This is a genomic window from Brevundimonas sp. NPDC092305 (assembly GCF_044755415.1).
Taxonomy (GTDB): domain Bacteria; phylum Pseudomonadota; class Alphaproteobacteria; order Caulobacterales; family Caulobacteraceae; genus Brevundimonas.
This window is the reverse complement of the sequence record NZ_JBIVQY010000001.1, coordinates 2,011,632-2,116,746: the sequence shown is the minus strand read 5'-3', so window position 1 is coordinate 2,116,746 and position 105,115 is coordinate 2,011,632. Positions and strand designations below refer to the sequence as shown.

Annotated in this window: 106 protein-coding genes, 1 tRNA gene and 1 other RNA gene (1 of these 108 running past the window's edge); 56 read left to right on the top strand and 52 right to left on the bottom strand. The window is 67.6% G+C overall.

Annotated features, from left to right (window positions below; genetic code table 11):
* The coding region (locus ACIQC9_RS10500) for an outer membrane protein (protein ID WP_400615297.1) at nt 1–888 on the bottom strand (888 nt) is incomplete at its 3' end.
* Nucleotides 889–1,080: 192 nt separating this feature from the next.
* Between ACIQC9_RS10500 and ACIQC9_RS10495 the strand changes: the two genes are divergently transcribed.
* Entirely contained in the window at nt 1,081–1,989 is a 909-nt protein-coding gene (locus ACIQC9_RS10495; RefSeq protein WP_400615294.1) for an SDR family NAD(P)-dependent oxidoreductase, read from the top strand.
* Nucleotides 1,990–2,089: 100 nt separating this feature from the next.
* Entirely contained in the window at nt 2,090–3,292 is a 1,203-nt protein-coding gene (locus tag ACIQC9_RS10490) for an acetyl-CoA C-acyltransferase (RefSeq protein WP_400615291.1), read from the top strand.
* Here ACIQC9_RS10490 and ACIQC9_RS10485 read toward each other — a convergent pair.
* Entirely contained in the window at nt 3,286–4,008 is a 723-nt protein-coding gene (locus ACIQC9_RS10485; protein WP_400615289.1) for a helix-turn-helix transcriptional regulator, read from the bottom strand. The genes ACIQC9_RS10490 and ACIQC9_RS10485 overlap by 7 nt on opposite strands.
* 103 nt (nt 4,009–4,111) lie before the next feature.
* Here ACIQC9_RS10485 and ACIQC9_RS10480 point away from each other — a divergent pair, with 103 nt between their 5' ends.
* Nucleotides 4,112–4,735 (top strand): glutathione S-transferase family protein, encoded by a 624-nt coding sequence (locus tag ACIQC9_RS10480; RefSeq protein ID WP_400615286.1) that lies wholly within the window; start codon nt 4,112–4,114, stop codon nt 4,733–4,735.
* Here ACIQC9_RS10480 and ACIQC9_RS10475 read toward each other — a convergent pair.
* The 3 genes from ACIQC9_RS10475 to otsB are packed head-to-tail and all read right to left on the bottom strand — an operon-like array spanning nt 4,723 to nt 8,787.
* The gene (locus ACIQC9_RS10475; protein ID WP_400615284.1) at nt 4,723–6,159 is read right to left on the bottom strand and encodes a trehalose-6-phosphate synthase; all 1,437 of its coding nucleotides are present in this window, start codon (nt 6,157–6,159) and stop codon (nt 4,723–4,725) included. The two genes, ACIQC9_RS10480 and ACIQC9_RS10475, sit on opposite strands and share 13 nt — an antisense overlap.
* Nucleotides 6,160–6,214: 55 nt before the next feature.
* Nucleotides 6,215–8,002, bottom strand: coding sequence for a glycoside hydrolase family 15 protein (locus ACIQC9_RS10470; protein WP_400615282.1), 1,788 nt, complete (start codon nt 8,000–8,002; stop codon nt 6,215–6,217).
* Entirely contained in the window at nt 7,999–8,787 is a 789-nt protein-coding gene (otsB, locus tag ACIQC9_RS10465) for a trehalose-phosphatase (protein WP_400615280.1), read from the bottom strand. Before otsB ends, ACIQC9_RS10470 begins: the two co-directional genes overlap by 4 nt.
* A gap of 127 nt (nt 8,788–8,914) precedes the next feature.
* On the opposite strand from otsB, the gene ACIQC9_RS10460 reads away from it, so the two are divergent.
* From ACIQC9_RS10460 to ACIQC9_RS10440, 5 genes are all read left to right on the top strand, one after another.
* Nucleotides 8,915–9,886, top strand: coding sequence for an SIS domain-containing protein (locus tag ACIQC9_RS10460; RefSeq protein WP_400615277.1), 972 nt, complete (start codon nt 8,915–8,917; stop codon nt 9,884–9,886).
* Nucleotides 9,887–9,912: 26 nt separating this feature from the next.
* Nucleotides 9,913–10,455 (top strand): putative glycolipid-binding domain-containing protein, encoded by a 543-nt coding sequence (locus ACIQC9_RS10455; protein WP_400615275.1) that lies wholly within the window; start codon nt 9,913–9,915, stop codon nt 10,453–10,455.
* A 94-nt stretch (nt 10,456–10,549) separates the two neighbouring features.
* On the top strand, nt 10,550–11,755 hold the full coding sequence (locus tag ACIQC9_RS10450; protein ID WP_400615273.1) for an acetyl-CoA C-acetyltransferase: 1,206 nt from the start codon (nt 10,550–10,552) through the stop codon (nt 11,753–11,755).
* A 17-nt stretch (nt 11,756–11,772) separates the two neighbouring features.
* The gene (locus tag ACIQC9_RS10445) at nt 11,773–13,947 is read left to right on the top strand and encodes a 3-hydroxyacyl-CoA dehydrogenase NAD-binding domain-containing protein (RefSeq protein ID WP_400615271.1); all 2,175 of its coding nucleotides are present in this window, start codon (nt 11,773–11,775) and stop codon (nt 13,945–13,947) included.
* Between the two features lie 83 nt (nt 13,948–14,030).
* Nucleotides 14,031–14,444 (top strand): endonuclease domain-containing protein, encoded by a 414-nt coding sequence (locus tag ACIQC9_RS10440; protein ID WP_400615269.1) that lies wholly within the window; start codon nt 14,031–14,033, stop codon nt 14,442–14,444.
* Here the strand turns inward: ACIQC9_RS10440 and ACIQC9_RS10435 are convergent.
* Entirely contained in the window at nt 14,441–14,872 is a 432-nt protein-coding gene (locus tag ACIQC9_RS10435; protein ID WP_400615267.1) for a DUF488 family protein, read from the bottom strand. The genes ACIQC9_RS10440 and ACIQC9_RS10435 overlap by 4 nt on opposite strands.
* A gap of 206 nt (nt 14,873–15,078) precedes the next feature.
* Here ACIQC9_RS10435 and ACIQC9_RS10430 point away from each other — a divergent pair, with 206 nt between their 5' ends.
* From ACIQC9_RS10430 to ACIQC9_RS10420, 3 genes are all read left to right on the top strand, one after another.
* Nucleotides 15,079–16,734 carry an amidohydrolase gene (locus ACIQC9_RS10430; protein ID WP_400615265.1) on the top strand — a complete coding sequence of 552 codons (1,656 nt, stop codon included), beginning with the start codon at nt 15,079–15,081 and terminating at the stop codon, nt 16,732–16,734.
* Nucleotides 16,735–16,980: 246 nt separating this feature from the next.
* Nucleotides 16,981–18,489, top strand: a complete 1,509-nt coding sequence (locus tag ACIQC9_RS10425) for a hypothetical protein (RefSeq protein ID WP_400615263.1) — start codon at nt 16,981–16,983, stop codon at nt 18,487–18,489.
* Nucleotides 18,490–18,570: 81 nt separating this feature from the next.
* Nucleotides 18,571–21,237 (top strand): TonB-dependent receptor domain-containing protein, encoded by a 2,667-nt coding sequence (locus ACIQC9_RS10420; RefSeq protein WP_400615261.1) that lies wholly within the window; start codon nt 18,571–18,573, stop codon nt 21,235–21,237.
* A 54-nt stretch (nt 21,238–21,291) separates the two neighbouring features.
* On the opposite strand, the gene ACIQC9_RS10415 is transcribed toward ACIQC9_RS10420, so the two are convergent.
* The 8 genes from ACIQC9_RS10415 to ACIQC9_RS10380 form a co-directional block, all read right to left on the bottom strand.
* Entirely contained in the window at nt 21,292–21,462 is a 171-nt protein-coding gene (locus tag ACIQC9_RS10415) for a hypothetical protein (protein WP_400615258.1), read from the bottom strand.
* A 97-nt stretch (nt 21,463–21,559) separates the two neighbouring features.
* Nucleotides 21,560–21,634: transfer RNA gene (locus ACIQC9_RS10410), tRNA-Gly, on the bottom strand.
* Between the two features lie 88 nt (nt 21,635–21,722).
* Nucleotides 21,723–22,682: a TraB/GumN family protein gene (locus ACIQC9_RS10405; protein ID WP_400615256.1), complete on the bottom strand. Its 960-nt coding sequence runs from the start codon at nt 22,680–22,682 to the stop codon at nt 21,723–21,725.
* A gap of 25 nt (nt 22,683–22,707) precedes the next feature.
* On the bottom strand, nt 22,708–22,899 hold the full coding sequence (locus ACIQC9_RS10400) for a helix-turn-helix transcriptional regulator (protein ID WP_400615255.1): 192 nt from the start codon (nt 22,897–22,899) through the stop codon (nt 22,708–22,710).
* Nucleotides 22,896–23,357: a hypothetical protein gene (locus tag ACIQC9_RS10395; protein WP_400615253.1), complete on the bottom strand. Its 462-nt coding sequence runs from the start codon at nt 23,355–23,357 to the stop codon at nt 22,896–22,898. The genes ACIQC9_RS10400 and ACIQC9_RS10395 overlap by 4 nt, the downstream gene beginning before the upstream one ends.
* Before the next feature lie 54 nt (nt 23,358–23,411).
* Nucleotides 23,412–24,671, bottom strand: a complete 1,260-nt coding sequence (locus ACIQC9_RS10390) for a DNA recombination protein RmuC (RefSeq protein WP_400615251.1) — start codon at nt 24,669–24,671, stop codon at nt 23,412–23,414.
* A gap of 159 nt (nt 24,672–24,830) precedes the next feature.
* Entirely contained in the window at nt 24,831–25,433 is a 603-nt protein-coding gene (recR, locus tag ACIQC9_RS10385; protein WP_400615248.1) for a recombination mediator RecR, read from the bottom strand.
* Nucleotides 25,434–25,763 (bottom strand): YbaB/EbfC family nucleoid-associated protein, encoded by a 330-nt coding sequence (locus tag ACIQC9_RS10380; protein WP_400615246.1) that lies wholly within the window; start codon nt 25,761–25,763, stop codon nt 25,434–25,436. It abuts the gene before it with no gap.
* Between the two features lie 136 nt (nt 25,764–25,899).
* Here ACIQC9_RS10380 and ACIQC9_RS10375 point away from each other — a divergent pair, with 136 nt between their 5' ends.
* On the top strand, nt 25,900–26,514 hold the full coding sequence (locus tag ACIQC9_RS10375) for a malonic semialdehyde reductase (RefSeq protein WP_400615245.1): 615 nt from the start codon (nt 25,900–25,902) through the stop codon (nt 26,512–26,514).
* Between the two features lie 147 nt (nt 26,515–26,661).
* Here the strand turns inward: ACIQC9_RS10375 and ACIQC9_RS10370 are convergent, their stop codons facing one another.
* The 3 genes from ACIQC9_RS10370 to ffs all read right to left on the bottom strand — a co-directional run bounded on the left by ACIQC9_RS10370 (nt 26,662) and on the right by ffs (nt 29,315).
* Complete coding sequence (locus ACIQC9_RS10370) at nt 26,662–28,560, bottom strand: DNA polymerase III subunit gamma/tau (protein WP_400615242.1); 1,899 nt, start codon at nt 28,558–28,560, stop codon at nt 26,662–26,664.
* 81 nt (nt 28,561–28,641) lie between these two features.
* Nucleotides 28,642–29,031 carry a DUF3597 domain-containing protein gene (locus ACIQC9_RS10365; RefSeq protein ID WP_400615240.1) on the bottom strand — a complete coding sequence of 130 codons (390 nt, stop codon included), beginning with the start codon at nt 29,029–29,031 and terminating at the stop codon, nt 28,642–28,644.
* 188 nt (nt 29,032–29,219) lie between these two features.
* Nucleotides 29,220–29,315: signal recognition particle sRNA small type (ffs, locus tag ACIQC9_RS10360), an RNA gene on the bottom strand.
* 56 nt (nt 29,316–29,371) lie between these two features.
* On the opposite strand from ffs, the gene nudC reads away from it, so the two are divergent.
* Genes nudC through ACIQC9_RS10345 form a run of 3 tightly spaced genes read left to right on the top strand, consistent with a single transcriptional unit; the run spans nt 29,372 to nt 32,627 of the window.
* Nucleotides 29,372–30,301 (top strand): NAD(+) diphosphatase, encoded by a 930-nt coding sequence (gene nudC, locus ACIQC9_RS10355; protein WP_400615239.1) that lies wholly within the window; start codon nt 29,372–29,374, stop codon nt 30,299–30,301.
* 47 nt (nt 30,302–30,348) lie between these two features.
* Nucleotides 30,349–30,939: a GNAT family N-acetyltransferase gene (locus ACIQC9_RS10350; protein WP_400615237.1), complete on the top strand. Its 591-nt coding sequence runs from the start codon at nt 30,349–30,351 to the stop codon at nt 30,937–30,939.
* A gap of 20 nt (nt 30,940–30,959) precedes the next feature.
* Nucleotides 30,960–32,627 (top strand): putative bifunctional diguanylate cyclase/phosphodiesterase, encoded by a 1,668-nt coding sequence (locus ACIQC9_RS10345; protein WP_400615236.1) that lies wholly within the window; start codon nt 30,960–30,962, stop codon nt 32,625–32,627.
* Here ACIQC9_RS10345 and ACIQC9_RS10340 read toward each other — a convergent pair.
* Nucleotides 32,624–33,196, bottom strand: coding sequence for a YqgE/AlgH family protein (locus ACIQC9_RS10340; protein ID WP_400615235.1), 573 nt, complete (start codon nt 33,194–33,196; stop codon nt 32,624–32,626). The two genes, ACIQC9_RS10345 and ACIQC9_RS10340, sit on opposite strands and share 4 nt — an antisense overlap.
* A 114-nt stretch (nt 33,197–33,310) precedes the next feature.
* Here ACIQC9_RS10340 and ACIQC9_RS10335 point away from each other — a divergent pair, with 114 nt between their 5' ends.
* Both ACIQC9_RS10335 and ACIQC9_RS10330 read left to right on the top strand, forming a co-directional pair.
* Entirely contained in the window at nt 33,311–33,796 is a 486-nt protein-coding gene (locus ACIQC9_RS10335; RefSeq protein WP_400615232.1) for a peroxiredoxin, read from the top strand.
* A 24-nt stretch (nt 33,797–33,820) separates the two neighbouring features.
* The gene (locus ACIQC9_RS10330; RefSeq protein WP_400615231.1) at nt 33,821–34,255 is read left to right on the top strand and encodes a very short patch repair endonuclease; all 435 of its coding nucleotides are present in this window, start codon (nt 33,821–33,823) and stop codon (nt 34,253–34,255) included.
* Here the strand turns inward: ACIQC9_RS10330 and ACIQC9_RS10325 are convergent.
* The 5 genes from ACIQC9_RS10325 to ACIQC9_RS10305 all read right to left on the bottom strand — a co-directional run bounded on the left by ACIQC9_RS10325 (nt 34,228) and on the right by ACIQC9_RS10305 (nt 38,840).
* Nucleotides 34,228–36,129, bottom strand: coding sequence for an ATP-binding protein (locus ACIQC9_RS10325; protein WP_400615229.1), 1,902 nt, complete (start codon nt 36,127–36,129; stop codon nt 34,228–34,230). The genes ACIQC9_RS10330 and ACIQC9_RS10325 overlap by 28 nt on opposite strands.
* Nucleotides 36,130–36,192: 63 nt before the next feature.
* Nucleotides 36,193–37,230 (bottom strand): quinone-dependent dihydroorotate dehydrogenase, encoded by a 1,038-nt coding sequence (locus tag ACIQC9_RS10320; protein WP_400615227.1) that lies wholly within the window; start codon nt 37,228–37,230, stop codon nt 36,193–36,195.
* The gene (locus ACIQC9_RS10315; RefSeq protein WP_400615225.1) at nt 37,221–37,574 is read right to left on the bottom strand and encodes a DUF952 domain-containing protein; all 354 of its coding nucleotides are present in this window, start codon (nt 37,572–37,574) and stop codon (nt 37,221–37,223) included. The genes ACIQC9_RS10320 and ACIQC9_RS10315 overlap by 10 nt, the downstream gene beginning before the upstream one ends.
* Complete coding sequence (locus ACIQC9_RS10310; protein ID WP_400615224.1) at nt 37,571–38,071, bottom strand: SixA phosphatase family protein; 501 nt, start codon at nt 38,069–38,071, stop codon at nt 37,571–37,573. Before ACIQC9_RS10310 ends, ACIQC9_RS10315 begins: the two co-directional genes overlap by 4 nt.
* A gap of 10 nt (nt 38,072–38,081) precedes the next feature.
* Nucleotides 38,082–38,840 (bottom strand): class I SAM-dependent methyltransferase, encoded by a 759-nt coding sequence (locus ACIQC9_RS10305; RefSeq protein ID WP_400615221.1) that lies wholly within the window; start codon nt 38,838–38,840, stop codon nt 38,082–38,084.
* A gap of 45 nt (nt 38,841–38,885) precedes the next feature.
* On the opposite strand from ACIQC9_RS10305, the gene gloB reads away from it, so the two are divergent.
* Nucleotides 38,886–39,614, top strand: coding sequence for a hydroxyacylglutathione hydrolase (gloB, locus tag ACIQC9_RS10300; protein ID WP_400615218.1), 729 nt, complete (start codon nt 38,886–38,888; stop codon nt 39,612–39,614).
* 1 nt (nt 39,615) lies between these two features.
* Here the strand turns inward: gloB and ACIQC9_RS10295 are convergent, their stop codons facing one another.
* Both ACIQC9_RS10295 and phbB read right to left on the bottom strand, forming a co-directional pair.
* Entirely contained in the window at nt 39,616–40,413 is a 798-nt protein-coding gene (locus ACIQC9_RS10295) for a DUF4908 domain-containing protein (protein WP_400615216.1), read from the bottom strand.
* A 49-nt stretch (nt 40,414–40,462) separates the two neighbouring features.
* Entirely contained in the window at nt 40,463–41,188 is a 726-nt protein-coding gene (gene phbB / locus ACIQC9_RS10290) for an acetoacetyl-CoA reductase (protein ID WP_400615214.1), read from the bottom strand.
* A 181-nt stretch (nt 41,189–41,369) separates the two neighbouring features.
* On the opposite strand from phbB, the gene ACIQC9_RS10285 reads away from it, so the two are divergent.
* Nucleotides 41,370–41,900 carry a hypothetical protein gene (locus ACIQC9_RS10285; RefSeq protein WP_400615212.1) on the top strand — a complete coding sequence of 177 codons (531 nt, stop codon included), beginning with the start codon at nt 41,370–41,372 and terminating at the stop codon, nt 41,898–41,900.
* A gap of 15 nt (nt 41,901–41,915) precedes the next feature.
* Here the strand turns inward: ACIQC9_RS10285 and ACIQC9_RS10280 are convergent, their stop codons facing one another.
* Nucleotides 41,916–42,665, bottom strand: coding sequence for a DUF72 domain-containing protein (locus ACIQC9_RS10280; protein WP_400615210.1), 750 nt, complete (start codon nt 42,663–42,665; stop codon nt 41,916–41,918).
* Nucleotides 42,666–42,782: 117 nt separating this feature from the next.
* Here ACIQC9_RS10280 and ACIQC9_RS10275 point away from each other — a divergent pair, with 117 nt between their 5' ends.
* Entirely contained in the window at nt 42,783–44,387 is a 1,605-nt protein-coding gene (locus ACIQC9_RS10275; protein ID WP_400615207.1) for a carboxylesterase/lipase family protein, read from the top strand.
* On the opposite strand, the gene ACIQC9_RS10270 is transcribed toward ACIQC9_RS10275, so the two are convergent.
* Together ACIQC9_RS10270 and ACIQC9_RS10265 are read right to left on the bottom strand one after the other, a co-directional pair.
* The gene (locus tag ACIQC9_RS10270; RefSeq protein ID WP_400615205.1) at nt 44,384–45,745 is read right to left on the bottom strand and encodes a glutamate--cysteine ligase; all 1,362 of its coding nucleotides are present in this window, start codon (nt 45,743–45,745) and stop codon (nt 44,384–44,386) included. The two genes, ACIQC9_RS10275 and ACIQC9_RS10270, sit on opposite strands and share 4 nt — an antisense overlap.
* A 92-nt stretch (nt 45,746–45,837) precedes the next feature.
* The gene (locus ACIQC9_RS10265) at nt 45,838–46,563 is read right to left on the bottom strand and encodes a 16S rRNA (uracil(1498)-N(3))-methyltransferase (RefSeq protein WP_400615203.1); all 726 of its coding nucleotides are present in this window, start codon (nt 46,561–46,563) and stop codon (nt 45,838–45,840) included.
* Between the two features lie 131 nt (nt 46,564–46,694).
* On the opposite strand from ACIQC9_RS10265, the gene ACIQC9_RS10260 reads away from it, so the two are divergent.
* Nucleotides 46,695–46,997 (top strand): GIY-YIG nuclease family protein, encoded by a 303-nt coding sequence (locus ACIQC9_RS10260; RefSeq protein WP_400615201.1) that lies wholly within the window; start codon nt 46,695–46,697, stop codon nt 46,995–46,997.
* Between the two features lie 101 nt (nt 46,998–47,098).
* Here ACIQC9_RS10260 and ACIQC9_RS10255 read toward each other — a convergent pair whose 3' ends face one another.
* The 3 genes from ACIQC9_RS10255 to ACIQC9_RS10245 all read right to left on the bottom strand — a co-directional run bounded on the left by ACIQC9_RS10255 (nt 47,099) and on the right by ACIQC9_RS10245 (nt 50,702).
* A complete protein-coding gene (locus ACIQC9_RS10255; protein ID WP_400615199.1) occupies nt 47,099–48,262 on the bottom strand; it encodes an acyl-CoA dehydrogenase family protein in 1,164 nt (387 codons plus the stop codon).
* 166 nt (nt 48,263–48,428) lie between these two features.
* Nucleotides 48,429–50,213, bottom strand: coding sequence for an acyl-CoA dehydrogenase C-terminal domain-containing protein (locus tag ACIQC9_RS10250; RefSeq protein ID WP_400615197.1), 1,785 nt, complete (start codon nt 50,211–50,213; stop codon nt 48,429–48,431).
* A gap of 3 nt (nt 50,214–50,216) precedes the next feature.
* On the bottom strand, nt 50,217–50,702 hold the full coding sequence (locus tag ACIQC9_RS10245; RefSeq protein WP_400615195.1) for a MerR family DNA-binding transcriptional regulator: 486 nt from the start codon (nt 50,700–50,702) through the stop codon (nt 50,217–50,219).
* Between the two features lie 56 nt (nt 50,703–50,758).
* On the opposite strand from ACIQC9_RS10245, the gene ACIQC9_RS10240 reads away from it, so the two are divergent.
* Nucleotides 50,759–50,926, top strand: a complete 168-nt coding sequence (locus ACIQC9_RS10240) for a DUF2256 domain-containing protein (RefSeq protein ID WP_400615192.1) — start codon at nt 50,759–50,761, stop codon at nt 50,924–50,926.
* Here ACIQC9_RS10240 and ACIQC9_RS10235 read toward each other — a convergent pair.
* Together ACIQC9_RS10235 and ACIQC9_RS10230 are read right to left on the bottom strand one after the other, a co-directional pair.
* Entirely contained in the window at nt 50,923–51,345 is a 423-nt protein-coding gene (locus ACIQC9_RS10235) for a DoxX family protein (RefSeq protein WP_400615190.1), read from the bottom strand. The genes ACIQC9_RS10240 and ACIQC9_RS10235 overlap by 4 nt on opposite strands.
* 245 nt (nt 51,346–51,590) lie before the next feature.
* Complete coding sequence (locus ACIQC9_RS10230) at nt 51,591–52,994, bottom strand: protein adenylyltransferase SelO (RefSeq protein WP_400615466.1); 1,404 nt, start codon at nt 52,992–52,994, stop codon at nt 51,591–51,593.
* Between the two features lie 191 nt (nt 52,995–53,185).
* Here ACIQC9_RS10230 and nhaA point away from each other — a divergent pair, with 191 nt between their 5' ends.
* Together nhaA and ACIQC9_RS10220 are read left to right on the top strand one after the other, a co-directional pair.
* Complete coding sequence (gene nhaA, locus ACIQC9_RS10225; RefSeq protein WP_400615187.1) at nt 53,186–54,379, top strand: Na+/H+ antiporter NhaA; 1,194 nt, start codon at nt 53,186–53,188, stop codon at nt 54,377–54,379.
* Nucleotides 54,380–54,626: 247 nt separating this feature from the next.
* The gene (locus tag ACIQC9_RS10220; protein ID WP_400615184.1) at nt 54,627–57,293 is read left to right on the top strand and encodes a TonB-dependent receptor; all 2,667 of its coding nucleotides are present in this window, start codon (nt 54,627–54,629) and stop codon (nt 57,291–57,293) included.
* Nucleotides 57,294–57,354: 61 nt separating this feature from the next.
* Here the strand turns inward: ACIQC9_RS10220 and ACIQC9_RS10215 are convergent, their stop codons facing one another.
* Together ACIQC9_RS10215 and ACIQC9_RS10210 are read right to left on the bottom strand one after the other, a co-directional pair.
* Complete coding sequence (locus ACIQC9_RS10215; protein ID WP_400615182.1) at nt 57,355–59,088, bottom strand: cellulase family glycosylhydrolase; 1,734 nt, start codon at nt 59,086–59,088, stop codon at nt 57,355–57,357.
* 67 nt (nt 59,089–59,155) lie between these two features.
* Nucleotides 59,156–59,593 carry an acyl-CoA thioesterase gene (locus ACIQC9_RS10210; protein ID WP_400615179.1) on the bottom strand — a complete coding sequence of 146 codons (438 nt, stop codon included), beginning with the start codon at nt 59,591–59,593 and terminating at the stop codon, nt 59,156–59,158.
* Nucleotides 59,594–59,731: 138 nt separating this feature from the next.
* On the opposite strand from ACIQC9_RS10210, the gene ACIQC9_RS10205 reads away from it, so the two are divergent.
* Together ACIQC9_RS10205 and ACIQC9_RS10200 are read left to right on the top strand one after the other, a co-directional pair.
* A complete protein-coding gene (locus ACIQC9_RS10205) occupies nt 59,732–60,859 on the top strand; it encodes a zinc-dependent alcohol dehydrogenase family protein (protein ID WP_400615177.1) in 1,128 nt (375 codons plus the stop codon).
* Between the two features lie 50 nt (nt 60,860–60,909).
* A complete protein-coding gene (locus tag ACIQC9_RS10200; RefSeq protein WP_400615174.1) occupies nt 60,910–61,404 on the top strand; it encodes a DUF1993 family protein in 495 nt (164 codons plus the stop codon).
* 54 nt (nt 61,405–61,458) lie between these two features.
* On the opposite strand, the gene ACIQC9_RS10195 is transcribed toward ACIQC9_RS10200, so the two are convergent.
* Complete coding sequence (locus ACIQC9_RS10195) at nt 61,459–62,031, bottom strand: OmpA family protein (protein ID WP_400615172.1); 573 nt, start codon at nt 62,029–62,031, stop codon at nt 61,459–61,461.
* A gap of 256 nt (nt 62,032–62,287) precedes the next feature.
* On the opposite strand from ACIQC9_RS10195, the gene ACIQC9_RS10190 reads away from it, so the two are divergent.
* A complete protein-coding gene (locus ACIQC9_RS10190) occupies nt 62,288–63,163 on the top strand; it encodes a hypothetical protein (protein ID WP_400615169.1) in 876 nt (291 codons plus the stop codon).
* 39 nt (nt 63,164–63,202) lie between these two features.
* Entirely contained in the window at nt 63,203–63,646 is a 444-nt protein-coding gene (locus ACIQC9_RS10185; RefSeq protein ID WP_400615167.1) for a hypothetical protein, read from the top strand.
* Nucleotides 63,647–63,660: 14 nt separating this feature from the next.
* Here ACIQC9_RS10185 and ACIQC9_RS10180 read toward each other — a convergent pair whose 3' ends face one another.
* The 9 genes from ACIQC9_RS10180 to lepA form a co-directional block, all read right to left on the bottom strand.
* Nucleotides 63,661–64,755: a dipeptidase gene (locus ACIQC9_RS10180; protein ID WP_400615164.1), complete on the bottom strand. Its 1,095-nt coding sequence runs from the start codon at nt 64,753–64,755 to the stop codon at nt 63,661–63,663.
* Nucleotides 64,756–64,867: 112 nt separating this feature from the next.
* Entirely contained in the window at nt 64,868–65,545 is a 678-nt protein-coding gene (locus ACIQC9_RS10175) for a hypothetical protein (RefSeq protein WP_400615161.1), read from the bottom strand.
* A gap of 3 nt (nt 65,546–65,548) precedes the next feature.
* Nucleotides 65,549–67,366 (bottom strand): LVIVD repeat-containing protein, encoded by a 1,818-nt coding sequence (locus tag ACIQC9_RS10170; RefSeq protein ID WP_400615159.1) that lies wholly within the window; start codon nt 67,364–67,366, stop codon nt 65,549–65,551.
* A 38-nt stretch (nt 67,367–67,404) separates the two neighbouring features.
* Nucleotides 67,405–68,103, bottom strand: a complete 699-nt coding sequence (locus ACIQC9_RS10165) for a DUF305 domain-containing protein (RefSeq protein WP_400615157.1) — start codon at nt 68,101–68,103, stop codon at nt 67,405–67,407.
* Between the two features lie 144 nt (nt 68,104–68,247).
* Nucleotides 68,248–68,715: a two-component system response regulator gene (locus ACIQC9_RS10160; protein WP_400615154.1), complete on the bottom strand. Its 468-nt coding sequence runs from the start codon at nt 68,713–68,715 to the stop codon at nt 68,248–68,250.
* Between the two features lie 128 nt (nt 68,716–68,843).
* Nucleotides 68,844–70,082 carry a type II restriction endonuclease gene (locus ACIQC9_RS10155; RefSeq protein WP_400615151.1) on the bottom strand — a complete coding sequence of 413 codons (1,239 nt, stop codon included), beginning with the start codon at nt 70,080–70,082 and terminating at the stop codon, nt 68,844–68,846.
* A 1-nt stretch (nt 70,083) separates the two neighbouring features.
* Nucleotides 70,084–70,536 carry a very short patch repair endonuclease gene (locus ACIQC9_RS10150; RefSeq protein WP_400615149.1) on the bottom strand — a complete coding sequence of 151 codons (453 nt, stop codon included), beginning with the start codon at nt 70,534–70,536 and terminating at the stop codon, nt 70,084–70,086.
* Entirely contained in the window at nt 70,529–71,782 is a 1,254-nt protein-coding gene (gene dcm, locus ACIQC9_RS10145; RefSeq protein ID WP_400615146.1) for a DNA (cytosine-5-)-methyltransferase, read from the bottom strand. The genes ACIQC9_RS10150 and dcm overlap by 8 nt, the downstream gene beginning before the upstream one ends.
* Nucleotides 71,783–71,874: 92 nt before the next feature.
* Nucleotides 71,875–73,683 (bottom strand): translation elongation factor 4, encoded by a 1,809-nt coding sequence (gene lepA, locus ACIQC9_RS10140; protein ID WP_400615144.1) that lies wholly within the window; start codon nt 73,681–73,683, stop codon nt 71,875–71,877.
* A gap of 227 nt (nt 73,684–73,910) precedes the next feature.
* Between lepA and ACIQC9_RS10135 the strand changes: the two genes are divergently transcribed.
* Nucleotides 73,911–75,053: an efflux RND transporter periplasmic adaptor subunit gene (locus ACIQC9_RS10135; protein ID WP_400615142.1), complete on the top strand. Its 1,143-nt coding sequence runs from the start codon at nt 73,911–73,913 to the stop codon at nt 75,051–75,053.
* A 9-nt stretch (nt 75,054–75,062) separates the two neighbouring features.
* Nucleotides 75,063–78,158 carry an efflux RND transporter permease subunit gene (locus tag ACIQC9_RS10130; protein ID WP_400615140.1) on the top strand — a complete coding sequence of 1,032 codons (3,096 nt, stop codon included), beginning with the start codon at nt 75,063–75,065 and terminating at the stop codon, nt 78,156–78,158.
* A 34-nt stretch (nt 78,159–78,192) separates the two neighbouring features.
* Here the strand turns inward: ACIQC9_RS10130 and ACIQC9_RS10125 are convergent, their stop codons facing one another.
* A complete protein-coding gene (locus tag ACIQC9_RS10125; protein WP_400615138.1) occupies nt 78,193–78,393 on the bottom strand; it encodes a hypothetical protein in 201 nt (66 codons plus the stop codon).
* A gap of 166 nt (nt 78,394–78,559) precedes the next feature.
* Between ACIQC9_RS10125 and ACIQC9_RS10120 the strand changes: the two genes are divergently transcribed.
* Both ACIQC9_RS10120 and ACIQC9_RS10115 read left to right on the top strand, forming a co-directional pair.
* Nucleotides 78,560–79,333, top strand: coding sequence for a YebC/PmpR family DNA-binding transcriptional regulator (locus tag ACIQC9_RS10120; RefSeq protein ID WP_400615135.1), 774 nt, complete (start codon nt 78,560–78,562; stop codon nt 79,331–79,333).
* Between the two features lie 71 nt (nt 79,334–79,404).
* On the top strand, nt 79,405–79,923 hold the full coding sequence (locus tag ACIQC9_RS10115) for a hemerythrin domain-containing protein (RefSeq protein WP_400615133.1): 519 nt from the start codon (nt 79,405–79,407) through the stop codon (nt 79,921–79,923).
* A gap of 3 nt (nt 79,924–79,926) precedes the next feature.
* Here ACIQC9_RS10115 and ACIQC9_RS10110 read toward each other — a convergent pair whose 3' ends face one another.
* The 4 genes from ACIQC9_RS10110 to ACIQC9_RS10095 form a co-directional block, all read right to left on the bottom strand.
* Entirely contained in the window at nt 79,927–80,130 is a 204-nt protein-coding gene (locus ACIQC9_RS10110; protein ID WP_400615131.1) for a hypothetical protein, read from the bottom strand.
* A 10-nt stretch (nt 80,131–80,140) separates the two neighbouring features.
* On the bottom strand, nt 80,141–81,721 hold the full coding sequence (locus tag ACIQC9_RS10105; RefSeq protein ID WP_400615128.1) for a ShlB/FhaC/HecB family hemolysin secretion/activation protein: 1,581 nt from the start codon (nt 81,719–81,721) through the stop codon (nt 80,141–80,143).
* A gap of 80 nt (nt 81,722–81,801) precedes the next feature.
* Entirely contained in the window at nt 81,802–82,599 is a 798-nt protein-coding gene (locus ACIQC9_RS10100) for a hypothetical protein (protein ID WP_400615127.1), read from the bottom strand.
* A gap of 187 nt (nt 82,600–82,786) precedes the next feature.
* Nucleotides 82,787–84,448 carry a M20/M25/M40 family metallo-hydrolase gene (locus tag ACIQC9_RS10095; RefSeq protein ID WP_400615126.1) on the bottom strand — a complete coding sequence of 554 codons (1,662 nt, stop codon included), beginning with the start codon at nt 84,446–84,448 and terminating at the stop codon, nt 82,787–82,789.
* Nucleotides 84,449–84,518: 70 nt separating this feature from the next.
* Here ACIQC9_RS10095 and ACIQC9_RS10090 point away from each other — a divergent pair, with 70 nt between their 5' ends.
* The 24 genes from ACIQC9_RS10090 (at nt 84,519) to ACIQC9_RS09975 (ending at nt 104,591) form a co-directional block, all read left to right on the top strand.
* Nucleotides 84,519–85,217, top strand: coding sequence for an MgtC/SapB family protein (locus ACIQC9_RS10090; protein WP_400615124.1), 699 nt, complete (start codon nt 84,519–84,521; stop codon nt 85,215–85,217).
* 66 nt (nt 85,218–85,283) lie between these two features.
* Entirely contained in the window at nt 85,284–85,973 is a 690-nt protein-coding gene (locus tag ACIQC9_RS10085; RefSeq protein WP_400615122.1) for an MgtC/SapB family protein, read from the top strand.
* A 47-nt stretch (nt 85,974–86,020) separates the two neighbouring features.
* Entirely contained in the window at nt 86,021–86,527 is a 507-nt protein-coding gene (ruvC, locus tag ACIQC9_RS10080) for a crossover junction endodeoxyribonuclease RuvC (protein WP_400615119.1), read from the top strand.
* Entirely contained in the window at nt 86,524–87,141 is a 618-nt protein-coding gene (gene ruvA, locus ACIQC9_RS10075; protein WP_400615116.1) for a Holliday junction branch migration protein RuvA, read from the top strand. Before ruvC ends, ruvA begins: the two co-directional genes overlap by 4 nt.
* A gap of 172 nt (nt 87,142–87,313) precedes the next feature.
* Entirely contained in the window at nt 87,314–88,348 is a 1,035-nt protein-coding gene (ruvB, locus tag ACIQC9_RS10070) for a Holliday junction branch migration DNA helicase RuvB (protein ID WP_400615114.1), read from the top strand.
* A gap of 51 nt (nt 88,349–88,399) precedes the next feature.
* Complete coding sequence (locus tag ACIQC9_RS10065) at nt 88,400–88,771, top strand: hypothetical protein (protein WP_400615111.1); 372 nt, start codon at nt 88,400–88,402, stop codon at nt 88,769–88,771.
* The gene (gene ybgC, locus ACIQC9_RS10060) at nt 88,768–89,232 is read left to right on the top strand and encodes a tol-pal system-associated acyl-CoA thioesterase (protein ID WP_400615108.1); all 465 of its coding nucleotides are present in this window, start codon (nt 88,768–88,770) and stop codon (nt 89,230–89,232) included. The genes ACIQC9_RS10065 and ybgC overlap by 4 nt, the downstream gene beginning before the upstream one ends.
* Nucleotides 89,229–89,657, top strand: a complete 429-nt coding sequence (locus ACIQC9_RS10055; protein ID WP_400615106.1) for a hypothetical protein — start codon at nt 89,229–89,231, stop codon at nt 89,655–89,657. The genes ybgC and ACIQC9_RS10055 overlap by 4 nt, the downstream gene beginning before the upstream one ends.
* Nucleotides 89,658–89,796: 139 nt before the next feature.
* The gene (gene tolQ / locus ACIQC9_RS10050; protein ID WP_400615104.1) at nt 89,797–90,537 is read left to right on the top strand and encodes a protein TolQ; all 741 of its coding nucleotides are present in this window, start codon (nt 89,797–89,799) and stop codon (nt 90,535–90,537) included.
* A gap of 1 nt (nt 90,538) precedes the next feature.
* Nucleotides 90,539–90,991: an ExbD/TolR family protein gene (locus tag ACIQC9_RS10045; protein ID WP_400615102.1), complete on the top strand. Its 453-nt coding sequence runs from the start codon at nt 90,539–90,541 to the stop codon at nt 90,989–90,991.
* A gap of 4 nt (nt 90,992–90,995) precedes the next feature.
* Nucleotides 90,996–91,823 carry a hypothetical protein gene (locus tag ACIQC9_RS10040; RefSeq protein WP_400615100.1) on the top strand — a complete coding sequence of 276 codons (828 nt, stop codon included), beginning with the start codon at nt 90,996–90,998 and terminating at the stop codon, nt 91,821–91,823.
* Nucleotides 91,824–91,932: 109 nt separating this feature from the next.
* Complete coding sequence (tolB, locus tag ACIQC9_RS10035) at nt 91,933–93,303, top strand: Tol-Pal system beta propeller repeat protein TolB (RefSeq protein ID WP_400615097.1); 1,371 nt, start codon at nt 91,933–91,935, stop codon at nt 93,301–93,303.
* Nucleotides 93,304–93,433: 130 nt separating this feature from the next.
* A complete protein-coding gene (gene pal, locus ACIQC9_RS10030) occupies nt 93,434–93,988 on the top strand; it encodes a peptidoglycan-associated lipoprotein Pal (protein ID WP_400615464.1) in 555 nt (184 codons plus the stop codon).
* A gap of 107 nt (nt 93,989–94,095) precedes the next feature.
* Nucleotides 94,096–95,178, top strand: a complete 1,083-nt coding sequence (locus ACIQC9_RS10025) for a DUF3667 domain-containing protein (protein ID WP_400615094.1) — start codon at nt 94,096–94,098, stop codon at nt 95,176–95,178.
* A gap of 38 nt (nt 95,179–95,216) precedes the next feature.
* Entirely contained in the window at nt 95,217–96,110 is an 894-nt protein-coding gene (locus tag ACIQC9_RS10020) for a tol-pal system protein (RefSeq protein WP_400615092.1), read from the top strand.
* Nucleotides 96,107–97,426, top strand: coding sequence for a tRNA lysidine(34) synthetase TilS (gene tilS / locus ACIQC9_RS10015; RefSeq protein ID WP_400615461.1), 1,320 nt, complete (start codon nt 96,107–96,109; stop codon nt 97,424–97,426). Before ACIQC9_RS10020 ends, tilS begins: the two co-directional genes overlap by 4 nt.
* Nucleotides 97,423–99,348, top strand: a complete 1,926-nt coding sequence (gene ftsH / locus ACIQC9_RS10010; protein WP_400615089.1) for an ATP-dependent zinc metalloprotease FtsH — start codon at nt 97,423–97,425, stop codon at nt 99,346–99,348. The genes tilS and ftsH overlap by 4 nt, the downstream gene beginning before the upstream one ends.
* 153 nt (nt 99,349–99,501) lie before the next feature.
* Complete coding sequence (locus ACIQC9_RS10005; RefSeq protein WP_400615087.1) at nt 99,502–100,719, top strand: acyltransferase family protein; 1,218 nt, start codon at nt 99,502–99,504, stop codon at nt 100,717–100,719.
* Nucleotides 100,720–100,776: 57 nt separating this feature from the next.
* Nucleotides 100,777–101,421 carry a hypothetical protein gene (locus ACIQC9_RS10000; RefSeq protein ID WP_400615085.1) on the top strand — a complete coding sequence of 215 codons (645 nt, stop codon included), beginning with the start codon at nt 100,777–100,779 and terminating at the stop codon, nt 101,419–101,421.
* Between the two features lie 3 nt (nt 101,422–101,424).
* Nucleotides 101,425–101,727 (top strand): winged helix-turn-helix domain-containing protein, encoded by a 303-nt coding sequence (locus tag ACIQC9_RS09995; RefSeq protein WP_400615082.1) that lies wholly within the window; start codon nt 101,425–101,427, stop codon nt 101,725–101,727.
* Complete coding sequence (locus ACIQC9_RS09990; protein ID WP_400615079.1) at nt 101,727–102,326, top strand: YdeI family protein; 600 nt, start codon at nt 101,727–101,729, stop codon at nt 102,324–102,326. The genes ACIQC9_RS09995 and ACIQC9_RS09990 overlap by 1 nt, the downstream gene beginning before the upstream one ends.
* Entirely contained in the window at nt 102,323–103,135 is an 813-nt protein-coding gene (gene folP, locus ACIQC9_RS09985) for a dihydropteroate synthase (protein ID WP_400615077.1), read from the top strand. Before ACIQC9_RS09990 ends, folP begins: the two co-directional genes overlap by 4 nt.
* Before the next feature lie 31 nt (nt 103,136–103,166).
* Entirely contained in the window at nt 103,167–103,967 is an 801-nt protein-coding gene (gene thiD, locus ACIQC9_RS09980; RefSeq protein WP_400615074.1) for a bifunctional hydroxymethylpyrimidine kinase/phosphomethylpyrimidine kinase, read from the top strand.
* Between the two features lie 105 nt (nt 103,968–104,072).
* The gene (locus ACIQC9_RS09975; RefSeq protein ID WP_400615072.1) at nt 104,073–104,591 is read left to right on the top strand and encodes a nucleotidyltransferase family protein; all 519 of its coding nucleotides are present in this window, start codon (nt 104,073–104,075) and stop codon (nt 104,589–104,591) included.
* Here the strand turns inward: ACIQC9_RS09975 and ACIQC9_RS09970 are convergent.
* Both ACIQC9_RS09970 and ACIQC9_RS09965 read right to left on the bottom strand, forming a co-directional pair.
* Entirely contained in the window at nt 104,588–104,923 is a 336-nt protein-coding gene (locus ACIQC9_RS09970) for an SMR family transporter (RefSeq protein WP_400615070.1), read from the bottom strand. The genes ACIQC9_RS09975 and ACIQC9_RS09970 overlap by 4 nt on opposite strands.
* Nucleotides 104,924–105,067: 144 nt before the next feature.
* Nucleotides 105,068–105,115, bottom strand: the 3' end of a protein-coding gene (locus ACIQC9_RS09965; protein WP_400615069.1) for a hypothetical protein. Its footprint extends 324 nt past the window's final position; the window shows 48 of its 372 coding nt (coding positions 325–372); the start codon falls outside the window, past its right edge — the gene reads right to left on this strand; the stop codon is at nt 105,068–105,070.

The window sequence follows — 105,115 nt, the reverse complement described above, 5'->3', positions numbered from 1 at the left end:
CGACTTGGCGTAGTTGGCGGCCTGCGTCACGACCGACGAGGCTTCAGCCGTCAGGTCCGAGCGATCCCAGTCGAAGTAGACCACGAACTCACGCGGCGCCGGTTGGGCCGGCGGCGGCGGGGTCACCGGACGCGGCGGCGGGGGCGGCGGGGGAGGCGGCGGGGGCGGAGGCGGCGGAGGCGGCGGAGCCGGCTCGGCGCCGAACGAGTAACGGAAACCAACGGTCACGCTATGGTCGCGGTAATCGCCCTCAAGCGGGCCGAAAGCGCCCGTGCTGGCGGTGCCTTCCGCTTCCATATTGGCCATCAGATAGCGATACGTGATGTCCAGGTTGGCGCGGTCGCCAAGGGCGATCGCAACGCCGGCGATGGCTTGCGCTGCCAGCTCGGTCGACGAATCGTCGATTCCGACGGTGATGGCGCGGTTAGCGGCCAGCGCACCGGTCAGGTCGGTTTTGATCCGCGCGGCTCCAGCGCCGAGACCGACGAACGGACGGAAGCCCGAATCGGCCGAACCGAAATCATAGATCACGTTCGCCATGATCGTTGCGGCGGAGATATCGCCTTCCGGGGCTTCGCAAGACGTGGTCGGCGTCACGGCGCAGACGCTGCCGAAGGCGTTGCCGGGAACGCCGATACGCTCGAAGTCGCCGCCATCGCGATAGCCGCCTTCGAGTTCAACGCGCCAGTTCTGGTCAAACCGGTAGCCCAGACGGCCGAAACCAGCCCAGCTGTCTTCGGAATCGATCTCGAGGCCGTTGGCCTCGATGGTGTCCGGCATGTGCCAGCCGGCGTCGACAGCGCCGTACCAGCCGTTGGGTTCAGCCGCAGCGGCTCCGGCTGCGAACAGCCCGGCCATAGCGACGCCGGTGAGCAGTTTCACCTTCATCTTTGTATCCTCACTCTTGAAATAGCCCGAATGCCTCCGTTTTCACGGAGCGTTCCTGACGCCAAACTGCAATGTACGGTTCCGGTTCCACCAAATCGGGCGGATTGCGGCGACTGTGGCGCCGTTTCAACACATTGGGCTGATGACCCCGGTTTCCTGCGTCCCGGACGCGCATTTGCGAGGATTAGGTTAATGAAAACAAACTTCGACAATCGTGTCGCCATCGTGACGGGGGCCGGTGGAGGGCTGGGTCGGGAACACGCTCTCGCTCTCGCAGCCCGGGGGGCGAAGGTGGTGGTGAACGACCTCGGCGGCGCGCGTGACGGGACAGGCGGCTCGGCCAGCGCCGCGGAGGCGGTCGTCGCCGAGATCGAGGCGGCGGGTGGCGAGGCATTGGCCAATGGCGCGTCCGTCACCGACCCCGTCGCCGTGCATGCCATGATCGACGCCGCGATGGCGCGCTGGGGCCGGGTCGACATTCTGGTCAACAACGCCGGCGTCCTTCGCGACAGGACCTTCGCCAAGATGGAGCTGGAGGACTTCCGGTTCGTCGTCGACGTGCACCTGATGGGGGCGGTGAACTGCACCAAGGCGGTGTGGGAGATCATGCGCCAGCAGAACTATGGCCGGATCGTCATGACCACCTCGTCGTCGGGCCTGTACGGCAATTTCGGCCAGTCGAACTACGGCGCCGCCAAGATGGCGCTGGTGGGCCTGATGCAGACCTTGTCGATCGAGGGGGCCAAAAACGACATCCGGGTCAACTGCCTCGCGCCAACAGCCCATACCCGAATGACAGAAGACCTCGGCGCCGCCCTGCCGCTGGAGGCGCTTGGGCCGGAGCTGGTGACGCCCGGCCTGCTGCACCTCGTCAGCGAGGCGGCGCCGAGCCGGGTCATTCTGGCCGCCGGCGCCGGTGGCTTCGAGCGGGCCTATGTGACCCTGACGCAAGGCGCCTTCATCACTGGCGACGATGCGCCCGAACAGGTGGCTGGTCGGTTCGCCGAAATCTCGGATCGCACCAACGAGATTGTCCCTGACATGGGCGCTGCGCAGGGCATGATCGAACTGACAAAGGCGCAAAAAGCGCACGGCGCATGACAGACGGCGCCTTGCGTTGACCCCACGTGAGGCGCCTAACCTGCGCTCTGGCCGCGAGCGACCGCGTCGCGAGCATAGCGCCCAATGAAAGGCATCGAAGATGCGTGAAGCCGTCATCGTCTCCACCGCCCGCACCCCGATCGGACGGGCATATCGCGGGGCGTTCAACGACACCCAGGCGCAGCAGCTGGGCGCCCACGCCGTGCGTCATGCGGTCGCCCGGGCCGGGGTCGACCCGGCGGAGATCGAGGACGTGATCATGGGCGCGGCCCTGCAGCAGGGCTCGACCGGCACCAATGTCGCCCGCCAGATCGCGCTGGCGGCGGGCCTGCCGTCGTCCGTGCCGGGCATGAGTCTGGATCGCCAGTGCGCGTCGGGCCTGATGGGGATCGCGACGGCGGCCAAGCAGGTGGTGTTCGACCAGCAGAAGATGGCGGTCGGCGGCGGTCTGGAATCGATCTCGCTGGTCCAGAACCAGCACATGAACCTGTACCGGATGAAGGACGAGGAGCTGCTGAAGCTGTCGCCCCACATCTACATGTCGATGCTGGAGACGGCCGAGGTTGTGGCCCGCCGCTACGGCATCTCGCGCGACCGTCAGGACGAGTACGCTCTGCAGTCCCAGCAGCGCACGGCGCAGGCACAGGCGGACGGTCGTCTGGATGCCGAGATCGTGCCGATGACGACGACCATGCAGGTGGTGGACAAGGCGACCGGGCAGGCGTCGGCGAAGGAGGTCACGCTCTCGAAGGACGAGGGCAATCGCGCCGACACGACGCTGGAAGGCCTGAGATCGCTCAAGACTGTTTTCGGCGGCGGCGAGGAGATCCAGCAGGGCGAGTTCATCACCGCCGGCAACGCGTCCCAGCTGTCTGACGGCGCCTCGGCCAGCGTCATCATGGAAGCGGGCGAGGCGGTGAAGCGCGGGCTTCAGCCGCTCGGCGCCTATCGCGGCATGGCGGTGGCGGGCTGCGAGCCGGACGAGATGGGCATCGGCCCGGTCTACGCGGTGCCCAAGCTGCTGAAGCGTCACGGCCTGACGGTCGACGACATCGGCATCTGGGAGCTGAACGAGGCGTTCGCGGTGCAGGTTCTGTACTGTCAGGACCAGCTGGGCATCCCGAATGACCGGCTGAACGTCTCGGGCGGCGCGATCTCGATCGGCCACCCATACGGCATGTCGGGCGCGCGGATGACCGGCCATGTGCTGATCGAGGGCAAACGGCGCGGCGCGAAATACGGCGTCGTCACCATGTGCATCGGCGGCGGCATGGGCGCGGCGGGGCTGTTTGAAATCTACTGAGTGGCCCCGGCCTGCTCGGCCTCCCACGCGCAGCGTTCGGCCTCCATCTTCGCATACCACTTGCCGCGCAGGACGGCCGGGCGGGCCGGATAACGGTCGTCGAGGAAGTCCGCCTCGACGACACGGTCCGTGCGGAAGGTGCGGAAGTCGTCGCGGGTTTCGCACCAGCCGACCAGCAGGCGCGTGGTCTCGCGATAGCCGACCAGACAGGGCCAGATGACCCGCGTGGTCTCGCGGCCCTGCTCGTCGCTGTAGTGGAGTCGCAGTTTGCGGCCCGCATGGATCCACGCCCGTACCTTCGACATGTCCAGCGTCTCGATCTCGCGCTTCCACGTCGGAGCGGATGCAACCGCGGGCTCCAGCAGGACAGGTCTCAACTTTTCCGGAACAGTCGCGGCGATCTTGGCGATCAGGTCGCGGGCGGCGCGGGCGAGGGCGGGGTCGCCCCGGCCCGCCACCCATTGCGCCCCCAGCACGGCCGCCTCGACCTCATCGGACGTCAGCATCAGCGGCGGCATGTCGAAGCCGCCGTCCAGCACATACCCGATCCCGGCCTCTCCGCGGATCGGCACTCGCTGCGCCATCAGGGTGGCGATGTCGCGATAGATCGACCGCTTGGAGGTCTCGAGCTCAAGGGCGATTGCATCGGCCGTGATGGCCTTGGGCGACCGCCGCAGCACCTGGATGATCTGGAACAGTCTGTCCGCGCGTCTCATGAAGTAATCCTGCCAGACAACTGCTGCCAGCATGCTGTCAGCAGGATGGCAGTAGTCAATCCAGGACGGCGGCGAGGGGCCGCCCCAACCCCGGAGATTTGCCATGCTGACCCTGTTCCACGCTCCCTGGTCACGTTCGGGCCGCATCGTCTGGTTGATGGAGGAGATCGGCGCGGACTATGACATTCGTTACGTCGACATCTATCGGGCCATGAGCGGCACAGGCGCCCGCGACAGCGCCAACCTGCACCCCGACGGCAAGGTGCCGGCGCTGTTGCATGATGATGCGCTGGTGACGGAGTCGGCGGCGATCGCGCTGTATCTGACCGACCTGCACCCGAATGCGAACCTCGGCGCACCGGTCGGCTCTCCGGAGCGCGCAGCTTATGTGACGTGGCTGGCGTGGACGGCGGGCGAGATGGAGCCAGCCTTCTGGGGCAAGATCAACGGCACGGCCGAGACCGATCCGGATGCGAAAAAGCGCTACGACGCCTCGGTGGCGCGTCTGCTCGGCGCGCTGGAGAAGGGACCGTACCTTATGGGCGAGCGGTTCACGGCGGTCGACGTCATGATCGCCTCGGCACTCGCCTGGGGTCGGGAATATGTGCCCGAGAGCGACCTGATTGACGCCTATCTCGAACGCGTCTCGGCGCGACCGGCCAACGCTCGCGCGACGGAAAAGGACGGCACGCCGCCCGCCGAGGCTGTCGCCGCTCAGGCCGCCTGATCGGACGCGGCGGCGGCCGGACGGTCGTCGCCGCTGATCGGGTGTTCGACGGCGCGTAGGGTAGACACAAAGTCGTCGCGCCAGATGGACACATCCGTATCCCGCACCACCTGCATCAGCAGCTCCCATTTCCGTTTCCGCTCGGCCAGCGGCATCGTCAGGGCCCGTTTGATGGCGTCGGACAGCTCCTCGCGGCTGAATGGATTGACCAGCAGGGCTTCGCCCATCTGCTCCGCCGCGCCGGCGAAGCGCGACAGGATCAGAACGCCCGGATCGTCCGGATTCTGGGCCGCGATATATTCCTTGGCCACCAGGTTCATGCCGTCGCGTAGCGGCGTCACCAGCCCGACCCGCGCGGCGCGGTAGACCCCGGCCAGTTCGTCGCGGCGGTAGGTGCGGTTCAGGTAGCGGACCGGCTGCCAGTCCATGTCGGCGTACTCGCCGTTGACCCGTCCCGCCAGCGCGTCCAGACGCGCGCGGATGTCCTGATAGGTGTCGACCTCGTCCCGGCTGATCGGCGTAACCTGCAGCAGGAAGACGTCGCGCCGCATCTGCGGATTGTCGTGCAGGAACTGCTCATAGCCCAGCAGCCGTTCCTCCAGTCCCTTGGAATAGTCCAGCCGGTCCACGCCGACCATCATCGATCGGAAGGCCGAGGACGCGGCCATGCGGTCGTAGGTCTGCAGGCCCTGACGCGAGTCCCGCGCGGCCATGAATCCCTCGACGTCGATGCCGATGGGGAAGACCCCCGCCTGTACCGTCCGCCCGAACGCCTCCAGCGCATCGTTGGGCAGCAGCTTGCCGTGCACCTCCGGCTCGGATGCCACATAGTCGCGGAACAGGTCCAGCCACTCCCGCGTCTGGAAGCCGATCAGGTCGTAGTCGAACATCGACTCCACCAGCCGGCGGTGGTGGGGCAGGGTGACCAACAGCTGCCGCGCCGGCCATGGCGTGTGCAGGAAGAAGCCGATCCGGTTGGTGATCCCGCGCCGCCTCAGATCCCGGGCGATCGGGATCATGTGATAGTCGTGCACCCAGATGATGTCGTCCGGCTGGATCAGCGGCGCCAGGACATCGGCGAACCGGTTGTTGGTCCGCTCATATCCCTCGCCATACGACCGCTCGTAAGCGGTCAGATCGACACGGTGGTGGAACAGCGGCCACAGGGTCTTGTTGGCGTAGCCGTTATAGTACTCATCGACGTCCTGCGCCTCGAGATCGACCAGGGCGACGGTGACGCCGGCCCGATCCTCGATCTTGGCTTCAGGCATGAAATGCTCGACCGTCTCGCCCGACCATCCGAACCACAGCCCGTCGTAGGTCCGCAGAGCGGCGGACAGCGCCATGGCGAGACCGCCGCTGGAGCCCTCGGCGGGGTCCTTTGGGGCGGATACGCGGTTGGAGACGACGATCAGGCGGCTCATGGCGCAGCAACGCCCGTGACCGGCGAAAAGTGCCTCTGTCCGGTCGACGACCCGGTCATCGTGCGTCCGTCCAGGACCGGCTCAACAACACCGCGCAGTTGATGATGCCGACCAGCGAATAGGTCTGCGGGTAGTTGCCCCACAGCTCCTTGTCGCCCAGCGACAGATCTTCGGAAAGCAGGCCCGCATGGGTCCGGCGGCTCAGCATCTCCTCGAAGATCTCGCGCGCTTCGGCGTCCCGGCCGTTCTGATGAAGAGCCTCGATGAACCAGAAGGTGCAGAAGTTGAACGCCGTCTCCGGCTCACCGAAGTCGTCCGGCTCGACGTAGCGGAACAGGTAGGGGCCCTTCTTCAGATCGCGCTCGATGGCGTTGAACGTGGCGACCTGCCGGGGATCCAGCGCGTCGAGGAAGCCCAGATCGGTCATCTGGAGAAGGGAGGCGTCGAGTTCACGGTTGCCGAAGCTGGCGGCGAACCGGCCCTCATCCGCCAGGAAGGCCTCCTTCTCGATGCGGGCGCGGATGATTTCGGCCCGCTCGCGCCACGCCACCGCGCGCGCGTCCAGCCCCAGATGCGCGGCCGCCTTGGCCAGTCGATCACACGCCGCCCAACACATGACCGACGAATAGGTATGCACGCGCGCGATCGTCCGGAATTCCCACAGGCCGGCGTCGACCTGATCGTGCATGGCGAAGGCGCGCTCGCCGACCTTCTCCAGACTGTAGAAGTCGTCGATCGTCCCCGGGCGCAGCAGGCGCTGGTCATAGAAGGCCTGCACCAGCGGCAGGACGATCTGGCCGTAGACGTCATGCTGAAGATGCTCGCGCGCCTGATTGCCGACGCGCACCGGCTTCATCCCGCGATAGCCCTCGACGGTTTCGGTGATCCGCTCGTCGATGTCCTCTTCCAGACCGACGCCATAGACAGGCTGGACGTGACCCCCGCCTGATGCGTCAACCAGATTGCGCAGATAGCCGAGATAGTTCTCCAGCAGGTCCACCGCGCCCAGCCGGTTCAGGGCCCGGACGACATAGTAGGCGTCGCGGATCCAGCAGTAGCGATAGTCCCAGTTGCGCCCGCTCTCGGGAAACTCCGGCACCGAGGTGGTCAGGGCCGCGACGATGGCGCCTGTTTCCTCATAGGCGCACAGCTTCAGCGTGATCGCCGCCCGGATCACGGCCTCCTGATAGTCCAGCGGCAGGTAGAGGGTGCGCACCCAGTCTTGCCAGTAGGCCACGGTGCGATCCAGCGCCGCGGTAACGCCCGGCAGGACATCCTGATCGTAGCCCTCGTCGGGCCCGAAGAAGAAGGCCAGCGGCGCCTCAAGCCGGAAAAGACGCTCGTTCAGCACGTGCGAGACGGGGCAGTTGGTCGTCAGCCGGAAGGTCACGTCCGTGCACAGATAGCGGATGTGGTTCGACCCGTTGGTCGTCTCCGCGCGGCGCTCGCCCCAGTCGGCGGACGGCCTCAGCCGCACGCGGATACGCGGCGCGCCTTCCAGCGGCCGGATCACCCGCCCGAAGGCCAGCGGGCGGTAGGTGCGGCTGTGTTTCGGGTGCCGGGGGGCGAAGTCTATGATCTCCACCGAGGCGCCGTCCTCGGCCGTCAGCACCGTACGCAGCACCGGCGTGTTGCGGACATAGGCCTGACTGACGTGCTTCAGCCCCTCGAGCTCGACGTCCCAGAAGCCGTGATCCGGATCGGTCCCGTCCATCAGGGCGGAAAAGACGGGGTCCCCGTCCACGCGGGGGGCGCAGGCCCAGACGAAGCGGCCGGACCGGTCGATCAGGGCGCTGATGGAGCAGTTGCCGATGGGGGCCAGATCGAGGTTCGGTGTGGTCATGCGTCCTCCTCGACGGCGCTCAGCCAGGCCAGCACGGCCTCGACATCGTGCAGGCCGTACCGGGCGGCTGTGTCGCGCGGCGGCCCGACCAGCACGCCGAAACCGCCCAGATCGGCGGCGGCCTGAAAGCCGTGCTCATCTGTCAGGTCATCGCCCAGCATCACCGGCGTGCCGCCCGCGAACGGCGCTTCCGCCATGAAGGACTTTACGGCCGTGCCCTTGCTGGCTCCGGGGGTCTTCAGCTCGATGACCATGTTTCCGGGTTGCAGCGAGAGCCCGGTCTGGTCGGCCAACCGGCGAGTCAACGCCTCGGCGTCAGACGCCGCGTCCGGGGCGCCACGGAAGTGCAGGCCGGCGGCGACGGCTTTGTCCTCGACCACCACCCCGGGACGGGTGCGGGCGAAATCTTCGAAGGCGGCGACCGCGTCTCGCACAGCTTCGGCAGGTTCCGCGCGCTGCATCTCTCCGCCCGCGAGTCTGCGCTCAAGGCCATGAACGCCAGATGCAGAGCCAACGCTGGCCTCGGCGATCCGGTCGATCTCGGCGATGGTGCGGCCGCTGATGATGGCCACGCGGCCGCCCAGACGTTCGGTCACGGCCCTCAGTACGGCAGTTCGCCCCGCATCGGGCACCACGGCGTCCGGCGTCGCCGCCAGATGCGCCAGCACGCCGTCCAGATCCAGAAAGAGCGAAGGACGGCGGAGTCGGCGCGGTGGTTCGGGCAAACGCAAAACGGTGTCGGCCGCCGCGGACACGGCGTCGAGCTCGGAAATGGACGTCCCCATGTGTCCGCTAACGCATAAAAGCCGAACGGTTTCCCTCAGCTTGGCCATTTCTTTCGCAGATGCAGCATCGCCGGAATTTGTGAAACCGCGCGCGATGGGCCAAATCCGGCACATGAGCGAAATGCCGATGCCCGACGATCCCGCGGCCATGATCGCCCGCGCCCGCGAGGTCACGCGGCTGAACATCCAGGCGCTGCAGGCGCTTGAGGCGACGATCGACGACAGTCTGGCCAGGGCGGTCGACATCGTCCTTTCCCGCCCGGGCTATCTGGTGGTGACGGGCATGGGCAAGTCGGGCCACATCGGCGGCAAGATCGCCGCAACGCTGGCCTCCACCGGCACCAACAGCTTCTTCGTCCATCCGGCCGAGATGAGCCACGGCGATCTGGGCATGTTGCGCAAGGACGTGACCCTGCTGGCCATCTCCAACTCCGGCGAGAGCCGCGAGCTGCGTGATCCGCTGATCTACTGCCAGCGCGAGGGAATCCCGGTCATCGGCATCACCCAGCGGCCGAACAGCTTCCTCGGCCGGTCGTCGGCGGTATGCCTTACACTGCCCAGTGCGCCAGAAGCCTGTCCCAACGGACTGGCCCCCACGACCTCGACCCTGATGACGTTGGCCATGGGCGATGCGCTGGCGATGGTTCTCATGGATCGACGGGGATTCACCGCCGAGGACTTCGGCCTGCATCACCCCGGGGGCAAGCTCGGCATGAGCCTGCAGAGCGTCCGCGACTGGATGGGCGACCGCCCGCCCACCCCCGCTGTGATCCCGACGACCGCGACCTTCGCCGAGGTTGTTTCCGCCATCACCGAAGGCCGCAAGGGCGCCGTCGCCGTGCTCAACGCCGACGGCACTCTGGCCGGCATCGTCACCGACGGCGACGTTCGCCGCGCCTTCGCTCGCGACCTGTCCGGCCTGACCGCCGCCGATGTGATGAGCGCCAGCCCCAAGGTCATCGGCCCCGACGCGCGCATGAGCGACGCCATCGACCTGATGACCCAGAACCGTATCGCCACCCTGCTGGTTGTCGAGGACGACCGCCCGCTGGCGATCGTCCACATCGCCGAGCTGATGCAGGCCGGCTACGTCGGCTAGCGGGCCGGGACAAGCAAGGGAGCGCCATGACCGTTGCATTCTGGCGCACCCTCTACTCCCCCGGCCACGACGTCGCCCGTCTGGATCGGGTCGACGACGGATGGCGGCTGTCCGGGACGGCGCTCTGGATTCAGGACGGCCGGCCCGCCCGGCTCGACTACGCCGTCGCCCTGACCTCGGGCTGGATCACCCGCGCCGGACGGATCACGGGCTTTATCGGCGAGGACCCGGTGGATCGACGCATCACGCTCACGGACGGCCGCTGGGCTCTCGACGGGGTCGAACAGCCCGAACTGGACCGGCTGATCCATCTGGATTTCGGCTTCACGCCCGCCACCAATCTCCAGCAGCTGAAGCACGCCGACCTCGCGATCGGCGAGGCGGCGGATATCCATGCGGCATGGATCGATTACGAAGGCGGCCTGTCGCGCCTGCCCCAGAGATACCGACGGACGGGGAAAGAGACCTACGCCTACGAATCCCCGACCTCCGGCTATGCCGAAACACTCATCGTCGCTCCGGATGGCTTCGCCCGCGAGTATCCCACGCTGTGGACCCGGCTTCTGTAAGGCGACGAACGTACTCCGCACTCGTTACTTGACGTTGACGTAAACGTAGGGTTTGTGGCGATCCACCGATCCGTCCTTATTGGAGACGCACCCCATGGCCGACGCCTACATCTACGACGCGGTCCGCACGCCGCGCGGCAAGGGCAAGAAGGACGGGAGCCTGCACGAGATCACCGCCCTCAGCCTCGCCTCGCAGGTACTGGAAGCCCTTCGCGACCGGAACGATCTGGACACCTCGAAGGTCGACGACGTCATCCTCGGCTGCGTCTCGCCGGTGGGCGAGCAGGGCGCCGACATCGCCCGCACCGCCGTGCTGAACGCCGGCTGGTCGCAAACGACGGCGGGCGTGCAGATCAACCGCTTCTGCGCCTCGGGTCTGGAAGCCGTGAACATGGCGGCCGCCAAGGTGAAGTCCGGCGAGGCCGACTTCGCGGTAGGCGGCGGCGTCGAGGCCATGAGCCGCGTGCCGATGGGCTCGGACGGCGGCGCCTGGCCGGTCGACCCCTCCAGCGCCTTCGCCACCTATTTCGTGCCGCAGGGCGTCTCGGCCGACATGATCGCGTCCAAGTGGGGCTTCAGCCGCGACGACGTCGACGCCTATTCGGTCGAAAGCCATAAACGCTCCGCCCGCTCGTGGGCCGAGGGCCGGTTCGCGAAGTCGGTGGTGCCGGTCAAGGACCAGCTGGGCCTGACCATCCTCGACCGTGACGAGACCATCCGTCCAAATACGGACATGCAGACGCTGGGCGCCCTGAACCCGTCCTTCGCCATGATGGGCGAGATGGCCTTCGATGCGGTGATCAACCAGCGCTACCCCGAGGTGGAGCGCGTCAATCACGTGCATACCCCGGGGAACTCCTCGGGCATCGTCGATGGTTCGGCGGGCGTGCTCATCGGCTCGCTGGAAGCCGGCAAGGCGCTGGGCTTGAAGCCGCGTGCGAAGATTCGCGGCGCCGCCTCGATCGGTTCGGAGCCCTCCATCATGCTGACCGGCCCCGAGTTCGTGGCCAACAAGCTGCTGGGCAAGCTGGGCATGTCGAAGACCGACATCGACCTGTGGGAGCTGAACGAAGCCTTCGCCGCCGTCGTCCTTCGCTTCATGCAGGCGCTGGACATCCCGCATGACCAGATCAACGTCTGCGGCGGCGCCATCGCCATGGGCCACCCGCTGGGCGCCACGGGCGCCATGATCACCGGCGTGGTGCTGGACGAGCTCGAGCGCTCGAACAAGGAAACCGCCCTGATCACCCTGTGCATCGGCGGCGGCATGGGCACCGCCACTGTCATCGAACGCGTCTGATCCGGGAGCTGATCGACATGGAAAACTTCAAGATCGACGTCGACGCCGACGGCATCGCGCTCATCACCTTCGATGTGCCGAACCGTTCGATGAACACCCTGACCTCGGGCGTGATGAAGGAAATCCCCGAGTGGGTCGAACGGGTGAAGACCGACGACGCCATCAAGGGCGCCGTCCTGACCTCGGGCAAGACCTCGGGCTTATGCGCCGGCGCCGATCTCGGCGATATGGCGGCGGGCATGCTGACCGGCGGTTCGCTGCAGGATGCATTCGACGCCGGCTGGCGGCTGAACGGCGCCCTGCGCGCATTGGAGACCTGCGGCAAGCCGGTGGCGGCCGCGATCAACGGTCTGGCGCTGGGCGGCGGCCTCGAGCTGACGCTGGCCTGCCACTACCGCGTGGTCGGCGACAGCCCGAAGATCCAGCTCGGCCTGCCCGAGATCAAGGTCGGCCTGTTCCCCGGCGGCGGCGGCACCCAGCGGCTGACGCGCCTGATCGGCGTCCAGCCGGCGATGATCGCCATGACCGAGGGCAAGTCCTTCCGTCCCAATGACGCCAAGGGCGCAGGCATCGTGCATGAGGTCGTCGCCAGCGGCGGCGAGGTCGAGGCGGCGAAGGCGTGGATCAAGGGCGGCGGCAAGGCTGTCCAGCCATGGGACGACAAGGCCTTCAGGCTTCCCGGCGGCGGCCCCTACCACCCGGCCGGTATCCAGAACTTCCTCGTCGGCAACGCCATGCTGCGCAAGCAGACCTACGGCAACTACCCCGCCGCCATGAACCTGATGAAGGCCGTTTATGAAGGCGTGCAGGTGCCGATGGACGCGGCCCTGCGCATCGAGACCCGCTACTTCATCAAGACCCTGATGACGCCGCAGGCGCAGGGCATGATCCGGTCGCTGTTCCTGTCCAAGCAGGAACTGGACAAGGGGGCCGTCCGCCCGGCAGGCGTGCCGAAGTCTGATCCGAAGAAGGTCACCGTCATCGGCGCCGGCATGATGGGCGCGGGCATCGCCTATGTGCAGGCGCTGGCCGGCATCGAAACCATCCTGATCGACCGTGATCAGGAAGCCGCCGATAAGGGCAAGGCCCACGTCGAGGAGCTGTTGAAGAAGCGCCTGTCGCGCGGCCAGATCGATCAGGCGAAATATGACGCCCTGCTCGGCTCCGTCACCGCGACGACCGACTACGACCTGATCAAGGGCTCCGACCTGGTCATCGAGGCCGTGTTCGAGAACCGCGAGATCAAGGCTGACGTCACCAAGCGCGCCGAGGCCCAGCTGGCCCCCGGCGCCGTGTTCGGCTCCAACACCTCGACCCTGCCGATCACCGGTCTGGCCGAGGCCAGCGTGCGGCCCGAGGACTTCATCGGCATCCACTTCTTCTCGCCGGTCGACAAGATGATGCTGGTCGAGATCATCCTCGGCGAAAAGACGGGTGAAACCGCGATCGCAAAGTCGCTCGACTATGTGATGAAGATCAAAAAGACGCCGATCGTCGTCAATGACGGTCGCGGCTTCTACACCTCGCGCTGCTTCGGCACCTATGTGGCCGAGGGTCTTGCGATGCTGGAGGAGGGTTACGCCCCGGCCCTGATCGACAACATCGGCCGCGCCACCGGCATGCCGCGCGGCCCGCTGGAAATGCACGACGACGTGGCGCTGGACCTGTCGGTCAAGATCGCCAGACAGACGAAGGAAGATCTCGGCGACGCCTATGAGCCCCTGCCGGGCTGGAAGATCGTGCAGACGATGGTCGAGGATCTGGGCCGTTACGGACGCAAGAACGGCAAGGGTTTCTACGACTACGAGACCAGGCCCAAGACCCTCTGGACCGGCCTGTCCGATCTCGCCCCGGTGACGATCAACGACTCGACGCCCGAGCTGGTCGCCGACCAGAAGCAGCGCCTGCTGTACCGTCAGGCGGTCGAGGTTGCGCGCTGCTGGGAAGAGGGTGTGATCGACGACCCACGTGAAGCCGACGTCGGCGCCATCCTGGCCTGGGGCTTCGCGCCCTGGACCGGCGGCCCGATCACCCTGATCGACCAGACGGGTCTCAAGGCCTTCGTCGAACAGGCCGACAAATACGCCGCCCAGTACGGCCCCCGCTTCACCCCGCCCCAACTGCTGCGCGACATGGCCGCAAAGGGCGAGACCTTCTACGGGAACTTCGAGGGCAAGAAGGCGGCGGCTTAAGGCTTACATACAACCCTTGATCCTTCTCCCCTCGGGGGAGAAGGTGTCTCGCGGAGCGAGGCGGATGAGGGGGCTGTCGGCCCATGCACCAGTCGGAGGACAGGACGGCGCGCGCTCGCCGGCTACGTTCCGATACGACCAGCGCCGAAGCTGTTCTCTGGAGCATGCTTCGTGGCCGCCGCTTCGAGGGATTAAAGTTCAGACGTCAGGCGCCGGTGGCCGGCTTTGTCGTAGACTTCCTCTGTGCTGAGCTGCGGCTCGTGATTGAGCTTGATGGCGGTGTTCATCGCCTGAGAGAGTTCGAGGATGCGGCGCGGGACGCCCGGATCACGGCAGCGGGGTTCGTCGTCCTCCGTTTCGGTAACGAGGCGTTCAAACAGAATCCAAACCTCGTTTTTGAGGCCGTTCGGTTGATAGCGAGTCAGCGGCCACAGCCCCCTCATCCGACCGGCTCCGCCGGCCACCTTCTCCCCCGAGGGGAGAAGGAAACAGGCTAGAGGTTCACCACCTCGAACCCGTCCTCCTGCGCCAGCCGTTCGGCCAGCACCGCCCGGTGGCATCCGACGTGGTCGGCTTCGAAGCAGAGCAGGGCGGTCTTCTTTGCGCGCGCCAGTTCACGCAGCTGCTGGAACGCCGCCTCTGACGTCGGCTCGGCCATGTGACCGGCGAAGATGTCACGCATCTCATTGATTCGACCCTTGCGCGCCGCGTCCCGTCCGGCTTTCGGCGTGCCCAGCGGACGCAGGTGGACGTAGTCGATGCCGGCCTCGCGAAGGCTGGCGCCCAACACGGTCTTGGAGAAGCCGGCGCGTCGCGACGCCGCCACCGCTCGGACATCCGCCAGCACTTCGACGCCCGCGGTTTTGAGCCTGTCGATCACGGCGGCCTGCGGCTCGCCCTCGTACCCGATGGTGTACAGTTTCATCTTCCTGACATGGGGCAGAGGGCTGCCCCAATCCAGTGCGACCGTTCCTGACGCACCTCCATGCTAGACCCGAACACCTCGTCAGACCGTTCCCGGACGGTCCGGACGCATCGGACGCATCGGACGGCGTTTTCGGCGTCCGGTCCGTCCGCCCTTGACCCCGACGTGCGTCGCCTTCACCCCTGCGGAAAATCTCCGGAGTTCCCATGATCCGCTCTCTCGCCCTTGGCCTGATCCTCGCCGGTACGACCGCGACCGCGCAGGCGCAGGAGCTGCTGATCACCGGCGGGCCGATCTATACCGGGGTCGAGGCTAATCCGACCGCGGAGGTGGTGGTCATTCAGGACAGCCGCATCCTCTATGTCGGTGCGATGCGCGGAATGCCCCTGTTCGAGTACATCGAAACCATCGATCTGAAGGGCGCAGCGCTGTTCCCCGGCTTCACCGACGGCCACGCCCACCTCGACGGCATCGGCTGGCGGGAGCTGACGTTAAACCTCGAAGGCTCTACCTCCATTGCAGACGCCATGGCCCGACTGTCCGCGTGGGCTGAGGCGCATCCGGAAGGCCCCATCGTTGGCCGGGGCTGGATCGAGACCCGTTGGCCCGAGGCGCGGTTCCTGACCGCCGCCGACCTGGACGCCGCGGCGCCGGGCCGGGTCGTTCTGCTTGGTCGCGCCGACGGCCATGCGGTGGTCGCGTCCTCCGCCGCTCTCGCTGCAGCCGGCGTCACCGCCGACACCGCCGCGCCATCCGGGGGCGAGATCCTCAAGGGTTCTGACGGCAAGCTCACCGGCCTGCTGGTCGACGCCGCCGAACAGCTGGTCGCCCGCCTGATGCCGCAGGCCGATCCCGCCGCCCTGCGCGAGGCCTATCGCGCCGGATTCCGTGTCGAGGCGCAGTACGGTTGGACCGGCGTCCACTTCATGAGCGCGCCGTGGAAGGACATTCCGCTGCTTGAGCAGATGGCCGAGGCGGGCGAGGCCCCGCTGCGCATCTACAACAGCGTCACGCCCGACGGCGCCGCCGCGTTGATCGCCGGCGGCCCCCGCAGCGTGGCCGACGGCCGCATCATCACCCGCGCGATCAAATACTACGCCGACGGCGCGCTGGGCTCGCGCGGCGCCGCCCTGTTCGCGCCCTACGCCGACCGGCCCGACACCAGCGGCCTGATGCAGATCACGGGCGAAGAGATCGTGCCCCTGTACGAGGCGGCGTTGAAGGGCGGCATCCAGGTCGCGACCCACGCCATCGGCGACCGCGGCAACGCCTCGGTTGCCCAGTGGTACGCCTCCGCGCTTGAGAACGTCCCGGCCTCCGCGCGATCCAACGGCAATGACGTACGCTGGCGGATCGAGCACGCCCAGATCCTGCGTCCGTCCGACTACGGCTATTTCGAGAACCTGCCGATCATCGCCTCGATGCAGCCGAGCCATGCCATCGGCGACCTTCATTTCGCTCCGGCCCGTCTCGGCGACGCCCGGCTGGACGGCGCCTACGCGTGGCACAGCCTCGTCGATCGCGGCGTGATCGTCGTCGGCGGTTCGGACGCTCCTGTCGAACGCGGATCGCCGCTGATCGAGTTCTACGCCGCCGTCGCGCGCCGCGATCTGGAAGGCTTCCAGGGGCCGGACTGGCGCCCGAATGAGGCGGTCGACCGCGCGACAGCGCTGAAGATGTTCACCCTCTGGCCGGCCTACGCCTCGTTCCGCGAGACGGAGCTCGGCACCATCGAGGTGGGCAAGCGGGCCGACCTGACGGCGTTCAGCGTCGACCTGATGACGGCCCCCTTCGCCGCCATCCCTGAAGGGCACGCGACCCTGACCGTGGTCGACGGGAAGGTCGTCTACCGGGCGGATTAAGGTCCGCCCGCCGTCGCATATCGGAAATGTGACGCTTGCGGGGCATCGGGACGGTCTTTCAAAAAACCGCACAAACAACTTCACCAAACGGCGCGCGAACCGTCACGGTTCAGCGTCCTCGTCGTCATAAGCCGCCTCTAACCACCTCGGTGGGCAGGCGGGGGCGATTCAGGTCGTCGGTCGGGAGCATGGGGCCTCTGACGAACCTGCCGTGACATCCAAAGCGGACCAGACACGGTGAAAACGATGACCGGTTACAGACTGACGACCCTGCTCGCCATCGGCGCCAGCGCCCTGGCCCTCGCCTCGTGCGGCGGCGCCGAAGTGGCCTCGCCCGGCGAAGGCGATTTCGGCAATGGCGGCGGCGGTGGAGGCGGCGGCCCGACCACGCCGCCCCCCGGCACGCCGGCGGCTGACTGTCCCACCGGCCTGATCAACGCCGGTCTGGTCGCCAACGGCACGCTGCGCGCCTGTCAGCTGCCCAGCCAGATCACCGGCAACCTGACCCTCGCCGTCCGCGCCGGCACCATCTACGCCATCTCCGGCGCCACCCAGGTCGGCATCGACCGCGGCATCGATCCGGGTTCCGTCACCGGCGCCCAGGGCACCCTGACCATCGATCCGGGCGTGCGCATCTTCGCGTCCAACGGCGGCGACGCCCTGGTCATCAACCGCGGCTCGCAGATCTTCGCCGAAGGCACCGCGACCAACCCGATCATCTTCACCAGCCGCCAGAACGTTGAAGGTCAGACGACCCTGACCTCGCAAGGCCAGTGGGGCGGCATCATCGTCGCCGGCCGCGCGCCGCAGGCGAACTGCAACCTGACCGCGCCGGTGACCTGCACCGGCACCGTCGAGGGCGGCCTGCCCGTGTTCTACGGCGGCAACACCGTCACCGACAGCTCGGGCCGTCTGCGTTACGTGCAGATCAAATACTCGGGCTTCGAGGTCTCGGTCGGCAACGAACTGCAGGGTCTGACCCTCGCCGGCGTCGGCAACGGCACGACCATCGACCACATCCAGATCTACAACAGCTCCGACGACGGCATCGAGATCTTCGGCGGCAACGTCAATCTGAGCCACATCGTCATCAACGGCGCTGACGACGACGGTCTGGACACCGACACCGGCTGGCGCGGCGGCGCCCAGTTCGGCATCGTGACCCAGCGTGCGCCGAACTCGACCAGCCGCTCGGCAGGCTTCGAGTTCTCGGCCGCTCCGACCTCGACGCCGCTGGCCACGCGCTATGTCTCGCAGCCCAAGATCGCCAACTGGACGCTTGTCGGCCGCAACTCGCCCATCGACGCCCACACTGTGGCTCACCTCGACACGGGCTCCGACGCGACCATCATCAACTCCGTCTTCACCAACGTCTCGGGTTCGGCCGCAGGCTGCCTCGACATCGCCGACGCCGACACCCAGACGGTCGCCCCGACCTTCACCTCGGTCTTCATGTCCTGCGGCATCTCCTACCGTGCGGCCAACGCGGCCCGGTCGGGCGCCGTCTTCACTGGCGGCACGGGCAACACGGCGGCGGGAACGTCGACCCTGACCGCTCCGGCGGCGGGCACGACCCTGACCAACCAGACGCTGACCTTCATCAACGGTGCGAACGAGACGGCGGTGACGCCGACCAACGCTCCGGCGGTGTACAGCTTCTTCGTGGCCACCAGCTACATCGGCGCCGTCCAGAATGCGACGGACACCTGGTGGCGCGGCTGGACCTGCGGCCTGACCGACGGCCTGACCTGCTGACGACGGATGCAAGGCGGCGGCTCCTTTCGGGGCCGCCGCCGGCCTTCGCATTCCTCCGAAACCCACACCAAGGCGCCGATCATGAAGACCGTCACCCTGACCCTGAGCGGGGTCCTTCTCGCCACCAGCGCGCTGATCGCGCCCGGTCTGGCGTTCGCCCAGACGCCCACGCCGCAAGACCCGGTGCAGCAGACCCCGGCCGAGCAGGCCGCGCCTCAGTCCGACGAGCCGACCGAGGTTGACGAGATCGTCGTTCTGGGCCGCTACATCCCCCAGCCAAACCGCGAGAGCTCCGAGGTCGCCGCCTTCCTGACCGAAGAGGACCTGGAACGCACGGGCGACAGTAACGCCGGCGCCGCCCTGGCCCGCGTCACCGGCCTGTCGATCGTCGAGGGCCGCTTCGTCTACGTTCGCGGTCTGGGTGAGCGCTACTCCTCCGCGCTTCTGAACGGCTCGCCCCTGCCCAGCCCCGAGCCCCTGCAGCGCGTAGTGCCGCTGGACCTGTTCCCGGCGAACATTCTGGAAGGCGTGACTGTCCAGAAGTCCTATTCCGCCAACTTCCCCGGCGAGTTCGGCGGCGGCGTGATCGACCTGCAGACGGTCAGCGCGCCGAGCGAACCCTTCTTCAACTTCGGCGCCTCGATCGGCGCGAACAGCGAGTCCACCGGCAAGGAAGGCCTGATCTACTACGGGTCGGACACCGACTGGACGGGCTTCGACAACGACACCCGCAAGATCCCCGGACCGCTCGCCGCCGCGTTCGACGGCAACAAGCAGATCAACACCGCCAACTTCTCGGCCACAGAGCTGCAACGCATCGGTCAGTCGTTGGTCAACGCCCCGCTGCGCCTGCTGCAGCGCCATGAGAATCCGGTCGATTTCGGCTTCGAGACCTCGGGCGGCCTGTCTTCGGATTCGGATATCGGCACGATCGGCGTGCTGTTCGTGGCCGGTTACGACAACAGCTGGCGTCAGCGGAATGGCTTCCAGGAGCAGGGCCAGTTTCAGGGCGATGTGCTGGTGCCGGTCACCAGCTACGCCACGACCTCCAACCAGAACGACATTCGCCTGAACCTGCTGACGGCTCTCTCGTGGGCGAACGAGAACAATGAGGTGAAGTGGACGAATTTCTATGTCCGCAACACCACCAAGGAAGCCCGATCGGAAGCCGGTCCGGACTTCGACGCCGGCGGTTCGACCATCCGGAACGACTATACCGAGTGGTTCGTGCGCCAGCTGTTCACGACCCAGCTGGCCGGCGAGCACGACTTCATGAACGGGGCCCTGGAAGTCGACTGGCGCGCCGCCTACGCCAAGACCTCGCGGGACGCGCCCTATGAGACGCGCTTCCAGTATGGTGTGAACGCAGCCGGCGACTTCATCCACAACATCCAGGGCAACCTGATCTCCTTCTCCGAGCTGGACGACGACATCGTCTCGGGCGGTGCGGACGTCAGCTACACCCTGCCGCTATCGGATTTGCGCGAGGCGAAGTTCAGCGCCGGTGTGGCCTCGTTCGAGAACACCCGCGACGCGGTGCGTCGTGACCTGCAGTTCGCCGCGGTCAACGGCCTGACGGACGAGCAGCGGGAATCGCGCGTCGACTTCCTGACCTCGGACTTCAACATCAATCCAACCACCCTGCAGATCCGCGAAATTCCGGGCTTCTCGGGCGCCAGCGCCTATGACGCCAAGCTGGCGGTCAACGCCGCCTACGCCATGGTCGACGCGGAGATCATCCCGCTGGTCCGCACCACTGTCGGCGTCCGCTACGAGGACGGCGAGCAGGAAGTCGTGTCCCGCGACCTGTTCGGCGGCGCGGCTCCTTATCCGGCCACCCGGATCGAGGAGCAGTACTGGCTGCCGTCGTTCACGGCGACGTGGAACTTCGCCGAGGATCAGCAGCTCCGTCTGGGCGCATCCAAGACCATTGGTCGTCCCCAGTTTCGCGAGCTGGCGCCGCAGTCCTACACGGACCCGGAGAGCAACCGGACCTTCATCGGCAACCCGTTCCTGGTCGACACCGAGATCGTCAACCTCGACGCGCGCTACGAGTGGTTCTTCGCCCGCCAGCAGTATGTGACGGCCGGCGTCTTCTACAAGAACCTCGACAAGCCGGTGGAGTCGGTGATCGTGGCCGCCTCGACGGGCGACCGTCAGCAGTCCTACGTCAACGCCCCGGAAGCCCGCGTCATGGGCGCCGAGGTTGAGGTGAAGAAATACTGGGAGTTCCCGGACGCCGGCATGCCATTCATCGCCAACAAGCGGTGGCTGGTGCAGGCCAACTACACCTGGTCTGACTCCGAGGTGTCGGTGAAGTCAGGCGATGTCGTGTTCGATCTGTCCGGCGCCGGGCAGCCCTCGCCAGCCGACTTCTTCATCGAGGACGGCAGCCGTCTGCAGGGCCAGTCGGAGCACGTGGCCAACCTTCAGCTGGGCTGGGAAGACGACACGGATCGCTCGCAGGCGACCTTTATCGTCAACTACGTCAGCGAGCGGATCACCGCCCGCGGCGCCGGTCAGGCGGGCAACCGCGAGCCGGACTACATCCAGAACCCGGGCGTCTTCCTCGACTTCGTCTATCGCCAGGATTTCGACCTCTGGGGGCAGGAACTGGGTCTGGCGCTCGAGGCCCGTAACCTGCTGGGTACGGACTTCGACGAGTATCAGGAACTGGGCAACAAGATCCGGATCAACGCCTACGATCTGGGGACCAGCGTTTCGGCCAGCCTGACCGCGAAGTTCTGATCGCGGACCCCGGACCCGAATGCGGACGCCGGCCTTCGGGCCGGCGTTCTGCGTTCAGGCCTCTGGATCGTTATCGATGAAGCTGCGGGGCTCGGCCGGGCGGACGCGAGCCGGAAGGCGGCCGACGAGAGCCCGGAGGTCGGCCTCCTGAACGCCGTCGCGGGCCATGACCTGCTGGACGATGGGGTCGGCCAGCATGTCGTCGAGGGTCAGTTCCTGGAGCATTCCGGTTCTCCTCATCCCGCCGCCGGAGCTGAGATGGGGAGCGATCGGGCGAGGTCCAGAACCTGTCGGGGATCGTCGCGAAAGATTCATGGAGCGCTGGAGCGGCCGGCGGGAATCGAACCCGCGACATTCAGCTTGGGAAGCTGACGTTCTACCTCTGAACTACGGCCGCGTGATCAGGCGGGGCGGACCATAGCCGGGCCCGGTCAAAAGAAAAGGCCCGCCCTTGCGAGCGGGCCTGTCACCGCGGCGGCGGGAAACTACTCGACGCGTTCGACCTCGACGCCGCGCTGTTCGAGGATGGCCTGAACGCTGTCGTCCCCGGCGAGGTGGGCGGCGCCGACGGCGATGAAGGTGGTCCCGGAGCCCGCCAGCAGGGTCTGGATCTGGCCGGCCCAGTTGGTGTTCCGGCGGACGAGCAGGGCCTGATAGACCTCCTCGCTCTCCTCGCGCATGTCGTCGATGCCGAGCTCCTTCAGCTTGACCACGTCGCCATCCGCCCAGGCTGCGACCATGCCGTCCAGCTCGGTGGTGGCGTTCTCGAAGGATTCCAGCGTGGTGCGCAGGAAGGCGAGCTGGGTCTCGTCGGACAGGCCGGCGAGGATGCGGATCTGTTCGTCGATCGTCTCCAGTCCCTTGACCGGTTTGCCAGCCGCGTCGGCGCGGGCGCGCAGGATCAGCTCGACCCCGGACTTGGGATCGTAGCCGGCCTTGACGAGCGGCGCGACCGACAGGGTCAGGGCCACCAGCCACGGCTTGAGCGGTTCGAACTGGGCCGCGCTGGCGCCCATGCTTTCGGCGGCGGCGGTCAGATCGGCCATCTCCTCGGGCGTCAGGCGGCTGGACAGGGGCTTGTCGAGCGAGAGACCATGCTGCTGGATCAGGGGAACGACGGCGGCCTGATCGTCGGGGTTGGTGATCTCCAGATACACCTCGGACGCGCTGTCGAAGGCGGCGTCGACGCGGGCCGAGCCCCAGGCCGTGGTCGGGCGCAGCACGTGCACCGTGCCGAACAGATAGAGGGTCGAGTCGGCGTCCTTGATGACCCACAGGGCCGGGCCGTTCCCCTGCGCCATCGGCACGGCGGCGGGCGCGACGGGCTGAGCGGGCGCGACGGCCTGCGCCAGCGCCGAGGTCGGTCCGGCCAGCAGGACGGCGGAGGCTGCGACGCCAAGGGCCGCGCCGGAGATGGACGATGTCAGACGACGGAGGAGGGTCATGGGGAGGTCCTTGCCTTTGAGAGGTTCAGTCTTCGTGGAAGATGGTTTCGATCGGCTGGCCGAAGACATGCGCTATCTTGAAGGCGAGCGGCAGCGAAGGGTCGTAGCGGCCCGTCTCGAGTGCGTTCACGGTCTGGCGCGAGACGCCGAGCTGGTTGGCCAGATCCGCCTGGCTCCAGCCCTTCTCGCCGCGCAGGGTCTTGAGGTGATTGTTCATCCGCGGCGCGACCACCACCACCAGACCCAGGCCACGGCGTAGCCGATCAGCATGAGCGTCAGCATGGCGAAGGCGCCGGTGGCGGCATAGGCGACGGGGTCCGAGCGGCCCTCAAACCACACGGGGATCGAGACGGTCTTCGCCGGCTCCAGCGCGGCCAGCATGCAGGCGACGCCGCCCACGGTCATGCCCGCCGAGCCGCCCCAGAACCAGGCGGATTTGTGAGCTTCGCGCGCGGCCTCGTCGATGGAGCGCATCCACATGACGCTCAGCCACATCGCGCCGCCCATCATTACAACGGCGAACACGGCCATCACGACATTCAGGGCCATGCGCGGATCCACCGCGCCATGGGCGGACAAATAGCCGACGGCGATGCCGGCTACGAAGAGCAGGAGCACCATTCCCGCCAGACCGATCAGACCTGCAAGAAAGACGCGCTTCAGGCCTCGGGCCATGTCGGACACTCTCGTTCGAAAGACAAGGGTGTTTTACACCGGGCCTCGGTTATATCAAGCGACCTTGTCTGTCGCGGGCGGCGACACCAGCTCCGGACGCGACAGGACGCGCGGTGCATTCTCGACAGGGGCCAGCTCCGGCAACTCCTTGCCTTCGTGATCGACCTGCAGATCCTCGAAGCGGCGAGCCGAGACCATGACCTGACTTTCCAGCGAGCCAACGAACTGGTTGTAGCGGCCCACGGCCGCTTCCAGCGCCTTGCCCACCGAGGCGGCGTGGCCGCCCATGACGGACAGTCGCTTGTAGAGCTCGCGGCCCAGCTTCGCGACGTCCTCGGCGTTCTTGGCCTGCTCCTCGGCGCGCCAGCCGTAGGCGACGGCCTTGCACAGGGCGAACAGGGTGGTCGGGGTGACGATGACGACGCGCGAGGCCATGGCGTGGGTCATCAGGTCCGGCTCGTGATCCAGCGCGGCCGACAGGAAGGCGTCGCCTGGCACGAACAGGGCGACGAAATCGGGGCTGGGCTTGAACTGGTCCTGATAGCCCTTTGAGGCCAGCTGGCGGACGTGGGTCTTCAGGCTGGCTGCGGTGCGCAGCGACTGCGCCCGGGCCTGAGCGTCGTGGTCGCCGTCAGCGTCTTCGGCGAAGGCCAGCGGCACCTTGGCGTCGATCACGAACATGCCTCCGCCGGGCAGGCGGATGACGAAGTCGGGACGCTGCTGGCGGCCAGCGTCGTCTGCGGTCGAGGTCTGCTCTTCGAAGTCGAAGCGCCCGGCCATGCCGGCGGCCTCCAGCACATTGCGGCAGGTCTGTTCGCCCCAGCGACCGCGGCGGCCGGTGTTGCCGCGCAGGGCTTCGGTCAGCTTGCGCGCTTCATCCCGGGTCGCGCTGGAGGCGGTCATCAGCAGCTGAAGCTGTTCTTTCAGCCCGCCGGTCTCTTCGGCCCGGACCTTCTCAAGCGCAGCGACCTGTTCCTGAAACTTCGCGAGGGTGTCGGCGACGGGCTTCAGCTGGGCGTCCATGCGCTGCTGGGCCATCAGTTCGCGATTGCGGAAGGTCTCGTCGGTGCGCTTCAGCAGGGCGTCGGCGACGTCATGGGCCGATTGCGCGGCCTGCGCGCGCAGCAGCTCGGACTGGGTCGCGGCCTGATCCTCGAACAGGCGCATGCGGGCCTCGGCCTCGGCATGCCGTTCGCGCAGGTCCCAGGCGCGCGCCTCGGCGGCACCCGCGCGTCGGCGCTCCATCAGCGCCCAGCCGAGCGCGAGAAGGGCGACGAGGCCGGCGGCAAGGGCAAGGACGATCTCTGCGTTCATGCTCCGTTCCTTAGACGGAGTCGCCGGACCCCGCCATGACCGACGGCGAAAACACCGTCCGAAGCGTCCGAAGCGTCCGATGCGTCCGGATCGTCCGGCGTTCGTCCGTCACGAAGACCTGCCTACACCCTGCCGACGTCAAAAACGGACGTACGGGTTTCAGGCAGGGCGACGGGCGCGGAGCGCCTGAATGATGGTGCCGTCGTCGAGCCAGTCGAGGTCGCCGCCTACCGGCACGCCGCGCGCCAGCGAGGTGATCTCCGCGCCCGATCCCGACAGGCGGTCGGTCAGGTAGTGTGCGGTGGTCTGGCCGTCGACCGTGGCGGGCAGGGCCAGCACGACTTCACGGGTCTCTCCGCCCCGGACGCGGCCGACCAGCTCGGCGACCCGGAGCGCGTCAGGGCCGACGCCGTCCAGCGCCGACAGAAGGCCGCCCAGCACATGGTACTTGCCGCGGAAGGCGCCGGACCGCTCCATCGCCCACAGGGCGCCGGCTTCCTCGACCACGCAGATCAGCCCGTTGTCGCGGGCGCTGTCCGAGCAGATCGAGCAGGGATCACGGGTGTCCGGCGTTCCGCAGACCGAGCATGAGACGACCTTGTCCGCCGTCTCCTGAAGCGAGGCGGCTAGGGGGACCAGCAGCTGTTCCCGCTTCTTCAGCAGGGCCAACGCTGCGCGCCGGGCCGAGCGCGGACCCATGCCCGGCAGCTTGGCGAGCAGCGAGATGAGCCGCTCGATTTCGGGTCCGGCGGAGGCGGCCAATCAGAACAGCTTCGGCATGCCGGGGATGTTCATCCCGGCCATGGGGCCAGCGGCCTCGCGCATCAGGACCGAGTTGGCCTCGTCCAGCCGGCGCTTGGCGTCCGCATGGGCGGCCACGATCAGGTCGGCGAGAATCTCGCCCTCGCCGGGGACCAGCAGGCTGTCATCAATGGTGACGGCGGTGATTTCACCCGCGCCCCTCAGCGCGACGGTCACCAGGCCGCCGCCCGATGTCCCGGCGGCCGAGGTCTCGGCCATCTTCGCCTGGGCGTCCTGCAGGCGCTGCTGCATCTGCTGCGCCTGCTGCATGAGTTCGTTGAGATCTTTCATGGCCTCTAGATAAGCGCTGATACCGCCGGGCGACAGGCCTGAAAAATAGTAACAGTTTTTGTAGCGGATAGTCTTGCAAGCCGGAGCTGCGTCCCTAATTAGCAACTATTGCTGTTTCTGATTGGGAGCGCCCATCATGGCCTTCGATTCCACCACCATCCGCGACCAGCCGCTGTCGGAGACGTCGCTGGCGCAGCTATTCACCGCCGCCCGCACGCGCAACGCCTGGAGCGACCGGCCCGTGCCGGAAGCGCTGCTGCGCAAGCTCTATGACCTGACGAAATTCGGGCCGACAGCGGTCAACAACACGCCCGCTCGCTTCCTGTTTCTGACCTCCCCGGAGGCCAAGGCGCGTCTGTCGCCGCTGATGTCCGAGGGCAATCGCGAGAAGACGCTGCAGGCGCCGGTGAACGTCATCATCGGCCACGACATCGACTTCCACGACCATCTCCCGACCCTGTTCCCCCACGCGCCGGGCGCGCGGGACTGGTTCGCAGACGAAGCCGGGCGAAAGGAATCCGCCTTCCGCAACGGCTCGCTGCAGGGCGGCTACTTCCTGCTCGCGGCGCGGGCGCTGGGGCTGGATGTGGGCCCGATGTCAGGCTTCGATCCGGCCGGCGTGAAGGCCGAGTTCTTCCCGGACGGAAACATCGAACCGAACTTTATCGTCAACCTCGGCTACGGCACCGACGAGAACCTGTTCCCGCGTTCGCCGAGGCTGAGCTTCGAAGAGGCGGCGGCGATTCTTTGAGGTTTCTCCATCCCCGGGGCGGGGAGGGTGGCCGCGCAGCGGCCGGGTGGGGACGGCTGGATAAAGCGAGGAGCTGCTTCGCTGAGTCGCTCCCACCCGTCGTCGCTGCGCGCCGACACCCTCCCCTGAAGGGGAGGGAGAAGCGTCTCAGTCTTGGTCCTCATCCCCCTCATCGGGGATGACCGGCAACTCCACAGGCGCGGCGATCGTCCGGATGTCCCCCACCTTTGCGCCGGGGAAGGCGTCAAGCACCGCTTTCACGAACGGATCAGCCTCGACCTCGGCGCGTTCGTCGGCGCGGCGGCGGCGGTCGACCTCGATCATGGTTTCGCCGCCGCCCTGACCATTGGCGGCGATCAGCCAGGTGCGGCCGGTCCAGTCCTTCAGGCGCGAGGCCAGCTTGCGGGCCAGATCGACCGGGGCGCCCTGAACGCTCTCATAGGTGATGGCGCCGGGCTTGAAGGCGACGGGGCGGACGTAGCGCTGGACGTCCATCTGCAGGCCGACCTCACGCTTCTCGCCGATCAGGGCGACGACGGCCTCGAAGGATTGAGGATCGGGCAGGACCGGCGCGGCGGCCGGACGGGCCGCGAGCTGGGCCGAGGCGCCGCCGCCACCACCGCCGGAGCCGCCGCCCCGGGGAGATTGCCCGCCCGGCATCGGCTCGCCGTCGCGCAGCGCTTTCAGGGCGTCCTCGGGGCTGGGCAGGTCGGCGGCGTAGGCGAGACGGACCAGCGCCATCTCGACGGCGTCGGCCGGATTGGGTGCGCGGCGGACCTCGTCCAGCGCCTTCAGCAGCATCTGCCAGACGCGGGACAGGGTGCCCGCCGACAGGACGGCGCCGAGCGCCGCCAGCTTCTGGGCCTGATCGCCGGGCAAGCGGGTAGCGTTCGGTCCCAGCATCTTGGCGACCTGGGCGGCGTGGGCGTGCTCCAGCAGATCGTTGGTCACCTGCACCGGATCGGCGCCATAGCCGTAGAGGGTACGGAACAGTTCCAGCGCCTCGGGCGTGCGCCCGGCCATCACGGCCTCGAACAGGGCGATGGTCTGGGTCCGGTCGGCGAGGCCCAGCATGTCGCGGACGGTGTCGGTCTTGACCGTCTCCCCACGCTCGGCCTGCACCAGCGCCTGATCCAGCAGGCTGAGGCCATCGCGGACGGAGCCTTCGGCGGCGCGGGCGATCAGGGCCAGCGCATCGTCCTCGACCCGCATGCCCTCGCGATCGGCGACGCGGCCCAGATGCTCCACCAGCACCTCGGGCTCGACGCGGCGCAGGTCGAAGCGCTGGCAGCGGCTGAGGATGGTCACCGGCACCTTGCGGATTTCGGTGGTGGCGAAGATGAATTTGGCGTGGGGCGGCGGCTCTTCCAGCGTCTTCAGCAGGGCGTTGAATGCCTGCGTCGACAGCATGTGGACCTCGTCGAGGACGTAGACCTTGTAGCGCGCCTCGACCGGGGCGTAGCGGACGCTTTCGAGGATGTCGCGGATGTCGTTGACGCCGGTGTGCGACGCCGCGTCCATCTCCATCACGTCCATGTGCTGGCCGGCCATGATGGCGGCGTCGTGCCGGCCGTGGGCGGTCAGGTCCAGCGAGGGCCGGTCGATGACGTCGGTCTCGTTGTTCAGGGCGCGGGCAAGCAGGCGGGCCGTGGTCGTCTTGCCGACGCCGCGAACGCCGGTGAGCATGAAGGCGTGGGCGATACGGCCCGTCGCGAAGGCGTTGGTCAGGGTGCGGACCATCGCCTCCTGCCCGATCAGGTCTTCGAACGTGCGCGGCCGGTATTTGCGGGCGAGGACGGTATAGGCCTCGCCCTCTGCGTCGGCTGGAGCGGGCTCCGCTACTGGAGACGTTTTCGGCGCGGGTTCGACGGGCTTGCTCTCCACGCCCGCGGCGATCTCGGCCAGTTCGACCTCGGCGTCAGGTTCGGGCGCGACAGGAGGCGCGCCGAACATGTCGTCGGTGTTGGGATCCCGCTCCTCCGCTTCGGCGGCGGGGGCGTCTTCGTCCCACGGGGGGCCATCGAGACTCGGATCGACGTCGCTCATGACATCGGTTTAGCGCGACGGGACGCGCCTGCCACCCCCTCGCGCCCGGACCTCACCGCTTTCGCGGGGATGAGTGGTGGATCAGTCGGTCATGTCGCGGATCTGGCCGCCATTGTCCCGAATTCGCTGGATCACCTGCTTGTGCAGCCAGATGTTCATGGACGCGGTATCGGAGGTGTCGCCGGTATATCCCAGCTCGCCCGCCAGCTCCTTGCGCTCGGCCAGGGTGGAATCCATTCCCGTCAACTTCATCAGATCCACGATCGACGTCCGCCAGTTGAGCTTCTGGTCGCGCTGCTCGTTCATGAAGTCGAGGATGCCGTCGACGTCGACGGGCTGGGCGGCGGCCGGCGTCGGTGCAGGGGCCGCGGCCGTCGGCGCGGTGGGCGCCGGCTGGGCGGGAGCGGTCGGGGCGGGCGCGGCGTCACGCTTCTTGAAAATCTTGCCGAGAATATTCCCGAGAATGCTCATGTCTTCGCTCCTGACAGGTGAGTCTAGGGAGCGGACAGGGCGCGTCGCGGTTCCGATAAATCGTGACCGCATCGCTACGTCACGAACCACTTCGCTCGCGCTCGGCGGTAAGGGACCGCGTCGCAAGCGTTAGCGCCCGCGCTCAGGCAGCAATCGACCGCGTCGCGAGCGTTAGCGCCAGAAAGAAAGGAAAGTAGAGACCGCGACCCGAAGGTGAATTCGTTGTGGCTGCTGCCTTCCGGCCCTGACCAGGTTGGCGAAGCCTTCGCCCGCGATCTCCAAGCGGGGATATGACGATTTCGGGTCGCGGATGCAAGCGGCGCCTTGCTAGACAGGCGTCATGACCCTGACCGCCGTGAACACCTTCGCTGGCAACCCGCTGGACCGGGCGGGCGATCTGCGCAGCGATCCCGACTGGCTGGCCGAGCGGGCGGCGGACCCCGAGGCCGTGGCCATGGTGATCTGGGACGGGCGTCCGTTGGTGGAGGACCATGCCGACGGGCCGCGCCTGCGCTGGCTGTCGATGGCCCATGCGCGGGCGGTGGTTCCCGACCGGGAGCTGTTCCTCGGGCTGTGGAAGGACGCGCCCTGTTTCGCGGTCGAGGTCGAGGGCGGAAACGACCCCGCGGCCGGCGTTCTGGCCGGGCTGGGCGTCTTCATGGACATGCGCGAGGCGGCCGGCGTGCTGCCCGGCGGAGACGCGGCCATGGCCGGCACGGCGCGCTCGCTGTTCGAGTGGCGGCGCCGGCACGGTTTCTGCGCCTCCTGCGGGCAGGAGAGCACAACGATCTGTGGCGGCTGGAAGCGCGTCTGCCCCGCGTGTCGGACCGAGCATTTTCCGCGCTTCGATCCCGTGACGATCATGTTGGCCATTCATCGCGGCGGGACCGAGCCGCGCTGTCTGCTGGGCCGGCAGGCGGCCTGGCCCGAAGGGCGGATGTCGGCGCTGGCGGGCTTTCTCGAGCCCGGCGAGTCGATCGAGGAGGGCTGTGCGCGCGAGATCCGGGAAGAGGCGGGGCTGACCGTGACGGCGGTGCGTTATCACTCCAGCCAGCCGTGGCCGTTTCCGTCGCAACTGATGATCGGCCTGTTCGCGGACGTGGATTCCGACGACGCGCGGCCCGACCAGACCGAGCTGGAGGCCGTGGCGTGGCTGACCCGGGCGGAGCTGACGTCGGTGCTGGCAGGGACCCACCCGACGATCAAGGCGCCGCCGCCGATCGCCATCGCGCGAACGCTGATGCAGGCGTGGGTCGACGGCGCGGAATGAGCGTGTTTCGCCTCCCTTGCGCCACGGGAAGGGTCTAGAAGGTCGTCATGGCCCTTCTGGACTGGATCAGCGAGGCGACCGGCCCGGTGGTGGCTGGACAGGGGGTGGTCCTGCGCCCGCCACGGCTGGGCGATCACGAGGCATGGGCGGCGCTGCGTCAGGAGTCCTACGCCTACCTTCAGCCGTGGGAGCCCACCTGGCCCGAGGACGACCTGACCCGGGCGGCGTTCAAGCGGCGGCTGTCGATCTATCAGCGTGAGATGGAGCTGGGGAACGCCTGGCCGTTCTTCATCTTCGCGGCGAAGGACCGGACGCTGGTGGGCGCGATCACCCTCTCGAACATCCGTCGCGGCGTCGCTGACACGGGCACGCTGGGCTACTGGATCGGCCAGCGGCATGCGGGTCACGGTCTGGGCGCGGCCGCGGTGCGGGCGATGGCGGATTATGCCTTCAACGAGCTGAACCTGCACCGGGTCGAGGCGGCCTGCGTTCCCGAGAACCACGCATCGCGACGCGTGCTGGAAAAGGCGGGTTTCGAGCTTGAAGGAAGAGCCCGGGCTTATTTGAAAATTAACGGCGCTTGGGCAGATCATCTGCTGTTCGGCCGGGTGAATGACGGTTCCGGACACGGCGGCTGACGCCGGACGGAAACCGCAGGTTGAACACGCGCTCCAGAAGTCTGGCCTGGGACCCGACGACCGCCATCGAGGCGCTCGCCGCGGCCGACGCCGCGCTGTGGTTCTGGACCCCTTCCGACGACCTGATGCGGTTCACCGGGGCGACGCGCGCGCTGGGCCTCGGCCCGCTTGCGCCCGAATGTTCGGGTGCGGCGTTCACCGCCATGGCTATCCCTCAGGACCGGGCACTGGCCGAACGTATCCTGAAGCCGCAGGAGGAGGGGACCGAGATCGCGCTCCGTCTCCGCATGCGGGATTCCGAGACCTGCATCTGGCGCGGCGTCTGGCTGGAGGACGGCCTGCGCGCCGCCGGGGTCGCGGCGCTTGAGACGAAATTCACCGCCTCTCATCGCGATCACCTGACGGGCCTGCTGGACCGCCGGACCTTCCTGTCGCGAACGGCCGAGACCCTGACCCAGCCGGGCGAATACGAGCTGGTCGTGGCCGACGTGGACCGGGTGCGCCGGCTGAACGAGGCGCTGGGGCATGAGCGGACCGATCTGGTGCTGTCGGCGCTGGGCTCGCGCCTGAACGCCGCCTTCGTGCACGAGGCCTCGGCCGCACGGATCGGCGAGGACGAGTTCGCTGTCATCGTGCCGCGCGGGACCGGTTCGGCCGCGGAACGACTGCGCGAGGCGCTGGAACAGCCGATGCGCATCGCCGGCTTCGACATCTATCCGACCGTCTCGATCGGCGCCGTGCAGGCGACCGGCGGGCCGGAGGCGCCGGACGCGGCCGAACTGCTGCGGCGGGTCGAGCTGGCCGTCGAACAGGCCAAGTCGGCCGGGCGCGGCGGTGTGGCCGCCTACGGCCGGGCGCTGGAGTCCGACAGTCTGTCGCGGCTGGCCCTGGAAGCCGACCTGCGCAACGCCTTCGTCCGGGGCGAGATCGAGCCCTTCTTCCAGCCGATCGTGAACCTGAACACGGGCGCGGTGGCCGGGTTCGAGGCTCTGGCCCGCTGGCGTCACCCGAAGCGCGGTCTGGTCCCGCCGGACGAGTTCCTGGGTCTGGCCGACGAGATGGGCCTGATGAACGACCTCGGCCTGCTGATGATGCGCCAGTCGGCGCGTCAGCTGTCGGAGTGGCTGGGGCGCTATCCGGCGGCGGGCAAGCTGTTCTGCAGCGTCAATCTGTCGGTTGGCGAGATCGAGCGGCCCAATCTGGTCGAGGACGTGACCCGCATCATCGCCGAGGCCGACCTGCCGCGTGGCGCGCTGAAGCTGGAGGTCACCGAAGGCGACATCATGCGCGACACAGCGCGGGCGGCGGACACGCTGAAGGCGCTGCGCAACGCGGGCGCCTCGCTGGCGCTGGACGACTTCGGCACCGGGTTCAGCTCCCTCAGCTATCTGGCGCGCCTGCCGTTCGATACGCTGAAGATCGACCGCTACTTCGTTCTGACGATGGACAAGGACGAGGGCTCGGCCAAGATCGTCAAGTCGGTGGTCAATCTGGGCCGCGACCTGTCGCTGGAGGTGGTGGCCGAAGGCGTGGAGAACGCCGGTCTCGCCCGCCTCCTTCTGGACGCCCAGTGTCATTACGGTCAGGGCTTCGGCTATGCGCCCGCGCTGCCGGCGCAGGACGCCGAGGTCTATCTGAACGAGTCGCTGGCCGACGGTTCCGCACCCATCAAGGCGCGCTCGGCCTAGGCCCGACCCGCCTGTCCCGACAGCAGCGCAGGATCGACGCCCAGCGTGGCCAACGCCCGGGTCCATTTGGTTTCGTATTCGGCGTCGAAGATCAGGTCGCGGTCCGCGGCGTCGGCGGTCAGCCAGACATTCTCGCCCAGCTCATCCTCCAACTGGCCCTCGCCCCAGCCGGCATAGCCGAGCAACAGCACCGAGCGGGACGGACCCTTTCCGGGATCTACCATCGCCGCCAGCGCCTCGCGGGTGCCCGTCATGGCCAGACCGTCGCCGAAGGCGAGGCTGGCGTCCTCGGCCGTCCAGTCGGCCGTGTGCAGCACAAAGCCCCGCTCGCGCTCGACCGGTCCGCCCACCAGCACAGCGCGGTCGGCGCTGTCGTCCGGTGCTTCAGTGTTCAGCGTGGACAGCACCTTCTTCAGGTCGACGCCCGGCGCCGGGCGGTCCAGTCGCAGACCCATGGCATGATCGCGGCCGTGGGCGCAGATCAGGATCACCGCATGCTCGAACCGGGGGTCGCCGATGCCGGGCATGGCCACCAGCAGCCGCCCGACGAGGGATTGGAAGTCTTCCATGCCTCTATCATTGGGAGCCTGGGGTGCGGACGCAAGCGGAGGCCTGTTGGCGAAGACGTCGGCAACCCCTATTTCAGCGCGACGTTTCGTCCCGACATCTCCCTGGAGCTTCCCATGACCGTTCAGATCGGCGACCGCATTCCCTCGGCCAGCCTGACCCGCGCCACCGACGACGGTCCCAAGCCCGTCACCACCGACGAAATCTTCAAGGGCAAGACCGTCGCCGTGTTCGCCGTGCCAGGCGCCTTCACCCCGACCTGTTCGGCCCGCCACCTGCCGGGCTTCAAGGACCATCGCGCCGACCTGACCGGCAAGGGCGTGGACACCGTCGCCTGCGTGTCGGTCAACGACGCCTTCGTCATGGGCGCCTGGGCCGACAGCCAGGGCATCGGCAAGGACGACATCGTCATGCTGGGCGACGGCAATGGCGACTTCACCCGCCAGCTGGGCCTGTCGATGGACGCCAAGGGCTTCGGCATGGGCGAGCGCTCGCAGCGCTATTCGATGATCGTCAAGGATGGCGTGGTCGAGCAGCTGAACATCGAACAGCCTGGCGAGTTCAAGGTCTCGTCCGCCGAGCATCTGCTGACGCAGCTCTAGGCGGCGTCGCTCGCCAAGAGCGACATGACCACAGACGTCTTCACCCCCAAGCAACGCAGCGCCGTCATGCGGCGCGTGCGGGGCCGCGACACCTCTCCGGAGCTGAAGGTCCGCCGCATCCTGCGCGCGGCGGGAATCGGCTATCGGCTGGGCGGGTCCGGCCTGCCGGGGCGGCCGGATCTGGTGATGAAGGGACGACGAACGGTCGTCTTCGTGCACGGGTGCTTCTGGCACGGGCATGACTGCGCGCGGGGCTCACGCGAGCCCAAGGCCAACGGCGAATACTGGAAGGCCAAGATCGGCAGGAACCGCGCGCGGGACGGCCGGTCCTCGGCCGCGCTCGAAGCGGACGGCTGGCGGGTGGTCACCGTGTGGGAGTGCGGGATGCGCGACGCGGGCTTCGCCGACCGCCTGATCGCCGAAGTCCGCGGTCAGGCCGCTTCCGATGCCGCGTCCTGAGCCATGCTCATCACGTGGTTGATCGCGCCCAGCAGCATCGGCGGGGTGATCGGCTTGGGCACGAAATAGGTCATCCCGGCGGCGGTGCAGGCAGCGATGTCTTCGGGCGAGGTATCGGCCGTGACGGCGATGACCGGGACATTGGCGTTCGGGCCGGCGCCCGCGCGGATGCGGCGGGTGGTCTCGCGACCGTCCAGCTCGGGCATCCGCACGTCCATGAAGATCAGATCGAAGGCGTCGTTCTCGCAGATCTTCAGCGCCGCCATGCCGTCGGCCGCCGTAGCGATGTCGCAGCCCAGCGGCTGGAGGATCAATTGGATGGCGCGGCGGTTGATGTCGTGGTCGTCGACCACCAGCACCCGCATCGGGCGGCCTTCGTCCTCGTCGTCCACGTCACCGTCAGTCTCGACGGGGGCGACTTCGACCGCGGTCGGTTCGACGACGGGCGTTCGCTCCGGGCCGGAGGCAGGAGCCCCGAGGGCGCGGGCGGCGGCGTCGCGGCTGGCCTGATCCAGCGCCGGGATCGGCGCGGCCTGACTTTCACCGCGCTCAAGATGCAGGGCCAGGGTGAAGACGGCGCCTTCGCCCGGGCGGCTGCGCGCGGTCAGGCGACCGCCCATCAGTTCGGTCAGCTGTCGGCTGATGGCCAGACCCAGTCCGGTGCCGCCGTGACGCGCGCTGACGCCGTCCGCCGTCTGGTCGAAGGGGGTGAACAGGCGAACCAGCTGGTCCGGCGTCATCCCTGCGCCGGTGTCAGCCACCTCGATCAGGATGGCGTGGCCGTGCGGTTCGTCCGCCCATGACCGTAGCCGAAGGGTGATCTCGCCCTCGTTAGTGAACTTCATCGCGTTCGAGATCAGGTTGTTCAGAACCTGACGGATGCGCATCGGGTCGCCCCGCACGCCCTCCGGAATGGTCGCGGCGCCTTCGACCCGCAGCTTCAGCCCCTTGGCGCGGGCCGGACCGGACCACAGGGCGACGCTCTGCGACAACAGCTCACGCAGGTTGAAGTCGCTCTTCTCGATGGTCAGGTGGCCGGCTTCCAGCTTGGCGTGCTCGAGCAGGTCGTCGAGCAGGGCCTTCATCATCATGCCGGCGTCGGTGATCAGCCGGGACTGGTCGCGGCCAGCGTCGTTGAGGGCTTCCGCCTCAAGCTGGCCGGCACCGCTCAGGATGGCGCTGATCGGCGTGCGCAGATCATGGCCGACCGTGGCGAGGAAGGCGCTGCGGCTGGCCATAATCCGCTCGGCCTCGGCCCGCTTGCGCTCGGCGTCGAGGCGGGCGTGGATTTCCGCGCGGCGGGCGTCGTTGAGACGCGACCAAGTGTTCAGGCAGTAGAAGGCGTAGATCAGGGTCGCGATCGCGGCCGCGGAAATCGCGTTTCCGCCCGCCCCGTTCTTCGCCAGGAACCAGGGGGTCAGCCCGAGGTACAGGAAATGGGCGCTCATCGTGCAAACGAGCGCGCGCACTGACCCCGGAGAATTGACTACGGAATAGATGGCCCCCCCGGCCAGCAGCAGTACGGCGCAAACGCCGCCGGCCTGTCCGCCGGTCAGCCACAGGGGAACGCTCAGGCTGCCGAAGATCGCGGTGTTGGCGAAGATGGCGAAGCTGCCAAGCACCGTGCGCCAGGCGGGCAGACGGTCGACCTTGCCGGTCGCGAGCGGCTGGAAGATCAGGGCGTCGATCATCTGGATGGCGGTGAAGGCCAGTGTCCACCAGATGATGAAGCTCCAGCCGATGATGGTGCTGAAAATCAGTCCCGCGGCGACGGCCATGGCCAATCGCTGCATCAGCGCGCTGCGGCGCTGACGGATGGCGGCGGCCCATTGGTCCGACGCGTCCTCGGCTGTCTTAACGGCGAGATTCGCCATGCACGTCCTCGAGCGGGCGTTTTCGCCTCTGCCCAGTATGCCCCGTTTCGCCCTAACGCTTGGTCAACGGGCGGAGCCGACCGCGTCGGAGACGGAGGAAAAGCCGTCGGCCCGCAGCCGCGCCGCAAGGTCGCGCTTGATCCGGCCCACCAGTCCCGGCCCGTCAAAGACAAGCGCTGAGTAGATCTGGACGGCGGACGCGCCGGCGCGGATGCGGGCATAGGCCTCCTCGCCGCTGTCGATGCCGCCCACGGCGATCAGGGGAAGGCGGCCCGAGGCGGCCTCGGCGGCCGAGGTCAGGGCGGCGCGGGCGCGAGCCTTCAGCGGCGCGCCGGACAGGCCGCCCGCCTCTCCGCGATCCTTTGACCGCAGGGTTTCGGGCCGGTCCAGCGTGGTGTTGGAGACGATCAGGGCGTCGATCCCGTGCGCGATGGCGGCCTCGACGATCATGGCGATCTCGTCGGGCGTCAGATCGGGGGCGACCTTGAGGAAGACCGGCGCCGGATCGCCCGTCCGCGCCTCGGCCAGCCGGCCCAGCAGGTCGTCCAGCGCCGCGCGGCCCTGAAGCGCCCTCAGGCCGGGCGTGTTGGGCGAGGAGACATTGACGGTGACGTAGTCGGCCAGACCTTTCAGCCGACGCAGCCCGGCGACATAATCCGCCGCCTTGTCCTCTGTATCCTTGTTGGCGCCAAGGTTAGCACCGACGACGATGCTGCGCGGGCGGTCGGCCAGCCGGGCGGCGAAGGCCTCAAGACCGGCGTTGTTGAAGCCCATGCGATTGATCACCGCCCGGTCTTCGGTCAGGCGGAACAGGCGGGGCTTCGGATTGCCGGGCTGGGGCAGGGGCGTGACCGAGCCGCACTCGATGAAGCCGAAGCCGAGCCGGGCAAGGCCGTGCAGCGCCTCGCCATTCTTGTCCAGACCGGCGGCCAGACCGACCGGATTTGGCAGGTCCAGACCGGCCAGCCGGGTGCGCAAAACGGGATCGTCCGGGCGCGGAGCGGGCAGGGGCGCGGCCCGCAGCGCCTGCAGGGCCAGCCGGTGCGCGACCTCCGGATCGAGCCCGCGCAGGATCGCCGCGCCGATGTCCGTCATCCCCATCCGGTGGCTCCGTCGTCGAACCGCATCAGCCCGTCGTCATCGACCGACAGGCCCTGCTCGGATCGGGCGGCGGTGAAGGGCAGGGGGCGATAGAGGTGGGGAAACAGGGCCCCGCCTCTTGAGGCCTCCCAGACCGGATCCAGCCCCCTCAGGTCGACCTCGACGAGCAACAGCCCGGTCCGGCCGCGATAGTGCCGCCGTGCGGTCTCGGCCAGCTGATCGGTGGTCGACAGGTGGATGTAGCCGTCAGCGAGGTCCACCGCGGAGCCCGCATAGGCGCCGACTTTGCGGGCGGCGTCCCACTCGGCCCGGTCGACCAGCTTCCACACGATGGCGTCGGTCATTCGGACAGGTCCGACGGATCAAAGCCGTCCTCGAACGACGGCCGTCCCTCGGCGTCGATCGCGAAGACGGCCACGGCTGCGGTCGGAAATCCGCCGGCCATGCGGCTCGCGCCGGCCGGACGGGCGTCCGCCTCTGTCAGCAGGTCCATGGCCAGCTGATGGACGCCCGGGTTGTGGGCGATCAGGATGACGCAGTCCGCGTCCTGTCCGGCCCGTTCCGCATGGACACGCAGGGTTTCGGCGGGAGCGTTGTAGAGGGCGTGCTCGGCCCGAAGCGCAATCTCTCCAAGGCTCTCCCGCAGCAGATCCCATGTCTGGCGCGTGCGGGTGGCGGCCGAGACCAGCGCCAGATCGGGTTGCAGGCCCCGGGCGGCGAGGGCGCGGCCCACGCTCTGCGCCTCGATCCGGCCGCGCGGCGACAGGGCGCGGTCGCGGTCCAGCCCGGACGGGGCGCTTCCCACGGCCTCGGCGTGGCGCATCAGGATCAGTCGCTGCATGGGCCCGGCTTTAGGACCGTTCGCACAATCCCGCCAGATCGCGCCGCGCACGCGATGCCGGCTGGGGCTGAAGGGACGGCGTCAGGATCGGCGCGGTGGCGACGGCGCCCCCGGGCTGGATACGGGCATAGGCCTGTCGCGTAGCCTCCAGCAGGAGCACGCCCGCCGCACCGGGCATGATGCGGCGTCCCACCTGCTCGAACCCGTCGGCCAGCGGCAGTAACGGCCCCCACGGCGGCACGTACAGCGTCTGGGACCAGGCCGTCGGCTCCAGCCCCGCCTCGCGCACCAGCTGCTCCAGCTGTCGGCGAGTGAAGGGGCGGCCGTGGCCGAAGGGCGTGTTCTCTGCCCGCGACCACAGGCCTCCGCGGGCGGCGGCGATCAGGATCACCCGGCCTGCCGGCGCCAGCGCCCGCACCGCCTCCATCATCAGCGCCCGGGCGTCATCGGCCTCTTCCAGCGCATGGACCATCAGGATGCGGTCGAAGCTGCCGGCCGCGAAAGGCAGACGGCGATCCTCGACCAAGGTGGTGCGGTTGCGGCCGACCGTCGGCCACAGTTCCACGCCCTGACCGCCGGGCATGGCCGCCACCACCCGGCGCGCGCCTACGAAGGCGTCCAGCCACGGCGTCGCATAGCCCAGACCCAGCACGTCGGCGTTGGTCGCCTCGCCCCACGCATCCTCAAGCCGCCGGGCCAGCAGCCGCCGCGCCAGCGCTCCCGCGGGTTCGCCGTAAAAGAGTCGAAGCTCGTCGATGCTGCGGCGCATGGCTGAAGGATAGGCCGCTTGCGGCGGGCTTGCTAGAACGGGCGCATGGCCCTCGATATCCGCATCTTCCCCTGTCTGAACGACAACTACGGTTTTCTGGTGCGGGACCGGGCGGCCGGTCTGGTCGCGACCGTCGACACGCCGGACGCCGAGGCGATCCAGCGCGATCTGGAGACGTCCGGCTGGGGGCGGCTCGACCTGATCCTGAACACCCACTGGCACCCGGATCACACCCAGGGCAACGCAGCGCTCAAGGCGGCAACCGGATGCGAAATCGTGGGTCCGGAAGAGGTGCGCCGCGCCGCGCCGCTGGACCGGGTCGTCGCGGGAGGGGACACGGTCATGCTGGGCGAGACGACGTTCGAGGTGACCGAAACCCCGGGTCACACGCTGGGGCACATCGTGTATCGCTCGGCGGCGGATGATCAGGCCTTCGTCGGCGACACCCTGTTCGTGATGGGCTGCGGACGCCTGTTCGAGGGGACGCCCGAGCAGATGTGGGACAGCTTTCAGGCCCTGCTTCGCTGGCCCGACGAGACGACGATCTGGTGCGCTCACGAATACTCGGCCGCGAATGCGCGCTTCACCCTGAGCGTCGACGACCGGCCGGAGACGGCGGCGCATGCGGCGAAGGTCTTCGACCTGCGCGAACAGGGGCGACCGACCGTGCCGACCACGCTGGCGGCCGAAAAGGCGTTCAATCCGTTTCTGAGGGCCGGGGACGCCGCAACCTTCGCAGCCCTGCGCGCCGCCAAGGACAGCTTCGTGGGCTGACCTATTGCGGCAGGACGGCGCGGATGATCCGGGCCGAGGATGGCCGGCCGGCCACGCCCTGCGTCGGGGCCACCACGACGCGCAGATCGCCGTTGGTGTACACGACGCCCGACCGCGGGCCCTCCGCGATGGTGATGCTGCGCAGCCGGTCCAGAGAGGCTCGCGCCGTCGGAGAGCGGGCGATACGCAGCACGGCGTCGGTCGTGACGATCAGCGCCTCGACCGTCAGGGATTCCGAGCTGGAGCCGGTGTCGACGTTGATCTCGACCAGCCGGCCCATGGCCTGGGTCAGCAGGGCGCTGCGTCGGGCCATCAGGTTGAACACCTGCGCCGGGCCCAGCGTCGGCGGCCCAAGGCTCTGTCCCGCGCCGTTCAGCGAGGCGGGCGAGCCGCCCGGCGCGCGCGGCGTGAAGACCGTCAGGCCGCCGCTGGGCGTGGTGCGCAGGACCTGTTCGCCGGCGTCGTTGCGGTAGATGACGTCGCCTCGCGGGGCGGGGCTGGGGCGCAGCACCCAGGTCTCGTCGCGCCGGTCGAACCGAAGAAGGGGATAGCGGCCGGATCGGTCCAGAACAAACCCCTCGCCGCTCTCGGACACATAGCGGCCCACGGCCGGCGGCGTGATGACCAGACCGCCGCGGTTGCGCAGGGCCTCGCTCTGCTCCGCCTGCGCATTGCCGCGAACCTGCGCGACGGCGGCGGGGACGTGGAACAGCAGAGTCAGGACGGCGGCCGCAACGGCGATCGCCGTCGCGGTCAGAAGCGGACCCCCCGCCGATCTGACCCTGGCCGTCAATTTCATGCTTGAAGTGGTGGAATCGGCGCGCGGCGGATTTTGGGCGGAGTACGGCTCAGCCGACCAGATATTGACCGCCGTTCAGCGACAGGGTGCATCCTGTGACATATCCGGCACGCTCGCCCGACAGCCACGACACCATGTCGGCGATTTCCTCGCCTTTTCCGAGCCTTCCCACCGGAATCTGGGCGATGATCGAGTCCAGCACCTTCTGGTCCATGGCGCCCACCATTTCGGTGTCGATATAGCCCGGGGCGATGCAGTTCACCGTCACGCCCTTGCGCGCGTTTTCCAGCGCCAGCGCCTTGGTGAAGCCGATCATGCCGGCCTTGGCGGCCGAATAGTTGGTCTGGCCGATCTGGCCTTTCTGACCGTTGATCGAGCTGATGTTGACGATCCGGCCGAAGCCGCGGTCGCGCATGCCGTTGATCACCTGCCGTGTCATGTTGAACACGCTGTCCATGTTGACCCGGATCACGTCGGACCACTGGTCCGCGGTCATCTTATGGAAGAAGCCGTCGCGGGTGATGCCGGCGTTGTTGATCAGCACATCGATGGGGCCCAGCTGGCTCTCGACCTCGGCGACCGCGCGGGCGCAGTCCTCGAACGAACCGACGTTGCCCTTCACGACCATGACGCCAAGCTCTTTCGCCGTCGCTTCGGCGGCCTCGGCGTTGCCGGAATAGCCGGCCGCGACGGACAGGCCGTCTTCCTTCAGCCGCTGCACGATCGCCTTGCCGATGCCGCGGGTGCCGCCGGTCACGAAAGCTACTCGAGCCATGTACGATTCCTTTCCCTGTGGGCGTTCGTCTGACGCGAAAGCCTTCCCTGACGGCATAGCGTCCTCGCACGCCCGAGAGAAGGGCGCTCTTCGTCGCAAAAACCACGGGTTCCCGTCGCAGGGCGCGCGCGGGGTTCGTCGCGACACGCCAACCTGTCCGCGACTTCAGAGGATCGTTACGATGAAAATCTCCGCCGCCGCGATCGCCGCCAGCCTGCTGCTCGCCGCCCCTTCGGTTCACGCCCAGACCGCGGAATTGGCCGGCACATGGCGCCATACCGGAACCCAGCAGGAACTGGTCATCCGCTCGGTGATGGAGCAGCGCACCACCTACTCCATGTCAGGCGATTTCCGCCCCGGCGGCAGCACGGTGATCTCGACCCGGCCAGTGCCGACACAGGTCCGTCGCGACATGACGCTGACGATCCGCCCGGACGGCGGCTTCGACTGGATGTCGGACAAGACCTATCCGGAAAGCTCCAGCTGCAACGTCACCCTGAGACAGCAACGGGCGGGCATCCTGACTGTCAGCGGCACGCGGGGCGCCTTCGACATCCGCCAGGGCTCCGAGCGCGCCAGCCGGTCCTGCAACAGCAACGTCAGCCAGAGCGATCGCTCGGGTCGTACTGAAAACTACACGATCAGCCGCTCCGGTTCGACGCTGCGCCTCAACGACGGCACGGTGACCTGGGTCTTCACCCGGGCGCGGTGACGCGAGCGGCGGCGCCTAAGCCAGTTTTCCAATCAGCGCCTGCGCCGCCGCCGGGTTACGCACCTTCGCCCCCGCGATGAAATAGGCGAAGACGTCGCCGCGCTTCGCCCAGCCGCGGGCCTTCCTGGCGATGCCGTCCAGTTCGGCCGAGGTCATGCCAGACGGCTCGTCTTCCTTGCTCGACATCAGCCGGGCGTAGGTGAAGTCGGCGGTCGGCAGGTCGATCTTCGGCCACTCGGGCGCCTCGTCGTCCTCGGCGTAGACGATGGCCGCGCCGTATTTCGCCGCCAGATCGTAGAACTGCTGCGTGTCGAACGTCGGGCTGCGGACCTCCAGTGCGTGGCGCAGCCGCACGCCGTCCTTCTCCTTGGGCAGCATCTTCAGAAACGCCTCGAAGTCGACCGGGTCGAACTTCTTGGTCGCCATGAACTGCCAGTTGATCGGGCCGAGCTTGTCGCCCAGCGCGGTCAGGCCCTGATCCAGAAACCGGTCGACGCTCTCGCCGCCCTCGGCCAGCACCTTGCGGTTGGTGCAGAACCGGCTGGCCTTCACCGCGAACACGAAATCGTCCGGCGTCTCGTCGCGCCATTTCATCCAGGTCTCGGGTTTGAAGCCCGAATAGTAGGTGCCGTTGATCTCGATCGAGGTCGTGTGCCGGCTGGCGTACTCCAGCTCGCGCTTCTGGCTCCACTTGTCTGGATAGAAGACCCCGCGCCACGGCTCGTAGGTCCAGCCGCCGATGCCGACGCGAATGGTTCCGGTCATGGGGTCCTCCGGTGAAAGCGGTCGGACCCTAGAACGCGGGGCGGTCACGGGGAAGCGGCCTTGACGACGTCGGGCGCGGGGCGGAACGTGGCCGCAAAACATAACGGGAGAACGCCTGTGACCGGGTCTGGAGTCGATCGTCGCGCACTGCTGGCCGCCGCTGGAGCGAGCGCTGTGCTGGGTGCGCCGTCTCTTGTTCGAGCTCAGCCTGACACCGGTGTCGTGGCGCGGACGCGGCATGGGCGGCTGCGTGGGCGGCGGGCCGGAAACATCAGCGTATTCAAGGGCGTGCCTTATGGCGCGGACACGGCGGAGACGCGGTTCGCGGCGCCAAAGCCGCCCCGGCCGTGGCGCGGCGTGCTGGAGGCCGCCGCCTTCGGGCCACTGGCGCCCCAGCCCGCGGGCGGGTCGAACAGCGGCTATCTGCCCGAAAGCGCCTTCACCACCGACGATACGTCCGAGGACCTGCTGAAGCTGAACCTGTGGACGCCGCAGGTCGGGCAGGGGAAGCAGCCGGTGCTGGTCTGGCTGCACGGCGGAGGCTTCTCGAACTGGTCAGCCAACAGCCCACTGTATGACGGGACCAATCTGGCGCGTCTGGGCGATGTGGTGGTGGTCACCCTGAACCACCGGCTGAACGCCTTCGGCTATCTGTATCTGGCCGAGCTGGGCGGAGAGGCGTTCGCGGACTCGGGCAACGCGGGGATGCTGGACATCGTGTTGGCCCTGCAGTGGGTGCGCGACAACATCGCGGAGTTCGGCGGCGACCCCGGCAATATCACGATCTTCGGCCAGTCCGGCGGCGGGGCCAAGGCGTCGGTGCTGATGGCCATGCCCGCCGCGCGCGGCCTGTTCCACCGCGTCCTGACCATGAGCGGCCAGCAGGTCACCGTCGCCTCACCGGAGCTCGCCACCGCCAGCGCGCGCAAGGCGCTGGCCAACGCCGGCGTCGACAGCGCGGACGCCTTCAAACGGCTGACCAAGGAGCAACTGATCGCCACCAGCCGCGGCGTCTCCTATGTGCCGGTGCTCGACGGCCGCAGCCTGACCCGGCACCCCTTCGAGCCGGACGCCACGCCCCTGTCGCGCGACGTGCCGCTGATCATGGGCAACACCCATGACGAGACGACCCTGCTGATCGGCGCCGGCGATCAGGAGCTGTTCAGCCTGACGTGGGAGGGCGTGCCGGCCAAGCTGACCCGGCACATCCCGCAGTTCCTGGGCGGTCTGACGCCAGAGGGGGTGGTTCGCTGGTACCGGGACAAGTACCCGGCGTACTCGCCCAGCCAGGTCTTCTTCTCGGCGACGACGGCGCTGCGCTCATGGCGCGCCCAGATCACCCAGGCGGACCGGCGTGCGGTGCAGCCTGGGGCGGATACATGGGTCTATCAGTTCGACTGGAAGAGCCCGGTCATGGGCGGCCAGTGGGGCGCTCCGCACTGCGGCGACATTCCCTTCTTCTTCCAGAACCATCACGAGATCCGCTCAATGACCGGCGGCGGGCCTGACACAGACCCTGTCGCCTCAGTGATGGGAGCCGCGCTGCTGAACTTCGCCCGCACCGGAAATCCGAACGGCGTCGGCGTGCCGGACTGGCCGAAGTATGAGCTGCCCACACGCGCGACGATGCAGTTCGACACCGTCAGCCAAGCGACGCCGGATCCGCGCGGAGAGGAGCGTCGGCTGGCCGAGCTGGTCCCCTACCGCCAGCCCGGGACCTAGTAGGCGAAGTCGCGATAGATGCGCGTCACGTCGCCCTGCCATTCGCCGTTGTAGAGCTCCAGCAGGCGTTCGGCGGGGGTGACGCCGCTGTCGGCGATGTCTTCCAGTTCCGACAGATAGCCGCGCTCGTCGACCATGCCGCCGGAGAAGCGGGCGCGGTTCTTCAGGCCTTCGCGGGCGATGGCGACCATATCCTTCGCCACGTCCTGAACGCTGCGCCCGGCCACCTCGGCCTTGAGGCCCAGCCGGGTCACGTCGCGACGCAGGCGCTCGTGGTCGGCGATGTCCCAGTCCTTGACCAGATCCCACGCCGCCGCCAGCGATGGAGCGTCGTACAGCACGCCCGCCCACAGGGCCTGCAGCGCGCAGATGCGGCTCCACGGTCCGCCGTCCGCGCCGCGCATCTCCAGATAGGCCTTCAGCCGAACCTCGGGGAAAAGCGTGGTCAGGTGATCGTTCCAGTCCTTCAGCGTCGCCCGCTCGCCCGGCAGGGCGTCCAGACCGTCCGTCATGAAGCTGCGGAACGACTGGCCCGACAGGTCGACATAGGTCTCACCGCGCTTGGCGAAATACATGGGCACGTCCAGCGCGTAGTCCGCGTAGCGCTCGAAGCCGAAGCCGTCCTGGAACACGAAGTCCAGCATGCCGGTGCGGTCAGGATCGGTGTCGGTCCAGACGTTCGCGCGCGCCGACAGGAAGCCGTTGGGCTTGCCTTCGGTGAAGGGGCTGTTCGCGAACAGGGCGGTGGCGATCGGCTGCAGCGCCAGCGAGGTGCGGAACTTGGCGACCATGTCGCTCTCGCTGTCGAAGTCGAGGTTCGACTGAATGGTGCAGGTGCGCAGCATCATGTCGAGGCCCAGTCCGCCCTTCTTGGGCATATAGGCGCGCATGATCGCATAGCGGCCCTTGGGCATGACAGGCACGTCCTCGCGTGACCACATCGGATCAAAGCCGGCGCCGAGGAAGCCGAGGTTCAGCTGGTCGGCGACCTGCTTGACCTCCATCAGGTGCTGGCCGGTCTCGTTGCAGATCTCGTGCACGTCCTTCAGCGGTGCGCCCGAAAGCTCGAACTGGCCGCCGGGCTCCAGACTGATGGAGGCCGTCATGCCCTCGCTGTTCCTGCGTTCCAGCGCAATGACATGGCCCGCTTCCTCGACCGGCGACCAGCCGAAACGCTGCAGGCCGGTGAGCATGGCGAGAATGCCGCTGTCGCCCTCATAGGCCGGCCGACGCAGGGTCGACTTGTCGAAGCCGAACTTCTCGTGCTCGGCGCCGATGCGCCATTGGTCTCGGGGCTTCATGCCCTTCGACATCGCGCCGATCAGGGCGTCGCGGGAAAGCGGTTCGGCGTCGGCCATGCGTGGTGTTCCAGCCCCTCGGGTCGTCGCTAGATGGGCGGGCCCAAGGCCTTGCTCAAGTCCCATTCTGCTCACGCATGAATAAGGCCGCCTTAAGCCTCGCGTTCCCAGTCGCCGATCGCCGCCTGCCAGAGGGTCAGCGCGGTGGTCGCGGCGGTGTCTGCGCGGAGGATGCGCGGGCCCAGCGAAACGACGGTCGTGAAGGGAAGGCCGCGCAAACGCTCGCCCTCCTCAGGCGTAAATCCACCCTCCGGTCCGATCAGGATGGCCCACGGACCCTCGCCCGCCTCGCGCAGCGTCGGGATAGCGGGCGGGCCCCCGGTTTCGTCGCAGAACATCAGCCTGCGGGACGGGTCCCAGCCGTCCAGAAGTGCGTCCAGCTTCACCGGCGCATCAACCGGCGGCACATCCATGCGCCCGGTCTGTTCGGCGCTCTCTTCGGCGATGGCGTCCAGACGGTCCAGACGCAGGTGCTGGGGCTGGGTGCGGGCCGTCTGGACCAGTCCGATCCGCGCCGCGCCCAGCTCCGTGGCCTTCTCGACCGCGAATTCCAGCGCGGACTTCTTCACCACCGCGATCAGCAGGTGGACGTCCGGCGGCGAGATCTGGTCCCTGACCCGCTCTTCCGCCTTCAGGACAACGCCTTTCTTCAGCACCTCGGCGATGGTGCAACGCCACTCGCCGTCGTGGCTGTTGAAAACCAGCAGCTCATCGTCTGCCCTCAGCCGCATGACCTGCGTCAGGTAGCGGGACTGATCGAGCGTGGGAGCGAGGGCTGCGCCGGGGGACAGGGGCTGGGGGATGTAGATGCGGATCATCTTCCCATCTCATACCGAGCGCGTCGCCCTTGTCATCCCGGACGACGCGTAGCGGCGATCCGGGACGGAGAAGTCTTTCAACCTTGACGCGCCCCGGACGACCCGTAAGGGTCGAGCCGGGAGGAAGGGAGATGTCCAGACAGTTCTATGTATATCTGCTCGCCAGCGGTCCCTGCGGTTGGCTGTACGTCGGGATGACAAACGACCTTCTGCGCCGGGTCGCCGAGCATAAGGGGGGTCTGATTCCGGGCTACACCTCGGAGCGTGGCATCGACCGGTTGGTCTTGTACGAGACCCATCAATATGTCGATCAGGCGATCCTGAGAGAGAAACGGATCAAACGCTGGCTGCGCGAGTGGAAGTTCGCCCTCGTGGAGGAAAGCAATCCACATTGGGCTGACCTCTACGGCGATCTCCGCGCGATACAGCCTTAGGCCCGGTTCGGCCATGGGCCGACCGGGCCCTGATCTCTTTGTTGCTTCACCGTCCCGGATCTTCGCTTCGCTCCGTCCGGGATGACAAGAAGTAATCGCCCTCAAAGCGTCCGCGCGATCAACAGCTTCATGATCTCGTTCGTCCCGCCGTAGATCCGCTGTACCCGCGCGTCCTTGTACAGCTGCGCGATCGGGTACTCGTTCATGTAGCCGTAGCCGCCGTGGAGCTGGAGCATCTCGTCGATGACTTCGCCCTGGATGTCGGTGACCCAGTATTTGGCCATGGAGGCCGTGGCGGCGTCGAGCTGACCCTTGAGGTGCAGGCCCATGCAGTGGTCGACAAAGACCTTGGCGACGGTCAGCTTGGTCTTCACCTCGGCCAGTTTGAACTGGGTGTTCTGGAAGTCGAGGATGCGCTTGCCGAAGGCTTTCCGCTCCTTGACGTAGGCCAGCGTCTCCTCAAGTCCGCGTTCGGCGGCGGCGACGCCCTGGACGGCGATGTTCAGTCGCTCCTGCGGCAGCTGCTGCATCAGGTGGATGAAGCCCTGACCCTCGGTCCCGCCGATGATGTTCTCGCCGGGCACCTTCACATCGTTGAAGAACAGTTCGGAGGTGTCGTTGGCCTCCATGCCGATCTTGTGCAGGTTGCGGCCGCGCTCGAAGCCTTCCGCGCCGTCGGTCTCGACGACGATCAGCGAGGTGCCCTTGGCGCCCTCGGCCGGGTCGGTCTTGGCCACGACGATGATGAAGTTGGCCAGCTGGCCGTTGGTGATGAAGGTCTTGGACCCGTTCACCACATACTGGTTGCCCTGCTTGATGGCGGTCGTCTTCACGCCCTGCAGGTCGGAGCCCGCGCCTGGCTCGGTCATGGCGATGGCGCCGACCAGTTCACCCGACTGCAAGCGGGGCAGCCAGCGCTGCTTCTGCTCCTCGGTGCCGTAGTGCCAGATGTAGGGCATGACGATCGCGTTGTGCAGCGAGATGCCGAAGTGGTCCGCACCTTTCCAGCCCAGCTGCCGCATCAGCACGACCTCATGCCGATAGTCGCCGCCGAACCCGCCGTCCTCTTCCGGCAGGGACAGACCCAGCAGGCCCGCGTCGCCGGCGTCGTTCCAGAGCTGCCGCGGCACCGACGAGTTGGCGATCCACTGCTGCACCTTCTCGGGCGGCGCATGCTCGTCGATCCATTTGGCGACGGAGTCCGAGAAGAGGGTGATCTCCTCGTCCTGCATGAAATCGGGTTCGGGGACGTTGAGGACGTTCATGGGCTCGCTCGGACGTTCTCCCTCCGCCCGAAGGGGGAGGGTGGCCGCGAAGCGGCCGGGTGGGGGCGGCTTGGCGAGGCGGGGTCGGCTGTTTCACCGGGCCCTTCCCACCCGGTCGTCGCGTTGCGACGACCACCCTCCCCGAACGGGGAGGGAGAAGGTCAGATCAGAACGACTCCGCCGGCATGGCCATCAGCACATCCGCCCCGGTCTTCAGCTTGATCAGGTGAGCGCCGGCGTCGGGCAGGATGCGCTCGACGAAGTAGCGGCCGGTCTGGAGCTTGGCGGTGTAGAACGGGTCGGTCGAGCCGGCGTCGATCTGCTTCTGCGCGGCGATGGCCATCTGCGCCCAGACATAGGCCAGGGCGGTGATGCCGAAGATGTTCAGATAATCGGTCGAGGCGGCGCCGGCGTTGTCCGGATTCTGCATGCCGTTCTGCATGAGCCACATGGTGCCGTCCTGCAGCTTCTTCTTGGCGTCGGCCACGCCGTCGATGAAGGGCTTCACCGACTCGTTCGACCCGTGCTCGGTCACGAAGGCGTCGATGTCGGCGAACCAGCTCATGATCGCCCGCCCGCCCTGCGACGGCAGCTTGCGGCCCACGAGGTCCAGCGCCTGAATGCCGTTGGTGCCTTCGTAGATCATGGTGATCCGCGCATCGCGCAGATACTGGCTGGCCGGGAAATGCTCGGTGTAGCCCGAGCCGCCGTGCACCTGCATCGCCAGCGAGGCGGCGTGGAAGCCCTTGTCGGTCAGATAGGCTTTAAGCACGGGCGTCAGCAGGCCCATATAGTCCTTGGCCTTCTGGGCCACGGCCTCGTCCTCGGACTTCTCCAGATCCGACTGCAACGCGGTCCACAGGATGAAGGCCTGACCGCCTTCGACGAAGGCGCGGGCTTCCAGCAACATGCGTCGCACGTCGGGGTGGACGATGATCGGGTCTGCGGGGCCTTCGGGGTTCTTGGCGCCCGTCAGGCTGCGGCCCTGAAGGCGATCCTTCGCGAACTCGACGGCGGCCTGATAGGCGGCGGTGCCGATGGCGAGACCCTGCAGGCCGGTGCCGAGGCGGGCCTCGTTCATGACCACGAACATGTTGTTCATGCCCCGGCCTTCCTCGCCGATCAGCCAGCCCTTGGCGCCGTCGTACTGCATGACTGCGGTGGCGTTGCCGTGGATGCCCATCTTGTGCTCGAGCCCGGCGCATTCCAGCGTGTTGCGCTCGCCGATCGAGCCGTCCTCGTTGACGAGGAATTTGGGCACGAGGAACAGGGACAGGCCCTTGATCCCCGGCTGGGCGCCTTCGACGCGGGCCAGCACCGTGTGAATGATGTTGTCGGCGAAGTCGTGCTCGCCGGCCGAGATCCAGATCTTCTGGCCGGTGATGGAATAGCTGCCGTCGCCGTTCGGCACGGCCTTGGTGCGGACCATGCCCAGATCGGTGCCGCACTGCGGCTCGGTCAGGTTCATCGTCCCGGTCCATTCGCCGGTCGACATTTTGGGCAGGTATTTCTGCTTAAGCTCTTCCGAGGCGTTGGCATGGATGCCCGCCCAGGCGCCGGCCGTCAGACCCGGATACATGGAGAAGGCCGCCGAGGCGCCGGCGGTGAACTGGCCCACGGCCGAGCCGATGACCGACGGCATGCCCTGACCGCCGTAAGCCGTGTCCATCATCAGCGAGGGCCAGCCGGCCTCGACCATCTGATGGTAGGCCTCTTTCCAGCCCTTGGGCGTGGTGACCACGCCGCCGTCGGCCCAGTGGCAGCCTTCCTTGTCGCCCGGGTTGTTGATCGGCGCGATGACCTCGTCGGCGAAGCGCGCGGCCTCCTCGAGGATCTGCTGCGCCAGCTCGGACGACACGTCCTGAAAGCCGGGCTGATTGGTGTAGCGGTCGATCTCCAGCACCTCGTTCAGGATGAACGTCAGGTCGCGGACGGGGGCTTTGTAGGCCATGCGTCAGGCTCTCGCTTTGAAGGGCTGGTGGTTGTGGTCGGTGCTGAGCCGCGCCTTCATCAGGCTGGCGTACTCGTCGGCGCCGGGGAGCAGGTCGGGGCGGAACTCGCCCAGCTTTTCTTCCATCCAGCGACAGGCCTCTTCGGCCGTCTCGATGGCGCCCTCGATGTCTTCGAGCTGCTGCTTCAGCGTCGCGATCTGCGCGCGGTGCTGACGCAGGGCGACGGCCATCTGGTGGGCGTTGTGATCCTTGCGGTCATACAGATCCAGCATCGACTGGATCTCCTGCAGCGAGAAACCGATACGGCGGCCGCGCAGGATGAGCTTCAGACGAGCGCGATCGCGGGCGTCGTAGACGCGGGTCTGACCCTTGCGCGCCGGATTGAGCAGGCCCTTGTCCTCGTAGAACCGCAGGGCGCGCGCCGTGGCGCCGAACTCGCGGCACAACTGGCGGATCGAATAGGTGCGATGATCGTCGGCGGTCGCCATGCCCCAAGACATAGCTCGAACTTGACGCGCACGTAAAGGGAAGCTTTTCTGACGCCATGTCGCGAAAGCACGTCAACGCTGCGGGCACGGCAAAGCGCGACTTGCCGCAGAAGACGTGCGCTTCGTGCGGCAAGCCGTTTTCATGGCGCAGGAAGTGGGCCCGGGACTGGGCCTCGGTGCTCTACTGTTCTGACAAATGCCGGACGTCAGGCAAGACGCCCTAGCGCGCTTCCCGGGCGCGGAACCACAGAACCGGCGCGGTCATGGCGATCAGGATGGCGTTGGTGATCGCCGGACCGACATCCATGCCCAGGGCGTGGACGCCCAGCATGACGGTTTCCAGACCCAGCAGGCCGGCGGCCGCGACCACCAGCAGCGGGCGGCCGTGCTTCCACGAAACGAGCGGCGCCAGCATCAGGACGGCGAGCACCACCTCGGCCACGCCCAGACCCCGGACCAGTTCGGTCGAGACCAGCGCGGGCCAGCGCATCAGCTGGGTCAGGGTGTCCATCGGCTCGGCGAGCTTGGCGTAGCCGGCGGCGACGAAGAACATCGCGATCCAGCCCTGCAGGGTCCAGAGGGTCAGGTTGCGGTAGCTGGCGTTGAGCCTTGCTTGTGAAGTTGTGAGGGCCTGAGAAGCCATGGGTCTTGTCCGGCGTCCGGGGAGGGACGCATTGTTATCTGTAACAGTCGCGATGTCGGAACGATCAGGACGATCCGCAAGGGGAGGGATTACGTCGAAATCATTCGTGATCACCGTTATGCGATCTACGCGGCCGAAGCGTGGCCGTATGCCTAACAAAGTTTAATTCTGCGTTGGCCTCGGCGCTCGATCGAACGCCTTGTCCAGCCCGCTGACCCTACCGCCACCCTGTTGCCAGCCGGGTGTCAGCAGCGAGCGGCGCCGGTCTCGCGGATGCACGCGATCTTCCTTTCGAAGGGTGTCCAGTCGTCGCCAGCGTCGATCGCGGCCCAGATCGCCTCGACCTCGTCGATCAGCATCTCTTGCGGCTCCGCGGCGGTGAAGACTGGATGCTCCAGTCGTTCCGGGCGATCCGGCTCGTGCTCGAACAGGGCGAACCGGAAGGCGTCGAAGGCCTCACCCTGATAGCTGGCCTTGCGCAGCCCGCCGAGCGCCCGCGCGGACGACGAGAAGCCGGTGAACCAGTCGAAGAACAGCGGCTCCCAGCGCAGCGCCTCGCCGCCTTCGCGCAGCAGGGCCAGCGTCGCATCCAGCAGTCGCTGGTCCGCCGCCTCGCCGAGGCTTTTAACCCCCAGTCGCCGCAGGAAGGCCGCGCGCAGCTCGCGGATATAGGCCGGGCCGAACCCGTTCAGCGCCTCGGTCAACAGCTCGGCATCCGCGACCAGCTTCAACGCCCCGCCCAACTGTGTCAGGGCCCAGAACACCGCCTCCGGCTGGCGGGCGAAGGCATACAGGCCGGTCTGGTCGAAATAGGCGGCGGTGAAGCCCGGCTCATAGTGTGGCATGAACCGCCACGGGCCGTAGTCGAAGCTCTCGCCCGTCACGTTCAGATTGTCGGTGTTCAGCACCCCGTGCACGAACCCCGCCGCGACCCACGCCGCCGTCAGTCGCGCCGACGCCTCGACCACGGCCTGCAGAAAGCCCGGCGCGTCGCCGGCCGCGACCTGCGGGTGATAGAGGAAGCGGGCGTGCCCCAGCAGGGCCTCGATCTGATCCTTGCGCCCCAAGTACGCCGCGCGTTGGAAGGTCCCGAACCGGATGTGGCTGTGCGACAGGCGGACCAGCACGGCCGAGCGAGTCGGCGAGGGCTCGTCGCCCCGCTCCAGCGCTTCGCCGGTCTCGATCAGGCTGAAGGCGCGGCTGGTCGGCACGCCCTGCGCCTCCAGCATCTCGGCCGCCAGCACCTCGCGCACGCCGCCCTTGAGCGTCAGTCGACCGTCGCCGCCGCGCGACCAAGGCGTCGTGCCCGAGCCCTTTGTGCCGAGATCCAGCAGCCGGCCGTCGTCCGCCCTGAGTTGAGCCGCCAGAAATCCGCGCCCGTCGCCGAGATCGGGATTGTAGGTGCGGAACTGGTGGCCGTGATAGCGCATCGCCACAGGACCGGGCTGGGCCGGCAGGGGCTCGAACCGGCCGAAGGCGGCGATCCATTCCGCCTCGGTCAGACCGTCCAGCCCCACCGTCGCCGCGGCCCGGTCGTTGCGGAACCGCAGGATCGTCTGCGGGAAGGCCGCGGCCTGTACGGCGTCGCCGAACTCGTCCCCCAGATCGAAGAACCGGGGCTCGGGGCGATAGGCGGGGGAGGGCGGCATGGCGCTCAGGTGCCCCCGAAGCCGCGCGCCCGCAAGGGCGTCGGCTTGCATCGGAGAGATACCACCGGCTAATTGCCGCACAGAGATCAGGCCGGGCTCGCCCGGTCGGGCCGGCGCGAGCCACGCGAATCCGGTCCGGCGTCCGTCGATAACCGGACGCCGCATCTGTCGTTTCCGCTCAGGAGGCCGCCGTGGCGCGCAAGATCACACTCGACTTCCTCAAGACCGAGGCCGCATCCGGCGCTGTGCTGGGGGTCGCGGCACTGGCGGCGCTGGTGGTCGCCAACTCGCCGTGGTCGGCCGCCTATTTTGCCTGGCTGAAGAGCGAGCACGTGCTGCAGATCGGTCCCGTCCTGCACCGGCTGACCATCAGCGAATGGATCAAGGAAGGCCTGATGGCGGTCTTCTTCCTCGTGGTCGGGCTCGAGATCAAATACGAGATTCTGAAGGGCGAGCTCAGCGATCCGAAAAAGCTGGCGACGCCGGTGCTGGCCGCACTGGGCGGGATGGTTGCGCCGGCGCTGGTCTATCTGGGGGTGTCGGGCGCGGGTGGCGGACCGCATCAGGGCTGGCCGATCCCGCTGGCCACCGACATCGCCTTCGCGCTCGCCGTCTTCGCCATGGTCGCGCGGAACCTGCCTTCATCGTTGCGGGTCTTCCTGCTGACCCTCGCCATCGTAGATGATCTCGGCGCCATCGCCCTGATCGCCGTGCTGTTCTCCAGCGGCGTGAACTGGATGCTGGTGTTCTCGCTGATCGTCGTTCTGGCTGTGGGTGCAGTGGTCGGGCGCTGGCGGATCCCCGCACCCTTCTGGATCCTCGGCTTCGCCCTCGCCTGGCATCTCAGCGTCAGCGCGGGTCTGTCGACCTCGCTCATGGCCGTGGCCTTCGCCGCCATCGTTCCGGTCAATCCGCGACGCGAGGATGGGCAGAGCCCGCTGAAGGAGTCGATGCACGATCTCCATCCTTATGTGGCCTTCCTCGTCCTGCCCCTGTTCGCCTTCGCCAAGGCCGGCGTGTCCTTCGCGGGCCTGTCGCTGGAACAGGCGATGGCGCCGCTGGTGATCGGGGTCGCGCTGGGCCTGTTCGTCGGCAAGCAGATCGGGGTGATGGGCGCCGCCTGGCTGGCGACGGCGATGAAGCTCGGACGGCGTCCGACCGGCGCGACCTGGCTTGAGTTGTACGGCGTCTCGCTGCTGTGCGGTGTGGGCTTCACCATGAGCCTTTTCATCGGCGCGTTGGCCTTCCCCGGCGCAGTCGATTCTCCCGAACAGGTAGAGGTGAAGCTGGGCGTGCTCGGCGGCTCCTTCCTGTCGTCGGTCGTCGGCGCAATCGTCTTGTCGATGGCGGCGGCTCGGCGAAAGAAACTGGTCGCGGGATTGTGATTTTGCGGGCGAATCCGGGCGAATATTGACGTAGCGTCATTCCTTTTTGTCGCTTTTTCGTCACAGGTCGCCTTCCCGCCACGGTAAAAATCGCCCCGCCCCGTGACGCTTCTTGTCGGTGAGTCCGGCTTGGATTACCCAAAACGGTGGAGGAGCCGCGCCCCGGAAGAAGGGTTCGGCCCCAAGGGATCAGGAAACGCCGTAGCTGTCCTACCAAAGGGCGTGCGGCCTCGTCGGGGGAGCCGCCATGCGCCGCACCAACATTCTTCGCACCACCGTGTCCGCCGCCGTCGTGGGCGCCTGCGCCTTCGGCTTCGCCGGGGTCGCCGCCGCGCAGACCGCACCGCAGGACCAGCCGACGACGATCGACGACATCATCGTCACGGCCCAGAAGCGCGAGCAGAACCTGCAGGACGTGCCGATCGTGGTCACCAGCCTGTCGCAGGAAGCGCTGCAGGACGCGGGCGTTCGCGACATCAAGGATCTGCAGATCCTGACCCCCGGCATGACCGTGACATCGACCCAGTCCGAGGCCTCGACCACCGCCCGTATCCGCGGCGTCGGCACCGTCGGCGACAACCCCGGTCTGGAAAGCTCGGTCGGCGTCGTGATCGACGGCGTGTACCGCTCGCGTAACTCAGTCGGCTTCGGCGACCTTGGCGAACTCAGCCGCATCGAGGTCCTGAAGGGTCCGCAAGGCACCCTGTTCGGCAAGAACACCTCGGCCGGCGTCATCAACGTCATCACTGAAGCGCCCGCGTTCACACCGGGCTATGGCCTGGAACTGACCGGCGGCAACTACGGCGCCTACGGCGTGACCGGCTCGGTCACCGGCCCGATCACCGACACCGTCGCCTTCCGCCTGTACGCAGGCACCCGCAAGCGGGACGGCTTCTATGACGTGAACACCGGCGACGGCCCGCGCACCACGACCGACGATCAGAACCAGGACTTCTGGACCGCCCGCGGCCAGTTGCTGATCCTGCCGAACGACAACGCCTCGATCCGCCTGATCGCCGACTACACCAAGCGGGACGAATACTGCTGCGTCGGCGTGAACATCCGCACCGGTCCGACCTATCCGTTCGTCGACGCCCTCTCGACCGGCACCGGCCAGCGTCCGCCCGCCACCGGCTTCGGCGTTCTGCCCTTCTCGCGCACGGCCTTCGCCAACCGCGACACCGGCCAGAAGATCGAGGATATGGGCCTGTCGGCTGAAGCCAACATCGACTTCACCTCGCTGAACGCCACCCTGACCTCGCTGACTTCATGGCGCCGCTGGAGCGGCGACCTCGGCATGGACATCGACTACACGGGCGCGGACATCGCCTATCGGGTCGATGACGGCGACTACGGCTATGACGTCGAGAACTGGACCCAGGAATTGCGTCTGGCCGGCCAGACCGACAAGGTCGACTGGCTGGTCGGCGTCTTCGTCACGCACGAGGACATCGGCCGCAAGGACAGCTTCTACCTCGGGCCGGACTACACCAACTTCCTGTCCTATCTGCTGACCGCCAACTTCAACCGCGCCAGCCCGGCGATCCCGATCAGCCCGAACAGCTTCGGCTGCCTGTCGCGCCCGGGCACCACGGCCGCCCAGATTCAGGGCTGTCTGGCCACGGGCGGCACCGGAACCGGCCCGTTCGGACCGGGCGGGGCGATCGTGACCGTGCCGACTCTCCAGGCGACCGGTCCGGGCTTCATCACGGGACAGGGCATGGAGGACCGCTACAGCCAGTCTTCCGAGTCCTACGCCATCTTCACCAACAACACCTGGCACGTGACCGACCAGTTCGATATCACGCTCGGCCTGCGTTACACGCAGGATGAGAAGCGCGTTCTGGGTCAACAGACCAATATCAACGGCAACGGCGCGACCTGCGGCGCGGTGGCGGCCAACCAGGCCGCTCTGGCCGGCGCCTTCGGCGGCGGCGCCGCCGGCGCAGCGGCTGCGGCGGGCGTCATCGGCAACTCCTGCCTGCCGTGGGCCAACTTCGCCTTCACCAACCGTCGCATCTCGGAGTCGTTCGACGACGGCGAGGTCTCCGGAACGATCAAGGCGGCCTATCGCCTGAACGACTCGGTCATGGCCTATGCCTCGTACGCCCGCGGCTACAAGAGCTTCGGCTACAACCTCGACCGCGTGCAGAACGGCATCACGCCGACCGCCTCGCTGCTGTTCCCGTCGGAAGTCGTCGACAGCTACGAAGCCGGTGTGAAGATGACGCTGGTCGACCGCACCCTGCTGCTGAACGCGACCTACTTCGACCAGACGTTCGAGGACTTCCAGCTCAACACCTTCCTCGGCACCGCCTTCGTGGTGGAATCGATCCCCGAGCTGACCTCGCGCGGCGTTGACGCCGACATGCTGTGGTTCACCCCGATCGACGGCCTCAGCCTGTCGGGCGGCGTCACCTACACCAAGACCGAGTACGGCGAGTTCACCGCCGCGGACCTGACCAACCCGGGCAGCTTCCCGCAGCTGTCCCTGCTGCCGGGCTCGAGGGCGTCGTTCGCGCCCGAGTGGTCGGTGTCGGGCTCGCTGAACTATGACCGCAGCCTCGGCGGCGGCCTGCGCGGCGGCTTCAGCCTCGCGGCCAAATACATGTCGGAATACAACACGGGTTCCGACCTGCTGCCGTACAAGATGCAGGACGCCTTCACGACGCTGAACGGCCGCATCTCCATCGGCTCCGAGGATGAGCGCTGGACCTTCGAGGTCTGGGGCCAGAACCTGACCGACGAAGAGTATGTGCAGGTCGCCTATAACGCCCTCGCCCAGGGCACGGCCTTCCAGTCGACGGTCCAGCCGAACGGCACCTTCTACAACCCGGCGCTGGACACCCAGACCTACGCCGCCTTCCTCGGCCAGCCGCGCACCTACGGCGCGACCCTGCGCATCAAGTACTGATCGCTCCGTCCAGGCGGATCGAGGAACCGGCCGGGGGCGACCCCGGCCGGTTTTGTTTTGATCAGTCGATCCGCAGGCTTTCCACCCGGCAGTCGCAGCGCTCCGCGCGCAGCACGATCGTGTTCCGCCCCTCCAGCAGGGGCAGGGCGGTCGTCCGCAGATCCCGCCATGCGTCGCCGTCGCCGGCCGGCAGGGTCATCTCGACCGGGACCCCGCCGTTCACGGCGACAGACACCCGCGCCTCGCCCGACGACTTCAGCCGCACGCTGACAGACCGCCCGCCCGCGCCCTCGGCCTCGACCGTGTAACGCAGCCACTCCCCGTCCACGAACTCGGCCACGACCGGCTCGCCGGCCTCGCGCGCGATGTCCACGCCGTCGTTGCGCAAGGTGCGCCCGGTGTTCCACCACACCCGCTCGCGGGGCCCCTTGTAGTCGGCGTCATGCGTATCGAACCAGGCGACGCCCGCCGGTCCCATGTCGTAGTCCACCGCCCGGATCGTCACGCCGCCGGCGCCGATCCGATGATCCGCGAACGGCCGCGCCGCGTCGGAATGCGGCTGTCTCAGCATCGCGTCGATCACGTCCGGATGCTGGATGTTATGCTCATACCGGATATCGCGCGTCGCCAGCGTCATCAGCGCCGCCTCGGCTTCCTCAGCCGTCGGACGCGGCCCGTCAGCCGTCCAGTACGCCACGAGCTTCGCCCAGCCGGGATTGGCCGCGATCTCCAGCGGCTGGTTGAAGCCGATCTTCTTCAGTGGCCAGAAGGCCCAGCCTATGCCCTCGCCCTCCACCAGCGCGATCGCGTCACGGAACCAGACGTTGGAGTTCTCGCCCGACTCCCCCAGCCAGACGGGCGCGTTCCGCTCATCCCTCAGACGCGTGATGTCGGCGATCGAGGCGGCGTTGTTGCGGTTCCAGTATTTGTGGAAGCTAAGGACCAGATTGTCGTCCCACAGCGCCGGCAGGCCCTTGTAGTTGTTGCCCCAGCAGTTGCCCTCGACGACGATCAGATGGCGCCGGTCGACCTCGCGGATCGCCGCCGTGATCTCGCGTTGCAGCGCCCAGACCGCTTCGTTCCGCGTCTCGGCGCAGCCGTTGCCCAGGCCGGCCGTATCGAAGTTCCAGTTCGGCTCATTGATCAGGTCGTAACCGCCGATCCCCGGCTCGTCCGCATAGCGTTCGGCCAGCCTGCGCCACAGCGCCACCGTTTTGCGCCGGTTCTCCGGACTGTCCCACAGCGGGGGCTTCGCCGGATCGCGGTCCGAGATTGCCAGATCATTGCCCTGACCGCCCGGCGCCGCATGCAGGTCGAGGATCAGATGAATGCCGTTGGCCTTCGTCCACGACAGCAGTTCGTCGATCCGCTCGAACCCCGCCTCATGCCAGGTGTCCTGCCCCGCTACAGGCTCCTGATCGACCGGCAGGGTCAGCTGATCGTAGTGGATCGGCAGGCGCACCGAGTTGAAGCCCCAGCGCGCCATGGCGTCGATGTCGGCCTTGGTCGTGTGATTTTCCCGCCAGGCCTCATAGAAGGCCTCGGTCTTCTCCGGCCCGATCAGGTCCTCGATCCGGGCCCGGATCACATGCTGCTGCCCCAGCGCGGAGAGCTGCAGCATATAGCCTTCCTGCAGCATCCAGCCGCCCAGACCCATGCCGCGCAGGATGACCGTCCGCCCGCTCTCGTCGACGATCCGCGTCCCGTCCGTACGCAACCAGTCCTGTGCCGAGGCGGGCGTGGCGGAGAGCATCGTCAGGGCTGCCCCAAGTGCGGCCCCCGTCGTCCGGATCATTCGTTCCTCCCGGCTCTTGTCGGCCCTGGGAACACTCTCAATCAGTATGGCCGAACCGGCCAGACACTCACGGTTTCAGGCTGTCCAGAAAGCCGCGCATCTTACCGTCCACCGGCACAGGCCGCTTGGTGTCGCGATCGACATAGACGTGCACGAAGTGGCCGACCGCCGAGGCGTCGTCCTCATTGTTCTTGAACAGGCCGATCTCGTAGCGGACCGAACTGGTGCCGACATGCGCCACCCGGACCCCCGCCTGAATCTCGTCCGGGAAGGCCGTCGGGGCGAAGTAGCGGCAGCCCGTCTCGACCACCAGTCCGATGGTCTTGCCGTTGTGGATGTCCAGCACGCCGTTGACGACCAGCAGCCGGTTCACCGCGGTGTCGAACCACGAATAATAGACCACATTGTTCACATGGCCGTAGACGTCGTTGTCCATCCACCGCGTCGAGATCTGCTGAAAGCGCTGGTAGTCGCTGCGCTTCGTCCGTTCGATCGTGCCGGTCATAGTTGCTCCCTCTTTGCGCTAACGCTCGCGACGCGGTCGCTCGCTGTTTGAGCGCGTTTCATCCCCCGGCGCGTCTATGCACGCCTGAACCCAGCCTTGGGCTTGACGGACGCCGCGTCAAGCGCCTCGCATGCACGGATGGAAACCAGAGCCGCCGTCCTCCGCGCCATGGGCGCCGCCAGACCCTATGCCGACAGCCGCCCCCTGTCGGTCGAGACCGTGACGCTCGACCCGCCGGGTCGCGGCGAGGTGCTGGTCGCCGTCAAGGCCGCGGGCCTTTGCCACTCGGATCTCAGCGTCATCAACGGCGACCGCCCGCGCCCCATGCCGATGGCCCTGGGTCATGAGGCGGCGGGGGTGGTCGAGCAGGTGGGCGAGGGCGTCGACGACCTCTCGCCCGGAGACCATGTGGTCATGGTCTTCATGCCCTCCTGCGGTTGCTGCCTGCCCTGCGCGGACGGACGCCCCGCCCTGTGCGAGCCCGGCGCGGCCGCCAATGGCAAGGGCGAACTGCTGGCCGGCGGACGACGTCTGCACGACAGCCACGGCGACCTGAACCACCATCTCGGCTGCTCCGCCTTCGCCGACCGCGCGGTCGTCTCGCGCCGGTCGCTGGTCAAGGTCGACCGCGACCTGCCGTTCGAGCATGCGGCCCTGTTCGGCTGCGCAGTCCTGACCGGCGTCGGCGCGGTCGTGAACACCGCGCGGGTCCAGGCGGGCCAGAGCGTGGTCGTGATCGGTCTCGGCGGCGTCGGCCTGTCGTCCGTGCTCGGGGCTCTCGCGGCCGGAGCCAGCCCTGTCGTCGCCGTCGACCTGTCCGAGGACAAGCTGGCCCTCGCCCGGTCGCTGGGCCCGGTCCAGACCGTCAACGCCTCGGCCGCCGACGCCGTCGAACAGGTCCGCGCCCTGACCCATGGCGGCGCCGATTTCGCCTTCGAGATGGCCGGCAGCGTCCGTCCGCTCGAGTCTGCGTGGAAGATGACCCGTCGCGGCGGAACCACAGTCACCGCCGGCCTGCCGCCGCCCGACGCCGCGCTGGCCGTCAACGTCGTCTCCCTCGTCGCCGAGGAGCGCACCCTGAAGGGCAGCTACATCGGAACCTGCGTCCCCTCGCGCGACATCCCCCGCTATGTCGCCCTGTTCCGTCAGGGCCGCCTGCCGGTCGACCGCCTGCTCAGCGGGGTGATCGCTCTGGACGACATCAACACGGCTTTCGATGACCTGCACGAAGGCCGCACGGTGCGGACCGTGGTGACCTTTCCCTGAGGCCGCGCTAAAGCGGCACAGTTCTCAAAAGAAACGAACTGGAAACGCCCGTGGCCACCGAACTCTACGACCTGACCGTGCCCGTCTTCACCCGCGGCCTGACCAATCTTTCGAAGCTGCTCGACAAGGCCGTCGCCCACGCCGGCCCCGACGCCGAGGGCCTGCTGCAGCGCCGGCTGATCGACGACATGCATCCGCTGGCCAAACAGGTCCAGATCGCGACCGACAGCGCCAAGCTGTGCGTCGCCCGCCTGTCCGGCGTCGACGCGCCTGTGATGGACGACACGGAGACCACCATCGACGAGCTCAAGGCTCGCATCCAGGCGACGCTCGATTACATCGCCTCAGTCCCGCGCGAGGCGATCGACGGGCAGGAGGGCAAGGAGGTGGTGCTGAAGTTCCCGGGCGGCGAATGGCCGTTCAAGGGGATCGACTATGTGGTCGGTTTCGCCCACCCGAACTTCTACTTCCACCTGACCACGGCCTATGCCCTGTTGCGGCAGGCGGGGGTGCCGCTGGGCAAGCGGGACTACATCGGCGGATAAGCAAAACGGCCGCCCCTCGCAGGGCGGCCGCTTCATTTGGTGGTCGTGTCGATCCTAGCTCAGGACGACGATCGCCACGCGACGGTTCTGGGCCCGGCCCTCGCGCGTGGTGTTGTCCGCAACCGGGGCGTCCTCGCCGTACGAGATGGTGGCCATCCGGTTCAGGGCGATGCCCTGGGTGCTCAGCGTGCGGCGAACGGCTTCGGCGCGGGCTTCACCCAGTTGGCGGTTGTAGTTGGCGTCGCCCGCCGCGTCCGTGTGACCCTGGATTTCCAGATAGACGTTGCGGTTTTCGCTCTTCAGACGCTGGGCCAGTTCGGCCAGACGCTGTTCGGCTTCCGGCGACAGGGCGTCGCGGTTGGACGGGAACTTCACCGAGTCGTCGGAGAGGACGACTTCATAGAGGAACTTGCCCTCGGCCAGCTTGTGGGCGTCGTTGGCGCGGGCCAGCGCTTCGCCGGCGGTGCCTTCGACACGGGCGACGTTGGCGTCGGTCTGGTCGACGCGGGCGTCGACGACGGCGAGGTTTTCACGGACGAACTTGTGGCTGGCGCAGCCGCTGGCGGCGAGGCCCAGCACGAGCACGGCGCCGGTCATGGCGACAGTCCTGAGGGTCGATCTGTTCAAGGCGTATCTCCTGTATCCCGGGGCGCGACATCCGGTCTCATGCGCGCGGCTAGTGAGGTCAGGGCTAACGGCCAAGTCATGACCCGGTTGCGGCGGGAAGGTGTCAGCTTGGCCGTAAGGTATGGTGAAGCTTGATGATTTTCCGGTGATCTTCGCCACGATGCTGACGTGTTGGAGCGGCTTGATCGGGCCCTGACCGTCGCCTCGCCCCGGAGCCCATGCGTCTGCAACCTCCCGAACCGACACAGGATTCGGCGTGACTGATCCGCGCCGCCTGCAGGCCCCACAGCAGCCCCCGCCGCGTCCTCGCGACCGGCGCGCATGGGTCGTGGCGGTGGTAACCAGCCTGTCAGTCCATCTGGCGATTTTATTCGCGATTCTTTTCGCCAGGACCGCTCCGGACCTGAATCTGCCCGAGCCTGCGCCCGCGATCATCGACGTCAGCCTCGTCCAGCCGCCCCCTCCGCCGCCCCCACCGACGCCTGAGCCGTCGCCTCCGCCCGGTCCGGCGAACGACCCCGAGCCGCCCGCAGCGACACCCACCCCCGTGCCCGCCGCGCCCGCGGCGCCCCGGGTCGCGCCGCCCGCCGTCGCCCCCCGACCCAGCCGGACGCCGCGTCCGGTCCCGCCCGATGTCGAGACCATCGCGGCCGTCGCCGCCTCCAGCACCCCGTCCTTCGCCACCGTTGGCGCGGCCCAGCTGGCCGGCGCCCTGAGGGCGGGTGCGGGGTCGGGGGGCGGTTCAGGCGGAGGAGGCGGATCCGGAGGCGGGGGAGGAGGCTCCGGCTCCGGCGGATCCTGCGACATGGTTCGCCGGCTTCAGGACGCCCTGCGCGACGACCCCGATATCCAGGCGGCCATCGCCGCCGCCCACCGCGAGGCCGATGCCTCTGGCCGCGCCCTGCTGGTCTGGAACGGCGACTGGATTCAGAACCCGGGGCAGGAGGGCAAGGGCCTCGCCGGCGTCCGTCAGGCCATCGCCGTCGAGGTCGCCTTCGCCCCGCGCGACTGCCGCCGCCAGCGCGTCAACGGCTACGCCCTGATCGCCCTGACCGAATCCTCGACCGGCCCCAAGGTCGCCCTCGGTCGCGGCGCATGGACATGGGACGACCTGATCGACCGCCGTCGCTGACGCCTTGAGCCGCCGACCGCGCCGGGCCATCCTGCGCCCATGACCGACGCCCGCCCCCTCCGCCGCCTGATCGACCTGCCCGGCGTCGACGCCCTCGAGCTCAAGGCCCTCATGAAGCCGCGCCTGGCCGATCCGGACGAGCGCCACGAGCACCCCGAGGTCGATGAAACCGCCCTCGCCGCCTTCGGCCTGACCCTCGACGAGGCCGAGGCCGTCGACCTCCCCTCCGACTGGCCCGCCGCCCTCCGGCGACTGGACCGCCAGTCTCCGCTGGAACTGGTCGACGCCTTCGAGGCCGAGGGCTGGGACGTCACCGACGCCAAACGCAAACCCCTGCGCGTCCTGCCCCTGTTCGCCCTGCCGCTGGCGTTGGCCGCGCGGGGCGTGGCGGGGGAACTGCCGTTCGTGGCCGAGCCGGATCAGCCCACGACCGACTGGGGATCGAGCCTGAAGGCGGATGCAGCGCGGTTCAGGAAGCGGTGAGGCGCTGACGGTTGTCAGGCTGGATCGGTCGCGGCGCTGAAAACCCTCACGAAGTTTCCACCAAGAATCTTGTCGATGTCCGTGGACGAATAGCCTCTCCGCACCAAGGCGGTCGCGAGGACCGCCATGCGGTGGGGGCCGTCCATGTCCGCGCATGTCACATGCCCATGAAGCGGCTCAGCTCCCGCCCGACCGAGGTTGCGGGCCTGATAGGCGCTCAGGCGCGCGACCTTGCTCGCTTGCGGACTGGGGTCGCCCATGGCCGGCTGATCGCTGCCGAATCCCGCCGCTTCGATGCCGCCGATCCTGACGACATGGTCGATGTGATCCACGACGTCCTCAACGGAAGACGTGTCCCGGTCGGTGAGCCAGCGGCTCATCATAAATACGCCGAAGAAGCCGCCCTTGTCCGCGAGCGCCCTGATCGCCTCATCCGTCTTGTTGCGCAGGCTGGGGTTCAGCGCCCGGCACCCAGCATGCGTGATCGCCACTGGTCCCCGGGACGCGCGAATGGCCTCAATCGTCGTGCGTTCACTGCAGTGAGAAAGATCGATCAGGCCGCCCAGCCGGCCCATCTCCTCGATAACCCGTGTCCCGAGCAATGACAGGCCCCCGTCCTGCGGTTCCATGAAACCGTCACCGGCGCCGGTTCTCTCATTGTGGGTTAACTGCAGGATTCTGAGGCCCGCTGTATGCAGGGTCTTCAGGTTCTCGAGGTTCTGGTCGGAATAGGAGATGACCGACGGCCCGAGGATCGAGGCGTCCTGACAGGCGAGGATCACGCCCAGCCTGTTCTCATCGCGTGCGGCCTGAAAATCCGCTCCTGTCCGAACGAGGTGCAAGGCGACGCCCGCCTCGCCGAGGCGCGTGTTCCATGCCGCGAGACCTGCGATCGCCTCGGGCAGCGCCCGGGGAAAGATCGTCATGTCCAGAACCAGGGCGTCCATGCCTGTGGCCAGAACTTCGGGACCATCCACCGACCCGGCGCCGCCGATCGCCATGGCGTCGATGACGAAACCACGACCGGGCGCGCTTCGAGCCCGGGCGTTTCCAACATGGACCAGAGCCACGCCTCCGACGGACGCGGCCAGCATTTCGCGACGGTTCATCTGTGATCCCTCGGAGAGGCGTTCACCATGTCCCGGTCACGCCACCGTCTCGAGTTAAATCACCGTAATCCAAAAAGAGGGGTACGGGCCGGGCCTCATGGATTTGGCCGCCTCAACGTCCTGAAGACCCCGGCTCATCCTCGGTCGTCCCGGCGCCGCCGCCCATGCCCATACCCATGCCGCCGCCGCCCTTTCCTCCGCCACCGCCGCCCTGACGGCCGCCCTCGCCACGCGCGCCGCCCTTTCCGCCACCACCTGCGGGCCGCGTCGGACCCTGCGGCGGGATGGCCAGTCCGGCGGGGACCGGCGCGAGGTCCAGCGCTTCGCGGATGAAGTCCCGCAGCGAGACGACAAGTTCATGCACATGCACCGGCCGCCCGGCGACCAGCTCGCGCGCGGCCTGTTCGGCCAGCCGCACCTGCCCCTCGGTGCCCAGCAGGATGATGTCCGACAGGGCTCCCTCGACGGCGTCGCGGATGCGACGGCCGCGGTCCGATGCGTCGGGGTCGGGCGCGGCGGCGCCTTCACCCGCCTCTACGCTGCGCCGGCGCAGGTCACGTAGGTGCGTCGGGTCCACCGCCAGGTCGCCGGTGAATGACCCGCCCAGCGTTTTGTAGGCGGCGATCAGCGTCTTCAGCCGCTCGTTGATCTGCCGGTTCACCCGCTCCCGCCGCTGCTGGATGGTGAACATCATCAGCAGGCGGATGCCCATCCCGATCAGGGTGAACAGCGCCAGTCCCGCCAGCGTGGCCAGCAGGCTGTCCCACGAGCTGAAGTCCAGCCCGCGCACGGCTCAGGCCGCCAGACGCTCGAACACGCCCGCCAGCGAACTTAGCCGCGCCTTGTCCGCCGCGACGGTCGAGGCCCCGGCCGCTGTCTTCAGCGAGGTCGCCACGGTCGCCGCGCCCGCCTTGTCGGCCGAACCCCCGCGCCAGCCGGTGATCGCCGCCCCGGCCTGCGTCGCCAGGGCTCCGTCGATCCCGCGCGAGCGCGTCAGCTGGTCCAGATAGGCCTGCGCCACGTCCGGGCTGTCGGCCCACTGGATGCGGGTCTGGGTCTGCGGGTTGATCGTCTCGGCCATCACGCTCTCGGCCGCCGCGATCTCGGCCGCCGACAGCTGGTCGCTGGGCTCCAGCTTCAGAACGTCCAGACCGCGCGCGATCTCGCTGGAATAGATGCGGCCGTTCAGCCAGTAGGCCGACCACGACCCGCCCACGGCGACGCGGTCGGGCTCGATCGGGCCACGGTCGAAGTAGGCGATCTCGACCGGCTTTTTCGGATCGGTGAAGTCCATCACCGAGACGCCGCCCTGATACCAGGCCTGCACCATCAGATCGCGGCCCGGCACCGGCACGACGTTGCCGTTGTGCGCCACGCAGTTTTCCGACGCGCCCTGGATGCCCGGCAGCTTGTGGAAGCTCTGGCCCTTCAGCGTGCGGTCCTCGACCGTGGCGATCAGGTTGGCGCCCCAGGTCGCCGGATCCTCGGCCCGGCAGCGCGCCCCGATGCCGCCGCCCCACTCGTCGGTGAAGACGATCCGGTCAGCCGTGTTGTTGAACGTCGCCGAGTGCCAGTAGGCCATGTCCGGGTCGAACAGGTCCGAAATCCGCGCCGGGTTCTGCGGGTCCGAGATGTCCAGCAGGATGCCGTTGCCCGCGCACGCGCCGGCGGCGAGGTTCATCTCCGGATAGACGGTGATGTCGTGGCACTGGTTGGTCTGGGAGGTGTCCTGACTGGCCACACCCACGCGCCCGCCCCGCCACAGCCCCGCGACCTGCCCCGTCTCGCGGTCGGCGAAGATGCGCGGCCGGTTGACGATGGCGGCCTGTTCCGGATGGTCCAGCGGCACCTTGATCACGTCGATCGAATAGAGCGCCGTCTCCGGGTTCTTGTCCGGCTCGCCGTCCGTGCAGATCGACAGCTCGTCCGTCTTGCGCACCCCGGCCGTGCCCGAGTTGTAGATGTAGAGCACGTTCCGGTCGCGCGGATCGGGGACCAGAGTGTGCGTGTGCGAGCCGCGGCAGGTCTGCACCGCCGCGATCTGGCGCGGGGCGTTCAGGTTCGAGATGTCGAAGATGCGCACGCCCCGGAACCGGTCCGCGTTCACATCCCCCTCGGCCGCCGCCGTGCCGCAGTCCAGCCGCCCGCGGTTCTGCTCCACCGACATGAACAGCAGGTTCCCGTGGATCGAGAGGTCGCCCTGTCCGCCCGGACAGACCACCGACATCACCAGCTTCGGTTCGCCCTCGCGCACGTCGTAGGCGTTGAAGCCGTTGAAGTTGCCGACGAACAGCCGCCCGTTCGACATCGCCATGTCGCTGTTGGACAGCGCCAGCGGCGTGTATTTCGGCGGCGTGGCCGGGGGCGTCGGCGCGGGCGCGCCCTCCGGCCGGGGCGGCGAGGGCCGGAACAGCGCCTCGGGATCGAAGAAGCCCGGCGGCGGCGCGACCGAAGACACCAGCGTCATGTTCGACGCCGCCTGCCCCGCGTCCCGCAGTCCCGGCGACAGCGTCGTGCGCGCATCCGGGGCCGGCGTCTGGGCCGACGCCATCGAGGCGCCCAGCAGGCCAAGGGCGGCGACAGAGGAAAGCAGAATTCCGCGAACGATCATGGCCGCTCCTTGTGACGAGGGGGTTTGGGACGAAAATCTCAAAGGTCTGACAGTACGAATTGCATGCGCCGGATCTCGGCGGTCTGGTCGCCGACGACCGAGCTGGCGAAGTCCGACAGCATCGGGTCCTCGGCCGCATCCGGTCGCGCCAGCATCTCGTCGACCATGTCCAGCGCGCCCTGATGGTGCTGGATCATGCCTTCCAGAAACAGCCGGTCGAAGTCCGCGCCGCGCGCCGCCGCCAGCCGCTGCATCTGCGCCGGCGACAGCATCCCCGGCATCAGCGCGGTTTCCGACGCCGGCATGGCGTGGCCCTCATGCGCCGAGTGATCCATCCCCGCGTGGCCCATCCCCGCCATCTCCAGCGGCTGGCCGCGATCCCTCAGCCAGGTCCGCATCACCTCGATCTCGGCCTCCTGGCTCATCGCGATCCGCCGCCCCAGCAGCTTGACCGTATCGCTCTCGCCCTGAGCCTCCAGCAGGCCGACCATCTCCACCGCCTGACCGTGGTGCACGATCATATGCTGCATGAAGGCCACGTCCCCCGGCGTGAAGGTCGTCCGGCTCAGCGCCACCGCATCCCCCGCGCTGATCACGCGAGAGGCCGCGCCCGGCGCGCCCGGCTGGAAGATGGGAGGAGAGGCCGGCTGCCCCGGCGAAGGGGAGGGGAGCGGAGTCTGCGGCGTCAGGGGCCCGGCGATCACGCCGGCCAGAACTGCACCCAAAAGGAACTGCACGCGTCCCGTCCTCCCTGACCGGCCGGTTTACGGCGGCCACCCTAGGCGTCGCCGTCCGGAGTCCGCAAGACGCCGTCGTCGCGCGCCGCGTCGTCTTCGTCGTCGGACAGAAGGGCTCGGGCGGTTACGACCGCCGCGCGTCGGCTAGATGCCGCCCGCCTCCACCATGTCGGTGGCCCGCCGCATGCCCGCGCCGCTGTTGAAGCGGCGGCGGTCCGGCCCGGTATAGATCGCATTGTCCACCCACGGACGGGCGATCCGCGACAGGTTCTCCAGCCGGCGCAGCAGATCGCCCTGAGAGAACGGCTTGCGCAGGAACTCGTGCGCCCCCGCGTCCCGCGCCGCCTTGATCGTGCTGGTCGTCGCGTTGGCCGACAGCACCATGATCGGCGCCTTGCGACAGGCCAGCGAGGATTTGCGGATCCCGCGGATAAAGGCCGGCCCGTCGATCTCGTCAAAGAACTCGGTCACGATCAGCGTCGGCTCGATCGCCGCCGCCGCCTGCATCCCCCGGTCGCGCCCCGGCTCGATCGTCACATCCCGGCTGCCGAGGGTCTTGAGCGATTCCGCCAGCAGCTTGGCGATATGCGCATTCGGGTCGACGATCAGCACGCGCCGCACCAGCGGCTCGACCCCGGCCAGAGTCGAAGGTTTCAGCGAAAACATCGCAGGCAGTCCCCGAAAAACGTTCGGAGGAGACCGTACAACTATAACACTGGTTTTCGATTAACGGGGACGCATCAATCAGTGCGGCGTGCCCGTGCTTTGACGACGTCGAGGAAGTCCTTCAACGAAAGGAGCCAGTCCTGCTGCTCATGGAGATAGCTGAGCTGAATGGGACGGGGCACGACAAGCTGGAGGCCCTCGCCAATCATTTCGTTTGTCTGGTTCAGCGAGATGCTCGGCTCCAGCGTAACAAGATGCTTTGCGCGCGCCCGGTTTCCTTCTGACAGAACCTGTCGCCACCTGTCTTTGCACGAGGACTTGGACCCAAGGAGCGTGATCTTTGCCGGGTCGAAATCAGGATCGTGGTAGGCGGCTCCGCTAGGGAAGAGGAAGTCGGGCTTCTTGTTGCCTTCCGTTTTGGCGCCTCGGTCAAACGCCACGTCATGGCGCGCGAACAGCGCGACGAGGTGGTTTTCCAGAGAGTAGCCGGCCCGGGATTTACGTCGGTTCTGCACGCTGAGTGAGAACGAAACAAAGCCGTCGACATTGGTTGAGCCGTCTTCATCGACGAACCCGGCGGCAATGCGTTCGGAAATCAGATGGCGCTCGAAGGCGTAAAACATCGCCTCTTCGGTTTCGATCCAGTCCATCAGAGCTTGATCAGGATCGCCAAGCAGATCGACTGTCCTGGTGTGTTCTCGGGCGAAAGCCGAGAACACTGCTGTCGCGGGAAATGAACGGCCGAAGCGCTCGGTCAGCAGATCCAGCCAGTTGTCATCGGCGACCTCGACCTCGACGCCGATCTCATCCAGAATCTTTCGTGCGGCAAAGGAAAGCTGCCCTCCGGCCTCGCCTTCGAACTCGGCTTGTGCGAACCCCTTTACCGGAGCTTGCAAGCCGAAAAGCCAGAGCAGTTGCCGCTCAATGTCGCTTCCTGATCTGCAGATCAAAACCAGCAGATGGCGTTCCCGCGTGAGGCAGACGAAAAGAGAGTCGCCGTCCCGCGCTCGATACACGATCGGCTCGGCCTCGGCTGTGTAGAGCAGCCGAGGTTCAGGGTTTCTGTGCGGCTGGTTGATCCGCGAGTCGTACCAGGTCGCCGTGCTATCAAGGGTCTCCGGCGCTTCCTCGTCCGTGAGCCAGAGATATCGGGTCGAGATGACATGCTTCGCGACCGGCATTCCGAGGAACGCCTGCAACACCCGGGTTCCCTGGAACTCGTGCCCGTTTGAGACCTGAGGGTCGACTTCGGTGCTGCTGAGGCGCTTAACGCCTACGCCAATGAAGTGGTCGGCGAGGTAGCCGCGCTTCACTCTACTTTCTCCCGGAAATCGTCAGGCGAGACCCGCCTGTCAGCAGCCAGTCTGCGCACTGGTTGATCACCTCATCAAGCGAGCGACGTGTTCTGCCTTTCAAGGCGCACTCCCAGATGGTCGCTACGCGCCAACCTGTCGCGAGCAGCAACTCGGCGGCCTCTCCGTCGACTTCCCGGTTCCGCTCGATCTTTCTGCGCCAGAACTCCGGCCGGCTATTCGGCCATTTGAACAAATGGCAGTCGTGCCCGTGCCAGAAGCATCCGTGCACGAAGATCACCGCGCGATGCTTCGGCAGACAGATATCCGGCTTGCCTGGCAGGTCGCAGTGCAACCGATAGCGAAAGCCCCGCGCATGCAGCGCCTTACGAATGATCAGCTCCGGCTTTGTGTTCTTGCCCCTGATGCCGGACATCATCCGGCTGCGGGTCGCCGGATCGACGACGTCAGCCAACCCCGGCCTTCGACCGCTTTCCGAGTGCAGCGAAGAGATGCGGCTTCATATGTTCGGCAACGGCTTTCACGGCCGGCACCACAACAGAATTGCCGAACTGGCGATAGGCCTGGGTGTCCGAGACAGGAATGATGAACTCATTGCCCTGCGGTGCATCGAAGCCCATTAGTCGGGCGCACTCACGGGGCGTAAGCCGCCGCGGAGCTTTGCCCTCCTGCTTCACAAGGATTTCCGACCCGTCCTTGTAGTAGCGGGCGGACAGGGTCCGGGCGACGCTCTCCGGGCCGACCAGACCGAAGCCAAACCCGTTGCCCGCCGCCTGGTGCTTTTCCTTGTAGCGCTGGAGATAGTCCCACAGGTGATCGGTCAGGGTGTATTTGTCCGCGACCCTGCCCGAGTTGCCGACGGTGAAGCGCTGATCCGGCGCCTCTGAGCCATCGCCTGGATGCAGGATCATCTCCAGCTTCGGCGCGGCGTCCGGTATCTTCATCTCCGCGAAGCGGAAGGCCTGATCCTCCCGGAAGCCGGCAATAAAGATCCGTTCCCGGTGTTGCGGGGTCCAGTGACGTCCGTCGATCACGCGATAGTCGACCGTGTATCCGAGTTCCTTCTCGAGCACGTCCTTGATCGTCTGGAAGGTCCGACCCTTGTCGTGACCAACCAGGTTGCGGACATTCTCAAGCAGGAAGGCCGCGGGTCGGTGGTGTTTGATGATACGCGCGACATCGAAGAACAGAGTGCCTTGGGTCTTGTCCTCAAACCCATGGGCGCGGCCTAGGGCGTTCTTCTTGGATACGCCGGCGATGGAGAAGGGTTGGCATGGAAAACCGGCCAACAACACGTCGTGCGCCGGGATGTCAGCGACATCGACCTTGGTGATGTCGCCGTTGATGCGATGATCATCAGCAGGGAAATTCGCGGCGTAGGTCTTCTGGCTGTACTTGTCCCACTCCGACGTGAAGACGCACTTGCCGCCGATCGACTCAAAGCCGCGCCTCAATCCACCAATGCCAGCGAACAGATCGATGAAGGTGAAGTCGGCGGGTTGCTGGTCCTTGCCCCCCCGCAGCAGCTTCAGAGCGGGTTGGGAAACGGCAGGAGAAATCGGGCCGTCAATGTAACCTAGGCGGACCGCTTTATCGGTCGCCGCCTGGCCAGCCTGTTTCACCATGAGAGCGTACTCCGACACAGGCGATTCCTCGGCTGCCCAAGGTGGCAGACTGGTGAGATTCTGCCAGGAGAACAAGTTGTGAACAAGGCTCTGCCTATCGCTGATAGATCAGATGCGCTGCTGCAACTTCCGACCGCACCTTTAGTGAGTGACCTTGAAGGCCACCCTCAATCCTCATCCATCTTTAGGGCCGCGATGAACGCCTCCTGCGGGATCTCCACCTTGCCGAACTGGCGCATGCGCTTCTTGCCGGCCTTCTGCTTCTCCAGCAGCTTCTTCTTCCGCGTGGCGTCGCCGCCGTAGCATTTGGACGTCACGTCCTTGCGCAGGGCGCGGACGGTTTCGCGGGCGATGATCTTGCCGCCGATGGCGGCCTGGATCGGGATCTGGAACATGTGCGGAGGGATCAGCTCCTTCATCTTCTCGACCATGCCGCGGCCGCGGGTCTCGGCGCGGTTGCGGTGGACCAGCATGCTCAGGGCGTCGACCGGCTCGGCGTTGACGAGGATGCTCATCTTGACCAGATCGCCGTTCTTGTAGTCGGTCAGCTCGTAGTCGAAGCTGGCGTAGCCCTTCGAGATCGACTTCAGCCGGTCGTAGAAGTCGAACACGACCTCGTTCAGCGGCAGCTCATAGACCACCAGCGCGCGGCTGCCGACGTAGGACAGCTCCTTCTGCTCGCCCCGGCGGTCCTGACACAGCTTGATGACGCCGCCCAGATACTCGTCGGGGGTCAGGATGGTGGCCTTGATCCACGGTTCGGCGATGTCGATGATCTGCATCACGTCGGGCAGGTCGGCCGGGTTGTGCAGGTCCATCTCGGACCCGTCGCGCAGCTTGATCTTGTAGACCACCGACGGGGCGGTCGCGATGAGGTCGAGGTTGAACTCGCGGCTCAGGCGCTCCTGAATAATCTCCAGATGCAGCAGGCCCAGGAAGCCGCAGCGGAAGCCGAAGCCCAGCGCGGCGCTGGACTCCATCTCGTAGGTGAAGCTGGCGTCGTTCAGGCGCAGGCGGCCGATGGCGGCGCGAAGGTCCTCGAAGTCGGCGGCGTCGACCGGGAACAGGCCGCAGAAGACGACCGACTGGACCTCCTTGAAGCCCTTCAGCGGTTCGGCGGTGGGCTTCTTCTCATCTGTGATGGTGTCGCCGACCGCGGCGTGGGCGACCTCCTTGATCTGGGCGGTGATGAAGCCGACCTCGCCGGGGCCCAGCTGGTCGACCGGGGTGTTCTTGGGCAGGAAGGCGCCGACGCGGTCGACGAGGTGGGTCGAGCCCGACTGCATCATCCTGATGCGCTGGCCGGCCTTCAGCACGCCGTCGAACACGCGGACCAGCAGGACGACGCCCAGATAGGGGTCGTACCAGGCGTCGACCAGCATGGCCTTCAGCGGCGCGGTCTCGTCGCCCTTCGGCGCGGGCAGGCGGGTGACGATGGCCTCCAGCACGTCCTCAATGCCGATGCCGGACTTGGCGCTGCACATCACGGCTTCGCTGGCGTCGATGCCGATGACGTCCTCGATCTGCGCGCGCACCCGCTCGGGCTCCGCCGCCGGCAGGTCGATCTTGTTCAGGACCGGCACGATCTCGTGGTTGTTGTCGATCGCCTGATAGACATTCGCCAGCGTCTGCGCCTCGACCCCCTGCGACGCATCCACCACCAGCAGACTGCCCTCGCACGCCGCCAGCGACCGGCTGACCTCATACGCGAAGTCCACGTGCCCCGGCGTGTCCATAAGGTTCAGCACGTAGTCGAGCCCGTCCTTCGCCCGGTAGTTGAGCCGGACGGTCTGTGCCTTGATCGTGATGCCCCTTTCCTGCTCAATCTCCATGTTATCAAGCACTTGGCTCGTCATTTCGCGCGCCGACAAGCCACCGGTCGTCTGGATCAGGCGATCGGACAGGGTCGATTTGCCGTGGTCGATGTGAGCCACGACCGAGAAATTCCGGATGCGTTCGATGGGAGGGGTCGTCATGGGCGCGCCGGTAGCACGGCGGGCCGGAATCACCAACGCGGCAGGTCGTAAACCCTGTCCCGCCACTGATTTTGTTACGGATTACTTCGCTGTAACGCGCGCAATCCTCGTTTGAGAAGCGCACGCAAAACAGCTATTCAACACCCGATGACAAAGGGCCGGCAGGCTCTCTCGGCGCGCGGCTCCCTTCCGCGACGCCTCTCGGGGACTCAAACGTGGCGAAGATCATGCGCAAGACCTGGCTCGGGGCGACCCTCATTGTTGGCCTGACGCTGGCTGTCGCGGCCTGCGGCGGCCACGGTGGCGAGGAGAAGAAGAAGGATGACAAGGCCGGCGGCGGAGCTTCCAGCCAGACCGTCACGGCCGATGTCGCACGGGTCGAAAGCCTGCCGCGCATCGTCACCGCTTCGGGCAGCGTCTCGGCGTGGGAAGAGGTGCCGGTGGGCGCCGAGACCGGCGGGCTGACCGCCACCGCCGTCTATGTCGACGAAGGCTCCTATGTTCGTCAGGGCCAGCCGCTGGTGCAGATGAACACCGCCCTGCTCAGCGCGCAGGTGCGCCAGCAGCAAGCTGCCGTCCAGACGGCGCAGGCCAACGCCGCCCGCGACGACGCCGCCCTCGGTCGTGCGCAGGAACTGAAGGATCGCGGCTTCCTCAGCCAGGCCGGTCTCGACACCGCGCTGGCCAACCAGCGTGCGTCGCAGGCCAACCTGTCCGCAGCCCGCGCCGCCCTGTCCGAAACCCAGACCCGCCTCAGCCAGGCGACCATCCGCGCGCCCGTCTCGGGCCTGATCATCAGCCGCAGCGTCACGAGGGGCCAGATCATCGCCGCCGGTACCGAGCTGTTCCGCATGGTTCGCGATGGTCGCCTTGAGCTCGACGCGCAGGTGCCCGAAACCGATCTGGCCCTGATCCGCGCCGGCCAGACCGCCGCCATCGCCTCCGACGAAATCGGTCAGGGGTCGGGCCGCGTTCGCATCGTAACGCCCGAGGTCGATCCCGAGACCCGGCTGGGCGTCGCCCGCATCAGCCTGACCGGTGGCGGTTTCCGGCCCGGTATGTTCGCCCGCGCCCGCATCGACGTCGGCGCCCAGCCAGCCGTCACCGTGCCTACGGCCGCCATCCTGTATCGTGAGAACAAGGCCGGGGTGTTCGTGCTCGGCGCCGACAACCGCGTCCACTTCACCCACGTCACCGTCGACTCGCGCGCGGACGCCCGCAGCGCCGTCACCGGCATTCAGGCGGGGGCCCGCGTGGTCATCGACGGCGCCGGCTTCCTCGGAGAGGGCGATCGCGTGACCGTGGCCGCCACACAGCCGCCCTCCGCTCCTCCTGCGGCCCGTCCCGCCGCCCGGCCGGCCGCGAAGTAGGGCCGACCCATGAAGAACATCTCCTCCTGGTCGATCCGGAACCCCATCCCGATCGTCCTGATGTTCATCCTGCTGACGCTTGCGGGCCTGGTCGGCTTCTCGGGCATGCGGATCAACAATAACCCGGACATCGACTTTCCGCTGGTCGTCGTGGTTGCGGGTCGCCCCGGCGCGGCTCCGGCCGAAATGGAAATCCAGGTCACGCGCCTGATCGAGGACTCGGTCTCCGGCCTCTCCGGCGTGCGCCACATCAATTCGCAGGTCACCGACGGCAGTTCGGTCACCACCATCGAGTTCGAGCTGGGCACTGACACCGAACGCGCCACCAACGACGTCCGCAACGCCATGAGCGGCCTGCGCGCCGACCTGCCGCAGGACATGCAGGAACCGGGCGTTCAGCGGATCGACATCACCGGCAACGATCTGGTCACATGGGTCGTCCGCTCGCCGACCATGACGCCGGAAGAGCTGAGCTGGTTCGTCGACAACGAGGTCAGCCGCGAGCTGCTGGCCACGTCCGGCGTGGGCGAGGTCAATCGCGGCGGCGGCGTGGATCGCGAGATTCGGGTCGAGCTGGATCCCGACCGGCTGGGCGCCTACGGCGTCACGGCCGCTTCCGTCAGTCAGGCGCTGACCAGTGTGAATACCGACCTGCCCGGTGGCCGGGTGACGGTTTCGGGTTCCGAGCGGTCGATCCGCACGCTCGGTGCGGCAGGCTCCATCGAGCAGTTGCGCGAGACGCTGATCCCGCTGGGCGGTGGACGATCCGTGCGTCTGGGCGACCTCGGCCGCGTCGAAGATCATTGGAGCGAACCGCGTCGTCTGGCCCGGTACGACGGTCAGGAGGCCGTGACCTTTAACGTTCTGCGGTCCCGCAGCGCCAGTGAAGTGACGGTCGCCAAGCTGGCCCGCGCCAAGGTGGCCGAGATCGACGAGGCCCATCCCGAGCTGACGATCGAACAGGTCAACGCCAACGTCGAGTTCACGGAGGAGAGCTATCTCGCCTCGGTCGAGGCCCTGCTGCTGGGCGCCGCTCTGGCCATCGTAGTGGTCTTCATCTTCCTGCGCGACTGGCGGGCGACGATCATCACCGCCACGGCCATGCCGCTGTCACTCATCCCGACCTTCGCCATCCTCGGGCCGCTCGATCAGTCGCTGAACGGCGTGACCCTGCTCGCCCTGTCGCTGACCGTCGGGATTCTGGTCGACGACGCCATCGTGGAGATCGAGAACATCGTCCGGCACATGCGGGACGGGAAGACGCCCTACAACGCCTCGATGGAGGCGGCGGACGAGATCGGTCTGGCGGTCGTGGCCACCACCGCGACGATCATCGCGGTGTTCGCACCCGTCGGCTTCATGCCCGGCATCGTCGGCCAGTTCTTCAAGGCCTTTGCGCTGGCTGCCTGTGTCTCGGTTGCCTTCTCGCTGGTCGTCGCGCGAACGCTGACGCCGCTGATGGCGGCCTATTTGCTGAAGCACCACAAGCACGAAGACCGCGATCCTCCATGGATGGGCGGCTACCTGTCGGCGCTCCGCTGGAGTCTCGCGAACCGGTGGAAGGTGTTCATGATGGGCACCGCCTTGCTGCTTGGTTCCTTCGGCATCGTGGTGGCCGGACTTGTGCCATTCGAATTCATGTCGGCCGGCGACCAGTCGCGCGCCGCCTTCTCGGTCGAGCTGCCACCCGGCGCGACTCTGGCCCAGACCGACGCCGTTGTGCAGCGCGTGACCCGGGACCTGCAGGCGCGGCCGGAAGTGACCTCGGTGTTCGCCAACATCGGCGGACAGGACGTCAATCAGGCCAACGTCTATGCGGACATGGTCGAAAAGGGCGATCGCAAGATCACCCAGCAGGCTTTCCAGCGCGAGATGGTCGACGGCTGGAAATCCGTCCCGGGCGCCCGTATCGGCTCGGGCGCGGCGCAGGAGGGCGGTGGTCCGTCCGACGGCACGAGCTACACCTTCGCCATCCTCAGCGACAACGGACCGGCGTTGGAAGCGGCGGCCCGCAAGATCGAGGCCGAGATGCGCGGCGTTCCGGGCCTCGCCAACGTCGTCAACACGGCGTCGATCGCACGGCCCGAAATCCTCGTCACCCCGCGTCCCGATCAGGCTGCTTTGATGGGCGTCTCGACCGGCGCCATCTCCCAGACCATCCGCGTCGCCACCATCGGCGACATCGAGCAGAACCTGCCCAAATACAATCTGGGCGACCGTCAGATACCGATCCGGCTGCAGCTCACCGCTGACGCCCGTGAGGACCTGTCGGTGCTGGAGAACCTGCGGGTCCCGACTGCGACGGGCGGCTCGGTGCCTCTGGGCGCCGTGGCCGATCTGAAGTTCGGCGCGGGCCCGTCGCAGGTGCTGCGTCAGGACCGCGCCCGGATCGCCTCGATCACGGCCGAGCTGGACGGCATTCGCTCCGGCGACGCCGCCAAGCGGGTCGCCGCGCTGCCTTCCGTGAAGAACCTGCCGCAAGGGGTCCGCGAGGTCCCGGCCGGCGACGCCGAGTTCATCGCCGAGATGGTCAACGGCTTCGCCATCGCCTTCCTGACCGGCATCTTCCTTATGTACACGGTGCTGGTGCTGCTGTTCCGCAGCTTCTCCTACCCTGTGACCATCATGGCCTCCCTGCCGCTGGCGGTGGGCGGGGCGCTGGTAGCCCTGTGGGTCGGCGGGTCCAGCTTCTCGATCTCGTCCCTGATCGGTGTGCTGATGCTGATGGGCATCGCGGCGAAGAACTCGATCCTTCTGGTCGACTACATCGTGATGTCAGAGAAGGACGGCATGGCCCGGCACGAGGCCATCATGGACGCCGCACACAAGCGGGCGCGACCAATCCTGATGACTACGTTCGCCATGGGCGCCGGCATGCTGCCGGTCGCTATCGGCTGGGGCGCCGATGTCGAATTCCGTCAGCCCATGGCCATCGCGGTGGTGGGCGGTCTGATCTCGTCGACCTTCCTGTCCCTGCTGTTCATCCCGCCGATCTTCACGATCGTGGATGACGTGCCGGGCTTCGTGAAACGCCGGGCAAGCTGGGTGTTCGGCCTGTTCGGCGGACGCCGCAAACGCGCGGCGGCGACCAGCACATTCGAATGATCTGATCCCTTCTCCCGCGAGGGAGAGGGGGCGGTCAGTCGTCCAGTCGACCCGTCAGGGCCAGGATGCCGACAGCTGTCAGCGCGCCCAGCGCGAAGGCGCCGAGAACCGAGCCTACGGCCGCTGCCGCCGGCACGGTGATCGGACGCGCCTCGTACCATTCGACGATGTCGGCCTCGTGCAGGTCGTCGTCGGCATAGCCTTCTGCGACGTAGATGCTGTCTTCGGCGGTCATTTGGGCGCTCCGTCTGGTGCGTGGGAAATGCGTCGGCAAGCCTTGCGGTTCCGGACCGTGACAGGGCGCCGCGCGTAAGCTAGACGCCTCTTCCACCACAGGCCCCGGCCGCGCTCAAGCAGTGAGCCGCCGTGCGGCAAGCGGTAGCGCAAGAACAGAGACTTTCATGGCCGGCCATTCCAAGTTCAAGAACATCATGCACCGCAAGGGGCGCGCCGATGCGCAGCGCTCCAAGCTGTTCTCCAAACTGTCCCGCGACATCACGGTCGCGGCCAAGTCGGGCATGCCCGATCCGGCGATGAACCCGCGCCTGCGTCTGGCGGTGAACAACGCCAAGGCCGAGAGCCTGCCCAAGGATGTGATCCAGCGCGCCATCAACAAGGCGTCGTCCGGCGACATCGATACGATGGAGGAAATCCGCTACGAAGGCCGCGGCCCGGGCGGCGTCGGCATCATCGTCGAGGCCCTGACCGACAACCGCAACCGGGCGGCCTCGAACATCGGCACGGCGTTCAAGAAGAACGGCGGGGCGCTGGGCGAGATGAACTCGGTCGCTTTCATGTGGGATCGCGTCGGACAGATCATCTACAAGGCCGACGCCGGCACCGAGGACGAAGTCATGGAGGCCGCCATCGAGGCCGGCGCCCAGGATGTCGAGAGCGATCTGGTCAAGCCGGACATCTATGAGGATGCGCCCGGCCATACGATCTGGACCGCGTTCGAGGACCTGAACGAGGTCGCCGAGGCCATGTCGAAGGTGCTGGGCGATCCCAAGTCGACAGCCATCGTCTGGAAGCCGCAGTCGGACGTGCCGGTCACCGGCGAGGCCGTCGGCACGCTGATGAAGCTGCTCGATGCCCTGGACGCGGAGGACGACGTTCAGAATGTCTATTCGAACGAGGACATATCGGACGAGGACATGGAGAAATACGCCGGCTGACGGACGGCCTGTCTGCCGGAACCGTCACAGGGTCCCGGGGTTAGGCTCTCCGTTCAGGAGACAACGCCCGCATGGATATCACCCAGCTGATTCTCGACGATCACGCCGAGCAAAGGCGACTGTTCTCGATTCTGGAGCAGATCGATCACACCGATGTGGAGGCCCTGACGCAGGTCTGGGACCGGCTGTCGGCCTTCCTCGACGCGCATGCCGAGGCCGAGGAGCAGTTCTTCTATCCGGAACTTCTGAAGTTGGGCGAAGGCGCGAATGACGCCGAGGACGGCACGGTCGAGGGCGAGACCGAGGACGCCATCGAGGATCACAACAAGCTGCGTGACGCGGTGAAGGCGGTGGCGAAATACCCGGTCGGCACCGGCGCCTGGATCGAGGCGGTGGGCAAGGCGAATGTCGTCAACTCAAAGCATATGGGCGAGGAGGAACGGCAGGGCCTGACCGACTTCCGGCGTCATGCCCCGGTTCAACTGCGCCACGACCTCGCCGTCCGCTTCGCCGCCTTCGAGGCCGCACACATCACCGGCGTCAAGCCGGTGAACAAGGATCCGGACGCCTATATCGAAGAGCACGGCTGAGGCTCAGAACACCCTCGTCTCGGGTGCGACCCAGCCGTCCGGATCGCTGATCGGTCGGCCCGGCCGTCGCAGCCGCATCATGCCGTGCAGCGCCTCCGTCAGGTCGATCAGCTGCTCATCCGACAGCTCCACAGCCGCCCGCATCACCTCGCCCCTGAGCGCGCAGTAGGTCGAGGGCTTCAGACTACGGTGGATGGGGGTGGACATGAAATGCTCCTCAGAAACTGGCCGTGACGCCGAAGCCGACGCGGGTGCTCTCCCCGCCGTTCGGGCGCGGATCGTCGAGCGCGCGGGCGCCCTCGATCTCAATGAGCAGTCGCTTGCCCAGCGCGACCCGGGCGCCGATGCCGGCCGACATCAGACCATCCGACCGGCTCGGAAAAATATCGCGTGCGTTGACACGCGCCTGCCCTCCGTCGGCGAAGGCGTAGAGTTCGCTGCCCAGCACCTGACGTGGCAGGAAGGTCGGCCGCCACGCCGCTTCGACCTTGGCGCCAAAGCCGCTGTCGCCGATCAGCAGGCCCTGCGAGAAACCCTTGCCGAACTCTGCGCCGCCCAGGCTGAACAGCTCGGCGGTCGGGGCCCGATCGTCTGACCACTGGGCGGCCACGGCCCCGGACACGCGCACCTGCCGGCCGAAAGCCCGGGCCACGTCGACCCGACCGTTGACCTTGGCGAAGTCGGGATCGGTCAGAACATCCACCTCGGCGCCCAGTCCATCGATGCCCTGGCTGAGCGTGAGGCTGGCGGTCAGGGACGCCGTCGACCATGTCTCGCCCCAGGCGACGGAGGCCCGAGCGGCGCGGGTCTTCTCCGTTGCCCGCACCTCGCCGAACACGGCGTTGTCGCTGTCCAGCCCGTCGATCCCGCCGCTGAGCACCAAGTTGGAGCGATAGCTCCGGATTATCGGCCAGCTGACCACCGCCGCCGCTGTGGTGGCGTCCCCCGACAGGCCTTCGACCCTGGTGCGCAGTCGGCCGACCGAGACCGTGGCCGCCGCGCCGTCGAAGCCGATGGGCTGGCGGTGGCTCAGCGTCGCATACTGGAAGCGATCGGGATCGGTCGGCAGGGTGACCGCCAGCCGGGTCTGGTCTCCCATCCGGATGCCGCCGTTCAGATTGACCGTCGCCGTCGCCTGCGTCCGGCCCAGCGCGCGCGAGCCGCGGTTGTTGATCGTGACGTCCGCCTCCCAGCGCTTGAAGTCGACGTCGAAACCCAGATCGACCGCCCCGGTCATCGCGGCGGAACGCGCGGTCTGAAGGGTCGTGCGCGCGCCGGGGATGTCGGCAATCAGGGACAGATAGCGCTCGCCCGTCCGGCGGGTGAGCGGCGCCTCGGCCGCCAGTCGCGCCGCATACTGGCGCATCAGTTCGACGCCCTGATCGGTGTCGCCGTAAATGCCGATCCGGCCCACGCGACCGGGCAGGGCGGTCAGGCGGACACGACCCTCGGAGGCGGCGTCGACATTCACCGCGACGATCGGCAGGGCCGCCGCCTCGCCCAGCGCCTTGCTGGCGGCGGCCCGGAGGCGGGCGACGCCCGCGGCGTCCAACGTCTGGCCGATGAACGGCGCCATGGCCGGCTCGACCAGCGCCCTGACCTGCGGATTGGCCTCATAGATCACCTCGCGCAGCACGAAGGGCGCGATGGCGACATCGGCGGTTGTAGCCGGAGCGGTATCCGTCGCCGCGGCGGCGGGCAGGGGCGGGGCGCGGTCCAGGCGGTCGCGTCCCACGATCGGGCCGTCCTGCGGCGCGCTCGCGGCCAGGACCGTCGCCAGCAGGATCGGCGAGATCATTCAGTCATCCTTGCGATGAGAAAAAGGACGCGGGCGGGGCCTCTAGCCGCCGCCCGCGTCGCGGGCCTGCGCCGGGGGATTCAGCGCTTGCCCAGTCCGCCCAGCAGCCCGCCGACGAGGCCGCCTGCCGGAGGTTGACCGGCCGTTCCGCCCGTCGGCTGACCGAGGGCGCCGCCGACCGTGCCGACGACTCCGCCGACCTTGTCGGTCACCGTCCCGACAAGACCCTGCGCGGGCGCGGCGCCTTGACCGCTGACGCCGACGGCGAGCGGCTGGCCGTTAGACAAGACATTGCCGGTCACCGCCGTGCCGGATGCGCCCGTGGGCGACAGGATGGCCAGATCGACCGCCGGCGCGCCAGAGCCCTGACCCAGCACCTGATTGCCGCCGACGTTCAGACCCAGCAGGCCGCTGGGCGCGCCGGTGGCTGGATCGACGGGGGTGGTGGGCTGACCGAGGCCGACGGTGGCGACATTGCCGCCCGACAGGACGCCGACGGTCGCCGCCTGTCCGGCGTTCTGGGTGGGCGACAGGACGCTGACTCCCAGCGGGCCGCCGGAGCCGTCAGCGCCGCCGACGACGGTCCGGTCGCCGATGGTCACACGGCCAAGCGGATCGGTCGCCTCGGCGATCTGGCCGATCAGGCCGCCGCCCGCACCGCCCAGCACGCCGCCCGCACCGGGCTCGCCTTGGGGGCCCTGCGGTCCGGCGGGACCGGCCGGCCCTTGTTCACCTTGGGGGCCCGCGGGGCCGGCGACGCCAAACTCCCCGCTCGAGCCCAGATTATAGCTGCGGTTGCCGTGACAGGCCGAAAGAAGCAGCGCTGCGGTCAGGCCCATGCCGATCGCGACGCTCCTGTGAGTAATAGTCCGGGACATGAGTTTCTCCTCCTGAGTTCCCGATGCGAAAGTGCAAACCGGAAAAACGAAGTTCCTCACCCAGAGCTGTATTCACACGCTCGTGATCGCCTTTAACATGTATTAATCGCGGATTAACTCTGCAATCCGGAACAGATATCCAAGGTAGTGCTGATTTTTCTGAGAAATCTGGAACTTAAGACTTCATTTACTGTGAATACATCTTAACCAGATCGAACAGGAAATCGCGGCCCTCATAGAGTGACCGCACCCGGATGCGCTCGTTCAGACCATGGATGCCGCCGCCGTCAGGGTCGGTGAACAGGCCGGTGATCCCGTAGGTCGGAACGCCAGCCGCATTGGTGAATCGGGCGTCGGTCGCGCCCACCTGCATCGTCGGCACGACCGGAACGCCGGGCCACAGCTTCGCGGCGGCTTGCCGGATCGGCTCGATTACCTCGGGCGACAGAGGGGGCGCGGGAGAGACCGGATCGATGTTGCCGTCGATGGTCACCTTCAGGGCCGGCTCGGCCAGAACCCGCTCCAGCTCGGCTTTAACCTCCTGTGGCGTGTGACCGGGCAGGATGCGGCAGTTCACGTTGGCCCGTGCGCGCTGCGGCAGGGCGTTGGGCGCGTGACCGGCGTTGACTATCGTCGGCACGCAGGTGGTGTGCATCATCGCGTTCCAGCCCGGATCCGTCCCGATCCGGGCGATCGCCTCGGCCGGAGGATTGTCGCCGGACAGGGCGCGCAAATCGGCAGCCTGCTGCGGCGTGGCCGCGACGTCGGCCAGCGCCGCGAAGTGGGCGCGGGTAGTGGCGTTGATCTCGATCGGGAAGGGCGCATCCCCCAGCCGGACCAGTGCATTGGCCAACTGGTCGATGGCGTTGGTCGGCGCCGGCCGCGAGGAATGGCCGCCGGGGTTGGTCACCTCCAGCGTATAGTCCTGATAGATTTTCTCGCCGGCCTGCACCTCCAGCGCGATCCGGTTGGCGTCGGTGTCCAGGCGCCCTCGCGCGCCCTCATTCAGCCCCAGCCCGGCCTGCAGCACTTCAGGGTGATGCTCCAGCAGCCAGCTGACGCCGTTGAAAGTGTCCGAGGTCTCTTCGCCACAGGTCAGGGCCAGCTTGATGTCCCGTTTCGGCCGGAAGCCCTCGGCCTTCAGCCGGATCATCGTGTCGGTCCAGATCGCCGCCTGGGCTTTGTCGTCCTGCGCGCCCCGGGCGTAGAAATAGCCGCCCTCCTCGACGAGGGTGAAGGGATCGCGCTCCCAGTCCTCGCGCCGCGCCTCGACCACATCGATGTGGGCCAGCAACAGCAGCGGGGTCGTCGATGAAGCCGAGCCCCTGAGGATCGCCGACAGCGCCCCGTCTTTCGGCCGCTCTTCCGGCCACAGGACGCGCACGTCCGCCTCCGGATAGCCCGCCGCGATCAGCCGCGCCGCCATTCGCTGGGCGGCGAGTGTGCAACTGCCTTCGGACAAGGTGGTGTTGGTCTCGATCAGCTCCTCATACAGATCGCGGAATGCCGCCTGATCCGGCCGCGCGTCCTGCGCACGGGCGCGGCCCAGTCCAACGGCCAGCGCGACGACCAGCAGGATGACGACGCCGACCACGACCAGCGCCCGCTTGCGCCGGTGCGCCCGGAACCGCTCTGCCGCCGGTTCGTCCAGCCAGTAACGGCCGCTGTCTTCACGGATCGCCCGGCCCCGAAGCAGCCGTTTCAGCGCACTGCGCGCCATCATGCCCGACGGCTCCAGAGGAATGGCCGTTGGCGCGGACAGCGCGCCGCGGTCGCGCAGGGTTTGCACCAGACGCCGTTCGGCCCGGTTCGCCATGGCCGCGACCGTCGCTCCGGTGGTGTATGTCATCCGGCCTCTCCCTCGTCCCTGACCGACGCTATCGCGGAACAGCGGAGCTGTCGCGCCCGTTGGAGCGCCCATGGAGATCCACGACCTTCCCGGCTTCACCCTGCCCCTGCTGGCCGCCGTTCTGGCGGGCGGGCTGATCGGATTCGAGCGCGAATGGAGGGGCCGGGCGGCGGGCTTCCGCACCCACATCCTCGTCTGTCTGGCCTCTGCCCTGCTGATGGAGCTGGCGGTGATGCAGGGCCTCTGGAGGTTCGAGCCCCTGTCCGGGACCAACATCGTCACCGACCCCGCGCGTCTGGCTCACGGCGTGCTGACCGGCATCGGCTTCCTTTGCGCCGGGGTGATCTTCCGCAGTGGATTTTCGATCCACGGTCTGACGACGGCGGCCTCGCTCTGGATCACCGCCGCGATCGGCCTGACGTTCGGCGCAGGGATGTACGGTTTGGGCGCGGTCGGCACGACGCTGACGGTGATCATCCTCGTCGGCTTGAGACTGGTCAGCGCCCGCCTGCCGCAGACCGCGGTCGTGGACGGGACGGTCACGTGGCGGCGCGACGCACCGGATGCCGAGGCCGCAGTCCACGCCGCCCTGACCGATTGCCTGCGCCAGCCCCGTGCGGATCGCCACGACCTCATCGACGGCGGCGAGGCCGTCCGCCTCGGCGTCCGCCTGCAGAAGGCCACGCCCGACCAGATCAGAGCCCTGGCCGCCCGGCTGCGCACGATCGACGGGGTCGTGGGCTATGAGCTGGATCCACGTGACGACTAGGGCCGCTTGATCGGTGACGCTTGCCCGGCCTAGGCTCGAGATTCGTCAGTTAGCGGAGCGAATTTCTTGTTGAACTGGGATCTGGTGTGGCCGGTGCTGGCGGCCATGACGGCGGGCGGACTGATCGGCGTCGAGCGGACCTATCACGGCCACCCCGCCGGATTTCGTACCCACATCCTCGTCTGTCTAACCAGCTGCGTGCTGATGCTGGCGGCGATGCACCAGTCGACGTGGGCGTTCACGGCGCTGCCCGGCCAGACGGTGGTGATCGATCCCACCCGCATGTCGCACGGCCTGCTGACCGGGATCGGCTTTCTTTGCGCCGGGGTGATCTTCCGCGAGGGCTTCTCGGTCCACGGCCTGACAACGGCGGCGTCCTTGTGGGTGACCTCCGCGATCGGCGTGCTGTTCGGCGTCGGCATGCTGAACCTTGCCCTGCTGGCGGCGGGAGCGACCCTGACGGTGCTGGCCATCCTGCGTTTCGCCGACGCACGCCTGCCCCATGTGGGCGTGGCCGATGTCATCCTGCGATGGAAGCGCGGCGAGGCCCCCGGCGAGGCGACTGTGCGCGATCTGCTCAGGAGCTCGGGCCTCAAGACCATGCGTCTTGGCCACGTCATCGCCGACGGCGGCACCTGCCACGAGCATCACCTGAAAGTCCGCGGGCCGATGCCGCTGGATATCGACGGGCTGGTGGTCCGGCTGGGCGCAGAGCCGGGGCTGTCTGGCTTCTCCGTCCTGCCTCGCGACGAATAGCAGTCGGTCATTGTCTGTTAGGCATCCGTCGGGCAATAACGGAACGGATGGCGAACGAACCGACTCGCATAATCGGCTTGGACCCCGGTCTGCGGCGCACCGGATGGGGCGTCGTGGTCAGCGAGGGCTCGCGTCTGCGCTGGGTCGCCCACGGCGTTGTCACGCCCTCCGAAACCGCGCCCTTCTCCGAACGCCTGCTCCATCTTCTTGAGACGCTGAGCGTCATCTGCGCCGACCACGGCTGCGATGAGGCGGCGGTGGAGGAGGTGTTCGTCAACATGAACCCGGCCTCGACGCTGAAGCTGGGCCATGCCCGCGCGGCGGTCATGCTGGCTCCGGCGAAATGCGGTCTGCCGGTCGCGGAATATTCGCCCAACCTCATCAAGAAGGCGGTGGTCGGCGCGGGCCATGCGGACAAGAGCCAGATCGCCTTCATGGTCAAACGCCTGCTGCCCGGAGCGGGTGAGGTGAAGGCCGACGCTGCGGATGCGCTGGCCGTCGCCATCACCCATGCCCAGTTGCGCAAGCGGGCCCTGCTCGCGGGGGCCGCATGATCGGGCGACTGCGCGGCGTGCTGGCCGAGGTCGAGCAGGATCACTGCCTGATCGACTGCGTGGGCGTGGGCTATGTGGTGGCCTGCGGAGCGCGGACGCTGGGTCGACTGCCCGCGCCCGGCGATGAGGCGACCCTGCATATCGAGCACGTCTGGAACGCCGAGAGCGGACCGCGCCTCTATGGCTTTCTGTCCCGCGATGAGCGGCGCGCCTTCACCACCCTGACCGGCATTCAGGGCGTCGGGCCCAAGGCCGCGCTGTCGGTGCTGGACGTCCTGCCGCCGGGCGAACTGGCTGGCGCCGTCGCGCGGGAGGACAAGGCCGCCGTAGCGCGCGCCAATGGCGTGGGACCGAAGCTGGCGCTGCGCATCGTCACCGAACTCAAGGGCAAGCCGCTGGGCGAGGTCAGCTTCACCCCCTCCGCGCCCGGCGTGCATGTCGAGGTCGCGGCGCCGGCGCCCAGCACTACGGGTGAGGCCGTCTCCGCCCTGCTCGGTCTCGGCGTCGCCGAGGTCAACGCCCGCCGCGCCGTCGATCAGGCCTTGATCCGGCTGGGTGAGGACGCCGATCTGTCGGCCGTGATCCGTGCGGCCTTGCAGGAGCTGGGGCGGTGAGAAGCATCGCCGATATCCTTCTCCCCCCGGGGGAGACGGTGGGCGGCGGAGCCGTCCGGATGAGGGGGCTGGTTCGTCCGGTCTCAATGTCCGATAGCCAGTCTGTGTCCGGCATCCCCCTCATCCGTCTCGCTCCGCGAGCCACCTTCTCCCCCGAGGGGAGAAGGACGTCATGACCGACGACCGCATCATCTCCGCCGATCCAGCGCCCGGCGAAACCTATGACCGCGCCCTGCGGCCTCAGACCCTGTCCGAGTTCGTCGGGCAGGAGCAGGCCAAGGGAAACCTGAAGGTCTTCATTGACGCTGCCCGCGCCCGGAAGGAGGCACTGGACCACGTCCTGCTGTTCGGCCCGCCGGGGCTGGGCAAAACCACACTGGCGCAGATCGTGGCGCGTGAGCTGGGCGTCGGCTTTCGCGCGACCTCTGGCCCCATCCTCGCCAAGGCCGGCGACCTCGCCGCCATCCTGACCAATCTCGAACCGCGCGACGTGCTGTTCATCGACGAGATCCACCGGCTGGCCCCGACCGTAGAAGAGATCCTGTACCCAGCGATGGAAGACCACGTGCTGGACCTGATCATCGGCGAGGGCCCCTCGGCGCGGTCGGTTCGTATCGACCTCGCTCCCTTCACCCTCGTCGGGGCCACGACACGGGCGGGCCTGCTTGCGACGCCGCTGAGGGACCGGTTCGGCATTCCGTTGCGGCTCGAGTTCTACACGCCGTCCGAACTGACCCGCGTCATCATGGGCGCGGCACGCAAGATGGGCGCGGCGATCACCGAGGACGGCGCCGGCGAGATCGCCAGCCGCGCACGCGGCACCCCCCGCGTCGCCGGCCGGCTGCTGCGCCGCGTCCGCGATTTCGCCACGGCCGAGGGCGCCGCCACCATCGACAGGCTGGTCGCCGCACGCTCGCTGGCCCGGCTCGAGGTCGACGAGGCCGGACTGGACAGCCTCGATCGCCGCTTCCTCAAGGCCCTGATCGAGAACTACGGCGGGGGTCCCGTCGGCATGGACACTCTCGCCGCCGCCATTGCCGAGGCCCGCGATGCGGTCGAGGATGTCATCGAGCCCTATCTGCTCCAGCAGGGCTTCATCCAGCGTACGCCGCGCGGCCGCATGGCCTGTGCAAAGGCCTACAGCCACCTTGGTCTGACCGAACCGCCAAAGGCGCCGCAAGCCGGCGATCTGTTCGGCGGCAAGTAAGGGTTCACCTCCGCGGCGAACCCCGGCATGCTCCCCGCGAGAGGAGGCGGCATGGCGCGCCGGGTCATCAGGATCGAACGGTTGATCGCGGTGCTGGGCGTCGCGGTGCTGGCGCTCGGCGTGGCGATCGTCTGGCTGGTCAGCCGCAACGCCCTGACCCGGACCGAGGTCTCGCCGCTCCAGCGGGCGGAGAGCCAGCTGAGAACCCACCTGAACCCGCGCGTCACCGTGGTCTACAGCGAGGAAGGCCGCCGGAACGCCCTGTGCGGCTATGTGCGGACCGAGGGCCGCAACGTCGCCTTCGTCTCGCGCCCGAACCGCATCATTCTGGAGACCGATCCTCTGAAGTCCGAGTTCGACGACATGCAGCGCGACCTGTGCCCCGGCTTCATGACCGTCCAGAACCTGCCGGCCGCGCCATGACCGATCGCCCCACCGCCGGACGTTTCGCAGGCCGCGAGCATCGCCTGCCGGTGCGCGTCTATTACGAGGACACCGACTTCACCGGCCTCGTCTATCACGCCAATTACGTCCGCTACTTCGAGCGGGGCCGGTCGGATGCGCTGCGGCTGATGGGCGTCGGCCACGCCGAGTTGCTGGACGGCGACCAGCCGATGGCCTTCGTGGTCTCGAAGATGGGGCTGACCTTCCTGAAGCCCGCCCGCATCGATGACGAACTGGTCGTGCGCACCCTCTACGAAGCGGCGAAGGGGCCGCGCCTGCTGATCACCCAGACCGTCACCCGCGGCGACGAGGCTCTGTGCCGCGCCGAGGTTGAGGTGGTCTGCATTCACATGGACGGTCGCCCGCGCCGTCCGACCCGGGCCCTCGTCGACAAGGTTCGACCGTGGCTCGCCGATCAAACCGAAGGAACCGCACCATGACCCAGATGACCGATCGTCAAAGCTGGACCGCCCTCATCGTCATCGGCCTGCTGATCCTCATCGGGATCGGCGGCGGACTGGTCGGCTGTCCGCACTACAAGGTTTGGGAGCGCAAGATGGCCGGTCAGGCCGAGCTGCAGTATCAGCAGGGCGCCCGTCAGGCCCTGATCGCGCAGGCGAAGGCAGAGGACGAGGCCGCCATCAGCCGGGCCGAGGCCGCGACCCGACGCGTGCGCGGCTGGGCTGACGCTGCGAAGCTGGGTTGCACCGATCTGGGTCGGGCAGGAGACGTCGCCTGCGAAAACCAGCTGCTTCGCGACGCCGCCACCTATTCGATCGCCAAGGAAGGCCACGAAGGCGTGATCATCAGCGTCGGCGCCCCGGTATCGGTTGCGGTTCAGCCCAACACCGCCCGTCAGGAGTGAAGCAAAGCTTCACCGTTCACGCATCTGTCAGACATCGACGGGTGACCTGAAGGCCACACCCCGGTAGACCCGAAACCACACCGCCACAGAACCGCCACGCCTGTCCGCTCGCTAGGGGCAGGACGCGAAGGATTCCCGAATGACCCCACCCGCCGATCCCGGAATGCTCAATCCCGTGACCCTGTTCATGGAAGCCGACATTGTCGTGAAGCTGATCATGATCGGCCTTGCGGGATCGTCGCTGTGGTCCTGGGCCGTGATCATCGACAAGGCGATCAAGTTCACCGCCCTGAACCGCGAGGCCGACGCCTTCGAGGCTCAGGTCGGTTCGGGCCGGTCGCTGGAGGATATCGCCGCACAGGCCGGGTCCCAGCCGGCCCATCCCCTGCCGCGCATGCTGGTGATCGCGCTGGCTGACTGGCGTGAGGCTCGGACGCGAGGCGGCCTGTCGGGCGAGCAGGGCAATCTGCTGATGGCCCGCATCGACCGCGCGCTGGACAGCCTGATCGCGCGAGAAGGCCAGCGGGTCGAGAACGGTCTGGGCGTGCTGTCGGTGGTCGCCACGGCCTCGCCGTTTATCGGCCTGTTCGGCACGGTCTGGGGCATCATGAACGCGTTCGGCCGCATCGCGGCGGCGGGCAACACCAATCTGACAACCGTGGCGCCGGCCATCGCCGAGGCCCTGTTCGCCACCGCCATCGGTCTCGCCGCGGCTATCCCGGCCTACATCGCCTACAACAAGTTCTCGATCGACGCGGGCAAGTTCACGGGCCGGCTGGAGAGCTTCGCCGACGACCTGCAGGCCGCCGTGGCGCGCCGTCTGGGAGGCTCGACCGCCCCGTCGGCGCCGCCCGTGACCGAACCGCGTCGGGACTTCTGAGATGGCGATGGGCGGGGGCGCAGGCGGTGGACATGTGCGCGGCCGCAGGCGCGCGCGCAAACGGCCGCTGAGCGAGATCAACGTCACCCCGCTGGTCGACGTCATGCTGGTGCTGCTGATCATCTTCATGATCTCGGCTCCGCTGCTGACCACGGGCGTGCCGGTCGAGTTGCCGAAGACGGAAGCCAGCGCGGTTGAGGCCAACCAGGACCCGGTCTCGGTCTCCATCGACCGCGACGGCGCCATCTTTGTCGGCGATCAGGGCGTCAGCTGGGAGAACCTCGTCCTCCGCGTCGCGCAGGAAGGCGGCGAGGGCGCGCGTGAGAAGCCGATCTTCGTCCGCGCCGACGGCCGGGCCCCCTACCAGGCCGTGGCCCGTGTCATGGCGCGCCTGTCATCCGAGGGCTTCACCAAGCTGAACCTGATCACCGACACCTCGGGCGAGGGGAACTGACGGCTTGGAACGTCCCACGCCATCCCTGATCGGCTCGGTGCTTGTGCACGGCGGCGTGGTCGCGGCCGTTGTGGGAGCGATGCTCGTCGCCCCACCGAAGCCGCCTGAACGGCCGATGGTCAACGCCGTGCCGGTCTCGATCGTCTCGGATGTGGTTATCGAGGCCGCTGCGCCCGACAACCCGAGCGAGGAACTGGTCACCGAGGACGCCTCGACCGCACCCGTAGCCGCGCCGCCTGAACCGGTTCCCGAGCCTGCTCCGACGCCGCCGACGCCCGCTCCGCCGCCGCCGAAGAAGGCGCCGGCGCTGCGCCCGACGCCTCCACGTCCAACCCCGCCGCGTACCCCGACCCCGACCCCGCCAAAGGCCCAGCCCACTCCGCCGCGCCCGACGCCGCCCCGCGCCCAGCCGCCCCAGCGCCCGCGCGAGGACTCGCTCGACCTCGATGCACTTGCCGGACCGCCCCGCGCGGCGACCCGGCCGGGCACGCGTCCGGCGACGGGCCAGCAGGGCAGGGGCTCTGCGCCGCAAGCCACGGGCCCCCAGATCACCGCCATCTTCAATCAGGTCTATCCGAACTGGATTTTGCCCTGTGACATCCCCGGCGCGCGTGATCTCCGCATCCAGATGGACGTCACCCTCGATGAGCGGGGCCGGATCATTGATGGCCCCGACCTGATCGGCCCCCGGTCGGACTCGGTCTACCGCGCCGCCGCCGATGCAGCCGTGCGCGCCATCCGCCAGACAGCGCCCTTCGATGTGCCTGCTGGATTCCCGGGCGGCGCTTTCCGCCCCACCTTCGTGACCGAACGCGCGTGCAGGAACCGATGACGAGACCTGACCAGCCCGAAAGTCGCCCCATTCGCTCTGATGCTGGCCTTGAGCGACCGGACCAACTCACAAGAGCCGGCGAACGACTGACTTTTTGCGGGAGCACCCCATGCGTCTGAAACGAATTCTGGCCAGCGCCGCCATCATGGCGATGGCGACGAACGCATTCGGTGCGGGCGTGCAAGCGCAGACTCCGCCGCGCCAGGATCCTGTCGAGGTCGAGATCGATCAGGGCGTGCTTCGTCCGCTGCAGATCGCGGTGGTGAACTTCGCCGGCCAGAACGGCTCCGACCTGTCCGGCGTCATCCGCGCCGACCTGCGCCGCTCGGGTTATTTCGAGCCGCTGGATCCCAACAGCTTCGTCGAGACCGGGCTGACGCTGGCCAACGCTCCCAACTTCCCGCAGTGGACGTCGATCGGGGCTCAGGCGGTGCTCTACGGCTCGGTCACGCCGCGCCCCGACGGACGCAACGACTTCGGCTTCCGCCTGTATGATCCCTATCGCCAGTGCCAGCTGGTCGCCTACCGCTTCACCGCCACGCCAGAGCAATGGCGCCGGATCGGGCACAAGATCGCCGACCTCGTCTATCAGCGCATGACCGGCGAGGCCGGTCTGTTCGACAGCCGCGTGCTGTTCGTCTCAGAAAGCGGGACGCAGCTGAATCGCGTCTCGCGGCTGACCATCTCCGATCAGGACGGCTTCAATCCGGAATATCTGACCGAGGGTGACGAGGTGATCATGTCGCCCCGCTTCTCGCTGAATGACCCCAACGAGATCACCTATGTGGCGCTCGGCAAGGATTACAGCCGCATCTACCTCTACAACCTGCAGACCCGCCGTCGTGAAAGCCTCGGTGAGTTCGACGGTCAGGTGCTGGCCCCGCGCTTCTCGAACGACGGGACCAAGATGGCCTTCTCGATCATCCGGGGCGGCAACACCGACGTCTATGTGATGGACCTGTCCAGCCGGCAGGTGCGTCGCCTGACCACCGACCCGGGCATCGACACCTCGCCCAGCTTCAGCCCGGACAACAGCCAGATCGTCTTCACATCGGACCGCTCGGGCAGCGCGCGCCTCTATGTCATGCGCGCCGACGGCTCGGGCCAGCGGGCCATCTCGCGCGGCGGCGGCCTCTACACCGCCCCGAACTGGAGCCCGCGCGGCGACCTGATCGCCTTCACCAAACAGGGCGGCGGCCGGTTCTCGACCGGCGTGATGTCTCCCGACGGATCGGGCGAACGCAGCCTGTCGTCCAGCTATTTCGAGGAAGGCCCGTCCTGGGCGCCGAACGGCCGCTACCTGATGTTCGCCCGCCAGAACCAGAGCGGCGACACCCGCCTGTGGACCGTCGACCTGTCGGGTCGCGTGGTCAGCCAGTCTGGATACACCGGCCGCGGTTCGTCCCCCGCATGGTCGCCGCTGCTGGATCAGCAGCCGACCAATCTCGGCGGTGGCGGCGCTGACGCCTGTTCGACCTGATTATCCCGTAGCGGAGCCATTCGGCTCCACCCCGCGTTAACCGGCCGACAGAAGCGTCGGCGTAGCCTGCCCCAACGATTTATTGCAAAGCTGAGGCCCCGGCCTCGACCGACCTGGAGGAAGACCGATGATGAAGACGACCCCGCTGATCAAACTGGCCGCCGTCGGCCTGGCCATGACCGCCATCGCCGCCTGTACTCCGCGCCGCCCCGCCGACACCGGCGCCGGCACCGAAGTGCCCCCGGCCAACAATCCGCAGTATCCGGGCGGAAACTCCGGCCCGATCGAGGGCGGTTCTGTCGGCGCCGCGGTTCCGGGTTCGGAGCAGGACTTCGTCGTCAACGTCGGCGACCGCATCTACTTCGACCTCGACAGCTATTCGGTCCGTTCGGAAGCCTTCCCCCGTCTGGACGCACAGGTCAGCTGGCTGCAGCGCTACCCTGGCGTCACCATCCGGATCGAAGGCAACGCCGATGAACGCGGCACCAGCGAGTACAACCTCGCCCTCGGCGCCCGTCGCGCGGAGTCGGTTCGCAACTATCTGATCGAGCGCGGCGTCAACGCGGCCCGCATCGATACGATCAGCTTCGGCAAGGAGCGTCCGATCGCGGCCGGCTCGAGCGAGGATGCCTGGGCCCGCAACCGCAACGCCCACACCGCCATCGTGTCGGGCGCGACCCGCTAGGGTCGGCGACCGCGCATCTGAAAGGGCGTCCGCACGCGTGGGCGCCCTTTTTCATTTCCGTGTTCGTCGACGCTGGCTAGATAGGGCCCGCGCAGGGGGATCGACGCATGAACATCGAAGACGCGGGCGGTGTGGTGACCGGAGGTCTGCTGGCGGGAGCTATCGAACGCCCGACCGGCAAGGCGGGCGAGCACCACGCCACCACCTGCTCCGATTGCGGTGCCGAGGTCTCCGGAAACTTCTGCGCCAACTGCGGCCAGCCCACCCACGTCCATCGCAGCCTGCTGCATCTGGGCGAAGAGGTGCTGCACGGCGTCATGCATTTCGACGCCCGCATCTGGCGTACTTTGCCCTTGCTGGCCTTCAATCCCGGTCGGCTGACCCGCGAATGGATCCACGGCAAGCGCACCCGCTACGTCTCGCCGCTGGCGATGTTCCTGTTCACCGTCTTCATCACCTTCTTCGCCCTCAGCTTCGTCCACCTACCCGAGACGCCGCATGTGAACCCGGTCAGTCAGGTCGCCGGCGAGGAGGGCGCGGCGGAGTTCAAGGCCGGGCGCGAGCAGATCGCCGCCGCCCGCGCGGAGGCGGTGACCGCCAGCGACAAGGCCGCCCTGGATGTGGCCGACAACGTTCTGGCCGGAGTCAGCGGTCAGGCTGCGAAGAGCAGCGCGGCCCGTGCAGACGGTCTGGAGCCCGGCAGCTGGCAGGCCAACACCCGGGACATCGCGTCCGAGGTCTATACAAACCCGACCACCTGGCCCGGGGCGAAGAAGTGGGCCAAGAAGCTCATGAATCCGGATCTGGCCGTCTACAAGGTCCAGCAAACCTTCTACAAATTCGCCTTCCTGCTGGTGCCGTTGTCGATCCCGTTCATGGCGCTGCTCTTCCTGTGGCGGCGACGGTCGACGCTCTACGACCACGGCGTCTTTGTGCTGTACTCCCTGACCTTCGTTGTGCTGGTCAGCCTGATCTCCATCGGGCTGGGCTTCATCCATCCCGCGCTGGGCGGGCTGGCGTGGCTGGCGGTCATCTTCGGCATCCCGGTGCACCAGTTCGCCCAGCTGAAGGGCGGCTATGAGCTTGGCTGGTTTTCGACCATCTGGCGCTTCGTCTTCCTGCAGGTCTTCTGCTGGATCATCGTATCGCTGTTCATGGCGACGGTGCTGTGGCTGGCGGTTGGCGTCTGACGCCTTGCGGCGGCCTCAAATCGGTGGGACCAAACGCCATGCTCAAGTTTCCGTCCGCTCTCCGTCCGAGGACCATCCTCGCCTCCGTCATCGGCGTCGCCCTGATCGCCGGAACCACCGTGGTGGTCGCCCAGACCACGCCGATGGCGCCCATCCAGTGGGACAACCGGCGACTGGAAGCGCTGGACCGCAACGTCCGCCGGCTTGAACGGGCGATCACCCAGCGAAACGCCTCGGGCCAACCGACGTTGGTCGAGCCCGACCCGGAAGTCATCGCCCTGCAAGGCCGCGTGCAGACCATGGATCGCCGCCTTCAGGACCTTGAGGCGACGGTCCAGCGGGTCAACGGCGACCTTGAACGCCTGACCTTCCAGCTCGACGAGTCCACCCGCACCAACACCACCCTGACCCAGCGGCTCCGCGACGCCGACGCCCGGGTTGGCGCCATCGAAACCGCCGCCCGCCGTCAGGCTGAACTGTCCGCCCCGATCAGCTCGACCTCGCCCACCGGCGACGCCGGCCGCGACCTGACCGCGGCCGCCCGTCTGGCCGCCAGCGATCCGGAGCTGGGCGACCGCGCACTGCAGACTGTCATCCTCGCCTGGCCCGACACGCCGCAAGCCCGCGAGGCGAACAGTCGTCTGGGCGACCTGCGCGTCTCGGCCGGCGACAGCGCCGGGGCGGTCTCCGCCTACGCCGCCGCCCTGCGTGAATGGCCGACGGCGCCATGGGCGGCCGCCACGACGCTTGAGCTCGCCACCGCCCTGAACGCCAGCGAGCGCAAGACGCAGGCCTGCACGGCCCTGAACGAGTTCAACCGCCGCTACGCCCCGACCGCATCGGCTGCGCTCCGCGCTCGCGCCGGACAGCTGCGCACCGAGTTCGCTTGCGCCGCCGCCCCCGCCGCGACCCCGGCGCGGAGACCGGGCTGAGCCAGACCGCCGACCACTGGACCCGCGCGGTCCAAGCGCGGCTGTCCGCCCGCCTCCTGCGTGACGACCCCCGGCCGATCGCGGTCGCCCTGTCCGGCGGCGGTGACTCCATCGCCCTGCTGCGCCTTGCCGCTGACTGGGCGGGTGAGGCCGGGCGACCGCTTTTGGCCCTGACCGTCGACCATGGTCTGAACCCTGACAGCCCGCGCTGGACCGCCTTCGCCCGCGAACAGGCCGAAGCCATCGGCGCCGACTGGCGCGGTCTGGACTGGACCGGCGACAAGCCCACCACCGGCCTGCCCGCCGCCGCTCGTCGCGCGCGGCACCGCCTGATCGCCGATGCCGCGCGTCAGGCAGGGGCTCGGGTCATCCTGTTCGGACACACCGCTGATGATCTCACCGAGGCTTCCGTCATGCGGGCCGGGGGATCCACCGTCGGCGATCCCCGTGAATGGTCTCCGTCGCCCGCATGGCCAGAGGGCCGGGGCCTGATGCTGCTCCGCCCCATGCTCTCCACCCGCCGCGCCGACATTCGCGACTGGCTGGAGGGGCAGGGGGCGTCATGGCTAGACGACCCCGCCAACACCGACCCCCGCTTCGCCCGGGCCCGCGCCCGGACAACCCTTCAGGGTTCAGCGTCCGTCTCCTCTTCGCCGACTGCCCGCCCAACCGCCCCTCTGTCCGTGCGGGACGGCGGCGTCATCGTCCTCAGCCGCGATACGCCCCGAAGCGCCCTCGCTGCCGGTCTGGTCTGCGCGGGAGGCGGAGACCGCCTTCCCCGGGGAGACCGGCTTGGCGCCCTCGCCGGTCGCCTGACATCCGGCGCAGATTTTACCGCCGTCCTCGCCGGTGCCCGCCTTGATGCGAACGCAGACCTCGTTCTGCTCATGCGCGAACCCGGCGAACTGGCCCGGTCGGGCGCCGCGCCGGTCGCGCTTCAACCGGGCGTCGAGACCGTTTGGGACGGCCGCTTCGCCCTCACCGTCACGGAGCCCGGATGGTCCGTCGCTCACGCTTCTGGCCGTCTCTCTGCCCTGTCCGACGCCGACCGCGCCAGCCTCCAGCCCCTGCCGCCCGCCGCCCGCGCGGCCATGCCCGTCCTGATCCGGGACGGCTCGGGCGACACGCGTCTTGCAGGGGAGGGGACGGAGATCGCCGGTCTGGTCGAACAGAGACTGGCGCTCGCACTGGACACAACGCCGCACGAGGGCGCACTGGATCTGTCGACGCATGGCGCCCAGCCTTGCAACGACCTATTTTCAGGCGCTGAACTTACCGGGAGCGACGAACGCTCCGAAGGATCGAGACGAGAATGAACCTGCGCAATCTGGCCATCTGGGGCGTGATCATCCTGGGCGCGCTTGCTGTCTATGCGGCCGTGGGCCGTGGCGGCGCCGCCGTAGCGCCGGGCCAGAAGGCCGGAGCGCCCGCCGCCAAGATGACCTACTCGGACCTGCTTCAGGCCCGGAATAACAAGGACATCGCCAAGGTCGAATCCCGCGGCGAGAAGCTGACGGTCACCCTCAAGAACAACCAGACCGCCACCGTCATCACCCCGATGCCGAACGGCGACCTGATCAACTCGATCGCCGAATCCGGAGCAACGGTCGACTCCAAGACCATGAGCCAGCCGCTGCTGGTCTCCATTCTGCTGGCGGCCCTGCCGTTCCTGCTGATCGTCGGCCTGTGGTTCCTCGTCATGCGCCAGATGCAGGGCGGTGCACGCGGCGCCATGGGCTTCGGCAAGTCCAAGGCCAAGCTGCTGACCGAGCACAAGGGCCGCAAAATGTTCGAGGATGTCGCCGGCGTGGACGAGGCCAAGGAAGAGCTGCAGGAGGTCGTCGACTTCCTCAAGGATCCGGGCAAGTTCCAGCGTCTGGGCGGCAAGATCCCCAAGGGCGCCCTGCTGGTCGGCCCTCCCGGCACCGGCAAGACGCTGTTGGCGCGCGCCGTAGCGGGCGAAGCGGGCGTGCCCTTCTTCTCCATCTCCGGCTCTGATTTCGTCGAAATGTTCGTCGGCGTCGGCGCCAGCCGCGTGCGCGACATGTTCGAACAGGCCAAGAAGAACGCTCCGTGCATTATCTTCATCGACGAGATCGACGCCGTCGGTCGTCACCGGGGCGCAGGCCTGGGCGGCGGCAATGATGAGCGCGAGCAGACCTTGAACCAGCTGCTGGTCGAGATGGACGGCTTCGAGGCGTCGGAGAATATCATCCTGATCGCGGCGACCAACCGTCCCGACGTGCTGGACCCCGCCCTGCTGCGTCCCGGCCGCTTTGACCGTCAGGTCGTGGTGCCGAACCCCGACGTCTCGGGCCGCGAGAAGATCCTGCGCGTCCACATGAAGGACGTGCCGCTGGCCGCCGATGTGAACGTGAAGACCATCGCCCGCGGCACCCCCGGTTTCTCCGGCGCCGATCTGGCTAACCTCGTCAACGAGGCGGCGCTAACGGCGGCACGCAAGGACCGTCGCATGGTCACCCACCGCGACTTCGAGGACGCCAAGGACAAGGTCATGATGGGCGCCGAGCGCAAGTCCATGGCCATGAACGAGGAAGAGCGTCGCCTGACCGCCTATCACGAGGCCGGCCACGCCATCGTCGCCATGAACGTCAAGATGGCCGACCCGGTGCACAAGGCGACCATCGTCCCGCGCGGCCGTGCGCTGGGCATGGTGATGCAGCTGCCGGAAGGCGACCGCTACTCGATGAAGTACCAACAGATGATCGACCGCATCGCCATCATGGCCGGCGGCCGGGTCGCCGAGGAGCTGATCTTCGGTAAGGCCAACATCACCTCGGGAGCGTCATCCGACATCGAGCAGGCCACCAAGCTTGCAAGGGCGATGGTCACTCGCTGGGGCTTCTCCGACATCCTCGGCACCGTAGCCTATGGCGAGAACCAGGAAGAGGTCTTCCTGGGCCACTCGGTCTCGCGCACCCAGAACATGTCCGAGGAAACCGCCCGCACCATCGACGCAGAGGTCAAACGCCTCGTTACCTCGGGCTGGGATGAGGCTCGCCTGATCCTCAAGAAGAAGGCCAAGGACCACGAGAAGCTGTCCCAGGCCCTGCTCGAGTACGAGACCCTCTCGGGCGAGGAGATCAAGGACCTGCTGGAGAAAGGCGTCGCCCCCAATCGCGACGAGAACAACTTCCCCAACGCGGGGCCATCCGTCTCGGTCCCCATCACGCCGGTGTCTGACGGCACAGACCTCGAAGCCCCCACCGTCCACTGACCCATCGGCCCTCTCCCCCGGAGAGGGCCGATTTCGTTTGGGCGCAACCTCCCTTCCCCAGGATGGGGGACGACGTTCGTCTTCACTGGCAGACTAGTTTACAATACAAACAAGTCTGTGCTATCTCTTCCGGCGTCATCGAGGAGGATCGCCATGACGTCGCCTGTTCACCCGCCCGAGCGCCTGCATGGCCTCGACGCCCTTCGTGGGGGCGCCCTGCTGCTGGGCGTCGTCCTGCACGCCACCCTGTCGTTCTTCCCGCAGCAGATCTGGATCACCGCCGACGACAGTCGCTCGATCGGCGCCGCCTGGCTGTTCTTCGGCATCCACCTGTTCCGGATGACCGCCTTCTTCCTGATCGCGGGCCTGTTCGCCCACATGATGCTGGCCCGGAAGGGCTGGCTTGCGTTTGCAAAAGACCGGTTTGTCCGCATCCTCGGGCCGCTCGGCGCCTTCTGGTTCCCGGTCATGGCCGGCATCGTCACCGCGCTGGTGTGGAATGCCCACGCCAGCGGCCTGATCGTCCCGGGCGCGCCGCCGCCCCCGCCGCCGACCTATGACTGGACCAACATTCCGCTGACCCATCTGTGGTTCCTCTACGTCCTGACCCTGTTCTGCATCGCCGCCCTGGTTCTGCGCGCCCCATTCGCGGCGCTGGATCGAGACGGCCGCTGGGGCCAGGTCGTGGACCGCGTGACCGGCGCCCTGACCGGCTGGTGGACTCCCGTCCTGCTCGCCATTCCGCTTGCGCTGGCCATGTGGCTGGACCCGAAGTGGATCGCCTTCTTCGCCGTCCCCACGCCGGACGCCGGCCTGATCCCGCACACCGCCGCCCTCGTCGGCTTCGGCTCGGCGTTTACGCTGGGCTTCCTGCTGGATCGCCGCCGCGACCTTCTGGATCGCATCGCCCGCTGGTCGCCGCTCTATCTGGCCGCCGCCATCGGCGCGGGTGTCTGGGCCTACAGCCTCGCGGGCGGTCCCACCCTTGCCCCGATGGTCGAGCCGACCGCTGACAAGGCGCTCGCCGCCGCGGTTACGGCGCTGGCGGTCTACAGCTCCGCCTTCGCCGCCATGGGGCTGTGCCTACGCTTCCTGTCGGGCCACAGCCCGGTGCGCCGCTACCTCGCCGACGCCTCGTACTGGGTCTACATCCTGCACCTGCCGCTGGTCATGCTGGCCCAGGTCTGGGTGCGGAACTGGGCTCTCGCCTGGTGGATCAAACTGCCGGTCGTGTCGCTGGGCGTCTTCGCCGTCTGCCTTCTGACCTACGAACTGCTGGTCCGGCACAGCTTCATGGGCAAATGGCTGAACGGTCGCCGGGTCCCGTGGCGCAAGCCACGCCCCGAGCCGGCGGTCGTCCCCGCCGAATAGCTTGCCAACACCATCCGGGTCGTCCACCCCATGGACGACCCGGTCCGGAGAGTCGCCATGGCCCCCAAGCCCCGCCTGCATTCCCCCGAAGACGACCTCGCCTTCATGCGTTCCATCGTCGAAGGCGGAGGGCGCACCCCGATGACGCTGGCGATCTGCTACCTCGCGGGCGGGCTGCTCTACGGGCTGCAGTGTCTGTTCCACGTCGGTCAGGTGATCGGCCTGATCCGCTGGCCTGACATCGCCAATCTGGCCTTCGTCGTCGGGATCACCGTCGCATTCCTGTGTGTGCTGACCTGGGCCATCCTGAAGGACCGCAAGGGCGCGCCGGCCAACCGCGGCCCCACCGGCACGCGCATGCTCAACGCCGCATTCAGCGCCACGGGCATGGCCAATACAGCCGTCATCATCGTCTTCGCCGTCGGCGCAATTCGCGACAAGGATTTCGCCATCTGGCTCTACTACGCCGCCATCGTCTTCGCCCTGCAGGCCGCCGCCTGGTACGTGGCGTGGACGCTCAAGCGGAAGGGCTGGATGCTGGCGACGTCCCTCGGAGGATGGCTGGTTGCAGTGGCGCTCGGCGTACTGGTGCGCCAGCCCGTCATGTACCTCGGCGTCTGCACCATCGCTCTGTTCCTGCTGTTCGCCTTGCCGGGCTGGCTGATGTTCCGCGACGCTCGCGCCGGTCTGAAGGCGGGTTGATCCATGGGCGTCGCCGATCTCGGCAAGATTGACGAGGTCATCCACGGCCGCATGCGGCTGGGGATCATGGTCTATCTGGCCGACGCCGACGCCGCCGACTTCACCGAGCTGAAGACAGTGCTCGAGGCGACGCAGGGCAACCTCTCAGTCCATCTGAAGAAGCTGGAAGAAGCCGGCTACGTCGCGATCGAAAAGAGCTTCGTCAACAACAAGCCCCTGACCCGCGTCGCCATCACGCCCGACGGCCGCAAGGCCTTCGCCGCCTATTTGGACGCCATCGGCAAGCTGATCGGCGGGCGCGGCTGATGGCGCCGGTCATCGTCGATCCGAAGCGGGTGCGCGAGTTCACGGACGCAGGCGCGTTTTCCGACTGGCTGTCGAAAAATCACGATCGCGAGCCGGAAGTCTGGATCAAGATCCACAAGAAGGCCTCCGGCCTGAAATCGATCACCGCCGTCGAGGCCATCGACGTCATCCTCTGCTGGGGCTGGATCGACGGCATCCGCAAGAGTTTCGACGGGAACAGCTTCCTCCAGCGCTACACCCCGCGCGGCAAGAAGAGCGTCTGGAGTCAGGTCAACGTCGACAACGTCGCCCGCCTGATCGACGAGGGGCGCATGACGGAGCACGGCCTGAAGCAGGTCGAGGCGGCGAAGGCCGATGGTCGGTGGGACGCCGCCTATCGCATCAAGGGTTCGACCGTCCCTGACGACCTGCAGGCCGCCATCGACGCCGACCCGAAAGCCAAGACCTTCTTCGAAACCCTGACCGCCCAGAACCGCTTCGCCCTGATTTTCCGTCTGAACGCGCTCAAGACCGAGGCTGGTCGCCAGAAGCGGATCGCCGCCACCGTCGACATGCTCCGGCGAGGTGAGACAGTCTATCCGCAAGGAAAGGGCGCATGATCCCGCCCCGCGTCATGGGCATCGTCAACACGACGCCGGACAGCTTCTCCGACGGCGGTCGCTTGACCTCCGTCGAGGCGGCCGTGGCGCACGGTCTCTCGCTGGTCGAACAGGGTGCAGACATCCTCGACATAGGCGGCGAAAGCACCCGCCCGGGCGCGGAGCCTGTCGGCGTCGATGAAGAGATCGCCCGCACCGCTCCGGTGATCGCAGGCCTCCGCGCCCGCTGGACCGGCCCGATCAGCATCGACACCATGAAGCCCGAGGTCGCCCGCGCGGCCGTCGCCGCCGGCGCCACGATGTGGAACGATGTCACCGCGCTGAGCCATTCGCCCGAAAGTCTCTCCACCGCCGCCGAACTCGGTTGCGATGTCGTCCTGATGCACATGCAGGGCGAGCCGCGCACCATGCAGGCCGACCCCCGCTATGGCGACGTAGTCGCCGAGGTGACGGACTGGCTGACCCTCCGCGCCGACGCCGCCATCGCCGCCGGCGTCGCTCGCGACCGCATCTGGCTCGACCCCGGCATCGGCTTCGGCAAGACGCTGGCCCACAACCTCGCCCTGACTGCGCACCTCGACCGCCTGACCGCCACCGGGTTCCCGGTCCTCTACGGGGCTAGCCGCAAGCGCACGGTTCAGGCCATCGACCCGACCGCGACGAACTCCGCCGATCGCCTTGGCGGCTCGCTCGCGCTGGCGCTCGAAGCGGCCCGCCGCGGCGCTGCGATCATCCGCGTCCACGATGTCCGCGAGACGGTGCAGGCGCTGAAGGTTCAGGCGGCGGTCGCGAACGCGGTTGCCAGTTGATCCGCCCGCGATCGTCAGCCATCAGCCTCCCATGACCTCCTTCCTCGGACGCGTGCTGATTATCGCCGGCTCGGACTCTGGCGGCGGGGCGGGAATTCAGGCCGACATCAAGGCCGTCACCGCCATGGGCGGCTACGCGGCGACGGCGATCACCGCGATCACGGTGCAGAACACACTGGGCGTCCACGGTGTGCACCCGCTGCCGCTGGACCTGATCGAGGCGCAGGCGAAGGCGGTGCTGGACGACATCGGCGCGGATGCGATCAAGACCGGCATGCTGGGTTCGATCGAAACCGTGGAGCGGGTTGCGGCTATTCTGGACAGCTCTGACGCGCCCGCGGTCATTGACCCGGTCATGATCGCCAAGGGTGGGCACCCCCTGTTGCCGGACAAGGCCATTCAGGCGGTGAAGGCTCTGATGATTCCCCGTGCATCTCTGTTGACTCCCAATGCGCCGGAGGCTGAAGCGCTGACGGGTCTGCCCATCGCCGATATCGATGGCCAGCGCAGGGCGGGGGAGGCAATGCTGGCGTTGGGCGCGAAGGCGGTGTTGATGAAGGGCGGCCATGTGCCCGGCGAGACCGTGACCGACGTCCTGATGACGCCGTCCGGCGAGACCCTTCTGGAAGGCCCGCGTGTGGACACCCGCCACACCCACGGCACCGGCTGCACCCTCGCCAGCGCCTGCGCCGCCGGACTGGCCAGGGGTCTGCCGCTGGAAGTCGCAGTCGCGGAGGCCTGGGCCTATGTCGCCGAAGCCATCCGCGGCGCCCCGGGATTGGGCGGCGGCCACGGCCCTCTGGACCACGGCTGGCCCTTGCGAACCCGGTGAGCGAATCGAAAACATCGGCTACTCGGCAAGGGTCTCGCGGGAGTTAGTATCGTGAGTGACCTGCACAGCCGTCTGACTGATATTGTCCGCGCTAACGCAACCTTGATGCACGTACTGACAACCGTCAGGTCGCTCGGTCTACCAGACTGGCGCGTCTTCTCCGGTGCAGTCTATCAGGGCGTCTGGAACTCCGTGACCGGCCGGGAGCCGGGGTATGGCGTCCGCGACTATGACCTCGGCTATTACGACCTCGACACCAGCTGGGACGCCGAGGATGTCGTCATCAAGCGCGTCGCCGCCGCCTTCGAGGAGCCCCTTCGATCCAAGGTCGAGGTGCGCAATCAGGCCCGGGTGCCGATCTGGTTTCCCGACCATTTCGGCGAGCCCTACGCGCCTCTGGACAGCACCGATGAGGCGCTGGAACGGTTCGTCGCTCCGGCGTTCGCGGTCGGGGTCCGGCTGGAGGACGACAATGCGATCAGCGTCGCCGCGCCGCTGGGGCTGGAGGACATGTTCAGCCTTGTCCTGAGGCCCAACCCCAACCGTCCGGTGGCGAAAGACTGGGACCGGATCGTTGAGAAGGCGCTCGCCCGATGGCCCGAGCTTGTGATCGTCGAGGCCTAACCGGCGGTCGCTGTCGTCGAAAACAGGTTGATGACCGCCACGCCCGCCACGATCAGGGTCATGCCCGCTAGCGCAGCGCCGTCCATGCGCTGGCCGAAGCCGATCCATGAAACGAGCGTGATCAGGATGATCCCGACGCCGCACCAGATCGCATAGGCCACGCCCGTCGGCAGGGTTTTTAGAACCTGCGCCAGAAGACTGAAAGACAGCACGTAACCGATCACCGTCACCATGGACGGCCCCGGCCGGGTGAACCCGGCGGACGCCTTCATCGCCGAGGTGGCGATGACCTCCAGAACGATGGCGGCCCCGAGCAGCAGATACGGATTCATCTCCAAGCGATCGGCCCGGGCGGTGCGCTGTGCAAGCGGGCCCGACGAATGTTCGTCGCATTTCCGGCCGGGGCAAAAGGAAAGGGGCGCGACCCTTCCGGATCGCGCCCCTCGGACCATCGGGGAGAATGGTCTGGTCGCTGGTTAGTGGCGACGGTTGTCGCGGTCATTGCGCTCGGCGCGGACCTGACG

Bases quoted from the DNA above. Each gene is read 5' to 3' on its own strand.
- ACIQC9_RS10495 (WP_400615294.1), top strand. From the start codon at position 1,081: ATGAAAACAAACTTCGACAATCGTGTCGCCATCGTGACGGGGGCCGGT.
- ACIQC9_RS10490 (WP_400615291.1), top strand. From the start codon at position 2,090: ATGCGTGAAGCCGTCATCGTCTCCACCGCCCGCACCCCGATCGGACGG.
- ACIQC9_RS10485 (WP_400615289.1), bottom strand. From the start codon at position 4,008: ATGAGACGCGCGGACAGACTGTTCCAGATCATCCAGGTGCTGCGGCGG.
- ACIQC9_RS10480 (WP_400615286.1), top strand. From the start codon at position 4,112: ATGCTGACCCTGTTCCACGCTCCCTGGTCACGTTCGGGCCGCATCGTC.
- ACIQC9_RS10475 (WP_400615284.1), bottom strand. From the start codon at position 6,159: ATGAGCCGCCTGATCGTCGTCTCCAACCGCGTATCCGCCCCAAAGGAC.
- ACIQC9_RS10470 (WP_400615282.1), bottom strand. From the start codon at position 8,002: ATGACCACACCGAACCTCGATCTGGCCCCCATCGGCAACTGCTCCATC.
- otsB (WP_400615280.1), bottom strand. From the start codon at position 8,787: ATGGGGACGTCCATTTCCGAGCTCGACGCCGTGTCCGCGGCGGCCGAC.
- ACIQC9_RS10460 (WP_400615277.1), top strand. From the start codon at position 8,915: ATGCCCGACGATCCCGCGGCCATGATCGCCCGCGCCCGCGAGGTCACG.
- ACIQC9_RS10455 (WP_400615275.1), top strand. From the start codon at position 9,913: ATGACCGTTGCATTCTGGCGCACCCTCTACTCCCCCGGCCACGACGTC.
- ACIQC9_RS10450 (WP_400615273.1), top strand. From the start codon at position 10,550: ATGGCCGACGCCTACATCTACGACGCGGTCCGCACGCCGCGCGGCAAG.
- ACIQC9_RS10445 (WP_400615271.1), top strand. From the start codon at position 11,773: ATGGAAAACTTCAAGATCGACGTCGACGCCGACGGCATCGCGCTCATC.
- ACIQC9_RS10440 (WP_400615269.1), top strand. From the start codon at position 14,031: ATGCACCAGTCGGAGGACAGGACGGCGCGCGCTCGCCGGCTACGTTCC.
- ACIQC9_RS10435 (WP_400615267.1), bottom strand. From the start codon at position 14,872: ATGAAACTGTACACCATCGGGTACGAGGGCGAGCCGCAGGCCGCCGTG.
- ACIQC9_RS10430 (WP_400615265.1), top strand. From the start codon at position 15,079: ATGATCCGCTCTCTCGCCCTTGGCCTGATCCTCGCCGGTACGACCGCG.
- ACIQC9_RS10425 (WP_400615263.1), top strand. From the start codon at position 16,981: ATGACCGGTTACAGACTGACGACCCTGCTCGCCATCGGCGCCAGCGCC.
- ACIQC9_RS10420 (WP_400615261.1), top strand. From the start codon at position 18,571: ATGAAGACCGTCACCCTGACCCTGAGCGGGGTCCTTCTCGCCACCAGC.
- ACIQC9_RS10415 (WP_400615258.1), bottom strand. From the start codon at position 21,462: ATGCTCCAGGAACTGACCCTCGACGACATGCTGGCCGACCCCATCGTC.
- ACIQC9_RS10405 (WP_400615256.1), bottom strand. From the start codon at position 22,682: ATGACCCTCCTCCGTCGTCTGACATCGTCCATCTCCGGCGCGGCCCTT.
- ACIQC9_RS10400 (WP_400615255.1), bottom strand. From the start codon at position 22,899: ATGAACAATCACCTCAAGACCCTGCGCGGCGAGAAGGGCTGGAGCCAG.
- ACIQC9_RS10395 (WP_400615253.1), bottom strand. From the start codon at position 23,357: ATGGCCCGAGGCCTGAAGCGCGTCTTTCTTGCAGGTCTGATCGGTCTG.
- ACIQC9_RS10390 (WP_400615251.1), bottom strand. From the start codon at position 24,671: ATGAACGCAGAGATCGTCCTTGCCCTTGCCGCCGGCCTCGTCGCCCTT.
- ACIQC9_RS10380 (WP_400615246.1), bottom strand. From the start codon at position 25,763: ATGAAAGATCTCAACGAACTCATGCAGCAGGCGCAGCAGATGCAGCAG.
- ACIQC9_RS10375 (WP_400615245.1), top strand. From the start codon at position 25,900: ATGGCCTTCGATTCCACCACCATCCGCGACCAGCCGCTGTCGGAGACG.
- ACIQC9_RS10370 (WP_400615242.1), bottom strand. From the start codon at position 28,560: ATGAGCGACGTCGATCCGAGTCTCGATGGCCCCCCGTGGGACGAAGAC.
- ACIQC9_RS10365 (WP_400615240.1), bottom strand. From the start codon at position 29,031: ATGAGCATTCTCGGGAATATTCTCGGCAAGATTTTCAAGAAGCGTGAC.
- nudC (WP_400615239.1), top strand. From the start codon at position 29,372: ATGACCCTGACCGCCGTGAACACCTTCGCTGGCAACCCGCTGGACCGG.
- ACIQC9_RS10350 (WP_400615237.1), top strand. From the start codon at position 30,349: ATGGCCCTTCTGGACTGGATCAGCGAGGCGACCGGCCCGGTGGTGGCT.
- ACIQC9_RS10340 (WP_400615235.1), bottom strand. From the start codon at position 33,196: ATGGAAGACTTCCAATCCCTCGTCGGGCGGCTGCTGGTGGCCATGCCC.
- ACIQC9_RS10335 (WP_400615232.1), top strand. From the start codon at position 33,311: ATGACCGTTCAGATCGGCGACCGCATTCCCTCGGCCAGCCTGACCCGC.
- ACIQC9_RS10330 (WP_400615231.1), top strand. From the start codon at position 33,821: ATGACCACAGACGTCTTCACCCCCAAGCAACGCAGCGCCGTCATGCGG.
- ACIQC9_RS10325 (WP_400615229.1), bottom strand. From the start codon at position 36,129: ATGGCGAATCTCGCCGTTAAGACAGCCGAGGACGCGTCGGACCAATGG.
- ACIQC9_RS10320 (WP_400615227.1), bottom strand. From the start codon at position 37,230: ATGGGGATGACGGACATCGGCGCGGCGATCCTGCGCGGGCTCGATCCG.
- ACIQC9_RS10315 (WP_400615225.1), bottom strand. From the start codon at position 37,574: ATGACCGACGCCATCGTGTGGAAGCTGGTCGACCGGGCCGAGTGGGAC.
- ACIQC9_RS10310 (WP_400615224.1), bottom strand. From the start codon at position 38,071: ATGCAGCGACTGATCCTGATGCGCCACGCCGAGGCCGTGGGAAGCGCC.
- ACIQC9_RS10305 (WP_400615221.1), bottom strand. From the start codon at position 38,840: ATGCGCCGCAGCATCGACGAGCTTCGACTCTTTTACGGCGAACCCGCG.
- gloB (WP_400615218.1), top strand. From the start codon at position 38,886: ATGGCCCTCGATATCCGCATCTTCCCCTGTCTGAACGACAACTACGGT.
- ACIQC9_RS10295 (WP_400615216.1), bottom strand. From the start codon at position 40,413: ATGAAATTGACGGCCAGGGTCAGATCGGCGGGGGGTCCGCTTCTGACC.
- phbB (WP_400615214.1), bottom strand. From the start codon at position 41,188: ATGGCTCGAGTAGCTTTCGTGACCGGCGGCACCCGCGGCATCGGCAAG.
- ACIQC9_RS10285 (WP_400615212.1), top strand. From the start codon at position 41,370: ATGAAAATCTCCGCCGCCGCGATCGCCGCCAGCCTGCTGCTCGCCGCC.
- ACIQC9_RS10280 (WP_400615210.1), bottom strand. From the start codon at position 42,665: ATGACCGGAACCATTCGCGTCGGCATCGGCGGCTGGACCTACGAGCCG.
- ACIQC9_RS10270 (WP_400615205.1), bottom strand. From the start codon at position 45,745: ATGGCCGACGCCGAACCGCTTTCCCGCGACGCCCTGATCGGCGCGATG.
- ACIQC9_RS10265 (WP_400615203.1), bottom strand. From the start codon at position 46,563: ATGATCCGCATCTACATCCCCCAGCCCCTGTCCCCCGGCGCAGCCCTC.
- ACIQC9_RS10260 (WP_400615201.1), top strand. From the start codon at position 46,695: ATGTCCAGACAGTTCTATGTATATCTGCTCGCCAGCGGTCCCTGCGGT.
- ACIQC9_RS10255 (WP_400615199.1), bottom strand. From the start codon at position 48,262: ATGAACGTCCTCAACGTCCCCGAACCCGATTTCATGCAGGACGAGGAG.
- ACIQC9_RS10250 (WP_400615197.1), bottom strand. From the start codon at position 50,213: ATGGCCTACAAAGCCCCCGTCCGCGACCTGACGTTCATCCTGAACGAG.
- ACIQC9_RS10245 (WP_400615195.1), bottom strand. From the start codon at position 50,702: ATGGCGACCGCCGACGATCATCGCACCTATTCGATCCGCCAGTTGTGC.
- ACIQC9_RS10240 (WP_400615192.1), top strand. From the start codon at position 50,759: ATGTCGCGAAAGCACGTCAACGCTGCGGGCACGGCAAAGCGCGACTTG.
- ACIQC9_RS10235 (WP_400615190.1), bottom strand. From the start codon at position 51,345: ATGGCTTCTCAGGCCCTCACAACTTCACAAGCAAGGCTCAACGCCAGC.
- ACIQC9_RS10230 (WP_400615466.1), bottom strand. From the start codon at position 52,994: ATGCCGCCCTCCCCCGCCTATCGCCCCGAGCCCCGGTTCTTCGATCTG.
- ACIQC9_RS10220 (WP_400615184.1), top strand. From the start codon at position 54,627: ATGCGCCGCACCAACATTCTTCGCACCACCGTGTCCGCCGCCGTCGTG.
- ACIQC9_RS10215 (WP_400615182.1), bottom strand. From the start codon at position 59,088: ATGATCCGGACGACGGGGGCCGCACTTGGGGCAGCCCTGACGATGCTC.
- ACIQC9_RS10210 (WP_400615179.1), bottom strand. From the start codon at position 59,593: ATGACCGGCACGATCGAACGGACGAAGCGCAGCGACTACCAGCGCTTT.
- ACIQC9_RS10205 (WP_400615177.1), top strand. From the start codon at position 59,732: ATGGAAACCAGAGCCGCCGTCCTCCGCGCCATGGGCGCCGCCAGACCC.
- ACIQC9_RS10185 (WP_400615167.1), top strand. From the start codon at position 63,203: ATGACCGACGCCCGCCCCCTCCGCCGCCTGATCGACCTGCCCGGCGTC.
- ACIQC9_RS10180 (WP_400615164.1), bottom strand. From the start codon at position 64,755: ATGAACCGTCGCGAAATGCTGGCCGCGTCCGTCGGAGGCGTGGCTCTG.
- ACIQC9_RS10170 (WP_400615159.1), bottom strand. From the start codon at position 67,366: ATGATCGTTCGCGGAATTCTGCTTTCCTCTGTCGCCGCCCTTGGCCTG.
- lepA (WP_400615144.1), bottom strand. From the start codon at position 73,683: ATGACGACCCCTCCCATCGAACGCATCCGGAATTTCTCGGTCGTGGCT.
- ACIQC9_RS10135 (WP_400615142.1), top strand. From the start codon at position 73,911: ATGCGCAAGACCTGGCTCGGGGCGACCCTCATTGTTGGCCTGACGCTG.
- ACIQC9_RS10130 (WP_400615140.1), top strand. From the start codon at position 75,063: ATGAAGAACATCTCCTCCTGGTCGATCCGGAACCCCATCCCGATCGTC.
- ACIQC9_RS10125 (WP_400615138.1), bottom strand. From the start codon at position 78,393: ATGACCGCCGAAGACAGCATCTACGTCGCAGAAGGCTATGCCGACGAC.
- ACIQC9_RS10120 (WP_400615135.1), top strand. From the start codon at position 78,560: ATGGCCGGCCATTCCAAGTTCAAGAACATCATGCACCGCAAGGGGCGC.
- ACIQC9_RS10115 (WP_400615133.1), top strand. From the start codon at position 79,405: ATGGATATCACCCAGCTGATTCTCGACGATCACGCCGAGCAAAGGCGA.
- ACIQC9_RS10110 (WP_400615131.1), bottom strand. From the start codon at position 80,130: ATGTCCACCCCCATCCACCGTAGTCTGAAGCCCTCGACCTACTGCGCG.
- ACIQC9_RS10105 (WP_400615128.1), bottom strand. From the start codon at position 81,721: ATGATCTCGCCGATCCTGCTGGCGACGGTCCTGGCCGCGAGCGCGCCG.
- ACIQC9_RS10100 (WP_400615127.1), bottom strand. From the start codon at position 82,599: ATGTCCCGGACTATTACTCACAGGAGCGTCGCGATCGGCATGGGCCTG.
- ACIQC9_RS10095 (WP_400615126.1), bottom strand. From the start codon at position 84,448: ATGACATACACCACCGGAGCGACGGTCGCGGCCATGGCGAACCGGGCC.
- ACIQC9_RS10090 (WP_400615124.1), top strand. From the start codon at position 84,519: ATGGAGATCCACGACCTTCCCGGCTTCACCCTGCCCCTGCTGGCCGCC.
- ruvC (WP_400615119.1), top strand. From the start codon at position 86,021: ATGGCGAACGAACCGACTCGCATAATCGGCTTGGACCCCGGTCTGCGG.
- ruvA (WP_400615116.1), top strand. From the start codon at position 86,524: ATGATCGGGCGACTGCGCGGCGTGCTGGCCGAGGTCGAGCAGGATCAC.
- ruvB (WP_400615114.1), top strand. From the start codon at position 87,314: ATGACCGACGACCGCATCATCTCCGCCGATCCAGCGCCCGGCGAAACC.
- ACIQC9_RS10065 (WP_400615111.1), top strand. From the start codon at position 88,400: ATGGCGCGCCGGGTCATCAGGATCGAACGGTTGATCGCGGTGCTGGGC.
- ybgC (WP_400615108.1), top strand. From the start codon at position 88,768: ATGACCGATCGCCCCACCGCCGGACGTTTCGCAGGCCGCGAGCATCGC.
- ACIQC9_RS10055 (WP_400615106.1), top strand. From the start codon at position 89,229: ATGACCCAGATGACCGATCGTCAAAGCTGGACCGCCCTCATCGTCATC.
- tolQ (WP_400615104.1), top strand. From the start codon at position 89,797: ATGACCCCACCCGCCGATCCCGGAATGCTCAATCCCGTGACCCTGTTC.
- ACIQC9_RS10045 (WP_400615102.1), top strand. From the start codon at position 90,539: ATGGCGATGGGCGGGGGCGCAGGCGGTGGACATGTGCGCGGCCGCAGG.
- tolB (WP_400615097.1), top strand. From the start codon at position 91,933: ATGCGTCTGAAACGAATTCTGGCCAGCGCCGCCATCATGGCGATGGCG.
- pal (WP_400615464.1), top strand. From the start codon at position 93,434: ATGAAGACGACCCCGCTGATCAAACTGGCCGCCGTCGGCCTGGCCATG.
- ACIQC9_RS10025 (WP_400615094.1), top strand. From the start codon at position 94,096: ATGAACATCGAAGACGCGGGCGGTGTGGTGACCGGAGGTCTGCTGGCG.
- ACIQC9_RS10020 (WP_400615092.1), top strand. From the start codon at position 95,217: ATGCTCAAGTTTCCGTCCGCTCTCCGTCCGAGGACCATCCTCGCCTCC.
- ftsH (WP_400615089.1), top strand. From the start codon at position 97,423: ATGAACCTGCGCAATCTGGCCATCTGGGGCGTGATCATCCTGGGCGCG.
- ACIQC9_RS10005 (WP_400615087.1), top strand. From the start codon at position 99,502: ATGACGTCGCCTGTTCACCCGCCCGAGCGCCTGCATGGCCTCGACGCC.
- ACIQC9_RS10000 (WP_400615085.1), top strand. From the start codon at position 100,777: ATGGCCCCCAAGCCCCGCCTGCATTCCCCCGAAGACGACCTCGCCTTC.
- ACIQC9_RS09995 (WP_400615082.1), top strand. From the start codon at position 101,425: ATGGGCGTCGCCGATCTCGGCAAGATTGACGAGGTCATCCACGGCCGC.
- ACIQC9_RS09990 (WP_400615079.1), top strand. From the start codon at position 101,727: ATGGCGCCGGTCATCGTCGATCCGAAGCGGGTGCGCGAGTTCACGGAC.
- folP (WP_400615077.1), top strand. From the start codon at position 102,323: ATGATCCCGCCCCGCGTCATGGGCATCGTCAACACGACGCCGGACAGC.
- thiD (WP_400615074.1), top strand. From the start codon at position 103,167: ATGACCTCCTTCCTCGGACGCGTGCTGATTATCGCCGGCTCGGACTCT.
- ACIQC9_RS09975 (WP_400615072.1), top strand. From the start codon at position 104,073: ATGCACGTACTGACAACCGTCAGGTCGCTCGGTCTACCAGACTGGCGC.
- ACIQC9_RS09970 (WP_400615070.1), bottom strand. From the start codon at position 104,923: ATGAATCCGTATCTGCTGCTCGGGGCCGCCATCGTTCTGGAGGTCATC.